We start from the raw sequence: 113,093 nt of genomic DNA on the forward strand, positions 1-113,093 counted from the left end.
ACATGGCCAAGATGCTCGCCGCCGATGCATCCTGGGAAGCGGCCAATGCCTGCATTCAGACCCATGGCGGATTCGGCTTTGCCGAAGAATACGACGTCGAGCGCAAGTTCCGCGAGACGCGGCTGTATCAGGTGGCGCCGATCTCGACCAACCTCGTACTCTCCTTTGTCGCCGAGCACGTGCTCGGCATGCCCCGCTCGTACTGAGGTCGCACCATGGGAGCATTGGACGGGATCAGGGTGATTGCGGTCGAGCAGGCGGTGGCAGCGCCGTTCTGTTCCTCGCGCCTGGCGGATGCCGGCGCCGAGGTGATCAAGATCGAACGGCCCGAGGGCGATTTCGCCCGCGGCTATGACGCCGCGGCCAAGGGCCAGAGCAGCTATTTCGTCTGGCTCAATCGCGGCAAGCAATCGGCCGTGGTCGACCTCGCCACCAAGGAGGGCCGCGCCGAACTCGAGAAGCTGATCGCGAGCGCCGACGTGCTGGTGCAGAACCTCAAGCCCGGATCGATGGACAAGCTCGGCTTCTCGCGCGAGCGGCTGCTGAAGGACTATCCAAGGCTGATCTCGTGCACCATCACCGGCTATGGCGACGAAGGCCCGTACGCGCATCGCAAGGCCTATGATCTCCTGATCCAGGCCGAGAGCGGCCTCGCCTCGATCACCGGCAATCCCGACGGTGCTTCGCGCGTCGGCATGTCGATCGTGGATGTCGCGACCGGCGCCACCGCGCATGCGGCGATCCTGGAGGCGCTGATCGCGCGCGGGCGCACCGGCAAGGGCTGCGACATCCGCATCTCCATGTTCGACGTGATGGCGGATTGGTGCACCGTGCCGCTGCTCAACGCCGAGGCCGGCAATCCGCCGAAGCGCATGGGTCTGCGCCATCCTTCGATCGCGCCTTACGGCGTTTTCACCTCGAAGGACGGCAAGGACATCCTGATCTCGATACAGAGCGAGCGCGAGTGGAAGACGCTCTGCGCCGAGGTGCTGGACCGGCCGGACCTCCCCGCCGATCCCCGTGTTGGCAACATGGTGGAGCGCGTGCGCAACCGCGATTTCACAGACAAGATTGTCGCTGACATCTTCGGCACGATGACGCGCGACGAGCTGTTGAAGCGGCTGTCGGATGCCGACATCGCGTTCGCCGAGGTCAACACCATGGCCGACCTCACCAGGCATCCGCATTTGCGCCGCATCGAGGTCGACACGCCGAACGGCCGCGTCAGCTATCCCGCGCCGGCGCCGATCATCGTCGGCGAGACGCGCAGCTACGGCGCCGTGCCTGCCATCGGCGAGAATCCGAGGAAGAAATAACAAGAGCGAGGCGTCATGACCGAAAAGCTCGACATCGATCATTTGCGGCAATGGATCGGCCGCAGCGAGGAGGCAACCGACATCGTCACCGCGCAGCTCGTCAAAGGCCTGCGCGCAACGCTGTTCCAGGAGGTCGGCGCGCCCATGACGGGCGATGCCGCGCCGTTCACGGTACATTGGTGCCTGGCGCAGCCGGTGTTCCCGATGTCGATGCTGGGGCCCGACGGCCATCCGACCCGCGGCGGCTTTCTGCCGCCGGTGCCGCTGCCGCGCCGGATGTGGGCCGGCGGCGAGATCGAGTTCTTGCAGCCCTTGCGCGTCGGCGACGAATCGACCCGGACCTCGCGCATTGCCGACGTGCAGGTGAAGACGGGTTCGACCGGCACGCTGTGCTTCGTCTCGGTCGAGCACAGCATCTCATGCCCGCGCGGCGTTGCCATCCGCGAGCGGCAGGACATCGTCTATCGCGAGATGACAAGCAGTGCGCCGGCCACCGCGAAGGCCCCGCCCGCGCCACCGAAGGCGCAGCACCGCGAGACGCATATCTCCGATCCCGTGCTGCTGTTCCGTTATTCCGCGCTGACCTTCAACGGCCACCGCATCCATTACGACCGCGACTACGTCACTGAGGTCGAGGGCTACCCGGGCCTGATCTTCCACGGACCCTTGCAGGCGGCGCTCATCATCGAGATGGCGGCGAAGCTTCGCGGCGGAAAGGCACCGAAGAGGTTCACCTATCGCGGCCTCCAGCCTCTGTTCGAGGGCACGGAGTTCTCGGTCAATGCCAACGAGACCGACGCCGGCATGGAGCTGTGGACCGCGAACGCCGAGGGGCAACCGACGATGAAGGGCACGGCGGTGTGGTGAGTGTCTCTCCTCGTCATCGCGAGGAGCGAAGCGACGAAGCAATCCAGAGTGCCGCCGAGGTGAGAGTCTGGATTGCTTCGCTTCGCTCGCAATGACGGTGGGACCAGGAGCGCGAGATAAATAACGGGGACGAAACGATGACAAAGAACGGCAAGACCGGCAGCAAGTCCGTCACCGTCAAGCAGGCGACGCTCGACCTGCTGCGTGCCTTCGGCATCGACAGGGTGTTCGGCAATCCTGGTTCGACCGAGCTGCCGTTCCTGAGCGACTGGCCCGACGACATTGACTACGTACTGGCGCTGCAGGAGGCCTCCGCCGTCGGCATGGCCGACGGCTACGCGCAGGCGACGCGCAACGCCGGCTTCGTCAATCTGCATTCGGCGGCCGGTGTCGGCAACGCGCTCGGCAATATCTACACCGCGCACCGCAACCAGACGCCGCTCGTCATCACCGCGGGCCAACAGGCCCGCTCGATCCTGCCGCTGCAGGCGTTCCTCTATGCCGAGCGGCCTTCCGAATTCCCGCGTCCCTATGTGAAGTACAGCGTCGAGCCGGCCCGGCCCGAGGATGTGCCGGCCGCGATCGCGCGCGCCTATTACACCGCCATGCAGCCGCCCTGCGGCCCGACCTTCGTGTCGATCCCGGTCGATGACTGGACGCATGCCTGCGCACCGGTCGAGGCGCGCAAAGTCAGTCGCGAGATCGGCCCAGAGCCTGAGGCGATGAAGGGGCTGGCAGCCGCGCTCGGCTCCGCAAAGCACCCTGCCCTCGTGGTCGGCCCCGGCGTCGATCGCGCCGGCGCGGTCGATCTGATGGTGCGCGTCGCCGAGAAAGCCAAGGCGAGCGTCTGGGTCAGCCCGTTCTCGGCGCGCTGCTCGTTCCCGGAGCGGCATCCGCAATTCGCGGGCTTCCTGCACGCCTCGCCCGCACAGCTCTCCGATGCGCTGCGCGAGCACGACCTCGTCGTCGTGATCGGCGCGCCGGTGTTCACCTTTCATGTCGAAGGCCATGCCGCGATCTTCGACGGCGGCGCGACTATCTTCCAGATCACGGACGATGCCGATGCCGCCGCGGTAACGCCGGTGGGCACCAGCATCATCGCCACCATGAAGCCGGCGCTGAGCCTGCTGCTCGAGTTGCTGCCCGAGAGCAAGCGCGCGGCGCCAAAGGGCCGCACGCTGCCGCCGGCGCCGCAGCCCGCCGATCCGCTGCCGGTCGAATTCCTGCTGCATTCGCTGTCGCAGGCGATGCCGGAGGGCGCCTCGCTGGTCGAGGAAGTGCCGTCACATCGGCCGGCGATGCAGAAATTCCTGCCGATGCGTGGCCAGGACAGCTTCTACACCATGGCGAGCGGCGGCCTCGGCTATTCGCTGCCCGCGGCCGTCGGCATGGCGCTGGGCAAGCCGAAGCAGCGCACGGTGTGCCTGATCGGCGACGGCTCGGCGATGTATTCGATCCAGGCGCTGTGGACCGCCGCGCAACGCAAGCTGCCGCTCACCGTCGTCGTCATCAACAATTCCGGCTATGGCGCGATGCGCTCATTCAGCCAGGTGATGCAGGTGCGGAACGTGCCGGGCCTGGAGCTGCCGGGAATCGATTTTATCAGGCTCGCCGAAGGCATGGGATGTCATGCGGTGCGGGTGAGCAAAGCGGCGGAGCTGGGCGAGGCGCTCAAGCGCGGGATGGCGTTCGAGGGCACCAGCCTCATCGAGGTTATGGTGGATTCGGCGGTTCCGGTGCTCTACGGGCAGAAGCATTAGGCCCGCTAGGCCGCCAGAAATCCTCCGTCCGCCGCCAGCACGTGGCCGACCACGTAGGACGACGCGTCCGACGAGAGCCACACCACGGCTTCCGCCACCTCGTCCGGCGTACCCATGCGGCGCAGCGGCAGGCCGGCGCCGACGGTTGCGACATCGCCGACGCCGGCGCTCAGCATCATGTCGGTGATGACGCGGCCGGGCGCGATGGCATTGATGCGGATGCCGCGCGGCGCGTTCTCCATCGCCGCCGAGCGCGTCAGCGAGATCGCGGCCGCCTTCGAGGCCGAATAGAGCGAGAAGCCGGGGTTGGGATTGCGCACGCCGCTGACCGAGGCGTTGACGACAATGCTGCCGCGCCCCTGCGCCAGCATGACAGGCAATTGATGGCGCAGGCACAGGAACAGCGCGCGCACATTGGTGTCGAACACGCTGTCGTAGATCTCCGTGCCCTGCTCCTGTAATGGCGCGCGGCGCTCCTGGAAACCCGCATTGTTGAAGGCGACGTCGAGCCGGCCGCAGCGCTCGATCGCCGTGCGGACGAGGCGTTCGACGTCGTCCTCTCGCGTGATGTCGGTCTGGACCGCGATCGCGTCAGCGCCGAGCTCGCGGCAGGCCGCCGCAGCGGCCTCGATCTCGGGCTGGCGCCGACCTGCGACGACGATCGCCTCGGCGCTTTCGGCGGCCATCCTCAGCGCGGTGGCACGGCCGATACCGCTGCCGCCGCCGGTGACGAGGCAGACCTTGCCTCTCATCCGCACCCCCGCAGGCAAAGCTCCGCTCGCGATCTCATTCATGGCTCACTCCAAAACGCTTGCGCGCGCCGTTGCACGCATATAGTTGTATCATACAACTATATGCCGGGAGTCAAGATGGCCGAGCTTGCATTGATCGACGACATTCGCGCCGCCTCGCGGTTGATGGTGCGCGAGCTCGGCTTCATGGACGCGACGGTTGCGGCATCGGACTATCCGCCCTCGGCCGTGCACACCATTCTGGAGATCGGCATTCGCGGCCCGCTGACATCGGGCGAACTCGGCGATTTCCTGCGGCTGGAGAAATCCAGCGTCAGCCGCCTGGTGCGCAAGCTGATCGATTGCGGCGAGTTGCGCGAAACGGCGGATGAAAGGGATGCACGCAGCAAGCTGTTGTCGTTGACTGCGAAGGGCCGGCGCACGCTGGAGGCGCTGCATGCATTCGGCCGCCAGCAGGTTCGCGGCGCACTCGCGGCGCTGACGGAGGCCGAGCAGCGCAAGGTGCGTGAGGGGATGACGCTCTATGCGCGGGCGCTCAGGCAGAGCCGGATGGAGGCTGGGGTGGAGTTGGCGGCGTGAGGCGCGAGGTTGGTGAAGCCGCTTCTACATACTCGGTGTCATCGCCCGGCTTTGACCGGGCGATCCAGTAATCCGAGGCGGATGTGGTTGAGCCGACAGGCCACGGCGTACTGGATGCCCCGCCTTCGCCGGGCATGACAGCGTCGATGTGACCCTACTTCCCGAACTCCTCCCGCATCTTCGCCTGGATCTTGGCCATGCCGCCGATCCAGCGATCGTAATTCTCGGTCTTCTTGCGCATGTAGCCGAGCACCTGCGGATGCGGCAGGATCAGGAACGTTTCCTGCTCGAGACCGGCGAGCACGTCCTTGGCGACCTGCTCGGGCGTGAGGTCGCCGTCGCCGGATTGCGGGCCTTTCGGAATCGAGCGCAGCATGTTGGTGTCGACGCCCTGCGGGCAGAGGATCGAGACCTTGATGTTGTGAGCCTTGTGCGCGATCGCGAGATTCTCGGCAAAGCCCACCGCCGCGTGCTTGGTGGTGGAGTAAGCCGGGCTACCGACCTGCGACAGCAGTCCCGCGGCCGAGATGGTGTTGAGGAAATAGCCGCCGCCGCGCGCCTTCATCCGGGGGATGAGGTGCCGCGCCGCATAGACATGCGCCATGACGTGGATCGCCCAGCTGCGTTGCCAGGGCTCATCGGAGGCGCCGCCGGCATTTTCCGCCATCGGATCGAAGCCGCCGCCGATGCCCGCATTGGAGCAGAACAGATCGATCGGGCCGAACTGCCGCTCGGTCTCCTCGATGACGTGCGAGATGTCCTTTTCCTGCGCCACGTCGCATTTGAACGCCGCGCCATCCACCATGGCGGCAACAGCCCGCGCATTGGCGGCATCCATGTCGGCGACGACGACCTTGGAGGCGCCGGCGGCGTGGAAGGCCTCGCACAGCGCCTTGCCGATGCCGTTTGCGCCGCCCGTGACGACCACGACCTTGCCGGTCACCCGCATGCGACGTCTCCTCTTGTCTTATGCCGCACAGCTTTTGCCGCCTCGCGGAACTTGGCTAGCTCAACACAAGGTCGAGCACCGCGGTATAATGACATGCCGCGCCGGCCAAGACAAAGCCGTGCCAGATCGCATTCTGGAAGCGCAGCCGCCGCCAGGCGTGGAAGATCACGCCAAAGCTGTAGAGCAGGCCGCCGGCGAGGATGAAGCCGAGCACCAGCGTCGGCAGCGCCCTGACCACCGCATCGTAAAGCATCACACCGCTCCAGCCCATGGCGAGATAGATGCCGACCGAGACGCGGTCGAACCGACCCGGATAGAACAGCTTCAGCACGATACCAAGGATAGCGACGCACCAGACGCCGGTGAGCAGCACCAGCGCGAACGCGCTGTCCTTCACCTCCAGGATGAACGGCGTGTAGGTCGCCGCGATCAACAGGTAGATCGCGGAATGATCGAAGCGGCGCAACAGCCATTTGGCGCGCGAAACCGGCCAGAGATTGTAGGTTGCCGACAGCACCAGCATCGACATCAGCCCGGCGACATAGATCGAGACGCCGACGATATCGGTCGCATCGGCATAGACGACTGCCAGCACCACCAGCACGGTCGCCGCGATGATGCCGGCGAGCACGCCGACGCCGTGGATGATGCCGTCGGCAATCAGCTCGGCGCGATCGTAATTCCAGCCGAAGGCGTCGGCGGCGGCGTGGACGGAGGTGGATGCAAGTTGCTTCAACTGGAAGACGGTCATGGCAATCCGCGATAGCTGTGGCAATGCCCTTCTATATGGGTCTTTCGGGACCCACGCGTCGTTCAATCGGCTGATTTGCCGACAAAGACGGTGGAAGTATGAAGCTTGATTTTCCTCATGCAATTGCCACTTTTGTGAACGGCTTCTCTGTTCCGCCCGCCCCGGGATTACCAGCGTTCATATGGCATTCAGTTTTCAGGACATGGTCGAGGAGGCGCGGCTTTCGGCAAGGGCGCTGATCGACTATGGCGAGCACTTCTTCAGTCCGACGGTGCGGCTTGGTGTCACTGGCCTGTCGCGGGCCGGTAAGACCGTATTCATCACCGCGCTGATCCACGGGCTGACCCGCGGCGGCCGGTTTCCGGTGTTCGAAGCCTATGCCTCGGGCCGGATCGCGCGGGCGCATCTGGCGCCGCAGCCCGACGATGCCGTGCCGCGCTTTGCCTATGAGAACCATCTGCGCGCGCTGGTCGAGGAACGTCGCTGGCCGAGCTCGACGGTGGACATCAGCGAGCTGCGTCTCGTCATCGACTACCAGCGCCCGAACGGTGCCGACCGCACGTTGACGCTCGACATCGTCGACTATCCCGGCGAATGGCTGCTCGACCTGCCGCTGCTGCAAAAGAGCTACGAGCAATGGTCGGCCGAGAGCCTGGCGCTCTCGCGCGAGGTGCCGCGCGCGCACCTGGCCGCAGACTGGCACGCGCATCTGGCCATGCTCAAGCCCGAAGCGCACGAGGACGAGCAGGCGACGCTGACAGCCGCAAAGCTGTTCACCCAATATCTGCGCGCCTGCCGCGACGAACGCTTCGCGATGAGTCTCTTGCCGCCCGGCCGCTTCCTGATGCCCGGCAATCTCGCCGATACGCCGGCGCTGACCTTTGCGCCGCTCGACGTTCCCGCAGGCAGACAGGCGCCGGAGGGATCGCTGTGGGCGATGATGGCGCGTCGATTTGAGGCTTACAAAGATATCGTGGTGCGACCGTTCTTCCGCGATCATTTCGCGCGGCTCGACCGCCAGATCGTGCTGGCCGATGCCCTCTCCGCGTTCAACGCGGGACCCGAGGCGCTGCACGATCTCGAAGCGGCACTATCGGGCATTCTCGATTGCTTCCGCATCGGCCGCAGCACGTTTCTCTCCAGCCTGTTCCGGCCGCGAATCGACCGTATCCTGTTCGCGGCAACGAAAGCGGATCATCTGCATCATTCCAGTCACGACCGCCTCGAGGCCGTGCTGCGCCGCGCCGTCGCTCGCGCTGTCGCACGTGCCGAAGATACCGGCGCCGAGATCGACGTGGTGGCGCTCGCCGCGGTCCGCGCCACGCGCGAGGCCCAGGTTGCGCATGGCCGCGACGTCTTGCCCTCGATCCTGGGTACGCCCGCGGCGGGCGAAAGCGCGAACGGCGAGTTCTTTGACGGCAACACCGAGGTCGCGACGTTTCCGGGCGATCTGCCTGAGGATCCCGAGCCCCTCTTTGATGGGACGGACGCGTTCCGCGGATTGTCGACGCAAGCCGCCGAGAAGAGCGACTTCCGCTTCCTGCGCTTCCGTCCGCCAAAGCTCGAACGCGAAGGAACGAACGAGCCCACGCTGCCGCACATCCGCCTCGACCGTGCTCTGCAGTTCCTGATCGGAGACAAGCTCGCATGAACGACCGATCGAAGCCACGGCGGCCGGCGACGTTCCGGCTCGACAATCCCGATGTCGTCGTGACCGAGGCCGACGAGACCAGCCGGCTCAGTCGCGCCACCGTCCAGATCACGCCGGAGCCAGATCCGGCCAGCTTGCCGGTGCCCATTGAAACCGCGCTTCCCGTGCGGCGCGGCTTTCCCTGGGGCGCGCTGTTCTGGTCGGGCGTCGCCGGCCTGACGCTGCTCGGCACCGGGCTCGGCGTGGTCAGGCTGATCGAGGATCTTTTTGCGCGCAGCGAGAGCCTCGGCTTCGTCGGCGTTGCGCTCGCCTTCGTCACCACGCTTGCGCTCGCGGTGGTGATCGGCCGCGAGGCGTTCGGCCTTGCGCGGCTTGCGACGATCGAGAAACTGCATCGGCGTGCCGCCGAGGTGCTCTTGACCGACGATCGCAAGGAGAGCCGCGACATCGTCAAGGACCTGATCGCGATCGCGCACCAGAACCCGCGGCTTGCGCGCGCCCGTGCCGCGCTGGAAAGCCACACCGGCGAGATCATCGACGGCGCCGACATGATCCGGCTCGCCGAGCGCGAATTGATGTCGCCGCTTGATGAGGAGGCGCGGCGGCTGGTGTCCTCGGCCGCGCAGCGAGTCTCGATCGTCACGGCGGTGTCGCCGCGCGCACTGTTCGACGTGCTGTTCGTGTTCGTGGCCTCGCTGCGGCTGATCCGCCAGCTCGCCCGGCTCTATGGCGGCCGCCCCGGCGCGCTCGGCATGATCCGGCTGCTCCGCCACGTCATCGCCCATCTCGCCATCACCGGCGGCCTCGCCGCCAGCGACAGCCTGGTGCAGCAGATGCTCGGGCATGGGATTGCGGCAAAGCTGTCGCAGCGGCTGGGCGAAGGCATGTTGAACGGACTGCTGACAGCGCGGCTCGGGTTGGCGGCGATCGACGTCACCAGGCCGTTGCCATTCGCCGCGCTGCCGCCGCCGAAACTGTCAGACCTCGCGACGGATTTGTTGCGCAGGAAAGAGGACGAGGAGTAGCGCTAGGCGAGCGGACGAACCTCAAACTGCCCCGCCAGCACGCGCCACTGGAACAGCGGCGAGTCCTTTGGCGGCGAGAGCTGCGGGGTCCATCCGGTGAGCTTGTCGAGCGTATAGGTATCGATCAGGACTCCACGCCAGCGGCGTTCGACTTGCCCCACTGGCGTGCGCGTCGCGGGGATTGTCTCCCACAGAGGTGAATGATCATCGGGTTGGCGACCGACATAGAGTCCTACGTGTCCCCTGATCCTGTCCATGCCAGGATCATGGAAATCCTGGAAGCGGCCGCGCTCGTTGATCTCGACTACGGGAACGCGGCCGCGGAACAGCCAGCGCATCATGGCATAGGTGCGATAATCCGTGGTCGCGATCCAGGTCGCGCCGGTCTCGTCGAGCGCGGCCTGGGCGCGTGCGGCGACCTGCTCGTAGCCGGCCTCCGCGCCGATCGGATCCATCTTGCCGAGCAAGTTCCAGGGCGCGGCGGCGTAATAAAGGAACACGATTACGACGAAGGCGATCCCGGACACCAGCGCCGTTTCCGCCCAAAAGATGCTCGAGCGGATCATCCGTGCCGACCAACCTTCTCCAGGCAGCATCGTTAGATTCACCGCGGCAGCGGCAAAACCGACCGGCCACATGAACATCGGCCAGGTGTCACCGACCCTGAGTGTAAACGACTTGAGAAAGAAGTAGACGAACGGCACCAGCACCGCGGTCGAGAGCAGGATCGCCACCGGCTCGCGGGAGCGAGTGCCGCGCCATGCCGTCAGGACGAGGCCCGACAGCACCACCGGCAGCATGACGAAACCGACGAGGCCGAGTTGCAGGCCGATGTAGTCGCCGACGGTTCGCAGCGAGATGCCGTAATTGGCGGTGGCGCGCACGCCCTGGAAGCGGAACGAGGCCCAGTCGTGCTGCGCATTCCAGATCAGCACCGGCGAAAACACGGCGATCGCGATCAGCACCGCCAGATAAGGATAGGGACTGCGCAGCCAGCGCCAGCGCCAATCCGGCACCAGCAGGAACGCAGCAACCGCCGGCGCGAACATGATGGCAGTGAATTTCGACAGCAGCGAGAGTCCTGCGAACAGGCCAGCGGCGAGCCACCAGCGGCCGTCCCCGCTCTGAGCAAGCCGCACCAGGGACCACATCATCGCTACCGCAAACGGGATCATGGCAACATCGGGCGCGACCTTGGCCATCAGCAGGCCGTAATAGAGCGCGGCCTCGGGCATCAGCACCGCCACCACGATCGCGCGCACGTCATGGGTGAGGCGGCGGACCATATCGGCGAGCAGCAGCTGCATCACCAGCATCGCGACAATGCCGCCGAAGCGGACGCCGAGCACGGTGTCGCCGAAGATCGCGGTGCCGAAGCGGATCAGCCAGGCAATGCCGGGCGGATGATCGAGGAAGCTCAATGCCGCCTCTTTCGACCAGGTCCAGTAATAGGCTTCGTCGGTGCGCAGCTCGATCGCGGAGGCGTAGACGATGCGCAGCACCGTCATCGCGGCAATCACCAGCGCGGCCACCACAAGCGGCCGGCGCGAGGCGTCGTGGGGCTTCACGGAGATGTCGGGAGCGATCGTCACGGCCGCGCTTTTCCCCGACTTGGGAGGGGGAGTCAATGTGGCCACCGTCATGCCGGGCAAGCGAAGCGCGGCCCGGGATGATAGCGGGGGTGTGGAGGCAAAACGGTGGGCACGGCGCTGATCCGCCTTTGCCCACCTTACAAGACTTACCGTTACGTAACCTTGTCGCGCATGTGATCGGATCGGCCATCGACCCGGCGGAATTTAACTCTCCGCTGGCTGTTCTCCTTAATGAGCTGATACAACCGAATCATGGCCAGGACCGTCCTTTTGCGATTGCCCGAACTCGTCCGCTCCACCAGCGCGCGGCAGGTCCGGCTGGTCTGCGGAATTATCCTGTTCGCCTATGTGGTCAGCCATTTCCTCAACCACGCGCTCGGCAATATCTCGGTCGATGCGATGCAGGCCGGGGTCTATTACCACGTCGCGTTCTGGCAGTTCCTCCCGGTCGCGATCGTGTTCTACACCGCCGCCCTCACCCATATGGGTCTCGGCGTCTACGCGCTTTACCAGCGCCGCCAGTTCCGCTGGCGGACGATCGAGCCGCTGCAGCTCTTGCTGGGGCTGAGCATCCCCGCGCTGGTGATGGCCCATGTGATCGGCATCCGGCTCGGCCAGATGCTGTACGGGCACGAGAAGCTGTATCCGCAGGAGCTTTATCTCTTTTTCGTCGTGGCGCCCGCCCGGCTCTGGACCATGACGATCCTGCTGATCGTCGCCTGGGTGCACGGCTGCATCGGCATCTATTTCTGGCTTCGGCTGAAACCGTTCTTCACCCGCGCGGCGCCCTATTTGCTGGCGGCCGCCGTACTGATTCCAACGCTGGCGCTGCTCGGCATCTACCAGGGCGGCCGCAGCGTCGCTGCCGACAGCGAAGACGGAGACTGGCGCAAGCAAAATTACACGCAGCGCGAGGTCGGCACGTTCGCCCAGGCCGACACGCTCGACCGCATCACCGGCGCGCTCACCATCAGCTATATCGGGCTACTCGGCCTGGCGCTGCTCGGACGCGGCGTGCGCGGCTGGCGCGAGCGGCGCGGCGGCATGATCGCGCTGTCCTATGGCAACGGCAAGACGGTGCGCGTGCCCAAGGGGCTCTCCGTGCTGGAGGCGAGCCTGCGCCACAACGTGCCGCATGCCAGCGTCTGCGGCGGCCGCGCCCGCTGCTCGACCTGCCGCATCCGCATCATCGGCGACCACGGCGCCCTGCCCGAGCCATCGCAGCGCGAAGCTTTCGTGCTGGCCCGCGTCGGCACCGCCGATCCCTCGATCCGGCTGGCCTGCCAGCTGCGGCCGGATTGCGATCTCTCCTTCTTCCAGCTGTTCATGCCACAGATGCTGTCGGCGAACGCACAGGCGTCGTCGCCCGCGAGGATCGGCCAGGAGCGCTATCTCGTCAGCCTGTTCGTCGACATGCGCGGCTCGACGCAGCTTGCCGAGAAGCGTTTGCCGTTCGACACCGTCTTCATCGTCAATCGTTTCCTCGGCGCGGTGTCGCAGGCGGTGATCGAGAATGGCGGTCAGCCGAACCAGTTCGTCGGCGACGGCATGTTGGCCCTGTTCGGCCTCACGACCGATCCGCACACTGCGTGCCGGCAGGCTCTGAAGGCGGTGGCGGGCATCGCAACCCATGTGGACGAGCTCAACGAATTGCTGAGCCACGATCTGCGCCAGCCGATCCGCTTCGGCATCGGCGTCCATGGCGGCGAGGTCATCATCGGCGACATCGGCTATCGCGACCACATCGTCTTCACGGCGCTTGGCGATGCCGTCAACGTCGCAGCCCGGCTTCAGGACATGACCAAAACGCTTCAGTGCGAGGCGATCGTCTCCGAGGAGGTCCGCCGCACCGCCGGCCTTCACGACGATGCGCTACCGAAGCAGGAGGTCGCGATCCGCGGCCGCGACGAGCCGATGGTGGTGCGCGTCGTTGCAGATACCAGGACATTGTCCGCCCTCATCGCCGGCGGCGAGCGCGTCGCGGCGTAAAGCGATCCACGCGGACAGCTGCGCTCCCTCTCCCGCTTGCGGGAGAGGGTATCTCCGCAATGGGACAATCCCCCAGAGGAAAAAGCCCTCCCGGCCTCTCGCGCAAGCGGGAGAGGTGAAGCAAGAATCATCACCGCGTAACACCGGCCTGTTGCAGCGCAGCGGCATGGGCTTGCTGCGAAAGCACGAATTGACTTCAACCTGATGGTTGAGACAGATGAGCGCAGGTCTTGCGGTGATGACCGCGAGGCAACGAAAAGCTCCGGGAGGAGACCTGAATGTTCGACCGACGCGACCTGCTCAAAGGAGCGGGCCTTGCCGCCATGGCGGCCACACTGAATTCCACCAAGGCCCTGGCACTCGAGACCGTGACGCTGCCGTTCGGCAATGGCGAGCGGCCACTGGTGAAATATCCGCAGAAGCGGCCGATGATCGGGCTCACCAGCCGTCCGCCGCAGCTCGAGACGCCGTTTGCAATCTTCAACGACGGCCCGATCACGCCGAACAACGCGTTCTTCGTGCGCTATCACCTCGCCGGCCTGCCCTACGATCTCGACCCCGATAAGTTCACGCTCGAGGTCAAGGGCAAGGTCGACAAGCCGCTCAAACTGTCGCTGAAGGACATCAAGAAGATGAAGGCGACCGAGATCGTCGCCGTCACGCAATGTTCCGGCAACAGCCGCGGCTTCTTCGAGCCGCGGGTCGCCGGTGGCCAGCTCGCCAATGGCGCGATGGGCAATGCGCGCTGGCGCGGCGTGTCGCTCAAGACCGTGCTCGACATGGCGGGCGTGCAGGCCGGCGCCAAGCAGGTCGTCTTCGGCGGCATGGACGGTCCGGTCATCGACAAGACGCCTGACTTCGCCAAGGCGCTGGATCTCGCCCACGCCGCCGATGGCGAGGTGATGCTGGCCTATGGCATGAACGGCGAGGATCTGCCGTTCCTCAACGGCTTCCCGCTGCGCCTGGTCGTACCAGGTTATTACGGCACCTACTGGGTCAAACACCTCAACGAGATCACCGTCATCGACGGCGTCTATGACGGCTTCTGGATGAAGTCGGCCTACCGGATTCCTGACACCCCGGACAATTCGGTCGAGCCCGGCACGACACCGAAAGCGACGATCCCGATCAACCGCTTCACCATCCGCTCCTTCATCACCAACGTGCCTGATGGCGCCAAGCTGAAGGCCGGACGGACGACGCTGCGTGGCATCGCCTTCGACGGCGGCAAGGGCATCAAAGACGTCTCGGTCTCCACCGACGGCGGCAAGACCTGGGCCTCGGCCAGGCTCGGCAAGGACCTCGGCAATTACTCGTTCCGGGAATGGAAGCTACCGGTGAAGCTTGCGGCTGGAGAGGTCGAGCTCAAGGTGCGCGCCACCAGCAATTCCGGAGAGACACAGCCGGACACGCCGCGCTGGAACCCTGCGGGCTATTTGCGCAACGTCGTCGAAACCGTCCGCGTCAACGTGGCCTGAGGAGAATGATCATGCAGCGCACCGTTCTCAGCGCCATCGCGCTCGCCGCCGCCGCATTGGTCGGGTCGGCCATCGCCGCCCCGATCAATTACAAGACACCGGATGAGACCGCAGCCTTCAGGCCCGGGCCAAATCTCGAAGTGGTGCAGGGCAATTGCGCCGCCTGCCATTCGTCCGACTACATCGCGACCCAGCCGCCGATGAAGGACAAGAAAGCCTTCTGGCAGGCCGAGGTGACCAAGATGATCAAGGTCTACGGCGCGCCGATCGCCGAGGGCGACGTCGGCAAGATCGTCGACTATCTGGCCGCGACTTATTGACGGCATCAGGGCCAATTGACCGCGAAACGGGCAAATCCGGCAAAAACGCCGCGAAGTTGAGCGAATTTCGGTAAAATGCGGATGTGGTTTGATCTACCAAGCCCGCCACATTCCGCGTATCCTGTAGAACCGAACCGGCTGGTTGGCGGGGACTAGCGGTTCGTGATCTCGGAGGAAGACCCGCGGAGAAGACGTGATGCCCAAAGGTACGGTCAAGTGGTTCAACCCGACGAAGGGTTATGGATTTATCCAGCCTGCGTCGGGCGGCAAGGATGTGTTCGTGCATATCTCGGCAGTGCAGAAAGCCGGCCTGTCCTCGCTCAACGAGGGACAGACGGTTGAATATGAAGAGATCGCAAACCGGGGCAAGACGTCCGCAGAGAACCTCAAAGTATAAGCCCGCCAGCCTTTGCTGCCTCCCGGATCTCATCCGGGAGTGAGGCCAAAAAAAATTAGAAGACGATCAGTGCATTCGACGACAGGCGTTGCGACTGCACGCGAAAGGCTTTTTGCCTGGAGAGATCGCCGATCAACCCCACAGCAACGACAATCGCGACCGCATGTGGTCAGCCCACCGGCAACGGTGCGTCGCGCTTGATCTCCTCCATCACCGCATAGGTGCGCGTCTCGCGCACGCCCGGCATCGACAGCAGGGTCTCGCCGAGGAAGCGCCGATACGCGGTCATGTCCGCCAGCCGCGCCTTCACCAGATAGTCGAAGCCGCCTGCAACCATGTGACACTCCAGCACTTCGGGCGCGAGCTTCACCGCGCGCGCAAAGCGCTCGAAATTGTCGGGCGTGGTCTTGTCGAGCAGCACCTCGACGAACACGAGCAAGCCTAGCCCGAGCCGGTGCGGATTGAGGCGCGCGCCATAGCCTTCGACAAAGCCCTCGCGCTGCAACCGCTTCAGCCGCTCGCCGATTGACGTCGGCGACAGGCCGATGCGCTCGGCGAGCTCGACATTGGCGATTCGCCCATCCTCCTGCAAAATGGCGAGGATTTTCCGGTCAATGCGATCGAGATCCATATTTTATCCGGTTATACAGCTCCTTACTTTAATTTCGTAAGGCAAATCAGATAATTTGTCTATCGAACCACGGTCGCGCGGGTCTTATCCTGATCTCAGCTACAGGACACGCCATGCCAAACCTCCCGCCCCCCTTCTCTGCCCCCTACGCGCCTGATGACGCCGACATCGCTGCGCGCCTCTTTCCGTTGGTGCATCTCAGCCCAGCGCAGGAAGCCCGGATCGACCGCACGGCAACGCGGCTGATTGAGGCGATCCGCAAGCGCGACGACCGGCTCGGCGGGGTCGAGGACATGCTGCGCGAGTTCGCGCTCTCCACCAAGGAGGGCCTTGCGCTGATGGTGCTGGCCGAGGCGCTGCTGCGCGTGCCGGATGCCCGCACCGCCGACCAGTTCATCGAGGACAAGCTCGGCGAGGGTGACTTCATCCATCACGAGACCAAGTCCACGGCGTTCCTGGTCAACGCCTCGGCCTGGGCGCTTGGTCTCTCCGCGCGGGTGATCCAGCCCGGCGAAACGCCCGACGGCACCATCGGCCGGCTGGTAAAGCGGCTGGGCGCGCCGGCAGTGCGCACCGCCACGCGCCAGGCGATGCGGCTGATGGGCAATCATTTCGTGCTGGGCGAGACCATCGAGCAGGCGCTGGAGCGAGGCAAGCCGCGCTCTGGTCAGAAGTCGCGCTACTCCTTCGACATGCTCGGCGAAGGCGCGCGCACGGCGGCGGATGCGCGACGCTATTTCGACGCCTATGCGAGCGCCATCGAGACGATCGGCAAGGCTGCGGGCAACCATCCCCTGCCCGACCGCCCAGGTATCTCCGTCAAACTCTCGGCGCTGCATCCGCGCTTCGAGGCGATCAGCCGCGACCGCGTGATGCGCGAACTGGTGCCGCAGTTGCTGGATCTTGCGCGGCGCGCCAAGGCGTATGACCTCAACTTCACGGTCGATGCCGAGGAGGCCGACCGGCTGGAGCTGTCGCTCGACGTCATCGCGGCAACGCTGGCCGATGCCTCGCTCAAAGGCTGGGACGGTTTTGGCCTTGCGATCCAGACCTATCAGAAGCGCGCCAGCGCGGTGATCGAATACGTCCACGAGCTGGCCCGCGCGCATGATCGCAAGCTGATGGTGCGTCTGGTCAAGGGCGCCTATTGGGACACCGAGATCAAGCGCGCGCAGGAGCGCGGGCTCGACGGCTATCCGGTGTTCACCCGCAAGGCGATGACGGATCTGAACTACGTCGCCTGCGCATCGAAGCTCTTGGGACTGCGCCCGCGCATATTTCCTCAATCTGCCACCCACAACGCGCTCACCGTCGCAACGGTGCTGGAGCTCGCGGGCGAGAGCGGCGGCTTCGAATTCCAGCGCCTGCACGGCATGGGCGAAGCGCTCTACGAGCAGCTCGCCAGGGATCACCCCGAGATCGCCTATCGCACCTATGCCCCGGTCGGCAGCCATCGCGATTTGCTCGCCTATCTGGTGCGCCGACTGCTCGAAAACGGCGCCAACTCCTCCTTCGTGGCGCAGGCCGCCGATTATCGCGTGCCGGTGCCGGCGCTGTTGAAGCGCCCGGTCGATCTCATCGTCCGTCCGGATCACGCCCATCACGCCAGGATCCCGTTGCCGGGCGATCTGTTCGCGCCCGAGCGGCATAATTCAGCCGGCATCGAGTTCGGCGAGCGCACGGCGCTCGACCGGCTGCTCGCCGACGTCAAGGCTGCGACTCCCGACCTAAAGCCGGTCCCCGACGCCACGCCCGAACAGGCGGGCGCGGCGGTCGTCGCGGCCCGCGCCGGCTTTGCCGGATGGAGCCGGACGCCGGCCTGGACGCGCGCGGCGGCGCTGGAGCAGGCCGCGCATCTGCTGGAGAGCCGCAGCGCACAGTACATCGCGCTGCTTCAGCGCGAAGGCGGCAAGACGCTTGACGATGCGCTCTCCGAGCTGCGCGAAGCCGCCGATTTCTGCCGCTATTATGCAGCTCAGGGCCGAAAACTGTTCGGCAGCGAGACAGCGATGCCGGGCCCGACCGGCGAGAGCAACACGCTCGCGCTGCGCGGCCGCGGCGTCTTCATCGCGATCTCGCCATGGAATTTTCCGCTGGCGATTTTCCTCGGACAGGTCACCGCGGCGCTGATGGCCGGCAACAGCGTCGTGGCCAAGCCTGCCGAGCAGACGCCGCGCATCGCACGCGAGGCTGTCGCGCTGCTGCACGAGGCAGGTATCCCGAGAAGCGCGCTGCATCTCGTCACCGGCGACGGCCGCATCGGCGCGGCGCTCACCGCGCAGCCTGACATCGCTGGCGTCGTCTTCACCGGCTCGACCGAGGTCGCCCGTCACATCAACCGGACGCTCGCCGCCAAGGACGGGCCGATCGTGCCGCTGATCGCGGAGACCGGCGGCATCAACGCCATGATCGCGGATGCGACCGCGCTGCCCGAGCAGGTTGCCGACGACGTCGTGACCTCAGCGTTCCGCTCCGCCGGCCAGCGCTGCTCGGCGCTGCGGCTCTTGTTCGTGCAGGAGGACGTCGCCGACCGCATGATCGAGATGATCGCGGGGGCCGCGCGCGAGCTCAAGATCGGCGATCCCGCAGATGTCGCTACCCATGTCGGGCCAGTGATCGACAACGAGGCCAAGCAGCGGCTCGATGCCCACATCGCGCGGATGAAAAGCGAGGCCCGGCTGCATTTTGCGGGCACAGCTCCGCAGGGCTGCTTCGTCGCGCCTCACATCTTCGAACTGAGGGATGCCGGCCAGCTCACCGAGGAGGTGTTCGGCCCGATCCTGCATGTGGTGCGCTACCGCGCCGAGACGCTCGGACACGTGCTGCAGGCGATCGAGCGCACTGCTTACGCACTGACGCTTGGAGTCCACTCGCGCATCGACGACACGATTGAGGCCATCATCGACCGCGTCCAGGTCGGCAACATCTACGTCAATCGCAACATGATCGGCGCCGTGGTCGGCGTGCAGCCGTTCGGCGGCAATGGCCTGTCCGGAACAGGTCCCAAGGCCGGCGGCCCGCACTATCTCGCACGCTTCGCCACCGAGCAGACCGTGACCATCAACACCGCCGCGGCCGGCGGCAACGCTGCGCTGCTTGCGGGAGAGGAGTAAGGCCCTGCGCCCGATACCGTTGCATCCCGCCAAAACATCGGTCTAATGGCTCCCACGACGTGCCCGCGCCAATTCCAGCCGGCGGGAAACAACAAGAGCGAGGGAGCAACGCCGCGATGGAAAAAGGCATTTTTGCAGGGCTCAAGGTTCTGGACTGCGCAAGCTTCATCGCGGCGCCCGCGGCTGCGACCGTGCTGTCCGACTTCGGCGCCGACGTCATCAAGATCGAGCCGCCCGGCGCCGGGGATCCCTACCGCAATCTGCCCAACCTGCCCGGCTATCCCACCAGCGAACATAATTTCGCCTGGCTGCTCGAGGCCCGCAACAAGAAGAGCCTCGCGCTCGACCTCTCCAAGCCCGAGGCGCAGGCCGTGCTCTACAGACTGGTGGAACAAGCCGATGTCTTCATCACCAACATGCCGCCGCCGGTGCGCGGCCGGCTCGGCATCTCCTATGACCATCTCGCCCATCTCAACGACCGGCTGATCTACGCCTCCTTCACCGGCTATGGTGAAAAGGGCGAGGAAGCCAACAAGCCCGGCTTCGACAGCAACGCCTATTGGGCGCGCTCCGGCCTGATGGACCTCGTTCGCGCCGATACCCACACCACACCGGCCCGCTCGGTCGCCGGCATGGGCGACCATCCCTGCGCCATGGCGCTGTACAGCGCGATCGTCACCGCGCTGTACCAGCGCGAGAAGACCGGCAAGGGCTCGCACGTCGCCTCCAACCTGATGGCCAACGGCGTCTGGGCCGCCAGCGTGCTGGCGCAGGCCAAGCTCTGCGGCGCCAAGTTCGGCGAGCGGCGGCCGCGCGAGCGCGCGCTCAATGCGGTCGCCAACCACTATCAGTGCAAGGACGGCCGCTGGCTGATCCTGTCGCTGCTCAGCGAAGAGAAGCAGTGGCCGACGCTGGCCAAATGCCTCGGACGCGAGGACCTGATCAACGATCCGCGCTTCGCCACCAAGCCCGACCGCCACGCCCGCTCGGTCGAGCTCATCAAGATTTTTGACGAGATTTTTGCGACCAAAGACCTCGCCGAATGGCGCAGGATTCTCGACGGCAGCGGGCTGGTGTTCGGCATCGTCGGCATTCTCGACGATATTCCGAACGACAAGCAGATGCTCGATAACGAAGTGCTGGTGCCGTTCGAGAACGACACCATGCTCACCATCAACTCCCCGATCTGGATCGACGGCACCAAGAAGGTCCAGCCGCGCAAGCCGCCCGGCGTCGGCGAGCACAGTGACGAGATTTTGCGTGGCGCGGGATACGACGAAGCCGCGATTCAGCAGCTGCGGGCGAAGGGGGCGGTGGGGTAGCGACGCACTGCTCTCGACCCGTCATTGCGAGCGCAGCGAAGCAATCCAGAATCCCACCGCGGATGCATTGCTGGATTGCTTCGCTGCGCTCGCAATGACGGGGTAGAACCATGTCGGTATAGTCATCGGCAAAACACGGAATGCCGCGAGGTCCCATGCCCGCTTATCGCCTGCACTACTTCCCTGAATCCGGCAACAGCTACAAGCTGGCGCTGATGCTCACGCTTTGCGGCGAGACGTTCGAGCCTGTGTGGACCGATTTCGGCGGCGGAGTCACGCGCACGGCGGAATGGCGCCGGAACGTGAACGAGATGGGCGAAATTCCCGTGCTCGAGGTCGACGGCGTGAAGATGACGCAGACCGCACCCCTCCTGCTCAAGCTGGCCGAACAATACGGCCGCTTCGGCGCCGAGACGGAAGCCGAACAATTCGAGCTGCTGCGCTGGCTGTTCTGGGACAATCACAAGCTCACCGGCTACATGGCGACCTACCGCTTCATGCGGGCCTTCACCGAGAAGAACGATCCGCAGGTGCTGAAGCACTTTCGCCGGCGGCTCGACGATTTCCTCGGCATTCTCGACGGCCATCTCCAGCACAACGCGTTCGCGATCGGCGCCAAGCCGACCATCGCCGATATCTCGATGATGGCTTATCTGCACTATCCTGATGACGAGCACGGCTTTGATTTCGCGGAAAGCCATCCCGCCATCCACGCCTGGCTCGGCCGCATGGCCGCGCTGCCGGGCTGGAAGCCGGCCTACGAGCTCTTGCCCGGAAAACGGATGACGAACTACGCGAAGTGAGAGCGGCTATTATCTCAGCGCCAGCCAGCCGAGCGTGAACAGGATTCCGCAGATGATGACCGCCGCCGCGACAGCCGAGGCGCTGACGCGGACGCTGCCGGCGACCTGCTTGGCTTCCTCATTCTGCGCGATCTCGCGATTGCGCTCCTTGTTGGCTTCGCTGGTGTCCGTCATGGGTCATCCGAACCGGTTGGGTCGCTTGATTTGCGCATGATCTGATCGGAAAACCGCTACACACTTTTCCGGATCATGCGCTAACGCGTCTTGATGAAGCACATGCCGATGCGGCTCGAGGCCGCCGCAGGCTGACATGTGAGACCTTTAGCACAGGTCCATGACGTAAAACTCTTGTCGGCCGTTCCCGATCCTGCATTTTGCAGGGAACAATGAGCGCCCCAGCCATCCTGATATTCGGTACCGGCGAGCTCACGGTTGCCGCGGGTTTGCGGGCGGCTGGCAAATCCGTGTGAAAAATCAGGGCGTTTGCCTTCGACAAACGCGGTCAGGATGTCGCGGCGGCGGATCTGGTCACCGAAGAAATGCGGTGAGGCCGGCACGATGGTGGAATTCGACGCCCCGTCCGTCAGCCAGTCCACGCCCGGGAAATGGAAGCCGCCGATGCCGCGGGTCTGGTGGCAACCCGAGCAGGTGACATCGTTGAGGCGGCGCTGGAAGCCCGCGACCGAGCGGATGTTGTCCATGGCGATGCCGCGCGCGGCCGCCTGCTTCAGCGCGCCGACGACGTCGTTGTCGGTGAAGAGAGGATCGCTCTCGCCCTCGCCTTGCATCATCCCGAACTCCGGCTGCAATGTCGAAGCATCAAGGCCCGCCGGTGTCGGCGTCACCGCCGCCTTGGCGAGATACCTCTCCGGGATCAGCACGGTGCCGCGATCGAACTCGCGCAGATTCGCCGGCGTCAGCAGCCAGTCCTTGAAGTCGCGCCGGAGTGCGTCATCGGCGAGGATGCGATCGCGGTCGATCTGGTTCTCCAGCGTCGATTCCACGAACATCCTGGTGGCGGCATCGTATTTGAACACCTTGAGCAGATAATCGGAGCGGAAATCGTGCAGTGCCGATTTCGGCGCGATCGAGATCTGGATGTTGGTCTCGATACGGTCGATCATCGCGTCGTAAGGCGGGGTGCGGCTGCCGATCAGCCCCTGCCAGTCGCCATTGTCGAGCCAGCGCTGCGCCACCTCGGCGCAAGTGACGGGCTTGCCGTTCTGGTCGAACTGGCGCGCATCGCGGGCCTTCATCACCAGGTTGAACGTCATCGGCAGGCGCGTCGCGGTATTGCCGGCATCGAACCGCGCCAGACGATAGATCAGCCGGATCTCGCCGCAGCTCTCTTCCGAGACATAGGCGCGGTCCATGCGGTTGACGATGCCGGCCAGCACGAAGCGCGTGTCGGCGGACTTCAGATTGCCCCGATCGAACAGCTCGACGTCGAAACCCTGGCCGACGCCGATGGTTTCGCTCGGGGAGGCCTGCTTGTGCCGGGCGATGTAGCGGTCGAACTCCGCATCGATCGCTGGTGGAATCTCCTTGAGCTGCGGCAGCGAGGCGAACAGCACATCGCTCGTCAGCGGAAAATTGCCGTTACGCTCGGGCTGCAACAGCCGCGAGATCGACAGCGCATCGCTCTGGTCGAGCTTGCGCAGGAGATCAGGATCGGTGATCGCGGTGCCGCGAACGAGCGGCCCCTTCTCCGCTGCCGAGAGCGACATGACGCCGCCAAGCAACAGTGTGACGGCCAGGAGAATTCGCAGCGCGCGGCTCATGCCTCAACTAACACCGCGCATGACAGCCTATTCAAGTCAAAAGGCGCTTCACGCGGTGGTGAAGCGCCTGTTTGAAATTCGGCTATCGGACGCTCAGCGCGCGACGATGAGGCCCTTGGGGGTGACGACCACCCAGCGGCCGTCCTGGCGGCGGATCGCATCGACGCGGCCGAGACCGGGAATGGGGTCGCCGGGATAGACCTCGTACAAGCCGCCACGGCCCTCGATCAGCGCACCGCCGTTGGCCGCGTTGCGCAGCCGCCAGCCTTCGATCGTCGGCAGACGGCCGACCTCGGTCTTGGGTGCGGCCGGCGCGGCAGCGGCTGTCGCGACCTGGGCCGGAGCCGGCGCGATCGTGCCGGTGGTCTCGTTCGCAGGCACTGCTGCGGCCGCCTGCGCGGGGGCGGCGGGCGGGGTGGCGCGCAGCTTATCGACGGTCTCGGACAGTTTTGCGAGCTTGGCCATCGGTTCGGCCTGCGCCTTCTCGAGCTTGTCGAGACGGTCGTTGGTCCGGTTGATCTGGCTGAGGCCGGCCTTCGAGGTGTGCTCGACATTGGCCTTGAGCGCGACGATATCGCCATCGATCCGCGCAATGGAGGCGTCGAGCGCGCTGGTATCGGTGACCTGCGCAGGCGCCGGAGCGGCGGCGAAATGCATCATGCCCGCGGTCGCGAGCGCACCACTGATGGCGCCGACGCAGGCCGCGATCGCCACCACAGCAGCCATCGCCGACAGGCGACGCTTGCTGCCGGTCTCGCGCACGTCATCGGCCTTCACATGCGGGGCAAACTCTTCGCGCTCCCAAGACCGCTCCGAGGGCGCCATGACGATCAGCTTGCCCGGCTTCGGCTCGGCCTTGGGTTCGGCCTTGGGTTCGCTCTTGGCCTCGAATTTCGGGACCTCGACGCGGGGCGGCTCGACCTTCGGAGCATCCGGCTTGATCTGATCAGGCTTGGGCGGCGTCTCGTGGTCGGGGGCGATCGAGGGGGCCTCGATGCCGGCGGCGGCCTCAACAGCGCCAGTCCGGTCGTTGGTCTCTTGGCCGGCCAGTTCGGGCATGGGTTCGCTCACGGCTCAAATACTCCAGTCCAGGTTGACCTTTTGGTAACTTTCATTGCTTGCGAATTCCTTACCTCGGGACCCGCTTACCGAAATTTTAGGAACTCGTCCGGGGCCGAATTGGGTCGGGAAAGTGGAACCGGCGTGGCGGCGTGCAACAAATCGTCAGCCAATGCTGCTCTGCGGTAGGCCATGCTCACCAGCCGAAGGAGTGTTTGCCGGTGATTGTTCCCCGGCTAACATGGGGCGTCCCGTCAGCCAGAAGGCGTTTGGGGGGTGCCATGACGATCGAGAAATGCATCAACGCGTTTGATGTCGATGACGTCATCTTCGAGGAGGGCTCGACCGGCCGCGAATTGTTCGTCGTGCTCGACGGCGAAGTCGAGATCGCCAAACTCGACGGCGCGCGCAAGACCAGCATCATCAAGCTCGGCAAGGGCGAGTTCTTCGGCGAGATGGCCGTGATCGACGGCTCGGCCCGCTCGGCAACCGCGATCGCATCCGCACCAGACACGAAGGTGATGCGGATCAATCACGCGCGCTTCGTCTATCTCGTCAGCCAGCAGCCGGCGTTCGCACTGATGGTGATGGACGCGCTCTCGAAGCGCCTGCGCGCCTCCAACGCGGTCACCTACCGGACGGGGCAATCATGAGCGACCGAAAGCCGACCGCATTCCCGATCCTGATGAAGAACGAGGTCTGCTCGCTGATCCAGGCGGCGGACGATGTCTTCCAGATCCGCTTCTCCAACCGCGCCGCCAACGCCTATCTCGTACGCGGCTCGGCGCGCACCATCCTGATCGACGTCGGGCTGTCGTCGAACTATCCGGCGATGGTGGAGTGCCTGCACTTCGCCGGATGTCCGCCGGAGAAGATCGACATGGTGGTGCTGAGCCATGAGCATCTCGACCATATCGGCGCGGCCTGGCATTTCAACGAGCGCCGCACCTATGTCGCCGCGCATCGGCTGGCCGCCAACAAGATCATGCTGCGCGACGATTTCTCGATGCTGCGCAAGATGTTCAACGAGCCGAACGTGCCGATCAACATCGACATCTGGCTCGAGGAAGGCAATCTGATCGATCTCGGCAATTTCCGTCTCAACGTCATGTACACGCCGGGCCATACCTCGGCCTGCATCACGCTGTTCGATCAGGACAAGGGCCTGTTGTTCGCCGCCGACACCTTGATGCCCGGCGGCGTGATGGGCGGCGTGTTCGGCTCCGGCAGTATTTCCGACTACATCCAGTCGCTGGAGCGGCTGAAGGGGCTGGACGCCAGGATCCTGCTGTCGGGCCACGGGCGGCTATCCGATACACCACAGGAGGACGTTCGCATCGCCATTGCCCGGTCGCACGGCCTCTTGGAGGACACCGCGCAACTGTTCGACGCGCTCGACGCGCGCGCGAATTTCGAACCGATCATGCAGTCGGTGCGGGATCTGAACAAGCTGGATGATTAGGCACGGTGTCTCTACCGTCATTGCAAGCGCAGCGAAGCAATCCAGAATCTTTCCGCTGGGAGATTCTGGATTGCTTCGTCGCAAGGGCTCCTCGCAATGACAACTAGGCTCACATCACCACCGGCTTGTCCGGCAGCTCGTTCGGATGCGCACCCGACGGCGGGAAATGCCTGGCGAGCTCCCGCGACACCGCCGCGATGCCGTCGATCACGCCGCGCTCGAACTGGCCCGCGCTGAACGCGGTCTCCATCGTGCGGCAGATCGCCTCCCAGCCCGCCGCGCCGACTTTCGCGTCGATGCCGCGATCGGCGATGATCTCGACGTCGCGATCGGCGAGCAGCAGATAGATCAACACGCCGTTGTTGTGCGCTGTGTCCCAGATCCGCAAATGCGAGAACACGTCGAGCGCACGCGCGCGGGCATGCTGATTGCGGAACAGCGGACGGCCATCGAGTGCGCCCTCGACGACGAAACGGACCTGGCCGGAATGCGTCTTCTCGCTCTGCCTGATCGCCTGCTCGATGCGGTCGAGCACGGCTTGAGTAAACACCCGTCTGGCGCGCCAGTGGTGCTGGAGGAGATGCCTCGCAATACGCCTGATGCTCATGGCTACCAGCTCCCCGAGGCGCCGCCGCCACCAAAGCTGCCGCCGCCGCCACTGAAGCCGCCGCTGGACGACGATCCGCTGCTCCAGCCGCCGGACGAGGATCCGCCCGACCACGAGCCGCCGCGCGAGGAGCCGGTCGAGGCCGGAAACAGATCGGCGATGAAGGACAGCACGAAACCGATGATCGCGGCGAGCAAAGCCAGTGCGCCCTACCCGAGGATCAGCAACGCCAGCAGGCCGATCACGCTGCCGGTCGCGACCGAACCGAGCAGTCGCCCCAGCAATGCGCGCAGGAATCCGCCGACGACAAGCGAGGCGAACAGGACGAACGGGACAGCCGGGCCGATGTCGTCCAGATTGGCAAAGTTGACGCTGCGCGAAGGCACCGGCAGCGGTTCGCCATCCACGACGCGCATCATCCGGTCGACGCCGGCCGAGATGCCGCCGGCGAAATCACCCTCCCTGAATTTCGGCGTGATGACCTCGTCGATGATGCGCCGCGAGGTGACGTCGGTCAGCGCGCCCTCGAGACCGTAGCCGACTTCGATGCGCAGATGCCGGTCGTTCTTGGCGACCACCAGGATGGCGCCGTCGTCGATCTTCTTGCGGCCGATCTTCCAGGCCTCCGCGACACGGATCGAGAATTGCTCGATCGTCTCCGGGTCCGTCGTCGGCACGATCAGCACCGCGATCTGGCTACCCTTGCGCATCTCGAAATCGCTGAGCTTTTGCGACAGCGCGGCGATATCGCCGCTCGACAGCGTGCCAGTGCGGTCGACCACGCGGCCGGTGAGCTGTGGGACCGCGACGTCGGCGAGGACGGGGGTTGTGAAGTTAACGAGGAACGCCGCAACGATGGCTGCAAACCACACCCTCAGTGTCATCGCCCGGCTTGACCGGGCGATCCAGAATTCCAGAGGCGCTAGCGGCCTACGGAGAAGCCGCGGCGTACTGGATCCCCCGCTTTCGCGGGGGATGACAGCGTTCTGTGGGGTGAAAGCCATTCGCAAACGAAGTACAGTTACTTCGACGGCGCGGGCGCCGGGTTGAAATCGACCTTCGGCGCGGTCGAAATTTCCTTCTCGTTCTCAACCGAGAAGTTCGGCTTCTCCTTGTAGCCGAACATCATGGCGGTGAGGTTGCTCGGGAAGGAGCGGATGGTGACGTTATATTCCTGCACCGACTTGATGTAGCGGTTGCGCGCGACCGTGATGCGGTTCTCGGTGCCCTCGAGCTGCGACATCAGATCCTTGAACAGGGCATCCGATTTGAGCTGCGGATAATTCTCTGTAACGACAAGGAGCCGCGACAACGCGCTGGAGAGCTCGCCCTGGGCGGCCTAGAATTTCTGGAAGGCGGCCGGGTCGTTCAACACCTCGGGCGTCGCCTGAATGCTGCCGACCTTGGCGCGGGCATTGGTGACGCCGAGCAGAACGTCCTTTTCCTGCTGCGCAAAGCCCTTCACCGAATTGACCAGATTGGGCACGAGGTCGGCGCGGCGCTGGTACTGGTTCACCACCTCGGACCAGTTGGCCTTGATCTGCTCGTCCTCGCTCTGGATCGCGTTGTAGCCGCAATTGGTGAGGCTGAGCGAGGCCAGCGCTGCCAGCACGGTCAGGATCTTACGCATCAAATTTCTCCCGGTGGAATCGAACGCAAACTACCAGATTGCGCGCATGAGGCGCCAGATGTTGCAGTGGCGCGAAAAGCGGCGCCCGGACGCAAGCCTCTTGCCTATCACCACGCGGCATAGTCAACTCGACGCAAACAATAAGACAGGGGAGCGCGCCATGTCCTCGTTCGAGACCATTCTGGTGGAGCGGCCGGAGCCCGCGATTGCCAGGGTTGTGATGAACCGGCCCGAGGCGCGCAATGCGCAGAACCTGCAAATGACCTACGACCTCAACGCCGCCTTCGACGCGGCGGTGCAGGACGACACGGTCAAGGTGATCATCCTCGCCGGCAACGGGCCGCATTTCTCCTCGGGTCATGATCTGCGCCCTGGCGGCAAAAATGTCGCGGGCGTCGATTTTCCGCCTGTGGGAAATTGGGGTGGCTTTGCCGAACCCAATGCCCATGGTCGCTTCGCTCGCGAGCAGGAAATATATCTTCAGATCACGCGACGCTGGCGCAACCTCGCCAAGCCCACAGTCGCCGAGGTGCATGGCAAATGCATTGCCGGCGGCTTGATGCTGGCATGGGCCTGCGATCTCATTGTTGCCAGCGACGACGCGCAGTTCTGCGACCCTGTCGTCACCATGGGCGTCTGCGGCGTCGAATGGTTCGTGCACCCCTGGGAACTGGGGCCGCGCAAGGCCAAGGAGTTCTTGTTTACGGCCGACAGCTGGAGCGCACAGGAGGCGCATCAGCTGGGCATGGTGAACCAGGTCGTACCGCGCGCGGAGCTTTCATCGAAGGTGCTGGAGCTGGCGCGCCGGATCGCTTCAAAGCCGTCCTTCGCACTGAAGCTGACCAAGGAAGCGGTGAACCGCTCCGTCGACGTGATGGGCCAGCCCGCCGCGATCGACCAGGCCTTTGCACTGCATCAGCTCTGTCACGCCCACAATCTTCAGGAATTCGGCATGGTGATCGATCCATCCGGACTGCATCCTTCCGTGCGCAAGCCGGCGGCCGCGGAGTAGAAACATGGACCTCAATCTCAGCGACGAGCAACGGCTGTTGCGCGAGAGCGCGGAACGCTTCATGGCCGAGAGCTATGATGCCGACCACCGCCGCAAAATGGCGAACGATCCGCTCGGCTTCAGCCCCATGGTGTGGAAGCAGTTCGCCGAGCTCGGCTGGCTGGCGCTGCCGATTGCGGAAGAGTTCGGCGGTCTCGGCGGCGGGCCGGTCGAGATCGGCATCTTGATGGAAGCCTTCGGACGCGGACTGGTATCGGAGCCCTATATCGCGACGATCGTGCTGGGCGCTGCGCTGATCGAGAAATGCGGCAGTACGGCACAGAAGCAGGCCAGCCTGCCCAAGATCGCCGACGGATCATTCAAGCTGGCGTTTGCACATTCCGAGCGTGCGGCGAGGTTCGATCTTGCCAAGGTCGCGACATCAGCAACCAAGACAGCGCAAGGCTGGCGGCTCGAAGGCAGCAAGATCGCCGTGCTCGATGGCCACGCCGCCGACGAGATCATCGTCTCTGCGCACCTCCATGATCATCACGGGCCGTCGGGGCGGCTCGGCCTGTTTCTGGTGCCGGCAACCGCGCCGGGGCTCGCGCTCACCGATTATCCGCGCCTCGGCGGCGGACGCGCCTGCAATGTCGAACTGTCAGGCGTGCAGCTGCCGGAGGACTCTCTGCTCGGCGACGGCAAGGACGCGCTGCCGGCGGTCGAATGGGCCGTCGATCGCGCCATGGCCGCGCTCGGTGCAGAAGCCGTCGGCATCATGCAGACGTTGCTGGAGACGACGCTCGACTACACCAAGATCCGAAAACAGTTCGGCCGGCCGCTCTCCGCCAACCAGGTGATCCGCCACCGCCTCGCCGGTATGGCGATCCAGGTCGACGAAGCCCGCTCGATGGCGCTCCGCGCTGCGCTGAATGCCGATAGCTTCCCGCTCGAACGCGCTCGCGCCGCATCGGGCGCGAAGGCCAAGATCGGCAAATGCGCACGCTTCGTCGGCGAACAATCGATCCAGCTCCACGGCGGCATGGGGGTCACCGAGGAGCTCGAGGTCGGCGCCTATTTCAAGCGGCTCGTCGCCTTCGACACGCTGTTCGGCGACAGCGCGCACCACTATGCCCGCCACGCCCAGCTTGCCCGCACGGCCTGAGAGGAGCGCATCATGGACCTGTCGTTCAATGCCGAAGAGCGCGCCTTCCAGAGCGAAGTGCGCAGCTTCATCGCCAAAAATCTTACCGAGGAGATGAAGCGCGCCACCGCGCTGACCCCGTCGGTATTCTCCGATCCTGACATCGGCATGGCCTGGCAGCGCGCGTTGCACGGCCGCGGCTGGGGCGCCCCGGGCTGGCCGGTCGAGCATGGAGGGCCGGACTGGACCCCGGCGCAGCGCTGGATTTTCGAGACCGAATGCGCGCGGGCCGGCGCGCCCAACGTCAACGTGATGGGCGTGAAGATGGTCGGCCCCGTCATCATAGGTTTCGGCTCGCCGGAGCAGAAGAATTTCTATCTGCCGCGGATCCTCTCCGGCGAGGACTATTGGTGCCAGGGTTATTCCGAACCGGGCTCCGGCTCCGATCTCTCCTCGCTCAAGACGCGCGCGGTGCGCGACGGCGACGACTACGTCATCAACGGCACCAAAATCTGGACCACGCATGCCCATCACGCCAACCGCATGTTCGCGCTGGTCCGCACCAGCGACGGGCCGCGGCAGCAGGACGGCATCAGCTTCATCCTGATCGACATGAAGACGCCTGGCATCACCACGCGGCCGATCCTCACCATCGGCGGCGACCACGAGGTCAACCAGGTGTTCTTCGACGACGTACGCGTGCCCGTCGCCAACCGCGTCGGAGAGGAAGGCAAGGGCTGGACCTACGGCAAATATCTGCTCGAGTTCGAGCGCGGCTCCGGCATCGCATCCGCCAAGCTGCGCGAGGGGCTGCGCGCCATCACCGAACTCGCCGAGTCCGATCTCACCGGCCGCGCGATCGACAGCCCTGACATCGCCTCCCGCATCTCCGAGGTCGAGGTCGACATCGACGCGCTGGAGATGACCGAGCTGCGCGTGCTGTCGGCACTTCAGACCGGGCAAAACCCCGGCGCGGTGTCATCGATTCTGAAGCTGCGCAACAGTGAGATCCGCCAGGCCGTGACGCGGTTAGGGGTCGACGTGATTGGCCACGACGCACTTGCCGTCGAGCCGATGCGCCCGCTCTACAAGCTCAACCACGAGCCGGCGCTGCCCGAGGACATGCTGACCGTGGTACCGGAATATCTCAACGGCCGCGCCTACACGATCTTCGGCGGCACCTCGGAGATCCAGCGCGATATCATTGCGAAGATGATGCTTGGGATTTGAGGGCGACGGCTCTCTCGATCGTCATTGCGAGGAGCTCGCGACAAAATCGCGAAGCGATTTTGCGCTGGTGCGACGAAGCAATCCAGACTTTTTCCGCGAAGGGACCTGAATTGCTTCGCTGCGCTCGCAATGACGGCCGGGGCGAGGCTGCTATCCAGCCTTCGCGTCCCTGATTGCCTTCCAGATCTTCTGCGGTGTCAGCGGCGTGTTCAGTTGGGTGATGCCGAGTTCGCTCAGCGCGTCCATCACGCCGTTGGTGACGCAAGGCGGGCCGCCAATGGCGCCGGATTCGCCGCAGCCCTTGGCGCCGAGCGGATTGGTGCGGCAGGGCGCGGTATCATCCAGCGTCACCACGATCGGAGGCACATCGTCGGCACGCGGGATGCAGTAATCCTGGTAGCTGGCGGTGAGGAGCTGACCATCAGCGTCATAGGAGACGCCTTCGTACAGCGCCTGGCCGATGCCTTGTGCGACGCCGCCATGAATCTGTCCGGTCACCAGCATCGGGTTCACGGCGACGCCGACGTCATCGACAGTGGTGTAACGCACGACCTTTGACATTCCGGTTTCAGGATCGATTTCGACCTCGCAGATATGCGTGCCGTTCGGCCAGCTCGGCCCATCCACCTCGCCTTCGGAATCGACGCTGAGCTTGGCGCCGCTCTCCTTCTCGGCGAGATCGAACAGGCTGATGCGGCGGTCGGTGCCGACCACGGTGAGCATGCCGCCCTGATACTCGATGTCCTCGACCGAGGTCTCCAGCACGTGCGCCGCCTTCTCGCGCGCCTTCTGGATCAGGTCGTTGGAGGAAACCGCGACCGCCGTACCGCCGACGAACAGCGAGCGCGAGCCGACGCTGCCGAAGCCCATGGCGAGATCCGTGTCGCCCTGCACGACGTCGATCTTGTCCATGGGGATGCCGAGCGTGTCGGAGATCATCTGGGTGTAGGTGGTCTGCAGCCCCTGCCCCATCGCCATGGTGCCGGAATGCAGCACGACGCGGCCCTGCGCGGTCGCGTGCAGGCTGACTTTCTCGGTATGCGCGCGGCCGCCGGTCCATTCGATATAGGAAGTCAGGCCGCGGCCGTAGAGCAGGCCCTTCTTCTTCGCCGCCTTCTTGCGCGCGGCAAAGCCATCCCAATCGGCAAGCTTCACGGCGCGATCGAGCATGTGGGCGAAGGCGCCGGAATCGTACACTTGCCCGGCGGCGTTGGTGTAGGGCAGCTGCGCCGGCTTGATGTAGTTTGCCTTGCGGATCGCCCGCGGATCCATCCCGATCTTTCGCGCGGCCGCGTCGAACAGGCGCTCGACGATGAAGACCGCCTCCGGCCGGCCCGCGCCGCGATAGGCGCCGACCGGCGCGGTGTGGGTCATCACCGACTTCACCTCGAAATGCACCAGCGGCAGATCGTAGACCCCGGTTTGCACGAACGGCCCGAGCACCAGCGGGATGATGTTGCCCGCGCCCGAGGAGTAGGCGCCGGTGCAGCCGATCGAGCTGACACGATAGGCGAGCACCTTGCCCTTCTCGTCCAGCGCGAAGGACGCGGTCGAGGTGAGATCTCGGCCGTGGGTGCCGCCGACGAATTCGTCGGTACGATCGCCGCGCCAGCGGATCTTCCTGTTCAGCTTGGTCGCGGCGTAGGCGACGATGCCGTCTTCGGGATAGAGATTCGTCTTCTGGCCGAAGCCGCCGCCGATGTCGCCGACCAGCACGCGCACGCTGTCCTTGGGACGCTTCAGCACGGCTTCGGCCAGCACGTCGCGGGTCGAGGCCGGGGTCTGCGACTGTAGATGGAGAAGCAGCCGGCCGGTCTTCTTGTCGATTTCGGCAATGGTCGAGCGCGGCTCCATCGCGGAAGGAACGAGACGCTGGCTGACGAGATCGAGCTCGACCGTGTGCGCGGCCTTGGCAAACGCCTCGTCCACCTTGGCGGCATCGCCATAGCTCATCGCGCCGACAATGTTGTCGGGCGCCTCCGGCCACACCAATGGCGCGCCGGGTTTGACGGCCTCGCGCGGATCGACCACGGCGGGCTGCACGTCATACTCGACCATGATCGCCTCGGCGGCGCTCTGCGCGTCGGCACGCGACGAGGCGACCACAGCCGCGACTGCTTCGCCCGCATAGCGCACCACCTCATGGGCGAGCAGGCGGCGCGGCGGCACCGTCATCGGCTTGCCGTCAGGACGCTTGAAGATGCTCAGCGTCGGAATCGCGCCGATGTCGTCCTTGACGAGATCAGCACCGGTGTAGATCGCGGTAACGCCCGGCATCGATGCGGCTGCGCCGGTGTCGATCGAGACGATCTTCGCGTGGGCATGCGGCGAGCGCAGCACGTGCAACCACAACGCGCCGTCCTCCGGCTTGTCGTCGATGAATTGTCCCTTCCCGGTGAGCAGCCGCTGGTCTTCCAAACGCTTGACGGGCTGGCCCGCTCCGAAACGCAGATTGCCGGGAAGGATGTTCATTCCGCTGGGTCCTCGAGGTCTTCAATGCGGGCTGCCTTTTAGCGGACCAATCGAGGTCAGACCAGCCGCGGTTTCGGGCGGGTTACCTACGATTTCGTCATGACGATCACGTCAGCTCCCTGAGCGCCGCTTCCACCACCTTGCGCGCATCCGCCGTCAACGGCGCCTGCGGCGGGACGGGATCGCCGACGTCGTAGCCCTGGATCGCAAGGCCGGCCTTGATGCAAGCGGCGAGGTTGAAGCGGGCGAAGGCCTCATTGATGCGCCAAAGCCTGCGCTGGAGCGCCATGGCCTCGTCCCAGCGGCCGGCGCGGCAGAAGTCGTAGAGCTTAACGCTCTGGCGCGGGATGATGCAGGCCGGACCCGCCATCCAGCCGAGCCCGCCGATCAGCATCACCGCAACCGGGATATGGGCGGAGGCGGAGAAGACGCGCAAGGAATCGCCGCAGCGATTCATGATCGAGAGCAGCCGTCCCGTGTTTGTCGAGGCGTCCTTGATGTAGCCGATGCGCGGATGCGCGGCGAGGCGTGCAATGACGTCGAGGGTCAGATCCGAGCGCTGGAATTGCGGATTGGTGTAGATCACGACCGGAATGTCCACGGCATCCGCGATGCTGCGAAAGTAGGATTCGACCTGGGCATCCGCGAGCGGGAAGTAGGCCTCGAGGATCGCCAGGATGCCGTCGGCGCCGAGTTTTTGATAGGCCTTCGCCTGCGCCACAGCGTCGGCCGTCGAGGTGGACGCAACGCCCGCCACCACGGGCACGCGGCCTTTCGCAGCCGCGATCGTGGTCTGCACGACCGCCAGGCGCTGTGCGGCATCGAGATAGGCGAACTCGCCGGTCGAGCCGAGCGGCGTCAGTCCATGCACGCCGGCCTCGATCAGATCGTCACAGAGCTTTGTGAGGACATCGGTCCGCACTGCGCCGTCGGCACTGACGGGCGAGACCAGATAGGGAAAGACGCCGCGAAATTCGGTCATGTCGGGAATAAAGTCCGGGAAAGCTGAGTCTTGCCTGACAGGCGCGCGATCCGGTGCGTGCTAACATGGGGTCGTATTGCCAGCAAGCACACTGCCTTTGAAGAGCGTATTGGTGATTTTGCGACTTGTCCTCCCGCGCCGGCGGGGTTCTTGGCGCTGCGTCGGGCTCCTCGCCGTCGCGGCGTGCCCCGGCATGGCCGAAGCGGGTGAGTGCCCCTCGCCGCAATCGGAGATCGCGACCGATCGCCCTGACGTGACCAATTCCAGCCTGGTCGTGCCTGCCGGCAGCATCCAGGTCGAGAACGGCCTCAACACATCGGGCCAGAGCGCGGCGAAGGGATTTGACGGCAGCAACAGCCGGCTCCGTTTTGGTGTCGCGCCCTGCCTCGAAGTGCTGGTAGACGTGCCGAGTTATGTGGGGCGACTGGCCGGCCCGGTCGACACCGGTTTTACCAACGTCACCCCCGCCGTGAAATGGCAGGTCAGTGGGCTGCCGGAGCCGGCCAATCTCTCGGTGGTAGCAGGGGTCGGTCTGCCGACCGGCACGCCCGCGATATCAGGCCCTGGCCTTCAACCCTATCTGCAGGTGCCCTGGTCCTACGAACTCGGCGGCGGCTGGGGAATCAGCGGCATGTTCACGAGTTTCTTACGACCGTCGGATCCCGCCAACCGCCAGACCAGCGAGGCGACCTTCGTGGTCGAGCGGAAGGTCAACGACAAGCTGGCGCTGTTCGCCGAATATGTCGGCGATTATCCCTCGCGCGGGGCCAGCACCGCGCTGTTCAATATCGGCGGCGGCTATCTCTTGAACCGGACCGAGCAGATCGATTTCCACCTGGCGTTCGGCCTTAACCGGAATTCGCCGGATTACATCATCGGCGTTGGCTATTCCTACCGTTGGGACAACGTCCTGGGTACGGCGAGGCGGCATTGATGATATCCTGAGGATAGGCGCCAATGAACCGTTCCGTCCCGAATCGTACTAATGGTGGCGTGCAACCAGGCAGGAACGCCCCATGTTGATCGTCACCACCGAGAACGTCGCGAACCACCGCGTGGTTCGGACGCTGGGCCAGTGTTTTGGCATTGTCGTCCGCAGCCGCGGATTGGGCGGCAATATCGTCGCCGGCCTGCGCTCGATCGTCGGCGGCGAGATTCCGGAATATACACGGCTGCTGGAAGACGCGCGCCGTCACGCCATCGACCGCCTGGTCGAGAACGCTACCGCGATGGGCGCCAATGCGATCGTGATGATGCGGTTTGACTCCGCCGAGATCGGCCAGACCATGAGCGAGATCGTCGCCTACGGAACGGCCGTCGTCGTCGAACCCGCGCACTAGCATGTCGCTGCCGATCGGTATCGCCGCGCTTGTGATCGCGATCCTGCTGCTCGCCGTCGGCCATTTCTTTCCGTTCGGCGTGCCGGTGACATTCGTCGGGATCGGCCTGATCGCGAGCTACATCTACGACACCCGCTACAAGCCGGCTTCGAAGCAGCCGATCGGCCCCGGCTGGGTCGACACCGGCGAACGCTTCATCGATCCCGAGACCAACAAGCGCGTCGGGGTGTTCATGCGGCCCGAAACCGGCGAGCGTGCCTATCGCGAGCTCTGAGCTGCCGCTTACGCCTTGAGCGGTCGCACCAGCGCGCGGCTACACGTTCCCGTGAGCGGCTCCCAATCCCATGCTCGTCGGGCGTGGCCGTAGGGAGGACTGGCCAACCGGCCAGTTTCGCAAATTGCCGCCACATCCCAGATTGTGGACAGCTTACAGGAGCCTTCCATGACCGACCTCACCGCTCTCATTTCGTTATCGTCGGCGCTCGCGGATGTCGTGGCGCGGACCGCGCCCTCCGTCGTCTCCGTCCATTCGCATCGCTCCCGCTCGACCGGCTTTGTCTGGAAGACAGGCCTGATCGTCACCGCCGACGAGGCGCTGGCCGACGAGGGCGAGGTCCAGATCGTGCTTGCCGACGGCAGCACGGTTGCCGCCACGGTCGTCGGCCGCGATCACACCACTGATGTTGCATTGCTGCGCGCCGATACAGCCATCGCTCCGGTGAAGCTGGCCGCGACCGTCCCTGCCCTCGGCGCGCTGTCGGTCGTGGTGTCCACCAATCGCGATGCCCCGAGCGCGGCGCTCGGGATGGTGTCGGTCTCCGGCAAGGGGTGGCGCTCCCTGCGCGGCGGCGAGATCGATGCCCGGATCGAGCTCGATGTTCGCCTGCGTCCGAGCCAGGAGGGCGGCCTTGCCCTCAACGCCTCGGGCGAGCCCCTCGGCATGGCCGTGCTCGGGCCTCGGCGGGTGCTGGTGATCCCGACGGCAACGATCGAGCGCGTCGCGGCGCAGCTGGAGAGCCGCGGCCGCATTGCCCGCGGATATCTCGGGCTCGGCCTCCAGCCGCTCCGGCTCGACGACGGCCTCGGCGCGATGGTGATGAACGTCGACAAGGCCGGACCGGCGGCCACGGCCGGCATCCGGCAGGGGGACGTGATCGTCGCAGTCAACGACCAGAAGCTCTCGGGCGTCCGCGCATTGTCACGAACGTTGGGACCTGCAAGCGTCGGCACCGTGGTCGACGTCGCGGTCCGCCGCGGCGGCGAGCCTGTCAGCTTCAAGGTCACGATCGGCGAGAGGCCGGAGGCGTGAGCGAGGACACCACGGCTGACATCGTCCTGTCGCTCGAGATAGACGATCCCGCCCTCGCCGACCGCCTCGCGACGTTGCTCGGCAATGTCGCGGGGCTTCGCCTTGCCGCGCACGGGGAGATCGCCAATGCGACCATCGTCGCGCGCGATCCGCGCGTCATGCCGGAGGACATTGCCCTGACGCAGCGCGAGCTCGACGTGCTGGCGCTGATGGCGGAAGGCGCCTCCAACAAGATGATCGCGCGCCAGCTCAACATCTCCGTGCACACGGTGAAGTTCCACGTCGGCTCGCTGCTCGACAAGCTGGACGCGACCGGGCGTACCGATGCGGTGGCGCATGCGGCGCGCCGCGGCGTGATCGAGCTATAGCGCATTTGGGAAGCTGAGCTGGACCGTCAGGCCCGGCGCATTGTCGTGCAAAGCGATCTCGGCGCCATGCAGCCGCGACACCGCCGCCACCAGGCTCAAGCCGAGGCCGTTGCCGGGCGTGTAGCGGCTCTGCTCGAGGCGGTAGAAGCGCTTGAACACGTGATCATGCTGGTCGCTGACGATGCCTGGGCCATCGTCGGCGATGGCGATCGTCGCGCCATCGCCGCCATTGCGACAGGTCACGGTGACCTTTCCGCCGGGGCGGCCATGCTTGATCGCGTTGTCGACGAGATTGGCGATGGCATCGAACAGCAGGTCGCGATCGCCCGTCACGGCGACCTCGCGGTCGCCGGCGAGGCTCAGGCGCGTTGCGACCTGCTCGGCGGCAGCATCATAGAGCTCGACGACTTCGCCGGCGATCTCGGCGAGGTTGAGCGCGCGAAAGGCGCTGCGGCGGGCGCGGGTCTCGATCTCCGAGATCCGCGTGATGGAAGCGAACATGCCGAGCACGGCGTCGAGATCGGCGATGGTGTCGCCGATCAGCGCGGCATCGGATTCGCCGTCGCGCGGAGCGTGATAGGCCTTTTCCAGCCGTCCCCGCATCCGTGTCAGCGGTGTGCGCAGATCATGGGCAACATTGTCGCTGACCTGCTTGACCTCGCCCATCAGCGTCTCGATGCGGTCGAGCATCTGATTGAGGTTTTCGGCGACGCGGTCCCATTCGTCATGGCTGCCGCGCAGGGGAATGCGCCGGTCGAGGCCTGAGAGCATGATGGCACGGCTGGTGGCATTGATCTCCTCGATCCGCCCGACCGTGCGCCGCGTCACCAGCACGGCGGCGACACCCGACAGCACCACCAGCAGCACGGCAACCGCAATCATCGCCAGCTCGAGCATCGCAGTGAAGCCGCCGTGGTCGCCGGCATCGCCGACCCGGCTCCGCACATAGGCGAGCGTGCCGAAATAGACGTAGGCGAGGATCGCCGCGACGATCAGGCCGAAGATCGCGATTGCGATCAGCGCCAGGCGGAAGGTCGAGGAGCGAAGCGTGTCAGCCAGGAGCACGGAGGCAGTATCCGATGCCGCGGATGGTATGGATCAGCGGATAGGCCTGGGCATCGTCGACCTTGCGGCGGACGCGCCCGACATAGACGTCGATGATGTTGGTGGAGGGATCGAAATGCAGGTCCCAGACATGCTGGAGCAGCATCGCGCGGGAGACGACGCGGCCCTGGTTGCGGACGAGATATTCGAGCAATTGAAACTCGCGCGGCAGCAGCGGAATCTTGCGGCCGCGGCGGCTGGCATTGCGCGCGATCAGATCCACGGCGAGGTCGCCGACGCGCAAAATGGTTTCCTTCGCGATGGTCTCGCTGCGGCGGCCGAGCGCCTCGAGCCGGGCGAGCAGTTCGACGAAGGAAAAAGGTTTCACGAGGTAGTCGTCACCGCCGGCGCGCAGGCCGCGAACGCGATCGTCGACCTCGCCGAGCGCGGAGATGATCAGGAACGGCGAGGCGATGCCGTCGTCGCGCAATTGCCGCATCACGGTGATGCCGTCGACATCGGGCAGCATGCGATCGATGGTGATCACGGCATAGTCGCGCTCTCCGCCACGGCTGAGCGCTTCGCGCCCCGTGGCGGCGAGATCGACCTCGTAGCCTGACGTCTTCAGTTCCTCGACGAGCTGGCCTGCGGTTTCCGGATCGTCCTCGACGACGAGGATGCGGCGATGGCCTCCGGTCATGACAAACTCCGCGCGACGACCGCCACCAGATTATCCCGTTCCGGGGCTGAACGGAACCACCCGGTGGCGATCGCGACAATGGTGCGGACCGGCGATGCTAATACCAATTGTCCCCGCACACATTGACCCATTGCCATCCATAGGGCGTCCAGCTCCGGCGCCAGCAACCGTCGTCGTAGTAATTGGCGTAATAGAAGGGCGCGCCAAAGAAGGCGAACCGATGGAAGCGATGATGTCGGAAGAAGAAGGCGTGCCGGCCGATGAAGGGCCTGCCGTGCCAGCCTGTACCGGCAAACCGGGGACCGAAGGCTGCGCGGGTGGCGAGCGGAGCGCCGGCGAAACGCGGCCCGATTGCCGCATGGGCGAAACGTGCGCCGCCGAAGGCAGGTCCACCGAAGCCCGGTCCGCCGACATGGGCGAAGTGCGCGCCGCCCATGCCGCCGACATGCATGCCGCCACCGAAGCCACCGGCGTGCATGCCGCCGCCACCGAAGTGGCCACCACCGCCGAAGCCGCCGCCGCCATGACCGCCACCGCCGCCGCCACCTCTGGCGAGAACCGGCGAAGCGAGCGCCATCGCTGCGGCGATCGTCACCGCAGTGAGGCCTTTGAGAAGCCTGTTGTCCATCGAAGCATCCTCCGTGCCGCGGCGATATGCTGCCGCGCGAGGAGGATCAGAGAGGAAGCGGAAGGCGGCTTCAACTTACAAGCGCGCCAGATTCTGACGCGGAAGTTAGGGAGGGTTGCCCAGCTCTCTCCGCGTCATTGCGAGCGCAGCGAAGCAATCCAGGACTGTTTCCGCGGAGAAAGACTGGATTGCTTCGCTGCGCTCGCCATGACGATGTTGAGAGCGCGCGCTATGTCGGGCGGCTCACTTCTAGGCCCGCTTGCCGTTGTTCTTCTCCGCGGCGCGGCGCATCGCCTCGGCGAGCGCACCGCCACCGCCACCGCCGGAGGATTCCTGCTTGCGCGGGGCCGACGAGGTCATGCGGGCGGGGTTGCGAGAAGAATTGTCGCGCTGCATGCCGGGCGCGTCCTTCTTGGCGCCGACCTCGTCGTCGAGGCGGAGCGTCAATGAGATGCGCTTGCGGGCGACCTCGAAGTCCAGCACCTTGACCTTGACGATGTCGCCCGGCTTCACCACCTCGCGCGGGTCCTTGATGAAGGTCTTGGACATCGCCGAGATGTGCACGAGGCCGTCCTGGTGCACGCCGATATCGACGAAGGCGCCGAAGGCGGCGACGTTGGTGACGGTGCCCTCGAGGATCATGCCTTTCTGGAGATCCTTGATCTCCTCGACGCCTTCCTTGAACACCGCGGCCTTGAACGCCGGGCGCGGGTCGCGGCCAGGCTTTTCCAGTTCCTTCAAGATGTCGGTGACGGTCGGCAGACCGAAGGTCTCGTCGACGAAATCCTTCGGCTTCAGCGTACGCACGATCTCGCTCGAGCCGATCAGCGCCTTGATGTCGCTCTTGGTCGCCGCGAGAATCCGGCGCACCACCGGATAGGCTTCCGGATGCACGCCGGAGGCATCGAGCGGGTCCTCGCCGCCGAGGATGCGCAGGAAGCCGGCGCACTGCTCGAACGCCTTCGGTCCGAGCCGCGGCACCTCTTTCAGCGCCTTGCGCGACTTGAACGGGCCGTTGGCATCGCGATGGGCCACGATGCTCTGTGCAAGGCCCGAGCCAACGCCCGACACGCGGGCCAGCAGCGGAGCGGACGCCGTATTGACGTCAACGCCGACCGCGTTCACGCAATCTTCGACCACCGCATCAAGCGACTTCGCCAGTTTGGCCTGGCCGAGATCATGCTGATACTGGCCGACGCCGATCGCCTTGGGCTCGATCTTGACGAGCTCGGCGAGCGGATCCTGCAGACGGCGGGCGATCGAGACTGCGCCACGCAGCGTAACGTCGAGGCCCGGCAGCTCTTCCGATGCGAAAGCCGAGGCGGAATAGACCGACGCGCCGGCTTCCGACACCACGATCTTGGACATCTTCAGCTCTGGAAGGCCCTTAACCAGCTCGGTCGCGAGCTTGTCGGTCTCGCGCGAGGCGGTGCCGTTGCCGATCGCGATCAGCTCGACGCGATGCTTGATCGCCAGCCTTCCGAGCGTCGCCAGCGACTCATTCCACTGCCGTTGCGGCTCGTGCGGATAGATCGCTGTCGTGTCGACCACCTTGCCGGTGGCATCGACGACGGCGACCTTGACGCCGGTGCGGTAACCTGGATCGAGCCCCATGGTGACGCGGGTGCCGGCGGGCGCGGCCAGCAGGAGATCGCGCAGATTGGAAGCGAACACGCGCACGGCTTCGGTCTCGGCTGCGTTCCACAACCGCATGCGCAGGTCGATGTTGAGATGCACCTGGATCTTGGTGCGCCAGGCCCAGCGCACGGTGTCGATCAGCCAGCGGTCGCCGGGACGCTTGAGGTCGGCGATGCCGAACCGCTTCATGATCTTCAATTCATAGGCCCCCGGAACGCCTGCGGGCGGCGCTTCCTCGGCCTGGATCTGGAGATCGAGAATCTCCTCCTTTTCGCCGCGGAACATCGCGAGGATGCGGTGCGACGGCAGCTTGGTCAGGGGCTCCGAGAAATCGAAATAGTCGGCGAACTTCTCGCCCTCGGTCTTCTTGCCCTCGCGCACCTTGGAGGCCATGCGCGCATTGGTCCACATGTCCTCGCGCAAGGCGCCGATCAAGTCGGCGTCCTCGTCGAAGCGTTCGACCAGGATGGCGCGGGCGCCGTCGAGCGCGGCAGTCGCATCCGCAACGCCCTTCTCGGCGTTGATGAAGCCTTCGGCGACGACCTTCGGATCGTTACCGGGCTCGGCCATCAGCTTGACGGCGAGCGGCTCGAGGCCGGCCTCCTTGGCGACTTCCGCCTTGGTGCGGCGCTTCGGCTTGAACGGCAGATAGATGTCTTCCAGGCGCGCCTTGCTGTCCGCGGCGAGAATGGAGGCCTCCAGCGCGGCATCGAGCTTGCCCTGCTCGCGGACCGATTCGAGGATCGCCTTGCGGCGATCTTCGAGCTCGCGCAGGTACACCAGGCGTTCCTCCAGGGTCCGCAATTGCGCGTCGTCGAGCGCACCGGTCGCTTCCTTGCGGTAGCGGGCGATGAAGGGAACCGTGGCGCCGCCGTCGAGCAGCGTCACCGCCGCCTCAACCTGCTCCGCCCGTACCCCAAGCTCCTGCGCAATTTTCTGGTTGATATTTGCCACGCGAGATTTCCTCTGTCTTCCCAAGCACGCGACGCAGACCGGAATCCGGCCGCGGGACGCCGCTTATGGACCAACCGAGGTTGATTCATCAAGGTGCGCTACGCAACCGTCGACAGAGGATTTTTTGTCGGACCGATGCCATGTCGCCACAATCGTGGGGATGTCGGGGCGGGTCACGAAAGCGAGATTCGATGCATACTCCCTCCACTCGTCATTGCGAGCGCAGCGAAGCAATCCAGAATTCGTCCCGGAAAGACTCTGGATTGCTTCGCTGCGCTCGCAACGAGGGGGTATGTGGCAACAGCTCCCGCTTCAAGCTCACCTTCATCGGGCTCGCGCTTCGCGCGCCCCGGAATGACGATCGAGCGTTTTGCCCGGATTGCGCGGCGCTCCGTGCGGGCTACGGACGTCTCACACTTGACATCCATCCGCTTGCACGGCTGGTTGACCCTGCCGGACCACCGAACTGCCAGAAGGACACTCCATGCGCACCACATCGGTCGGCGTCTTCAAGATTGCCACCAAGGGCCCCGGCGACGTCTCCGGCCTGATGAGCCTGATCGGATCAGGCGCGGTCGATCCGGATTCGATCCTGGCGATTCTCGGCAAGACCGAAGGCAATGGCGGGGTCAACGATTTCACCCGGGAATATGCCGTCGCCGCGCTGTGCACGGCGCTGGCGCCAAAGCTCAGCCTGACGCCCCATGCGGTTGAGCAGCGCATCGCCTTCGTGATGTCCGGCGGTACCGAGGGCGTGCTCAGCCCGCACATCACGGTGTTCACGCGCCAGGAGATTCAACAGCGGCCGGCAGGCCTCTCCGGCAAGCGGCTGAGCATCGGCATGGCGCAGACTCGCGATTTCCTGCCCGAGGAACTCGGCCGCTCGGCGCAGATCACCGAGACGGCCGAGGCGGTGAAGGGTGCGATGGCGGATGCGGGCATCACTGACACCGCCGACGTCCATTTCGTCCAGATCAAATGTCCGCTGCTGACCAGCGAGCGTGTCGAGGCGGCCGCCGCGCGCGGCAGCAAGACCGCGACGACCAGCGCCTACAGCTCGATGGCCTATTCGCGCGGCGCATCCGCGCTCGGCGTTGCGGTCGCGCTCGGCGAAATCGCGCCTGACATCCGCGATGAAGACGTGCTGCGGCGCTACGATCTGTTCTCGAAGGTTGCGTCGACCTCGTCCGGGATCGAGCTGATGCACAACGTCGTCATCGTGCTCGGCAATTCGGAAGGCTCCGCGAGCGAATTCGAGATCGGACATGCCGTCATGAGCGATGCGATCGATGCTCCGGCCGTCATATCGGCATTGACGAGTGTCGGGCTTGGCGTCGCACCGCAAGTTGCCGCGAACCGCGAGCTCGTCAACATCTTCGCCAAGGCCGAGGCCTCCCCCGACGGCGCGGTGCGCGGCTTCCGCCACACCATGCTCGAGGACACCGACATCAGCGCGACGCGCCATGCCCGCGCCGCCGTCGGCGGCCTGATCGCCGGCCTTGCCGGCACCGGCGCGGTCTACGTTTCGGGCGGCGCCGAGCATCAGGGCCCGGCGGGCGGCGGACCGGTTGCGGTGATCGCGCGGCTCTCCGGTTAACGGGCCACCTCTCCGCCCGGCGCAACCCTGCCCCTCGCGGCGGCTCAGTTGATTCATGCCGGCCCTTGCGAAAAAGGTGACGCGACACCTCGAGGGACCTGACTTCATGACTTTGCCGATGAGCTGGAATGAATGGACGCAGCACGATGGCGTCGGCCTGGCGGCGCGCGTCCGCAAGGGCGAATTGACGGCCAAGGAATTGGCACGTCAGGCGGCCGCTGCCGTTGCCAAGGTCAATCCGACGCTGTCGGGCGTGGTCGAGCTGTTCGATGACGTGATCGCCGATCCTGCCAAGGACGGCGCCAATCTCGCCGGCCCATTCGCCGGGCTGCCCTTCCTGATGAAGGATCTGGGTCCGACCATGAAGGGTCGCCTGCAGGAGATGGGCTCACTGCTGATGCGCGGTAACCGCGCTGCGGCCGACACGTTCCTGACCGGTAAATTCCGCCAGGCCGGCCTCAATCTGATCGGGCGCACCACGACGCCGGAATTCGGCGTGTGCTCTTCGGCCGACAATCCCGCGGTCTACGTCACCCGCAATCCCTGGAATACCGACTACACCACCTGCGGCTCGTCGGCCGGAAGCGCCGCGATGGTCGCGGCCGGCGTAGTGCCGATCGCGCATGCGACCGACGGCGGCGGCTCGATCCGCATTCCCGCCGGCGTCAACGGCAATATCGGCCTGAAGGTGTCGCGCGGCGTATTCTCGCTGGCGCCGCACATGTCGGATCTCACCGGCCTCGTCTCGATCCAGGGCTGCCAGTCGCGCACGGTGCGCGACACAGCGGCCTTCGTCGACCATGCCCGAGGGCCCGCGCCCGGCGAGTTCATGCCGTTCTGGACCACGGCGCAGCCCTATTCCGAGATGATCAAGCGCGATCCCGGAAAGCTCCGCATCGCGCTGTCCCACACCTGGGGCGACTACACCGCGACGTCCGAGATCGCAGCCGAGCTGGCGAAGGCCGGACGCTTCCTCGAGGGCCTCGGCCACCACGTCGACTATGCCTTGCCGGAGCTCGACCTTCCGGCCGCGTTCGAGGCGCAGACCACCTGTTACATCTCGAATTTCGCGGTGGTGATCTCCAACATGCTGGCCGCGCGCGGGCTGGAAAAGCCGCCGGAAGATCTGATCGAGCCCATGAACATCCGGATCTGGGAAGCCGGACGCCACACCAGCTTCGCCGAACGCGCCAAGATGCAGGGCGTGTTCAACACGACCTCGCGCGGCTTCGGCAGCTTCTTCGAGCAGTGGGACGTGATCCTGACGCCGATCACCGCGCTGCCGACGCCGAAGGTCGGCACGAAGCAATACCTCACGATCTCCGACAATCCTGACGTGCGCGATTGGTTCGACAATCTCTGGCGCTTCTTCGCCTTCACGCCGCTCGCCAATCTCTGCGGCATGCCGGCGATCTCGATGCCGATGGCAGCGCAAGAGCACGGCCTTCCGCTCGGCATCCAGGCGATCGCCAAGCAGGCCAATGACGGCCTCTTGCTGCAACTCGCCGCCCAGATCGAGCGCGCGCTGGACGGCAAGTGGAACGGCGGCAGGAAGCCGAAGGTGCATGTCGGCTGATTAGAAGCGATCGCATTCGAATGCGATCGCTTCTCTGAGGCGTCAATTCTTCACGGCCGGAATGTCTTCCAGCGGCGGCTGCTCCTGACCCTGCTTGTACATCGCCAGCGCCTTGTCGAGCGCTTCGCGCAGCGCCAGAGCGGCGGCAACGCTGCAGCGCAAGTGCGCGGTCTGGACCACGTCGACCCTGACGGCGGCGCCGACCGGCATCAGGAGGTTCGCGGCGAGCTCGATCTGGATCGCGCCGTTGTGGTGGCCGAAGCAGGATGCACCGTCGAAATAGATGATCGGCGCCCGTTCCGAGCTCGAGCTGGAAATGGTGACGGGCCCCGGATTGGTGACGGGTGTTTCGGGGTCGGCCATGGGATACTCCTCGCGGGCGATGGGACGCCCACCATCGTTGCTTCGGCCGGCTGTGTCGAGGCCAAACCGGCATTGCAGGGCCGCCGTGCGAGGTTTTGCGCCGCCCCCGACACTGGTCTAGAACGTCGTCATGCCCAGCTCATCCACCACGCTTTCCTTCGAGGAACTCGCCGAGGCCATCAAGGGCCGCCGTTCCGATTACGGCCATATCAGCGGGCTCCAGCTCGACCGCTTCGCGCCGGGCGAGGCGTGGTCGAGCCTGCCCTATCGTCCCGTCTTCGTCGGCGACACCGAAACCGGCGTGCTGCATGGCGGCGTCGTCACCGCCATGCTGGACGAGAGCTGCGGCATGGCGGTGCAGCTCGCGCTCGACGGCACCAGCGCGATCGCAACGCTCGACCTGCGCATCGACTACCAGAAGCCGGCGACTCCAGGCCTCGCCATCAAGGCGCATTCGGTGTGCTACCGCACCACCCGCTCGATCGCCTTCGTGCGCTCCACCGCCTACCAGGACTCCGAGCACGATCCGGTGGCGACCGCAACTGCCTGCTTCATGATCGGCGCCAACCGCACCAACATGCTGGCGGACCGCAAGATGGATTCGCGCAGCCTTCCGACGCTGGAAGCGCCTGACGATCCGGACGGCCCGTTCGCCACCAGCCCGTTCGCGCGCGCCCTCGGCATTCGGGTCAACGACGACGGCACGCTGACGATGCCGCTCTCGCCGAAGGTCATCGGCAACCCGATCCTGCCCGCCATCCACGGCGGCATGACCGGCGCGTTCCTCGAGACCACGGCGATCCTCGGCGTGCGGCGCGAACTCGGCATCGTGGCGCTGCCGAAGCCCATTGGGCTCACCATCAACTACTTACGCTCCGGCCGGGCGCTGGACACAATCGCCAATGTCTCGATCGTGAAGCAGGGCCGGCGTATCGTGGCCTTCGAAGCGCGAGCCTGGCAGGACGATCCGGGCAAGCCGATCGCCTCCGCTTTCGGTCATTTCATGCTGCGGCCGACGCCGGGAAGTGACGAGGAATAGGCGTAATTTACTTGACGGAAGCGCCTTGACGTCGAAGGCTCGGTGTCGAAGGCTTGAGCTCCCACGATAGCGCCTTCCAGCAAGAGGTATTGGGTTGCGGCATCCGATTGACATCATCGCCATGTTTGCCGCCATCTGGCTGCTGGCCTCGATGGTGCTCGACGCGGTGACGCCGAAGGAGCTGACGGCGGTCCTGATCGCGATCGCGCTCGCGCCCGCGGTGGTCATCACCGCGGTATTCTACTATCTGCGCTGTCCGCGCACCGATTTCGCGGTGATCTTCGCAGCGCTGTGGCTGATCTCCGACATCGCCATCGCCTTCATCTCGCCGAAGGAGCTGCCGCACTGGCTGATCGGGCTCGGCTTCGTGCCGGCGGCGCTGATCGGCATCGTGCTGCACTGGCAACGCTTCCAGCGCCGCCACGAGCGGCTGCCCGTGCCGTCGACGAAGCGCGGCTAAGGCCAGGCAATCAGCCGCTTTGAACCGCGAGATCGTAGGCATCGATCGTCACCTTTGCGCGCGTGGCGACATCGGTGGCGGACATGCCGGGCTTGTAGAGGCTCGAGCCGAGCCCAAAGGCAGAGACGCCGCCCTTGATGTATTCAGCAAAGTTCTGGTCGGAGACGCCGCCGACGGCGGCGATCATCACGCCCGCGGGCAACACGGCGCGGATCGCGGCAATGCCGGATGCGCCGAGCACGCTTGCCGGAAAGAACTTCAAGCCGGATGCGCCGGAGCGCGCGGCGAGCAAGGCCTCGGTCGGCGAGAACACACCGGGCAGCGTCACCATGCCGTGCTGATGCGCGCGCGCCAGCACGTCGGTGTCGACATTCGGCGAGACCATGAGCATGCCGCCGACATCGTTGAGGCGATCGACATCTGCGGCTGACAGCACCGTGCCGGCGCCGATCAGCACGCCTGAAGGGGCCAGCTTCGCCGCAAGGCCGATCGAGCGGAATGGATCCGGCGAGTTCAAGGGTATTTCGATCGCGGTCATGCCGGCCTCGATCAGCACGCCGACGATAGCTTCGGACTCCTCGGGCTTGACGCCACGGAGGATCGCGACCAGAGGCCGCTTCATCGGCGGGAAGGGAACGCTCATCTCAAGTATCCTTCTACTCCGTCCAGATCGCCGCCGCCGCCATGGACAGGCCGCGACGCACCGCTTCATCGGCATCGATCGGATTCACGTTGACCGACAACGCATCGAAAGCCTGACGATACAATGCAGCGAGCCGGCCCGACGCAATCAGCGTGATGCCAGCTTTCGGCACGCTGCCGGAAAGTCCTGCCGCGAGCTCCGTGCCGATCAACGTGCCCGACAATGTCGCGCGCGCGGCAGCCGGCGTGCCGCCGAATAGCAGCTGGCGCGACCGCGCTGTGAACAGCAAATTCGCGGCGAAGGCCGGCGCATCGAAGGCGGCTTTCACCGCCGCCTTGAAGCTCGCGATATCCTCGGCCTCGTCGGCGCCGGCGACCGCGAGCGCCAAGATCGTCTCGCGCGACACGACGCTGAACAGCTCGCCGGTCATGAACGTCGCGAAATGCTCGACAATGCTGTCCTTCACGCGCACCCATTTCGAATGCGTGCCGGGCATGCAGACCAGCGCCTCGCCCGCGGCACCGAGTCCGAGCGCGCCGAGCAATTGCGTCTCCTCGCCGCGCATCACGTCCGGAGCCTTCATGTCGCGCTGCGCGATGCCCGGCAGGATGCGGATGTCGCGCACCTCGCCGGGCACCCGTGCGGCCTGCTTCAGAACCGCGGACAAGGGCGCCGGCGTGTCGACATAGCCGGCCTCGACCCAGCCGGTCTTTGCCCCGGCCATGCCGCAGACCAGGACGGGCAGATCAGCAGGCGCCTCGACGGCCGCAAGATGCGATCGCAGCACGCCTGCAAACCCCGCCTTGGCCGCGGCCAACATGCCCTCGCCGCTGCGACGCTCGGCCAGCACGTTCCCCGCGCGATCGACCAGCCAGAGCCGGAAACTGCTGGTGCCCCAGTCCACCGCGACGTTTGCGGGTTCGGTCATGTCACGCCTATCCTCGTCTCACCGGCAAGACGCCGTCTCACGACATCGAGACGGTGCCTTGCAAATCTGCCTCGGGATATCGGCAATTGCCGCGACAAACCAGCCTTTTCTCGCGAGCTCCGAGCCGCGAAGCGCGCTGGCACACCGCTTGCTGAAGCTGTTCCTGTTCAAGCCAGAGAACGCGCAGCAAGACGCGTCAACATCAGATGAGGAACCCCATGGAGATCGGCTATTTCACGATGCCTTCACATCCGCCGGAGTGCGGCCTGAAGGAAGGACATGATTGGGACCTGCAGGTCCTGCGCTGGCTCGACGAACTCGGCTATCAGGAAGCCTGGATCGGTGAGCACCACACTGCGCCCTGGGAACCCAATCCCACGCCTGATCTCTTGATTGCGCAGGCGCTGATGCAGACCAAGCGCCTGCGCATCGGGCCAGGCGGCTTCCTGCTGCCCTATCATCATCCGGCCGAACTCGCCAACCGCGTCGCGATGCTGGACCATCTCTCCGAGGGTCGGCTCAATTTCGGCGTCGCGGCGAGCGGCCTGCCGAGCGACTGGGCGATGTTCAACGTCGACGGCATGAGCGGCCAGAACCGCGACATGACCCGCGAGGCGCTGGAGATCATCCTGAAGCTATGGACCGAGCCGGCACCGTTCACCCACAAGGGCAAATTCTGGACGGTGAGCAAGCCGGACACCATGTTCGATTTCCTCAAGCCTCACATCAAGCCGTTGCAGGCGCCGCATCCGCCGATCGGCGTCGCAGGCTTGTCCAAGAACTCGGACACCTTGAAGCTTGCGGGCGAGCGCGGCTTCATTCCGATGAGCCTCAATCTCAACCCGGCCTATGTCTCCAGTCATTGGGATTCGGTCGAGATTGGCGCTGCGAAAACAGGCCGCAAGCCGAACCGGCAGGACTGGCGGCTGGTGCGCGAGGTGTTCGTCGCCGACACGGACGAGGAAGCCTGGAAGCTCTCGACCGGCGACATGATGGGCCGGATGATGAGCGAGTACTTCCTGCCGCTGCTCGGCCATTTCGGCTTCAAGGATTATCTGAAGCACGCCCCCGACGTGCCGGACAGCGACGTCACGGTCGAATATTGCGCCAAGCGGAACTGGATCGTCGGCTCGCCGGCGACCGTCGCCGAGAAGATCGAGAAGATCTACGACGAGGTCGGCGGCTTCGGCGTGCTCTGCGTGTTCGGCTTCGACTACAAGCACAAGCCGGAAGCCTGGCACCGCTCGCTCGCGCTGCTCAAGAACGAGGTGATGCCGCGCCTGAAGCATCTCGGCTCCGCGAAGAAGGCAGCTTGACCTGACACGGGTGCGGCGCGAACGTGTCGCACCCGCTACTATTTTCGGAGATGTCCGCGTGACCGTCGACGCCAAAGAGTTCAAGCAGGCGATGCGCCAATGTGCCGGCGCGGTCGCGCTGGTCACTGTCGGCGCCGAGCATGGCAAGCGCACCGGGCTCACGGTGACGTCGGCCTGCTCGCTCTCGGACAATCCGCCCTCGCTGATCGTCTGCGTCAACCGCAATGCCAGCGCTCACGCCCGCATCCGCGAGGAAGGCGCGTTCGCGATCAACTTCCTGCACGAGGATCACGCGCTGCTGGCGCTGACCTTCAGCGGCCAGAAGGGCGTCAATGGCGATGACCGGTTTGCGTTCGGCCAATGGACGCGCGGCGTCACGGGCGCGCCGGTTCTGACCGACGCCGTCGCCGCGTTCGATTGCGCGCTGGCGCAGGAGTTCGAGACCGGGACGCATTCGATCTTCGTCGGCGAAGTGCGTCGTGCGACGCATTCGGCCGCGGCGGCGCCGCTGGTGTATTTGCGCAGCAGTTTCCACACGCCGCAGGAAATCCGCGAGACTGTTTCAGTCGGCGATCTCGATTCACGGCATTTGAGCTGGACGGATTTTTCGTAAACAGCGCCCCCCGCCGCGAATACAGTATCGTAGAGTGGGCAAAGCGAAGCGTGCCCACGCACGTCAACACTCGGTTAGAGATGGTGGGCACGGCGCAAGTGCGCCTTTGCCCACCTTACGATTCCGGGCCGGCGGAGAGATACCCTTTCCCATCGCCGCTTGCGATTGAGCCCTATTGCGCGGTGTCGATCTTCAGCTGCTTGATCTTCCGATACAGCGTCGCGCGGCTGAGCTTTAACGCGCGGGCAGCCTCCGTGACGCGGCCGCCGTTCTTGCGCAGCGCCTCAATGATCGCTGCGCGTTCGGCCGCTTCGAGATCAATCTCCGTTGTCCGCCCACCGAACGGCGGAAGATCGAGATCGGCGTCCATGATGACGCCATCCTCGGCCGTGCAGCCGGCCAGCCGCAGCGCGTGGCGAAGCTGGCGCATGTTGCCGGGAAACGGATAGGCCACCAACTGCGCCCAAGCCTCCTGCGAGAGCCGGCAGTTCGGCGCCTCCTCGCGGGCAACCTGCCGGATGATGTCATCGCGGTCGACGCGCTCGCGCAAGGCGGGCAGCCGCACTTCCATGCCGCGCAGGCGGAAATAGAGGTCGGCGCGGAAAGCCCCTTCCTCCGCCATGCGGCCGAGGTCGCGATGGGTGGCACTGATCAGGCGGATGTCGACGGCGACGGGCTTGAGCGAACCGAGCGGCCAGACCTCGCGATTCTCCAGCACGCGCAGGAGCCGCGTCTGCAAGCCGATCGGCATGTCGCCGATCTCGTCGAGAAACAGCGTGCCACCGTCCGCCTGCACGATCAGGCCCTTCGAGCCGTCGCGGCGCGCGCCGGTGAAAGCGCCGGCTTCGTAACCAAACAGCTCGGCGTCGATCAGGCTCTCGGGCATCGCCGCGCAATTCAGCGCGACGTAGTTGCTGCGGGCGCGGTTGCTCGCGGCATGAATCGCGCGGGCGAACACGTCCTTGCCGACGCCGGTCTCGCCATGCAGCAGCACCGGCAGATTGTGATCGCCGATGCTCCGGAGGCGCTTCACGCTCCTGATCAGACCGGGGTCGCGGCCGGCGAGCCGGTGCAGGGCATCGAAGCGATCGACGGGCGCATCACGACGTAACGCCGCAGCCTTTGCGCACAGCGGCGGGGCGACATGGCTCTGGCCCAATGGACGCCCATCGGCGCGGCGCATCTCGAGGATGTCGTCGGCATGGTGCGAATGGTCGAGCTTGATGTAGCGCGACAGATCGATACCTGAGGCGATCAGGCCGTCGGTGAGGCCGAGAAGCGCCCGCGCCGAGCGGCAGGCGCCGACGATGCGGCGGTCCTCGTCATAGGCGAGCAGGCCGCTGCCGCCATCGCCTGGCACGGTGGCGATCCAGGCGTTGCGGAAATGGTCGCGGAAGATCGCGCCCTCCATCCGCCGTGTCGCCTCCATCGTCACCGCCAGCGCAAGCTGATGCGCGGCCCGTTCGAGGTCCTCGCGGCAGGAGGTGATGTTGATCGCGCCGGCGAGACGGCCGTCGTGGTCGAACAGCGGCGCCACGGCGCAGGAGAACATGTGCCATTGCGCGCGGAAATGCTCGTCGCGATGCACCAGGATCGGCTTCTGCTCGGCGAGCGCGGTACCAAGTCCGTTGGTGCCCTCGAAGGTCTCGGCGAAATTCGAGCCGGTGTAGATCTTCCAGTCCAGAAACATCCGCGCGTCGGCCTCGCCCGGGAGACGGCTGAACAGCATGGTCGCGTTCGCGTCAGCCAGATTGACGCAATAGCCCGCATCGCGCAGCACGCGGGCGAGATCGTCGAGCTCGGGCGTGAGCAGCCGGATGGTCTCTTCCAGGGGCTCGGCGACGTGACGGATCTCGGCCTCGGTGAGGGTCTGCGGCGGACCCTGGCGGGCGGGGTCGAGCTTGTGGCTGATCAGGCAGCGCCGCCAGGAGTTTTCGATGCGCGAGGAGGTGTCGACGTCGGCCACATGATTGGCCACGGACATGACGCGGGCGACATGGTTCGAGGCCGAAAGGCTGGCCATCGCGGACGTCTCCACCCTGTATTATTGTGCAAAGTCTGGCACCTCAGGCTGGGATGTCAATCGGGAACCGGGATGCAGCTATTGCTGCACTGCCCTCACCACGTGTCGATACAAGGCCGCTTCTTCTCCGTCCTCGCCGGCGGCTTGGGCACCGACCGCAGCCCCGCGATGATCCAGCGCCGCGTCTCGGCGGGGTCGATGACGTTGTCGATCTCGAAGACCGAGGCGATCGAGACCGCCTTGCCGTTGGCATAGAGTTCGGCGACCTTGTTGCGGTAGTAGGTCTCGCGCTCCTCGGGATCAGTGATCGCTTCCATCTCCTTACGAAAGCCGAGACGGACATAGCCTTCCAGACCCATGCCGCCGAACTCCCCGGTCGGCCAGGCCGCGGTGAAGAACGAGGCGTGAAAGCCGCCGCCAATCATCGACTGTGCCCCCAAACCATAGCCCTTGCGCAGCACAATGCCGAACAAGGGCACGGTGAGACTGGCGCCTGTCACGAACATGCGCGAGACGTGGCGCACGATCGCGGTCTTCTCGGCCTCCGGGCCGACCATGAAGCCGGGCGTGTCGCAGAGCGAGACGACAGGCAGATCGAAAGCGTCGCAGAGCTGGAGGAAGCGCGCGGCCTTGTCGCCGGCATCGGCATCGATGGCGCCGCCCAGATGTCGCGGATTGTTGGCGATCAGGCCGAACGGCTTGCCTTCGATGCGGATCAGCGCGGTGATCATGCCGACGCCATAGTCGCGGCGCAGCTCCAGCACGCTGTTCTTGTCGGCGACGAGATCGATCACACCGCGGATGTCGTAGACGCGCAGCCGGTTCTCGGGGATGGCACGACGCAGCAGCCGCTGGTCGGCGGCCTCCCACTCCGTCACCGCGCCCTGGAAATAGGACAGATATTTCTGCGCAACCGATGTAGCTTCTTCCTCGTCCTCGACCAGGATGTCGATCACGCCGTTCGGCGATTGGAACGAGACAGGGCCGACTTCCGCCGGGTGATAGACGCCGAGACCGCCGCCTTCGATCATGGCCGGGCCACCCATGCCAATCGAGGCATTCTTGGTGGCGATGATGACGTCGCAGCAGCCGAGCATTGCGGCGTTGCCGGCGAAGCAATAGCCTGAGACGACTCCGATGACAGGCACGAGGCCGGAAAGCCTTGCGAACTGCACGAAGGACGGGCCGTCGAGGCCGGTCATGCCGAGCCGGTCGGTGTCGCCGGGCCGGCCGCCGCCGCCTTCGGCGTAAAACACCAGTGGCACGCGCCAGTCTTCTGCAAGCGTGAGCATGCGGTCGATCTTCTTGTGGTTCATGTGGCCCTGCGTGCCCGCGAGCACGGTGTAGTCATAGGCCACGACGATGCAGCGCGCGGCGTCCGCGCCGAACTTTTCGGCGTTGACGGTGGCAACGCCCATCACGAGGCCGTCGGCCGGCGTGTTCTTGATGAGATCGTCGAGTTTGCGTCGGCGGCGCTGGGCAGCGATGGCGAGGCTGCCATATTCCATGAACGAGCCGTCGTCGACGAGCTGGGCGACGTTCTCGCGCGCGGTACGCTGATTGGTGTTACGGCGGCGCTCGACCGCGGCCGGCCGATTTTGATCGAGCGTGTTGGCCTGGCGCGCGGTCAGTTCGGCGAGATCGGGACGGATGTGATCGAGATCGACATCGGCTTCCGCTGCCGATGCGTCGGCGGCAACATCAAGCGGCTCAAGATAGAGGATCGGCTCGCCATGCAGCAGCGTGACGCCGTCACCGGCGGTCAGCTTCATGACACGGCCGCCCTGCTCAGCCATGACGAGATGCTCCATCTTCATGGATTCGATCACGGCGAGCTGCTGGCCCGGACGGACGACCTCGCCCTCCCTCACCTGAATGGTGACGATGGTGCCCTGCAACGGGGCCGCGACCATCACGGCACCTTCAGGCACGGCTTCCACAACGTGCGTCTCGGCGGTGTGTGTGCCTCTGTGCTCGGTCGCGGCAAAGTAGAGCGGCTTGGCTGCACCGTCCGCCGACTCGACCAGCTTGGCGATGTTGCGATCGATGAAATCGGTCGCGATGCGGTTGGTCCTGAAATCGGGATGCGCCAGCACGGCCTGGAGGAAGGCGATGTTGGTGACGACGCCCTCGATGCGGAATTCGCGCAGGGCACGCGAGGTCTTGGCGACGATATCATGCCAGCCTTCACCCGGCGTATGAACGATGACCTTGGCCAGCAAGGAGTCGAACGCCGCGCTGGTCTTGTAACCGGCATACCCAAAGCTATCGACGCGGACGCCGGGGCCGGACGGCGGCTCGAACACGGCGAGCACGCCGCCGGTCGGATGCGTCGCGCCTGACACGTCAAGCGTCTCCATGTTGACGCGCAGTTGCATGGCATAGCCGCGCGGTCTTGGGATCGACGCCTGCGCCAGACCGAGCGAATCGAGTGTCGCGCCTGATGCGACCGCGAGCTGGGCGCGAACGAGATCAAGTCCGAGCACCTCCTCTGTCACGGTATGCTCGACCTGGAGCCGCGGATTGGCCTCGATGAAGGCAAAGCTGTCCTCGGCGGAGCCGTCGACCAGGAACTCGAAGGTCCCCAGATTGTCGTAAGCCGCAGCCGCGGCGAGCTGCTTCGCGCTCTCGATGATGCGACCGCGCAAGCCATCGCTCAGCGAGGGGCTCGGCGCCACCTCGATCAGCTTCTGGTGCCGGCGCTGGATGGTGCATTCGCGCTCCCAGAGATGCGAGATCGCCCGGTGATGATCGCCGATGATCTGCACCTCGATGTGGCGCGCCTGTCGGATCAGCCGCTCGGCATAGACACCGTCGAAGCCGAACGCCGCCTTGGCCTCGGATTGGCAGCGCGCATAGGCTTCCGCAAGATCGTTCGCATTCTCCACCACCCGCATGCCGCGGCCGCCGCCGCCGGCCATCGCCTTGATCACGATTGCCGCGCTGCTGCCCAGCGAGTTGAAGAACGACGTGATCTCATCGAGCGACGACGGCCCGCTGGTGCCGGCGATCACAGGCACGCCGCAACGCTTCGCGAGTTGCCGGGCCGCGACCTTGTCCCCGAACAGTTCGAGCGCGGCCGGCTTCGGTCCGACGAAGACAAGGCCCGCATCCGCACAGGCCTTGGCAAACGCCGCGTTCTCGCTGAGGAAGCCATAACCGGGATGCACTGCATCGCAACCGGCACTCGTCGCCGCCTTTACCACAGCTTCGATGTCGAGATAGGCGCGCGCGCCGCGGCCGGGAATTTCGAGCGCCTCATCGGCTACACGCACGTGCAGTGAGAGCGCGTCGTCGGCGGGATGGATCGCAACCGTCGCGATGCCGGCATCGGCCGCGGCACGCGCGACGCGGATGGCGATCTCGCCGCGATTGGCGATCAGCAGCTTAGAGAACGACATTCGGAGATCTCCATGGCCCGCGTGGCGGATCGACGGGTTCGATTGTCCTGCTTCTGCACTTTAGTGCCAGACGTCAAGGGCAACAAAGCCGGTCGCAAGCGGCGGCTCCCGCGAGCCGGAATATCCGCGTGCCGACCAGGACTGCGCGGAAGCTACGACCAAGATCGCGATTGCAGTTCGTGCTGGGGATGCTCTGTTCCCAGAAAAAATTGAGCGAGGGATCGTGGTGCCGCATAAGTTGGATGGCGGCGCAGCGGGGGCGTTGATGGTTGCGTTGCAGTGTCGAAGACGGATCACGTGCGGGCCCGGCGGATCGAAATCACCGGGGTTCGCGAAGCTGCACCCCGAGAGCAGCGTGCCGTGTCGCGGCATCGCGCGCCGTCTCGCAGTCGGACTTATCGGTTCGGCAATATTGTTCGCCTCACTCGCGGTGCCCGCCCGCGCGCAGGACGAAGAGGACGACGAAGCCGTCGAGGTCTCCGCCGCCCAAGCAAAGCCATTCCGTCTCTATCGCTGGCAGGAGGACTACTCCTATCTCGCGAACAAGCGGCAACGCGATGCCTGGGAGCAGATCAAATACATTCCGCTGCCGGGCTTGCCAGGCAGCTGGCTCTCGCTTGGCGGCGAAGCGCGCTACCGGCTCGACGGCTACAGCCCCTATCTGTTCGGGATAGGGAAGAGCGGATTTGACTGGGCATCGAACCAGGAGCGGCTGTTGCTCGATTTCGATCTTCACATCGGGCAGGTGTTCCGGACCTTCGTCCAGTTCGATACTTCTCATGAGGGCGGTCGCCCGGTGCAGCGCGCCTACGACCAGAGCGCGCCGGACCTGCGCCAGGGTTTCGTGGACGTCGTCCTGCCGATGGCAGGCGGCAACTTCATGGTGCGGAGCGGACGCGAAGAGCTCTATCTCGGCGATTCCCGCTGGCTGTCGGTCCGCGATCCCACCAATATCAGGCGATCGTTCGACGGCTTCCTTGCCGAGTACAACGATCGCATGCTGACCTTGCGCGCCTTCGCCGCGCATCCCGTCAACATCCTGCCCGGCAGTTTCGACGACGCCACCTTGAACAGCGAATATTTTCGCGGCGGCTACGCCGCGGTGCGCAGCCCGTTCGGAATTCCGATGGCGGTCGATGCTTACGTGTATGGCCGGCAGCAGGCCAGCGTGACCTACGCGCGGGGAACGGCGGCCGAGGATCGCTGGAGCGGAGGCGCCCGGATCGCGTCCAGTGTCCGGGGTTTTGAGCTGATCGGCGAGGCAACCTACCAGTGGGGCTCGTTCGGCTCGGCAGCCATCTCCGCCTATGGCGCATTCGGCGATGTCGGCTACCGCTTTGCACCGCGCGACTTTCTCCGCCGCAAAGTCACGCCCAAGCTGGGGGTTCGCGCGCATTACGCCTCCGGCGACGACAATCTCAACAGCGGCGCATTTCACAACTTCACCGGCGCCTATCCGGCGGCCAGCGTGATCTCCGAAATGTCGCTGCTCTCGGTCTCGAATGCGACCAACATCCAGCCCTACGCGCAGATGCTGATCGCCCCGGGTCTCGTGCTCGGAGCGAACTGGAATTTCGTTCGCAAGGTCGCCGTGGCCGATTCCGTCTATGGTCCGATCGGAACGCTGATCACCGCAAAGGGCTCGAAGGCGCTTGACGTGGCGCAGATCGGCCAGGTCGACATGACCTGGGAGGCCAACCGCTTCCTCCAATTGCACGCGCTCTATGCGCACATCTATGCCGGCCAGTACATCCGTGACGCCGGCGGCCGCAGTTTCGACTACTACCGGCTTCAGGCGATGTGGCGGTGGTGAGGGCCCGCGCCAAGAGATTTCCTCCCCTTCTCCCCGCAAAAACGGAGCAAAGCGGGAAGGCGGAGAACCTACGCCGCCCGCACGCCCGCAACGAAGGCGCTGACCTCGTTCTCCAGCGATTGGAGCTTCTCAGTCAGGCGGCCGCTCGATTGCAGCACGAGGCCCGCGGCCTGGCCCGTCTCCGCGGTCGCGTCGGTGACGCCGGAGATGTTCTGCGAGACCTGGTCGGTGCCGGAGGCCGCTTCCTGCACGCTGTGGGCAATGGCCTGTGTGGCGGCGCCCTGCTCTTCGACCGCGGCTGCGATCGACGAGGAGATCTCGTTGACCTCCAGGATCGTGGCGCGGATGCTCTCGATGTTGCCGACGACCTGATTGGTCTCGGCCTGGATCGCGGTGATCTGGGCGCCGATCTCGTCGGTCGCTTTGGCGGTCTGGCTCGCCAGCGACTTCACCTCGCTCGCGACCACGGCAAATCCCTTGCCGGCCTCGCCAGCGCGCGCGGCTTCGATGGTGGCGTTGAGCGCGAGCAGATTGGTCTGCGAGGCGATCTGGTTGATGAGGTCGATCACCTCGCCGATCTTGTGGGCGGCCGCGGCCAGCCCCTGCACGGTGTCGTTGGTACGCTGGCCGTCGGCGGCAGCCTTGTCGGCGACGGTTGCCGCCTGCGCAACGCGCTGGCTGATTTCAGTGATGGAGGCCGACAACTGCCCGGCAGCCGAGGCTACCGTCTGCACATTGTTTGAGGCCTGCTGGCAGGCGGTGGCGACGAAGCTGGCGCGGTCGGTCGCCTTGTTCGCGGTTTCCGACATGCCTTGCGCAGCCTGCTGCATCGCGCGCGCCTCGCTGAAGACGTCGCGGACCACGGCCTGGACGCTCGCTTCGAACCTGCCGGCGAGCTCGGCCATGGTCTTGCGCTTCTCGTCGTCGGCCCGCTGCTTCGTCTCCTGCTGTTCGGCATGCATCCGGCCCACGGCCGCGGCATTGTCCTTGAACACCGCCAGCGCCTTGGCGAGCCCGCCGACCTCGTCGCGACGGTTGGTGTAGGGCACCTCGAACGCGCTGTCGCCGGCGGCGAGGCGCTCGGTCAGTCCGGTAATCGTCGCGAGCGGCCGGGTCACGCTGCGGCCGATCGCGAAGGAGGCGCCAAGCACGAGCACGAACACCGCGAGGCACACGAGCCCGAACGTCATTGCATCCTGGCGGAACACGGCGTCGACATCGTCGAGATAGATGCCGGTGCCGATGATCCAGCCCCAGGGGGCAAAGCCCTTCACATAGGAGATTTTCCCGACCGGCTGTTCGAAGCCGGGCTTCGGCCAGAGATAGCTGTAGAAGCCCGCGCCCTGTTTCTTGACGACGTCGACGAAGCCGAGGAACAGCGCATTGCCCGAGGGGTCCTTCATCCCGGCGAGATCCTTGCCGTCAAGCTCGGGCTTGATCGGATGCATGACCATCTTCGGGGTCATGTCGTTGATCCAGAAATACTCGACCTTGTCGTAGCGCAGGCTCTTGATCTCGGCCATCGCGGCTGCCTGCGCCTGCTCGCGCGGGAGTTTCCCGTCGCTCTCGAGCTTCTGATAGTGCGCCAGGATGCCGTAGCCGACATCGACCATGTGCTGGGTCTTGGCCTGGCGGTCGGCGACCATCTGGCTGCGCAGGGTCGACAGCGCGATCGGCACGAGCGCGATCATGCCGAGCAGGCTGATGCCGACAATGAGGACCAGCTTGAAACTGATGCGGGAGAAAATCATCGGAGCTCGCAAGGACTGGGCGGGGCTGATATGCCATTTTATCCCGACCTCCTTAGCGAAGCCTTAAGCCTTTCGGTTCCCCGAAGCGCGGACCTGCTCAGGCCGCGCGGACGGAGGTAAGGAACGAGCTGACCTTCTGCTTCAGGCTTGCGCTGTCGGCGGCGAGCGACCGAGCCGCTGACAGGACCTGAGATGACGCCGCCCCCGTCTCGGACGCGCCGCGCTGCACGTCGGAAACACCGGCGGACACCTGCTGGGTGCCATGCGCAGCCTGCTGGATGTTGCGCGAGATCTCCTGCGTGGCCGTGCCCTGCTCCTCAATGGCTGCGGCAATTGCAGACGCGATTTCCGAGAGGCCGCCGATCGTGTTGCCGATCTCCTTGATCGCGGCGACGGACTCGCCGGTTGCCGCCTGCATTCCGCTGACCTGCTCGCTGATCTCACCGGTCGCCTTGGCCGTCTGCTCGGCCAGCAGTTTCACCTCCGAAGCAACGATGGCGAAGCCGCGGCCTGCATCGCCCGCCCGCGCGGCCTCGATGGTGGCGTTGAGCGCCAGCAGATTGGTCTGCGCCGCGATCCCGTTGATAAGCGCAACGATGTCACCAATGCTGCTGGCAGCTCTCGCCAGCTCGGTGACCCGCTCGTTTGTCTTGTGCGCCTGCGCGACGGCTTCGCCGGCCATGCGGGCCGACGTCTGCACCTGTCGGCTAATCTCCGTGATCGAGGAGCTGAGTTCTTCGGTCGCGGCCGCGACGGACTGGACGTTGGTCGAAGCCTCGCCCGAAGCCGCAGTCACCGTCTTGGCGAGGTCCTGTGATCTGTCGGCGCTCGACGTCAGAGTGTCCGCCGAGGTCTCGAGCTTGCCTGCCGCCTGCGAGACGGTTTCGATGATTGCGCCGACCGCGTGCTCGAAATCATCGGCGAGACGGTACATGTCCTGTTTGCGCTGGGCGGCGGTATCCGAGCGCAATCGCTCCTGCTCGGCGCGCAGCTTCTCGCTCTCGGCCATCCGGTCGCGGAAATATGTCGTGGCACGCGCCATCTGCCCGACTTCATCGGCCCGCTGCGCTTCGGGGAGGTCGATCGACAGATCGCCATCGGCCAGCGCCTGCATCGCCGTGCTGACGCCGCGAATGCTGCGGCTGACGGCGAAACCGACCAGTCCGACCAAACCGATCGCCGGAAACGCGAGCAGTCCGATGATGCCGAGGATCTTCCAGACCATCGCCATGAAGTCGGTCCAGATGTCATCGACGAAGACGCCGGTTCCGATGAAGATCTTCCAAGGCGCAAAACCCTTGACGTAGGACAGCTTCACCGCCGTCTTCGGATCGTCCTGGCGCAGCGGCCAGTCATAGGCGTAGGTACCCTCGTTCTACTTGCGCACGATGTCGAGGAGCGCCGGGATAACGGGAACTCCGTTGCTGTCCTTGATGCCGGAGACGTCCTTGCCCATCAATTTCGGGCTGGGATGAGCGAAGCCCACCTGATCATAGGTATGGGCAAACAGATACTCGTCGCCCGAATATCGGATCTTGAGCAACGCATCCTTGAAGCGGGCCTGAGCTTCGTCGCGGGTCAATTGTCCCGCGACCGCAGCGGCCTCGAATTTTTCCGCAAGACTGTAGCCGGCGTCGACCATGGCTTTCAGGACGTTGACCCTGTCCTGATACATGCGCTGGTACATCGACCACAGCGCGATGCCGGTCACGCAGCAGATTGCCACGGCCATCGCAAGTACGGCACTCAGAAGTTTTGTTCGGATCGAAATCTGGTTGAGCACAGTTTCTCTCTCTAAAGGCAAGCCGCCAGCGCGCGCCGCATGCAATCAAGCGGGGGCGACCCGACCATCGCCCGAATGGATTCGATATGCCTTGGCCCGCCTTAAGGCGTCGTAAATCAGGCCATGCGCCACGCTTGTTTCCGGCGTCTGCGGCAATATGGTACGGCGCGCACGCTTTGAAGCAGGAGGTCGCGGTGAAATGGGCGTGGCCGACGTGAGCTCCCGTCCCGGTTCCCTGATTTGAACGGTTCAAAAAACCGGGCTCGTTGAACACGAGCTCTTGCAGGGTCTGTCGCATGGATCGGCGCGCGGGGCCACTGCTCGAATTCTAGAAGACCTCGATATCGCCCTTCGCGGCGTTGACTTGCGCGTGCCGCTGGCAGAACGATCACCACAGAGCGCAGCCAGCAGCCGGAGGATTCATGGATCGATCGACGGACACCAGGACGCTCTCCTTTCCCGCGTTGTGCGCAGCAGAGCGGCTCCTCATCTGGGGATTTCGTGCCAAGGCGCGCAGCGGGACCGCAGTTCCGACCGCGGCAGATATTCAGCATGTGTACGACCATTTTCGCGTCGGCGACGCCGTGCCTTCGCTGGAGGCCATCGTCGAGATCTTTGCGTGCACGGCACATACGCCCATCGAGGTTCATTGTCCCACCTGCCCGAAGATGTCGGGCAGCGAGCACGGAATCTTGCGCGCGATCGCGGCTGCGCAAGAGGAGCGCATCGAAGTCGCACGCCAGCAGTTCGAGTGCTGGCTGCCGCCGGTCGGCGCCGATTGGGCGCTCGTGCCCGTCAGGGGGCTCGCGACAATCTTCCGCATGGCCGGTCTCATCTTGCCGGATCGACAAATTCGTCCGCTCGACGTCGCGCGGACGATGACGATGCAGAGCTGGTTCGTCGGAAGCCCCACCTTGCACTGACGAGATCGCCGCATGACGCAGGACAAGCCGCGAAGTGTCGAAGGCTGCGATGAATTCTGTCGCGTCGCGCTTTCGCTGTTCCGATTCATCGGCGCGGCCTATGCGACCGGCGCCTCCGATTGCTGGGAGGCGGCCTATCGCTTCGCCGACGAAGCGCCCGGCATTTCCGACAGTCCGTTGCTGGTCGCCCGCGTGGCCGCGCTGGTCAGGATCCTGCGCAGCGGACGTCCTTGCGAGCTGTGCTTCATGCCGCCGTCGTGCCGGAAGCTGTCAAAGGACGAGGGTGAGTTGATGCGGCTCCTGGCCCTGGCGCGCGGCAAGGAGGCTGGCGAACTCAAAATTGTCATCGGCCAGCTCGTCGGCCTCGAGCAGGAAGTTGCGGCCACTCGGGCCGTCAACGCGCTTGCGGTCTGCTAACGCCCGGTCTTGCCGAGCACGAGGTCGATCGTGTGAGCGGCGATCCTGCGCAACTGCGGCTCGTCATCGTAGGCGCGCTCGAGCACGGCAAGGCCGCGCGTCACCGTGATGATGTGCAGCGCCGCGGCTGCGGGATGGCCGCTGAACTCGCCGCGTTCGGCGCCCGCCACCAGCGTATCCTGAACCAGCGCGGTGATGCGCGAGATGAGAGTTGCGAAAGCCTTGCGCGCCTCCTCGTCGAGTCCCTCGCCTTCCGCCGCGCCAAGCTCCATAAGGCCGCGTGTGGTCGGGCAGCCGCGTGGCGGTGAACCGGACCGGAAATTGGTGATGGTCAGATCGAAGAACGCGGTGAGGCGTTTACGGAGTGAGCCGGTGCCGAGCGCCTTCTGCAGGGCGGCGAGATAATCGCCGGCATAGCGTTCATAGGCCTGGAGGAACAGCGCCTCCTTGCTGCCGAAGGCATTGTAGAGGCTGCCGCGCTGGACCCCGGCATCGCGCGCAATGTCGGACAGCGAGGTGCCGCGCACGCCCTTGCGCCAGAACTGGCCGAATGCGATTCGCAGGACATCGTCGTGATCGAATTCGCGCGGTCTCAAGTGGTGCCCCCTGGTATTTGACATCACGTCAAGAACGTGATTTCTAGACATCGTGTCAAGAATTAACTGGGATTGATGGCCCGTTTCGTCAATGGCCGAACGGTTGGTGCTTGGATGCGCCTGCCGATCGGGCCCGCATGCAAAGGAACCAGCTGATGCCCCTCCTTCATATCTCGATGCGTGCCGGAAAGCCGGACGCCTACCGAAAGGCGATCCTCGACGGTCTCTATCGCGCCATGCGCGAGGCGCTGAACGTGCCTGAAGGCGACGAGTTCATGACCATCAGCGAATATTCGCCAACGAACTTCCGCTGCGGCAATGCCTACGGCGTCAACCGCAGCGACGATGCCGTGCTGATCCAGATCACCGTGTTCGCTTCGCGCACCGCCGAGCAGAAGAAGGCGCTGTATCGAAGGATCGCAGAGCTGCTCGGCGACAACCCGGGCATCCGTCCCGAGGACGTCTTCGTCAACGTGCTCGATGCGCCCGCGGAGAACTGGTCCGTCGGTCACGGCATCGCGCAATTCGCGTGAGCGTGCCGGATCTGCCAACACCCCCTTGAGAATTGCCGGCCGGAAGGGTCTGATAGGCCGCGGAGCAACCATCGCCGCAAAGGGAAGGTGACATGGCTATGTTCCGGGGAAGCTGCCTGTGCGGCGAAGTCGCATTCGAGGTCGAGGGTCCGTTCGACCGTTTCCTCAATTGCCATTGTTCGCGCTGTCGCAAGGCGACCGGGACTGCGCATTCCTGCGAGGTGATCGTCAAGGCCGGCGCACTGCGCTGGTTGCGGGGCGAAACATCCGTCGCACGCTTCGATCTGCCCGACGCGCGAAGTTTTGCCACCGCGTTCTGCAAGATCTGCGGCAGCCCGATGCCGCATCTGACGCGAAGCGGGCGCGAGGCCATCATTCATGCCGGAGCCTTCGACGAACCGCTCGGCGCAACGCCTGACCGCCATGTCCAATGGGCATCACGCGCAGAGTGGTACGCGCACGGTCATGAATTGCCGGTGGAGGATTGATTGCCCAGCCGCGATTCGCGTGGCCGTCACCTCGTCGAGTTCGGCTTTCGAGAGTGCCCCGAACTCGGCAATAAAAGCGGTCCGCGCGCGCCCTTGCGGTTGATGAATGTATAAAAAGCAACCTTAGTGTTGACAAGGATCAATGACGTTCGCGTGCCGCCGGCCCCAACATTGTTTGGCTGGTGATTAACATGAAGGCGGACGACGTCATGATCCAAACTTCCTTTCGGAGCCGCACTCTCGCGTGGGCGGTGATATTGACGTTTGCGGGCACCGGTCTTGCCGCGGCCTGCTCGCGCGTACTCTGGGCCGACAATGGCCAGTCGGTCGTGGTTGCCCGCAACCTCGATTGGGTTGAGGACATGCGCTCCAACCTGTGGGCCTTTCCACGTGGCATTGCGCGCGGTGGCCTCAGCGGCGACGACAATTCGATTACCTGGACATCCAAATACGGCAGCGTCGCCGCCTCCTCCTACGACGTCGGAACAGCCGACGGCATCAACGAGAAGGGCTTGATCGCCAACGCATTGTGGCTCGCCGCTTCCGACTACGGCAAGCGCGATCAGGGCGTGCCGGGATTGTCGCTCAGCCTGTGGACGCAGTACATGCTCGACAATTTCGCGACCGTCGCCGAAGCCGTGGCCGCGACCGAGAAGCGCGATTTCCAGATCGTCCCCACCTCCTTCGTGGTCGCCGGCGCCGACATGGCCGTGACCATTCACCTGTCGCTGGCGGATGCGAGCGGCGATTCCGCGATCATCGAGATCACCGGCGGCACGCCTCACGTCTATCACGACCGCTCCTACACGGTCATGACCAACGACCCGCCCTTCGCCGAGCAACTGAAGAACCTGCAGCGTTACCAGGGCTTCGGCGGCACGGAACGATTGCCCGGCACGACCGAGGCAGCCGATCGGTTCGTCCGCGCGGCCTATTATCGGCAGCACCTGCCCAAGCCGAGCAATTACCGCGAGACCGTCGCCGGCGTGCTCTCGATCGCGCGCAATGTGGCCCAGCCCTTTGGCAGTTCGGACGCCAGGCATCCGGATCTGTCGCACACCATCTGGCGCGCGGTCGCGGACGCCACCGACCGCATCTACTTCTTCGAGTCAGTGCTCAGCCCAAACATCGTATGGGTTCGCCTCGATGGATTGGACTTTGCTGCGGGTGCTCCGGTGCGCAAGCTCGACCTCGTGCACGAGGGCGGCGACCTCGTCGGCGACGTGACCGGGTCATTCAAGCCGAGCGAGCCGCTCGTGTTCCGCAAAGGAGGATTGTGATCCGGCAGGCGTCGCAAAAGACGGATCTGTGAGACGTGCATCATGGCTTCACCCGGGCACTAGGCACGTTGCCATAACCTCGTCGAGCTCGACTTTCGAGAGCACCCCGACCTCGGCAATGAAGACGATCCGTGCCCGCGGCACGCCCGGTGCAGGCGACTCGCCCGGCGCCAGGGTGGCGCGGCCGGCGGCGAACTGGAACACCATCTGGCGGCCGGGCTGCTCGACGGTTTCGAACAGGCCCTTGGCGCGCGCAAGCTTTGGCGCAAGCCGGCCGATCGCCTGCTGCAGCCGCGGCAGCGAGAGCGGCTGGTCGGAGGTCCAGCTCAACGTCTCGAAGCGCTCTTCTGCCGGGCGTTTCGGTCCCGGATCGCGCGGCGCGGATGCGCGATCGCTCGCGAAAAACAGCAGCGCGGACGGGATCTCGCCGTGCTTTGCATCGACCACGACGGCAGGGACGCGCTGCGCGCGGATGGCCTCGCGCATCCGCAGGCCTGCGCCTTCATCCGCCAGATCCAGCTTGCTCAACGCGACGATATCGGCGACGCGCAGTTGCGAGCGTTGGAGCGCATCGTCCAAGGCCGCCGGCGGCGTCGCGGCGTCCAGCACACAAAGCACCGTTTCCACCGGCGCCTCGCGCAGGATGACGGGATCCATCAGGTTGCGGACGATATCGGCGGGATCGGCGACACCGCTGGTTTCGATGACGATGTAATCAGGCTTCGGATCACGCCGCAGCAACGTCGAGAGCGTGCGCAGGAGATCACCTTCAAGCGAGCAGCAGATGCAGCCGTTGCTGAGGCTCACCACTCCGTCGCTTGCGCCCGCGATCAACTCGGCATCGATGTTGATCGCGCCAAAATCGTTGACGACAGCGGCGATCCGCCGCCCGTCCGCGTTGGCCAGCAGATGGTTGACGACCGTCGTCTTGCCCGCCCCCAGAAAGCCCGTCACAAGGAGAATGGGGACCGGCATGGATCAGTTCCCGACGACGGGACGGCGCACGGGCTTTCCCGGCCGCGCCGCGACGTCGAGCACGCCGTCGCTGATCAGCACCTGACCGCTGACCACGAGGTGCCGCACGCCCTCCGACGGGCGGTTCATTGCCGTGAAGGTCGCGCGGTCCGATAGCTTCTCATAGTCGAACACGACGATGTCGCCATCCGCATCCCTGGCGAGCCGGCCCTTGGCGCGCATCGCGGGCGTGCTCTGCGACAGGATCTCCGCGGGAATCAGCGCGCATTTGCGGATGCCTTCGAGCAGCGACACAGCCTTGCGCTCGCGCACCCATTCGCGGATGAACTTCGTGAAGCAGCCGGCCGAGCGCGGATGCGAGGTGGCGTCATCGGGCAGCGGCCAGGCGTCGCCCTTGTAGGTGCTGCCGTCAGACAGCGTCCATGGCATCGCGTCGGACGCGATCGCGCCGCCGGGATAGAGCACCGACATATCGAGCAGGTCGCGGTGATGCGCATTGTTCTCGGTGTCGAGGATGTGCCAGAGCACCAGCGAGGACGGCTCCTCGGCCTGCGCTTTCAAGAGCTCCTCGCGGTCGTGGAAGCGATAGCCGTCGGTCACGCGCTGCACGGAATCGTAACCGGTGCCGTTGCGTTCGACAAACTGGGGATCGCTGAAGAACGCCGCCGCCAGCACGGTCGAGCCGGTGCCATAAGGGTAAGCCTCGACGGTGATGGGGAGCCCTTGCGCCTGTGCCTTCTCGATCAGCACGCGGCAGCGCTCGACGTCGGTCTTGCTCGACGAATTGAAATGGCAGATGTGCATATGTGCGCCGGTGGCGCCGGCGTAGCCGATCAGGCGGATATAGGCCTCCGCGGCGCTTTCGGGGTCGATGCGCGACATGTAGGCGACGTGGGTAAAGGTCGGTACGTTCTGCTTGGCTGCGAGCTGGCAGACCGCCGTCAGCTCCTGCACGCCGGCGCCCGGCGCATAGGCGTTCAAGATACCGATGCCGATACCGCCTTCATTCAGGCCGCGCGCCAGGCGCTCGAGGATGCCGGCGACCTCCGCATCGGTCGCGACATTGTCCATCCAGCGGCGGTCGCGCATGGCGTTGCCGAACGCCTCCAGCGAGCTCTCGGCATTGGAGCCCGTCATCGCGCCGATGCGCGCGAAGGCCCAGTTGGTGGCGGCGCCGTAATTCAGTACGCGGCCTCGCCTCGCCTGCCGCTCGTACCAGGACGCGACCGGCAGCACGCCGGCCTCGAGATCGAGCGTCGTCGTCACGCCGTCGAACGCCTGCATGCGGTCAGCCGGGATCGACTGGCCGTGGGCGTGCAGATCGATGAAGCCGGGCGCGACCACGAGCCCGGTCGCATCGATCACCCGCTCGGCGCCGCCGAGTGACGAGCCGACCGCAGCGATCCTGCCTTCCACCACCGCCACGTCGCCAACGGCATCCATTCCGCTCGCGGGATCCACAACCCGGCCGCCAGAGATCACCAAACCGCCCATACCGTCACCTCGCCAAACTATCTTTCAAACCCTCCAAAGGCCCGGCAGCAGCTTCGGAGGCAGAGACCGGCCGCATAGTGCAGATTTTTGAGGGAACGAGCACCACCGCCGCTGCCGATGCTGCATGCTTGTACGTGAGGCCCGTCAACCAGGAGCTAGATCGGGGCTTGCAGCACAATGGCGGGGTCCATTTGCCGGCAAAGGCCGTTACGCCCTCAGTAAGGATGACGTCGACCCAAAATTTCGGGCCCGGCTCGCCAGACGAAGCACGATCCATCGCGGCCACAGTCGTGGCAGCCAGTTACGACGGCAACCGCCACTCGGCGATTATCCGCACCGGCGGGAAGACAACGCAATCCACCACGTCGAACGTCAGCTCGATGCTGCGGTCGAACGCCCGCGCAAAGGCAATGGCGTCATTGCGCCGTTCGTCGGCGACGGCAGTGCCGAGGGTACAATGCGGAATCCATGCGCCCGGCCGATAGTGAGGACGACAATGTGCCGGATCGATTGCCGCGCTGACGGCGCGGTGGATACGGGCCAGGGCGCTGTCGACCACCGGCTCCGCCCAGAGCACAAGCGGAGAGCCTTCGAACCAGCGTATTCGCTTGAATTCGATCCGCAGTTGCGTTTCACCAACAACGGCTGCCAGCATGGCGTCCCATGCGACCTGTTGTTCGATCGCGGACCCATCGTAGATCGCAAATGTAAAATGCGGGCGGTAGCCGAGCGCGCGCATCGATGGTGCGGCCTCGAATGCGCCGACCTGATCCCACAATCGCTCGATCTCGGCTGCCGAATTGTTGTCGGCTCGAATGTTGATCGCCAATGCCACGGGCTCACCCGGGGGGGTAGAACAACCAATCAAGATCGATGGGGGAAAATTTGCAGAATTGGCGCGCCATTCAGAACAAAACTGCGAACTCATATATCATTGAAGTTATTATATAAAATGAACATGCCTGACAAGTGGTCGAGTTTAGGAAGCGAGTGCTTCCCGAACAAGTACCGGGGCTTGTGAGCGGGGCGGAGCCCAATTTGGGCAGCTGTTGAGTTGCACAATTGTCGGCCGAGGGACCGAAATGTGGACACGGACATTGTGTGGTGTCCAGGGCAGCTTTTCCGAATGCCGCGAGATTTCCAGATTGTGGCCCGCGGGGGAAGCCGGTCCATCCTAATTGCGGTCCCCGGCCAAGCCCACCTTAGCGCTACGCGCCTAGATATTTCCGAAATGGGGGAACGCCGGTCTGGGGGGACTATTGCCTCTGCGGCGGCGGAAATTTTGCGAGGAGCAGGACAGTCACCATCGCGGCCGGAGCGGCGTAATGCCCGCTTAGTCGCGATCAAGCCACCCCTCCAAGCAAGAGAAATATCATGAACAGGTCGAAGCCAACCCATTTCCGCAACTCGTTGAATTTGAGAGACAAGGTGCAGGTCAAGATCCTGCGCAAGCGGCTCAAGCTGACGGATGAGCAGTTTAGCAGCGTCCTTCGCAAATCGGGCATTTCAATCTCGGCTATCGCCAAGGAAGCCGCTACTTTGAAGTGACGAACAGCAGCGACGGGCATGAAGATAGTCTTGTCTCCATTGTCTTGCGACGCGATTGATTGTCTTTTCGATTGTCCCAGTAGCTCAATCGCGACAGATGCTTCCAGATTCGTCGGCGTATCGCCAACGATATAGCGCCCGGGCAACCGGATCACGCGGCGCGAACATGGCTGGGTTACTGACTGCCGGCCGGTCATCACTCATTGAACACCAGCCGTCCGCCTTAATGCAGATCTCGACTCGAGCGTCCCTTTGCGCTCGATACGGATTATTTGTCCCACCGTTGTGAGCTTCCGTCCATTTTGCCGCGTCGGAGGCCGTTAACTTGTCTGCATCATTCTCGCACTGCTTTGCGATCTGAATCAGACGGTCGCGGGGAAAAGCATAGTATCTCACGGCATGGGGAATCAGCGCGAGCGCAATGGCTGCTGCCAACGTGAGCTTGATCAATCTCAGCAAATGGCGCCCCAACCGACAAACAAAACAGTAGAAGAATGCTCGACAGGCTTCACCTCGGGGCCGCACGCTGCGCCAAGGTATTTCACCGCTTCACAGGCTCAGTCGGTTTCGCGGTATCCCATGGGCGTTTGCCGGACGCGTCACGATCCCATGGGCGCGCAACCGATGCTGATTTCTCTTCCAATACATCTTTAGCGCGTGCCGCCTTGATCTGGTCGCGAATTGACATTTCTGTTGCAGCAGGCGCTTGCTCGGCCGCTCGAACGTTAGCACTGGATGACAAGAAGAGGATCGCGCCGACCACCAAGATCTTTTCCATCAATGCCGATAGCACGATCACCCGTTGTTGTCCGATCTATCTTCGACCCCAGCGCGGAGCTAACAACAACGATCGCCTTCCACGCAACGCAGTCGACGCAGTGATAGTCAGCCGAAGGCTGCCGTGCAGCTTATGCAGGTGTGCCAGGCTAGACAGCGGACTTTGAGATCCTCGTGCGGGCCGCCGGACCAGCAACCATTTTCTGCCACATCTCTTGTCCTCCATCACCGATCGAGGCTGCACAAGGGGCATCGGTCGCTGGCACATGGAACTTCCGTCTGTCTCCGGAGTGCGTCATGACCCGGTACTATTTCGATCTCGTCGACGATGACGGCCTGTTCCTTGACGAGGAAGGTCTGGAACTTGCTGACTTTCGGGCGGCGCAGGTTGAGGCGGCAAAGTCATTGGCCGACATGGCACGGGATGCGACGTATGAATCTGGCAGTTCTTCAAAGCGCCATATGGCAATTGCGGTACGGGACGACGCCGGTCCCGTGATGCATGTGGGGTTCGAATTTGGCGACGGAGGGCGGCAACAGTGACAGGGCCTATGGGTGCCGGCGTTGCTCCTCGATCCACCTTCGAGCATCCATGAGGTCGCCCCTCGTCGCGCCGCAATAGCGGTCAAGCGTCCGCCTCACGCTTGACTGCGCCGCCTACCTCTTTTTTGCCGACCCGAAATCCGGCTGCCAGGCGACCTCTTTCCGGCTGGGCTGTGCTGCGATCACCTTGGCTTTTTCCTTCTTCGGCTTCTTGGCTTCGCGATTGCCGCGTTGCTGTCCCTTGCCCATGACGTCCATCTCCTGTTGGGGTTCAAGTTCTTTCAGTTCGTCCGACTGCAGGATGCGCCCGCGAGGCGTGCAGACGCGGACATCCATGTAACCGTCGCGCAGCAGCTTTCGCGCGAGCCGCAGTGCAACGATCGCGCTGCCACGGCCGAGATTGGCGCTGCCATATTCGTTGGTCCCCATGACCAGGTAAGGCACGCGCGTTGCCTTAGCCATTGAGGATGGCCGCAGCACACACCAGAAGCAAAAGGAACAACGGAACGATCACCGGCGGGACCATCCATTCCGAGGCGCGAAAACGCGACATCGAGCGCTCCTGCAACTCTGTCGGCGGGAGCGCACGTGACCCTCAGTCACCGGTCGATGCCGTTGAGAAGTGCGGTGATGCGACAACCCTACGCCTGCGAGGCGCCAATAGCGAGTGCTAAAACGCAGTTCGGGCAAGGCTGCACTGCGACGTCAGCGCGCGGCAATGGCGAATGTGCTGGCTATTGCTCAATGACGGGCGCATGGTCGTCGCTGTCGGTCGGTTAGGGCCCCTCTTGCAAAAAGGCAGGCGTGCATGACCATCCGCTCACGGCGAGAGACCGTCACGTTCAGACATCCGTTCCGAATCCGCGGCATCGAGCGGCTGCTGCCCGCCGGCGCCTACGAGGTCATCACTGATGAAGAAACGATCGAGGGTCTCACCTTCTCGGCCTATCGCCGCATCGCCACGATGATTATGGTGCCGGCGGAAGGCGTTCGCGACTCAATGGAGATGCTCTCGATCGGCTCAGTCGATCTCGCCAATGCGCAGGCTGCGGATGCGAGCGCCGCATGACTGACCATCCCGTAGATCTCGACAAGCATCGCGGCATGGCTGCGCAGAAGGCTACCGATCTGCGCCGCGCGCTGGCAGACGTCGAGGCCCGTGTCAGGGAATTGCGTGAGCGGGAGGCCGAACTTGAACACCGCATGATGACGGTGCCCGCCGCTTCCTGGCCGGAGGCTGCGGTCAAGGCGCGGCACCTGCTCAACCTCTATGCCGCGAGCCTGCCCGCCGAGGATACGAGGCGCTGGTCGCGTCGTTGCTCGACGACTTCGTCCGGCTCTCGGGCGAGGACTGACGGCAGAGCAACTCTCCGAACGCGCGAACGTGCCAGCAACGGTCACTTAAAGGAGGAAGCCATGACGCTCACGAGCGGTCGCTACATCGGCCACGAATATGACCGGATGATCGTGCTGTTCTCGATGCAGGACGGCGGTAAGGAAATTCCCTGCGCGATCTCGACCACCGCGATGGACTATCTTGAGCGCGGCCCGCAGGTCCGCCCCGAGCAGCGCGAAGCCCAATTCGTCCGCCTACGCGACCGCATCGAGGCCCGCGCGGCCAGCAAGTATCGAGCGACGGAACTTGAAGGAGATCCTCGGGGTATCGTGCTGCGCGGCATCGATTTCAGAACCTAACAACATGCCATGTCGTGATCTGGGAATCGCTTAGGCGAATTCTTCACAAGTTGGCCCCGGCGCCCGATAACTCGCCCGGCAGAGACGGACAGGCCGATGCTCAAGACAACGTCAATGCGTTCTGGACGTCGCAAGGAACCCGTAAGCGACTGAAGGCCAGTTAACGATCAATAGTTTTTCTTGAACGATCGACGCGGACGGCCCTGAACTCCGATGGTCCCTCGATCAAACCTTCGCATCGCTTGATCATCGCCCTTCGCAGAATTGTCCGCCCTCTCGTCTATAACTTTGCCAGCCAGGTGAGCGGCACGCGCGCGTTGGGTCAGAATGCGATGATCACTCGTGCCCGTCTTCGTCATCTCGATCTCCTGGATTACAGACCGCGACTGAAATCTGGCAGCTACGCACCCCCGCTTTTGCTGCGTCGAACTCGGCGCAACCACCATGGCAATCTATGGCAATAACGTTCCTCTACGCGCATTCCCGTTACGCGCGCTCCTTGCCGGCGATCTGCGGCAAGGGAGGCTTGCGCTCGGGAAGCTTCTTTTTCGGGGGCGCCGGCAGCAAACCTTCCCTGATGGCCTGCTTCCGAGCGAGCTTACGGGCCCAGCGAATAGCCTCGGATTTTTCGCGCGTCTTTCTTTCGGAAGGCTTTTCGTATGAGCGCCGCTGCTTCATTTCGCGAAAGACACCCTCGCGTTGCATCTTCTTCTTCAGAACACGAAGGGCCTGGTCGACATTGTTGTCGCGAACAAGTACCTGCAATTGACATTCCTCGCTGGGCTGCGAATGCGCAAGTCCTGCATGCAGCCAATTGCGCAGGAGTCTCGTGGCGATTGCGATGATGGGAGTGACGGCGTCTTCTTCCGCCGGCCTCGAACAAGCCGGTCTATGCGTCACGGCAATCAAGTTCGGTAGAGCAACGTGACCACTGTCAGCCGCGCTGTCAATGGATAGAGCCGTTCCCACACGTCGTTTGGAGCCCTCGATCGCAAAGGAACGTTCGCCCACACGCGCTCGTGTAGCAGCGCTCTCGGAAACAATTTTGAGTGTTGCCTTGCAAAAAGCCGAAAATGATATATATTAAAGAAATTCGATTAGCCGCTGTGCCTTGTTGAACGCGCCCGCGGGCTCCTTTTCCAAAGACATCGACGAAGTTGAAGTAATCGCGTGCTCGTCACGCGATACGCGCTCGCGCGCTTTGGAGAATGAAAATGACGACAGGTACTGTTAAGTGGTTCAACGGCCAAAAAGGCTTTGGATTTATCCAGCCGACCGACGGCAGCAATGATGTGTTCGTTCACGTCAGCGCGGTCGAACGGGCTGGCCTTGCGGGTCTCGCCGAGGGCCAAAAGGTTAACTTTGAGGCCAAGACCGACAAGATGCGCGGCAAAGTGAGCGCCGAAAACCTCTCGCTGGCTTGATTTGTCGACGCCGCTTTCACGGATGTACTGAAACGGCAGGCTGCCCGCTCGATCTTCGGATGGAGCGGGTTTTGTTTTTCATAATGCGGGTTGAGGATGATCGCCAGGAAATCGGCAGAGCCGTCGCCCGAAGGTATCGCGCGCTCGAACCGCAAGCGATTGGCTGCTGAAGACGGCGCGCGGGCATTGGCTGACGCGGAACGGCAGGCCATCGAGGTGCGAAAGAACATGGCGCGCCTCCGCGAGCTGCGTGAGGCCAAGGAAGTTGCCGACATCGCGTTTCGGGCATCGCTGCCTGCGCCCGCACCGACGAAGCGCAAAAACAGGTCGGCGCGATAGTCGAACTCGCGATCGCACGGCATCATCGTGAAACCGAATTGCACGGGCTGGGTGGATGCCTAGAGTCAAAGCAGACGGCGGGGGAACGATCACTTTCATGCTTGCGCTTGGCGCAGCACGGCAGATGTGCAGGCTTACAACGACGTTTCAGACCGACAAGCAGGCCTTCAGTTATCTTCACAAATATCGAAAAGAATTCGAGCATATAGCCCGTGCGCGGCTCGCCTCCGGCGAGCTCGAAAACGGAATCGTCGTGCTCTCGATGCTCTAAATCGAGAGCGACGATTATGCCCGGGAGTCTTTCGGCTTGGCTTCACGCGCCAATCGGGCCGCCTTCAGACGCTCGTGATTATCGTGCAGGGATTGCTGATCTTTCGCGTAATCGGTCATTGGTTTTTCTGTTCGCACCAATTTGAACGCGTTGTTCGCCTCCCGCAGATGCCGGGCAGCCTTCGCTTCGTTTTTCATCATTTTGATCTCCAGGAATTGGATCAGCGCCGGTCTGGGGCTCGGATATTCGCCATGACAGCCCAAGCGATATTTGCCGGGAGCGGATCAGCGTGAACGCTCCGCTTTGCGCCAGATCTTTCGCGAGGTCTCAGCGCGTTGTCGAACAACGGCAAGCGGACGCTGCCTATGGTTATCAACGCTTTCGCGGGACGCATGTTCCCGAGGGGCGAGCCGAAGCCCACGCCGCCGCTCGTCTGCCAGACGTTCAGCTAAAATCGCAACCAGTGGGGCGCCGCTCACGAGCTAAGCGCTTCCACCAGAACTCAGGTTAGCACATCATCGGCGTTGTGTGCGCGTTTCCTTGCCGATTCCTGAAGGCGGTAATCGCCATATGCACCAAGTGCAGTTTGCCCTCGACTGCGGGTGAAATGTCGAACGGGTACGCGTCGGCAAGACCAAGTGAGCGGTTGAGGCGGTTGATCGTCAGAGCGAGTGGGGTCCACAACTCAAGGAGCGCACCGAAATCGCTTTCTAGATACGGGTCATTCAGCGTGTGCGTTCCGCGCGCGTCCAACGACAACGGAAGTCCTGCCAGGGAATCCAGGGTCGAGACGATGTGCAGGAAGTGAGCGAAAGTCTCTGCCCAATCCTCCCAGGGATGAGACGTCGCATACATGCTAATGTGACTCGCCGGATCGCAAGACCAATCCTGACGGGCATAATAATAGGCAAGCGCTGCCTGGTAGTTCTCTGTCTCGTCGCCAAACACCAGCCGAAACGGCGCTCGAAAACCCGCTTCGTGGATCAGGGCATTCCAGTAAAAGTGCCCTATCTCGTGTCGAAAGTGACCAAGCAGGGTGCGATAGGGTTCGCGAAAGGAAACACGCCTGATCTCGCGTTGTACATCATCGGCCTCCGCAAGGTTGAGTGTTATCAGGCCGGATTCGTGACCTGTCAGGACCGGCCCATGCTCGTCCGAGAGAATCTCGAATGCCAGGCGAAATCCACCCGCGAACGCGATCGGCACGCGAAGCCGTCTCAGGTCGTAGATCAGCCTGCGCTTGGCTTCCTCCACGCGCTTCCAAAGGGCTACGTTACGGGGATTCTGTGTGGCGGGAATGACATGGGTCAGGGAGCAGGACATGCAGTAGGAAGTCGTGGAAACCGCGCACCAGTTGCAACCGATGATATTCCGATTGACGCATTCAAGGGCACTTTCCGCACCGATCATCGCCATATTCTCGGGATCGAAGATCAACGGCTGCATGCAGCCGTTGCATTTGGAGAGCTCGAAGGCCGATAGTTGCCCGCAATGAGGACATTTGAAATCTCTCATGATGGCGCACGACCATTGAGGGTGTCGATCAACGCACGCTGCTTCTTCAACGCGCGCTTCCTCAGAATATCAGCATCAACCTCGCTCACGGTTCGACGCGCGCCCTGGTAAGAGGCCTTCTCAGATACAGGCCGCGCCCCCCAGTCTGGCGTGGGTTGAATCGACATGGGCGTGACTCCGGATCGCATTTTCATCTTCAACAAAGCCTTCAGTTTGAAACGGGTTCCGGTCAGGCGCTGGGCGGATGTTCTCCACTCAATCGAGCATACGGCTGGCGGTCGGGACAGCGATGGCATACTGTTCACACCCGAGCGCTCGCAGCCTTCATCGGTGACGATGCCCAAATGGGGGTTCGTAACGGTCGCAATCATCTCTTTGGAGCTACTTCCATGAAGATCCGCGTCGGCTTCGAGATGATCTACGACTTTCCGCAACCGACCCCTCTTATCGCAGTTGTCGGCACTCACTTCACACGGGCATCCGACATTGTCCTGCCCGATCATCTTGTCAGCGAGCCGTCGGTGCCGATCACGCCCTACCGCGACGGTTTCGGGAATTGGTGCAGTCGTCTTGTCGCGCCAGCCGGCCGCATGCGCCTCTCAGCGGACGGCACAGTCCGAGACAGCGGTCTACCCGACGTGATCGTACCATCGGCCCAACAGCACGCAGTGGAAGATCTTCCGTCGGACACCATCGTATATTTGCTCGGCAGTCGGTATGTCGAGACTGACCGACTTACCGACGTGGCGTGGAAGTTGTTCGAGAAGACCGCGCCCGGTTGGGCACGGGTCAAGGCGATCTGCGACTTCGTGCATAACCACATTGCTTTCGGCTACGAGCACGCCCGCCCGACCAAGACCGCCTGGGAAGTGTTCAACGAAGGCAAAGGCGTTTGCCGGGACTATGCACATCTGGCTATAGCGTTCTGCCGCTGCATGAACATTCCTGCGCGCTACTGCACCGGCTATCTCGGTGACATCGGCATGGCGCCTCCATATGCCGCCGGCGATTTCGCGGGCTGGTGCGAAGCCTATATCGGTGGTCGCTGGTACACGTTCGATCCACGTAACAACATTCCGCGGATTGGTCGCGTCCTGATCGCGCAGGGCCGCGATGCCGCCGACGTTCCGATCACCCAGACATTCGGACCCAACACGTTGCTAAGTTTCAAGGTTTGGGCCGACGAACTCACCGGCTGATCGCAAAAGCGCTGCAATGCGACGGTCCATATCGAATCCCCGGAACCGCGAAAGACAGAACTATTGCCCGGCCTTATTCGCTTCGAAGGTCAACGCGGCTTGAAATACGTGCCCGGCTTCCGTTCGAACCTCGATAGCAACGTCCGGCCGGTTTTCCTCACCGGCCAAATCGCGGGCCAGTCCCGCCAATGTGTGAGCCGCCTCCATCTCAGCCTCACGTTGCGTTGAAAACTCTATTCCGTCTTCGTCCGGATACAGTTCCCGATCGTCTCTGATATCGAAGAAATATCGGATCATCATGAGCGCCTGTTGGAAAGATGTCTGCGCCAGCGCGAGAGGTCCGCAAGCCGATCCAGGATTCGAATTACATTGGCGGCTGAAGTCCCGGAGAACTGAGCCACCTGTTCACCTCCAGGGCAACATCGATCTGCCGGGCCTTCTGAAGTAGTTCGGCGCGCCGGACGCAAACAGGCATCTCTTGAGCCTGCTGGCGCAAATTGATCGCCTCTTGAGTGAGACGGTATTCGAATGTCGAAGATTGAGACTCGCTACGAACCTGCACGGCTTTCTCCCTTGAATGGGCGGGAGCGCGACAGGCGTTCTCATCACCGATGGTTGCCTCGGGTGGGGCGGTGACGACCTTGATATATGTGCTCCAAGGCGCTCCGACCAGACATGATTGAAGAAATGTTTTTGGACAGCCTTACGGCTAGTCGAGTACTCCAACTGGAGCCGGAGACCCAGTCGAGATGGAGGCGTCTGTTCTCACAGGCAGCCTCAATGTTTCGTGCTCTCACTTCGATAGACGATCGATACGCAGAAAAGCCGTTCAGTCATCGAGCGCACTTCAACCGCCAAATCTGGACGACTGCCTTTGAACACGGACTCTCTGGCGATCCCCGTCAGCGTTTGCATCGCTTCAACTTCAGCAGCCTTCTGATTGGGCAGTCGTAGTCCTTCCTCGTCGGCGAAAAACTCGCGGCCACTCTGGATGTCAAAGAAATAGCGTTCCATAAGAGCACTCCACTTCCGTGCAGGCGGGAGCGCTCTCGGTCTCTCAGTCACCGACGCCTACGGGACAAGCCTCGGCCGGTGATCGGAAGACAATACGCCAGCTCTAACTTGGTTGCCAGAGATTCCGGGGCCAGCCGGGTCTAAGCAGCGGCAACTTGGACAGACTGCCTCCGTAAGCGCCTCAGAATCGAATTCGAGCCATCGGGCATCGACCACCATCACCTGACTTGGTCAACGGATTGTTCCGACGACAAGACTATCAGACCGGTAGCTGCAATTCCGGCGAATGCGACCATTCATCCAGGTGGCAGGCGACATCGGCCTGACGGGCCTTCTTGATCAGCGCATCCCTTTCTGGTCCCGGCGGGAGCTTGGCGGCCTGGTCAAGAACTTCTTTGGACCACGCTGTTAGTCGCTCCTGCAACGTGAGTTGTTGTTTGAAACGACGTCGCTTCTGCATGGCGTTCATTTCCAAGTTGATGGCGACAACCGGCGATCTGCTCCGGGCAAAGCCGCGGGCTCACGGTGAACATAACGCTACAAAACAGACAGGTTCAAACCATAACAAAGATCAATGCGACCGAAAAAATCTGGCGCAGGCCGCACACAGCAGCTCTCCGTCCTAATGCATCCAGATTCGGCTGGCCGACAGGCCGATACAGAGAGCTTCTTGGTGTCTTGAGCTACTTACTCAATCTACTCTATCTACCCGCAGGAGCGACCTTACCCATAAACCCGGCGACGTGAGGTGACTAAGCAATGTCTGCTTTGCCCCTATAGCGACCGACTTCGGGCGGCAGCGCAATATGTCGCGATGGGCCAACTCCGGATCTACGTAACCGGCCCACAACTCCAGCGCACGTGCACACGAAGTCCGAGCAAGGGTCGGGTAGAGAGACCCCCGGCTCGGCGAACTGTGCGCCGCCGCTGGCTCTGGGCCGCAAGCTGGACGTATCTCCGCCAAGTGATTTCGGAACGAAGTGCCTCGGGGCGACTTGGCTCGGTGAGACCGTCGCTCGCCGCCAACCAAACGGCGCATGTCGCGGATAGCCAAAGGTCCACCACCGGACCTGCCGTTCTCCGAGCGCTCGCGCAGACAGCCAACAGTGGCTGTCTCCAGTTCCATAGATTGGGCAGCCGTGCCCGCACACGGAAAGCTGCGGAGGAGCAGGCGCTATTTCTGAATCTCGGCGCCGCGTTGGCCGAAGGAGGCTTCGCTATGCCCCATCCCAAGGACATAGACCGCAGCCACAGTCGAGCAATTATGAAAGTGATTGGCCAGCAACTGCGTGCGTCGCTGAAGCTTGAGCCGGAACAACCGGAAAGCTTTAGAGGCCAAATCGAACGGCTGCGGGAATTGGAGGAGCGGTCACCAGCAATTGTTCCCGCTGACGAGGATGGGCAACAACGCGGCTGAGGTCGGCTCTGTTTGAGTTGCTGCCGGCGCGACGGACACCGAAATTACGTGTTTCATGAAGCCGGGGTAAGCTGGAAATTTACTTGCGCTAATGCAGACCAGCCAAAGCGGTGACAGAATGGCTGTGCTGATTTTGGAACCTTGGATGACCATCGTTAGAGGCCGATCCAATCTGCGACGGAGCCAGCATGCCGCGCTACTTCTTCCATATCTCTGATAGCTCTTCGCTGGATGATGCCGGCACTGAGCTCCCCGACATTGCAGCCGCACGAGCTGAAGCCGTGCAAATGAGTGGCCAAATCATCAAACAAGGCTCAATGGGAAATCTGTGGAAGGACATTCCGTGGGAGATGAAGGTAACCGACGGTCCATTACCACACGGCCGGACGCTCTTCGTTCTGCGGTTTACCGCACTTCAATCTGAGCCTCCCTCCTAAGGGCGTGGTTTGCTGCCGAGAATGCTAACAGCTCCGAGGTCATGTTCCCCCCGGAGTTTTGTGTTAGCGTATCAGCATTGCTGGCGTTAATGCAGGGTAGCTGGCAACTGAGAGTGTTGTGCTCCCGCCCCAGAACTCGGGTGCTGCAATGCCAAGCAAAATCTTGATCAAACGGCTGCAAGCCGTTGTTGGACTCTCCGACGAGGACCGGACCAAGCTCGCGAACATGCCCCATACGGTGAAGGAATTCACTGACGGCGAATACATCGTGCGTGAAGGAGACAGAGCGTCCCGGTGCGCCATCGTGATGAGCGGGTTTGTGTTTCGTCATAAGGTCGTCGGCACCCGAGCCCAGATCCTGTCGATCTACCTGGCTGGCGATATGCCCGATCTGCACACTTTGCAGCTACCCGTCATGGACCACAATATTTGCAGTGCGGGTCCATCGACCGTTGGCTTTGTGCCGCACACCTATCTCAATGATATCCTGAGTAGCTCTCCCGGACTGGTTCACGCCCTCTGGCGCGAGACCCTTGTCGATGCCGCGATTTACCGCGAATGGATTGCAGGCCTTGCCCGCGACGCGCGCTCACGAGTGGGGCACCTCATCTGCGAGCTTGCGGCGCGACTCGAAGTCGTCGGATTGCTGGAGAACGCCAGCTTTTATCTTCCTTTCACCCAGCAGAACATCGCGGATGCCTGCGGTTTGTCCGTCGTGCACATCAATCGGACTATACAGGAGCTAAGACAACTGCGACTCATTGAGTGGGAGAGGCGCACGTTGACGCTGCTCCGACGGAAGGAGCTGGAGGAGCTGGCGGACTTCACGCCAGAGTATCTCCATCTCAGGGATGAAAAACTTTGACAGCCCAACCTGCGCAATTAGGGGTATTGAACCTTGAACTGAAGCCCTTCCGAGCACATGCGTACTATGCAGCTCGACGCGAGACACGTCTGGACGACACGGCGTTCGGCCCCTACAGGCCCCCTAACGCTAACAGCATAACGAGTCAGTCTGGGTCAATCGCGATGCTTTAGCCCCGTTAAGTTAGGTCGATAGCCGACATATCCTCGGCCGTGGATCGCGGCAGCGATGGGCCCAGGCTGTGTGAAAACGCAGCGCAGAGCAAATTGCAGAGAAAAGCATTCCTTCGGAAGCCCGCTCTGGGAGCTTGAGGAGCATACTAAACTGCGGCGCAGCGGCATCTGAGAAGCAGATTCTCTGGCCTTCGCGAGATTTCGCTGTCGCGCGGCAATCAGGATGGAAGGCAGCGTCAATCAAGGTGAGAGAGTTTCGCTGGGCCCGTGACGTAGGGAGGGCGTAGCCCGACCGGAGTTACGGGCCCAGCGTCGGCGCGATCCCGAGGAGGACCGCGCCGACTGGTGATCGCGGCCGGCGGGGTTATGCAAGTGGTTCTTCCGCCAAGAGGAATCACTCGCTTGCCCGGCCGACACATCACAGATCACCAGATGAGGCTCTACATGAAGTACCGTCAGACCGATAGCCCGCCAGTGGCGGCGGCCAAGGCGTCATTCAGTGCGTCGACCGCCTATCGGATCGAGAGAGACCCCCGATTTCCATCGCAAAGGAAGGCTCCCCGCGGCCGGCGACGACCGGACCCGTTGAGCAACGTGTTCGAGACCGAGATCGTCCCGATCCTGAAGGCGGCACCTGGCTTACGCCCGGTGGCGGTGTTCGAGGAGATGCTACGGCGTCATCCGGATCTCGGCAGCGGTATCCGTCGTACCCTGGAACGTCGGATCCGTGCATGGCGGGCGGTCCACGGCGAGGAGCAGGAGGTGATCTTCCGCCAAACCCACGAGCCTGGCCAACTCGGCCTCTCCGACTTCACAGACATGGACGAACTGGGTGTTACGATCGCGGGTGCTCCGTTGGATCATCGTCTCTATCACTTCCGTTTGGCCTATTGCGGGTTCGAGCACGCCCACGTCGTGCTTGGCGGCGAGAGCTTCGTTGCCCTGGCGGAAGGCCTGCAGAATGCCCTCTGGTCGCTCGGTGGGGCGCCGCGGGAGCATCGGACCGACAGTCTGTCGGCCGCATTCTGCAATCTCGATCGCGATGCACGGGACGATCTGACGCAGCGATACGAGGCCCTTTGTGACCACTACGGCATGCGGCCTTCCCGGAACAATCGAGGCGTTGCTCACGAGAATGGTTCGATCGAAGGGCCCCACGGTCATCTCAAGCGAGCAATCGCGGATGCCTTGCTGCTGCGCGGAACTGTCGACTTCGACGATCTTGCCACCTATCGCGGCTTCATCGACGAGATCGTCAGCCGCCGCAATGCCCGCAACGCCAAGCGGATCGATAGCGAGCGCGTGGTGTTGCAGGAGCTGCCCGATCGGCGCACCTCCGACTACGAAGAGGTGATCGTCCGCGTGACATCGTCCGGCGGCTTCACCCTGCGCAAGGTGTTCTACACAGTGCCATCGCGCCTGATCGGTCACCGGCTGCGGGTGCGCCTTTACGACGATCGTCTCGACGTGTTCGTCGGCGGCACCCATCTCGTCACCCTGCCGCGTGGGCGGCCGCATCCCAATGGCAAGTACGACCAGGTCGTCGATTATCGGCACGTGATCCATTCCCTGCGGCGCAAGCCGATGGCGCTTCTCAATCTGGTCTATCGAGATCGGCTGTTCCCGCGCGATGCCTATCGGAAGACCTTCGATCGCCTGCGCGAACGCTTGCCGGACAAAAAAGCCTGCCGGATCATGGTCGACCTCCTCGCGCTCGCTCATGACCGCGGCTGCGAGGCCGAACTCGCCGATCAGCTCACCGCCGACCTCGACGCCGGCCGACTGCCCGACCTCAACCGGCTACGTGCTCACTTCGCCCCCGATCCCGCCAACCTGCCGAACGTCGTGGTGCAGCTCGTGCCGCTTGCGACCTACGAATGCCTCATCGGTACCGCCGAGACCGGAGGTGCCGCATGAGCGTAACGAACACGGTTGATGCCGCGCGCCTCAATCTGTTGCTCAATGAACTCCGGCTGCCTGCCATCAAGGTGCTGTGGGCTCAATTTGCCGAACAGTCCGACAAGGAAGGCTGGCCGGCCGGCCGCTTCCTCGCGACCATCGCCGAGCACGAGATCGCCGAACGCGGCCGCCGTCGGATCGAACGACACCTTGTCGAAGCACGTTTGCCCGCCGGAAAGACCTTCGACAGCTTCGACTTCGAAGCCGTGCCGATGATCTCAAAGGCGCAGGTGATGGCGCTCGCCGCCGGTGACAGCTGGCTGGGCAAGGGCGCCAATTTGCTGTTGTTCGGCCCGCCCGGCGGCGGAAAGAGCCACTTGGCGGCAGCGATCGGCCTGGCCCTCATCGAGAACGGATGGCGCGTCCTCTTCACCCGGACCACCGATCTCGTGCAGAAGCTCCAGCTGGCGCGACGCGAGCTCAACCTCGAGGCGGCCATCAATCGTCTCGATCGCTTCGATCTCCTGATCCTAGATGATCTCGCTTACGTCACCAAGGATCAGGCCGAGACCAGCGTGCTGTTCGAACTCATCAGCGCTCGCTACGAGCGCCGCTCGATGCTGATCACCGCCAATCAGCCATTCGGCGAATGGAACAGGGTCTTCCCGGATCCCGCCATGACCCTCGCCGCTATCGATCGCCTCGTTCACCACGCCACCATCGTCGAGATGAACGTCGAGAGCTATCGCAGACGGACCGCCCTCGAACGAAAACGCGGTCCAGGACGGCCACCATCGCACGCGACACCCAAAACCGTCGCTGATTGACGCTGCGCGACAATCAGAGTTCAACAAAACTCTTGCGCGCGACAATCATCGCGGCAATCATCATCAGGCCGCGACACTGCCTCGCCATCCTGTTTGCCGCGCACTTCCCACCCAGATTGCCGCGCTACATTTCGCGTTTTCACACAACCTGGGCCATAAGCGGAAGCCAGCGTTGAGAGCCCCCAACTGAAGCAGCATTACTCGTCCCATATCAGCTGGTGGCATGCTTGGCAGCGATAGACGTAAGTCATGGTGCCTTTGGCAGTGTTGGGAAGCGTCAGGTAAAGTCGCGGAACCCCATCACAGCGGGGACAATGGCTGGGTGGTTCTCGCAGAGGCTGTTGAATCGGAGCCACGATCTTCTCCCAGTCAGAAGGCGGCGGGAGCACTCGTGTCTCTCTCGTCACCGACGCCTGGGCAACCTCGGCCGGTGATGTGGTACCTAACCCGAGCCGATCCTAGTTGGTTGCTAAGCTCTGGATTCGCGTGGAGGTACAAGCAGCCCGACCAACGATGCAGATTTTACTTTCCTTCAGATTTCACGATATCTGCAAGGTTTTCAAGCTGGTGCCCCAGTGCTACCCAGCTCCTTGAAATGCTCATGAGTACCGCAGAGCGCCTTGCTGAATTTTTCGAATCGGCTCCTTGGATTTTAAAGTCAGCCGCATACGCTCTGCATTGTTCAATGGATGGCATTTGCGCTCCTCCGCATAGATGTGGAAAGTCTCGCCGATAGGTGGCTTTATTGCTTGTATCGTTCGGTCTCAAACGAGAAACCGGCTGTTAGCACTGGTCCGACCGCGTCGCGGACTTCTACTGCCATCTGATGGCCTAGCTGAGATTTCGCTTTCGTCCATATCGTTTGCTTAGTCATACTTCCCAATGCCCGTGCGGCCTCGATCTGCACTGCTTTGAGATTGGATAGTTCCAGCCCCTCCTCATCGGGATAGAGGTCTGCGCCATCGCGCATGTCGAAGAAGTAAATTGTCATCTTGGCGCTCCCAATTTTAGGCGGGAGCACACGCGGTCTCTCAGCCACCGACGCCTCGGACTCGGTCGGTGATGCGAATGCAATTCAGGGAGCCTCGGTTGGTTGCTTGCTAACTGAATATAGGTGCACAGAGGTCAGACTTTACGATGGCGGCTGCAGTCCCGGTGAGGTCAGCCATTTGTTCATCTCTCCAGCAACGTCGATCTGCTTGGCCTTCCGTAAAAGTTCCGTCCGCCGGACTCCAAGGGGCATTCCCTTGGCCTGTGCGCGCAGACTGTTTGCCTCTTGCGCGAGACGATACTCGAAGGTCGATGAGTGTGCCGGGGATCGTTGAGTCGACATACTTATGCTCCGCTGCGGGTTGAGCGGGAGCGCAATACAATGCGTTCACATCACCGATAGATGCTAAGGGCCGCTCGGTGGTGGCGAGAGAGTGCGCTCTTTTCGGATAGATAGCCACCGCATTGTTTTAATCTGCGACCGGAACCATGCGGAAGGTTCCGCTTTTTGGTCGCCTCCGACTGCTCAAGATTATCTCCCGCCAGACACCCTTGGAAGCCTGTCGGACCTGATGATGTAGCGAAAACCACCCCTCCGTTGGCCGCAGGCATGGTCATTCGCGTCGATTTGTGTGATTACTGACAGCGGCGAGCGCCAGATATGGCTTGCGGCCACGGGGCGCAACGAAGCCGTTGACCATGTGCTTGATGCCATTCCCGAAGGCTGGACCGCCTCCTTAGTTCAGCGGGAGCTGGGGCGGACGACGCCGCAGCGTTGAACATGACGCCAGGAGAGGTCCGACAGCATAAAGTGTCCTGAAATCGTAACTGCGGGCTAGGTCGAAAGCATGGGCCTATTGAGGTGTCGGAAATGATTGCGACCGGTCGTGTGACTTGGTTCAGATTGGAGAAGAAGTTTGGTTTTGTAACTCTGGACTCGGGGGAAGACGCCTTTCTGCATATAGCTGTCCTAAAGACCGCAGGGTATGTGACGCTTCCGGCGGGGACCACTGTGCAAGTTAGGGTCGCTAGGGACGGGTCTAAGCTCCGGATTGCCGAGCTTGTATCGGTGGATACCAGCACTGCTGATGGCGGTGAGCCGCAGCCTGTGATGCGAAAGCGTGGAAGGGAGCCCACCGCTGAGGGATAGACGTCAACGCAACCACCTAGCTCCTGCTAGCGGCTTTACGCGATCTACCTCTTGGTACGAGCCTACATCCGCGCTGAGTCCGCTGCGGGTCATTTTCGACGCATTTGGCAGGGATTGAGGACTGGTTGATGTCCGCTCCTGTCCGTAAGCGCCGTACCAAGAGCGGGCCAGGAGAGTTGCGTTTGGCCGGACTGCCGTGATTCAAGGTCCCGAACTGGGGACTCGAATCATGCGCTACGAACTCGCCGACCATGAATGGACCGCCATCAAGCCGATGCTGCCGAACAAGCCGCGTGGCGTTCCTCGGGTGAACGACAGTCGGGTCCTGAATGGCATTTTCTGGGTCCTCCGATCAGGAGCACCCTGGCGTGATCTGCCGACGGCGTTTGGCCCATACACCACTTGCTACAACCGTTTCGTTAGGTGGCGGCGGGCCAACGTTTGGGGCCGCATCATAGAAGCGCTTGCCACTGCCCATGATGCCGCTGTCCAAATGATCGACACCTCCATTGTCCGCGTGCATCAGCATGGAGCCTGCATCAAAAGGAACCAGCGCCAATCGATGGGAAGGTCCCGCGGCGGCTTGACGAGCAAAATCCATGCGATGGTCGATGGCAATGGTCTGCCGGTACGGCTGGCGCTGAGCCCGGGTGAGGCCCATGACGTTCGACTCGCCGGAAAACTGCTGTCTCGTCTGAAATCCGGGTCGATGCTGCTTGCTGACCGTGGGTATGATGCGGACTGGGATCAGGGAGCTTGCCATGAAGAAGGGCGCGTGGGCAAACATCTCGCCGAAAAGCAATCGCAGCGATCCGATTTGCTTCAGCCCTTATCTCTCTCGTGCTCGCAACCAGGTCGAGCGGTTCTTCAACAGGATCAAACAATGTCGTCGGGTGGCGACGCGCTACGATAGGCTCGCCGCCAACTACCTCGCATTCATTCAACTCGCGTCAATCCGGCTATGGCTGCGCCTTAATGAGTCCGCGTCCTAAGTCGTTGCAGGCATGCTGAACTCAAAAATTGTCTCTTTGCCGCTCGAGACGACCTTAAGCGTCCCGTCATGGGCTCGCGCAATCTCGGATGCGATGTAGAGGCCGAGACCTAAACCTTGCTGGCTGGGACGGTCGCCGCGGGTGTAAGGCAGAAACAGGCTTTGCATCGCCTTGTCCGAGATCGGCGTACCGTAATTTGTCACCCTGAGGGTAAAACTTCCATCGCTCGTCCTTGCCGAAACAATGATTGGCTTGTCGATGTCGCCATAGGTGACCGCATTCCCGAGTAAATTGGAGAACAATTGGCTGATTTTGATGCGATCGCATCGAACCGGCTCGTTTAGGGCAATATCGGTCTCGATGTTAAGGCTTGGCCACGCCAGACGCATTTCGTTGATGACGTGTTCGATCACGGGGGTCAGTGGCTCGTTTGCGTCGGGCCTGATCGTCAATCCGCCGCCGAGGCGGCCGCGGGCAAAATCCATGATGTTGTCCACCAGACCCGCCATTCGCATCACGGATTTCTGGATTGATGCGACGATGTCGGGCGCTCGCTCGCTATTCGCATTCTTGAGGAGAACACGCATGCCGCCGGCTATTGACGCCAGCGGATTGCGGAGGTCGTGTCCCAGCACGCCGATAAATTGCTCGCGCAGCTCCGACGTCTTCCGTTCGTCAAGAAGATCGGCTCGGGTGCTTTTCAGGTCCGCTTCGGCAGACTGCCGCCCCACCTCACTGGCCAGCAGGCTTTCTGATCTCTTGGCAAGGTCGGCCTGAGATTGCTCGAAGCGCTCGTTGAGATCCAAATGCGCAGCGATCAATTCCCCAAAAAGCCGCAAGCTTTCGACGATCTCAGGTCGATTTAACTCACGCGGTCGCGGATCGATCGCGCAGAGCGTGCCCCAGATGTCTCCGTTCGCACGCTTGATCGGAGCTGAGATGTAGCTCCTGAAGCCATACATGCGTGGCGTCGGGTGATTGCAAAATCTGGAATCCGTCTCGACGTCATCGATGACAACCAGTTCGCCGTGGCCGCGAATTTCATTGCAGATCGTTGTTTCGACGTGAAGCTCGCTCCCTTCCACGAGGCCGAAATCTATGCTGTCGCGAACAGCACAGCACAACCAGCGATCGCTGGTCACCCTGGCGACCGCTACGAAGCCCATGCCCGTTAAGCGGGTTACGGCATCCAAAATTTTCGGAACAGCATTGATTTGCTGAACGGCGGTGATTTCGCCGCTAAGTTCGGTTATCATTGAACTATACTCAGGGGAGCATCTGGGTTCCTGACCCAACTCTGGAAGAGATAGAATGTTCTCGGAACAACGCGAGGCGGGAGCCGTTGCGTGTTGACCTCTAGAGTAAAGTACCCCTATTCGGTGGCTCACAAATCTGTTGTTTTGATAGTCGAGGACGAGTTCCTCATTCGTCTGAATGCGGCTGAGATGGTACGCGAGCTGGGCTACGAGGTCATAGAGGCCGCCGATGCGGATCACGCAATCGAGCTCCTGGAGAACACCGCCGATATAGCGATCGTATTTACCGATATCCAGATGCCCGGCTCGATGGATGGCCTGGGACTTCTAGCCACCGTTCGCGACCGTTGGCCTCCGATCGCACTGCTGGTCACTTCGGGCCAGGTAGAACCTGCCGTCGACGATCTTCCCGCCGGAGCCCGCTTCCTGGCCAAGCCCTATGTGCAGAGGCAGCTCGGCCAGCATCTCCATGCTCTCACCGGATGATGGCCAGCCGCCCGTCCCCTGTGTTTTGATTTCGATGCGGGCCTGCGAAGGTTTGGAAAATGGTCAATCATGCAGCGTGCTTAAAGCGTCTATCTGGGTCAGAAGGACAGCTTACACTCTTGCCTTGGCGGGAGTTCCCAATGCCTGGCGAAATTGGCTTCCGCATAGGCGTGACCGTACTCGGGACTATCCCGGTCGTGTTGGTGATCGCCGCCGTTTTTTGGAAGTGAGCCGCCCGATCCGGAGACGCAATCGACTGCCAATCTACTTTCGGCAGCAATGGACCAAGATTGATCTGGCTCGGTGGTAAGAAGACTGCTATAGGATTGGTATCACCGCGCGCTTCGTGGCTGTTATCGGTGACTGAGAGCTTTGCGCTCCCGCCTCAACCCAGTGAAGGCGGTAAGATGTCAAAATCCGACAAATTCGAAATCCGTGAGTGGCTTGTGCCGCCGCTGTTGGTGCCGGTCTTCCTCGCACTGCTGATCGCGGTTGTGGCTATTCTATAGCTGCAAGCGGTTCAGCAACCATGCGTTCAAAATGCAAATCGAATGCCTGGAGCAAGTTTGGGCCAATGGGAGCCGATAATGGCAAACACCGCAATCATCAGGGATGCCTACGGCGTTCCGGCAATTTTCGTTGGCTCGAAAACAGGCCGGGACGATGCGCCTTTTGTTTTCGTGAGCGTCGGGGGTGAGGAGCGCCGGATGCGCTGCTCTGAGTGGGATGCTCTTCCAATCTGGACCGGCCAGCGTCCTTCTTGGGTCAACAAAGGTGGATCATGACGGGACCTTCGGTGTGAGCAGAACTCGATCCGGTATGCGGACGGCGGCGCTCCTGCTCGCGTCGGGATTAAGCACATCTGCGTTATCCGCTTCCGTAGCGGAACCGAATTGCAGCGCGATCGAGAGCACCAGTGCCCGGCTCTCTTGTTACGATGCGGCGTTTCCGCCAAAGGCCAAGAAGCCCGCCGAAACCGATAGTGCCCCATCGTCAGGGTACAAGGACCCATTCGTTGCGGAAGAGGCTCGAACCGCCGCAAAGCTGAAGAACATTTGCCGCGGTTGCTGAGCTTCGCCGACCGAGCGGGCGTATCCGATCATGTACGCTCCTATTTGAGGGTTCAATTTGATGACGAACGAGGATGCAAGAGGTCGTCGGACGGGCTGCCAACGAAGGCGAGCCCTTCGTTTGGCGGGTGCGGTGTTGGATGACAGGGCCGACAGCTCCGCGAGTTCGCAGGAGCACCAGATGCGCAAGCAGCGTCTTCTCGACGGGCCCGCGGAGTTTCGGGAAGTTCGAGTCGATCGTTCAGAGAAGACTTCAAGCGACGCTGATTGATCAGCGTTTCTCGCTGCCTACGTGTTGTTTCGTCGCGGAGCGATGACGGTGCATGGAACATCAGGGTATTGAGTATACGGTGGTTCAAACGATCAATCCACCTGGCTGGAAATGGTCGTTTGAGCGAGCCGGTCGGTCATCGAAAACAGGCATCGGCTTCAATCGAGCAGAGGCTATCATCGCAGCTCAACGTGCCATCATCCAATGGCTCAGGGAAAAGCAGCTTCGATCAAATACGCTCGGTCTGCGACCTACCGATTCTTGAATTATCTTTGACCTCGGGCGTTGCCACTCGATGCCGATGAACCTTAGGGCGACACGTCGGGACTAACCTTTGTCGGGATTTTACCCTCACCCTCCCGGGGCTGGTGATCCGCCGCCTGCGCTTTATTTAAGCGGGTGGCGTTTTTTGTTCCCTTTGTCCCAAGCGATGACTCTCTGACAGATGTTTGGGTTTGCTATCGGCGCATCGCCATATATTGCGCTGCCGGCGCGCCTCCACCGGCACAGGCTGACGTCGCTCGTATCATCGTCGTTCAAGGTCAGCGACCGATCCGTTTCAAGCCACGGGTAAAGCACCTCATGGTGCACAGGTGTGGTCTGGTCTCCGCAAACTTCTGCATTTTTCTGCTCGGCAGGCAACCGGCTTCAGGGCTTTGTAGAAGTGATGGGGGCCGAGAGGTCGAGCTGTCTTTCTATTCTAAATTCCGAGCCCGCGTTTTCGGCCAAATTGCCAGGAAATGTCATCGCCACGCATGATGCCGACGACCTCTCGGCCGATTTCCTTCTCAATAGCCGGGCGCCACGGTACGAGGCTGAAGCCGAGTCCGCCATCGATCATGGCGAAGCGGCCGCTGGCGAGTTGGGTGGATCCGATCAACTTGCCGCGAATGGTTTGACCATCTTCGATCGCTTGGAAAGCAAGGCCTCGTTCAGCGGCGAGCTTCCGTCCAACTCGCTCGACCTCTCGACGTTCGAGCGTGGGCAGAAGGTCGGCTCTCGCACGGACGCCACCATCGGGCATGCGCCGGGCGTGGCCCCGCCGGATCAATTCGTCCTTCCGCCGTTCCAAGGCGTCCCGCACCTCAGCGCCGAAGCCTCCCTCGGCCAGCATACCGCGGTTGGGATTGACTAATTGCCGGTCGAGCCAAGTAGCGCCGTCGCTGGTCACCTGGCGATCAAGATCGAAGGCCGAGTGGACCCGCAGACTCGTCCGCCGGCCAACGCCGGCCTCATAGGCCTGTGCGCGGGCTTCGAGATCGTCCGGTATAATCCAACGGTCGGGACCTGCCCGCTCGACGATACCGGCCCGGCGCAACGCCTCCAGGCGGCGGATGTGGCTTTCGACATAGGCCTGATAGTCGCTGCCGGGAACACGCACGTGACCTGCCTCGGCAAGCGCCCGATGCTCGTTCGGGTGGTACTCGCCGGTGCCTCTCGCAAGCTCAGCGATATTGCGGTCGGCGGGACGTGGGCCGGCCGGCGCGCGCCCAATCTCGACGATCGCGCCGATCCTCGCCTCGTCGGCAATCGCAGCGTCCCTCAAGGCCACGTGGTGGACGCGTCCGTCGATGCCATCGACGATGATTCCGACCCTATCGGCGAGCTCATCAGCCAGCTCCTTGCCGATGACCCTGCCGATCACCGGGGCCGATGTCGTATCGCCGTGGAGGAGGATGTTCTCTGCGCCTCGTGCTTGCCCCCGCGCGGCGAGGGAACGGTTGATGGACTTGATGATATCGCCGCGTTCGCCAAGCTCTCTCAATGCCGGCTCGAGCCGATCGGACAGGTGCCAGACGCCGGGTTCAATCTCCCTTGCCAATCCGAAGCGCCCCAGCACCTGCAATCGTCCGATCCGGAGCGTCCGATCGAAGTCGGCGTGGCGCTGACCGGCGTCCGGCCGCAGGTCGAGGAAGCCATTATCGGCCGCCCCCACCATCGCGCGATCAATGCGGGTGAAGCGCTCGGCGGCGATCTCCGCCTGAAGCTTCGTCCGCACCTCAATATCCGTCTCAGGTCCTAGCTCTAGGGTCGCCCGGTCCTGGGCGCGGAGCCGCAACCCATCGGTGATGTAGTCCTGGGCGATAATGAGATCCTTACCGAGATCGTCCTTGCCCCGGATCACGATATGGCTGTGAGGATGGCCGGTGTTGAAGTGGTCGACCGCGACCCAATCGAGGCTCGTGCCGAGATCCTCTTCCATTTGCCGCATCACGTCCCTCGTGAAGCCATGGAGATCGGACAGACGATCGCCGTCCTCGGGAACCACGATGAAGCGGAATTGGTGGCGGTCCTCGCGCCCCTGCTCGACGAAGGCCCGGCCATCCACCCGCTCGTCATCCGGTCCATAGAGCTGACCTCGCCCGCCGTCGCGGGTCGTCCCATCGCGCTGGAGGTAGTTGAGATGCGCATGGGCAGCTCTGCTGCCGATCTTCAACCGGACGATCCGTGCCTTGACCACGACACGGCGCATACGCTGGCTCGCGTCCCGCTGCCCCGCCGCCAACTTCAATCGATCGGCCGCGGCTTGGCCCCGACCGATCCGCGAGCAACGACCTTTTTTGGGACGCGTCGACCGCGAAGGACCTCTGTTCTTGCCGCGCGACCGTCCCGGCGTCAGGGGGCCTCCATTGGCCTTCACGGCAGCCTTCATGACCTGCGCGAAGAACGACTTCGGCCGCCGCGCGCTGCCTCCTCTGTCACGGATGCGGCCGGGGCGGGGGCGGAAATCTGATTTGTCGTCGCGGCTCATGCAAGCGATGTCGCAGCCTGCGTCCTCGAACGCAATCATCGGCATGCCGCCATCGCATCAACGGCAGCAAAAACAAGGAATTGGCGGATTCAGCGCCCCCGCTCTGGCGACATCGGCTCTAAAACCAGTGTGCAGACAAGGGCTTCGAGCAAACGCTAGTTTGCTTTAATCTTGCCCTCCACCGTAGCTTCGCCGATCATGCGCCAATCCACGCTAGATCACGACTGCCATTCGAAAGAAAGTCTCAGCATCTGTGAGATTGATCGCGCAATGCCAAGCAATATCTCGACGTTGAGAGTACGTCTTCGCCAATACGAGTACATTCCAAGTTATCCGCAACGATCGAGTAATCAACGTAGGTCTCGCGATCTCCAACTGCACACATCCGGTTTTCCTTTCGCAAATTCGTAGCGCCAATCCGCGTCTCCGAGCTGCGAGGCAAATGCTCTAGCGGAAGCCAACGTCTGTCAACAAACAGTGTTGCGCCGGCAACATTCTGGCATCAACGACGCAGCGCAAAAGTCGGCGCGGAGCGTATACGGTTGTTGTCGGATGTCGTATAGCGATTGTTAGCACGGCCAAGACCCTGCCCAGGCCATGCCGCCGCCTCGGATGTTCACGAATGCTTCGATCGCCGGTAGGAGCACGCATGTGGTCATCGTGGTGGCGGCAAGATCTCCCCGTTGATCGCTTGGCCGCGCGATTTCCGGGCAGCGGGCGCGGTCAATGACGCGCTCACTTGGGAGCGCGCCGCGAAGCGGTCGAAGATCATTGACCGCGACCGTTGCCCGGAACACGATGGCTCGCTTGCGGTCAGCAAGTGGTGGTGAACCACTTGCAGCGCTGCGAGCCGGGCAGGCGAAAACCACCCGCTTCGCCGAGCGGACGCCCACCCAAAGTAGCTCAGTCCTACATGACAGACGCAAGTGAGACTGTATCCCAGGATCGTCCTGGCGGTGGGACAAACGGAAGCCACTCCGCCGTTCGCTTGTCATCGTGCGCTATGCTGCGAAGGCCGCCACCATCGATTGCGCCGGCGCTCCCATTGCATTCCCTAGCGGGATGGCTCGCAACGATCCGCATCGAACCAAGCGCAAGCTGCCGACAACAGCGCAAGGCAGCGCGGCCGCCGGCCCCCTTCCGTCGACCTGCGATGGCGGTGATGACCCAGCCTGCGAAACCATCGCTGTCGTCGACGACTTACCGACAAAGATCGCCATATCTTCGCGCGAATTGGACGTCATTGACGCGTTCTTGGGACCGCTGCTCGATGACCTGCTCAAATGATTTCGACTCGCGAAGGAGCCGTTCGTGAATTTGCAAATGTCCATCCCCTCGCGTGCTGCACTCTACCTGCGAGTCTCGACCATGAGGCAGGCCGAAGTCGATCTCTCGATCCCTGACCAACGCTCGCAGACAGCCTCCTATTGTGAACGGCAAGGGTGGCAGGTCATCGCGGAGTATGTCGAGCCCGGCGCATCTGCGATGGACGACCAGCGCCCGGAATTCCAGCGCATGATTGAGCGCGCGTCCGACGACGATCGGCCCTTCGACGTTATCGTGGTGCACAGCTTTAGCCGTTTCTTCCGCGACGCGTTCGGGCTTGAGATGTACATCCGCCGGCTGGCCAAGTACGGGGTTCGGCTAGTGTCGATCACCCAGGAGTTGGGCGATGATCCCTCGCAAGTGATGATGCGGCAGGTGATCGCGCTGTTCGACGAATATCAGAGCCGCGAGAACGCCAAGCATGTGCTGCGAGCGATGAAGGAGAACGCTCGTCAGGGCTTTTACAACGGCTCTCGCGTGCCACTCGGCTACACCGTCGCGGACGTCGAGAAACGTGGACACCGGACAAAAAAGCGCCTCATCATCGACCCTGTCGAAGCAGAGACTGTGCGGTTGATCTTCAAGCTCTACCTCAACGGTGAAGCAACGAGTGGGCCTCTTGGCGTCAAGGAGATTGCCAAAACCTTGAACACGCGCGGCATGCGAACGCGGCTCGGCGCGCGCTTTGGCGTGGGGCCGGTGCACAAGATCCTGACCAATCCAATCTATATCGGCGAGTGGCGCTTCAACCGGCGCCATGCAAAAACCGGACGCGAGAAACCGGTCACGGAAATCATCGCCGTGGAGGTGGCGTCCATCATCGAGCGCGCCGCCTTCGACGAAGTCCAGCGCACGCTCGTCGCGCGCAATCCACGAACGACGCCGCCAAGGGTGACCACGGGACCGATTCTACTGACGGGGCTCGCGCACTGCGCTAGTTGCGGCAGCGCCATGACGATGCGCAGCGGAACCTCCAAAACCGGGCGAGTTTATCGATACTACTCCTGCTCAGCTGCTGCACGTATGGGCAAGACCGCGTGTAAGGGGCGGTCGATCCCAATGGACAAGCTAGACCAGTTGGTGACCAGCCATATTGCCGATCGTCTGCTGGTTCCAGATCGTATCACCGCTCTCCTTGCGGAAATCGTTCAGAAGCGAGCGGTGGCCGGTGGCGAAGTCCAGGACCGCATCGACCAATTGTCACGGCAGGCAAGGGCCGCTGAGGAAAAGCTCCGGCGCCTCTATGCCCTGGTCGAAGATGGCATCACGGATCTGGACGAGGTCTTGAAAGCTCGTCTTGCCGATATCAAGGCAGATCGAGATCAGGCGCAAAGCGCGCTTGACCGGATCAAAAGCCGATCGTCAACCGCGTGCATCGACCGGAGCAAAATCGAACGCTTCGGCTCCCTGATGCGCGAAAGCATAACCGCGGGCAGCGTTCCGTTCCGCAAATCCTATCTGCGCTCACTGATTGATGCGGTCGAGGTTGATGACCGCGTCATCCGTATTCACGGGTCAAAAACGACCCTCGAACAAGCCATTATGGCCGGCGATCAACCGGAAAGGAGGGTTCGCGGTTTTGTACGCAAATGGCGCTCCCTAGGGGAGGCAAAGCGCGACACGATAAGCCCAAGCAAAATCAGCACAAATCAGCTTGGCTGCTTCGTCTCTGCTACCATGAGGTGCTACCACCAGCAAGCCTTCACGAATATCTTCTGAGGCATCATCGCGGCTCAAAATGGCACGTCCCATCAAAGCCTTCTTCAGGCGGGCCAAACGCAGCAGCGAAGCCCATCGCGAGCTTGATTACGCGCACGGCATCCGGCCAGAGGCTCACACCGCGCTTCATGCCCTTCTCCCACGCGACAATGACGCCAGCGATGCGGATGAGCGAACCATCACGGATGATGATGCCTTGCTTGAGAGCGTTACCTTTGGCATCGACCAGTTCTGGCTGCTTCTTAGGCGATGCGAAGATGAAGGCGATAGCGCCTTCCTTCGTCTCCTTCCAAGGAACATACATGTTCTTCGTATCAGCGAAGTTCAGGCCGATGAAGGTCTGAATTTCCTGCTGGAAGCGTTGCGTGTAGTCGTCAGACGCAGTCGCCTCGGTCTTGTACTTGCCGTCCGCATAGTCACCCTCCATGTCGGGCTCAGACAGCTTCGGTCTACGCGCGGTCATCACTTCAGTCACGAACGGGACGTACTTGAAGGTTTTGTCATGCATCACGGAAGGCTCCATTGAATCCTTCGCGAGGGTGGCACATCTCGTGGTTCAATCCTAAAGTCGGCTTTTGCATTTTTATTACGCGCCAGTATACGGCTAGCTGCTAGGGCTTGGCTTGACGCTTTTGAACGTCGTTCAGCGTGGCAATAGTGCGTTCAAACGCCTCCTCGCACCGCGCACAAAGGGATCGGAAGTGTGCAGCGAGCGACCCATGCTCTTTTAAAGCGCTCGCTTCTAGCTTCGCTCGTTCTCCGGTGTGATGCCCCGATACCTTGCTTCTCAGGTGGTGAAGTTCCTTGAGTGGTTCTGCGATTTGATCTGCCGTGAGGCTGTCTTCCGAACGAAGTATTTCCTGGATCAGCTTAAGGCTTTGCCATGAGTTTTCGAACTTAACGCCGGAAACACTTGCGAGCTTGCGAAGCTCAGTCGCCACAAAGCCCTCTACGAGCATTTGATCCAGAGCAAGCAACTCGTCGGCCCATTCCTTCGAAGATGTGGTGACGGGATAATGCACTCTATCGCGCACCTGTGTCCCTCGCGCTCGCCACCAAGCCGGAGAATTGCGATCAAGCTCCGAGACGGCATACCGCACCGATTGCAATGGATCGGGCTCGGTCGTCCATTCACCTTTGAAATCAGTTTGATAGGCTCGCTTCGAAATAGGCCCCTTGGGCCGTTCATTGTGAAGCTTCCAATGCTGCTGCTCTTTGAACGGGAGGTGCTGGAGATATCCTATGTAGGTATGGACTTGACCAGCTTCGTTGATGTCAAACGTCTTCAAATGCCAAGAATTGCGGCACGTGATAGAACGGTCCGCCAAATCGTACTTGTCCGGGTCTGCTTTGTACTTGGTCAGAACGTCGGGACTGAAAAATGCAGGCGATATCTCGAACGGCTTGTCGGACTTCGTGAAATAGTTGCTCAACGCAGAAGGAGCGCAAGACCATTCAACGAGCCTCTCGTTTTTCCAGTCTTGGATTATGAAGGTCTCGTATTGACGGGCATTCGGGTCACTTTCTCGTTTCCATTCTTCGATCAATTCGTCGACGGTGACACTTGGTCTAAGAATTTGCCCACCGTGAATGTAGCTCCCAGTTCCCCCTGATAGCGCTGAGTTGTAGAAAAGATCGGGAGCGTCGAAGTGGCGCTCGGCATGGTCCCAATGGCTGAACGATCCCGGTAGGAACCGCGTCAAATCGAATTTCCGATAAAGAGCGTATTCACCAACAGCCATAAATTCCGCTAGTGGCTTGGCCTTGATCAGCACGAGTGTCCTACTGCGGTCAAAATCGCTAGAGCCACGGTCGCAAAAAATCTTGATGACCTCCTCTAGGTCGCCCTCTGAATTTAGACGGCAATACGCGCTCCTCTCGGCAATGAAATGTAAGCCAAGCGAATGAACCAGCTTTTGGCTAAGCTCTATGGGGGCATCGTAGTTTGACATGCCCTCAAAGGACCGCCGAAACACTATCGGCTCCGCTCCATGAAGTGGGTGCCCGTCGGGCAGGTCGAAGGGCGGCTCAAGGTACATGCGATGTCCATGTCCTCCGCCCCACGCCTTCTGAATGCACCACGTCTTATCGACGTAGAAACTAGTATCGTAGAGCTTGTCTTTGTCAGGGCTAACGAGGTTTGCTGCGCGGGCGAATATCGAGATTATCAGCAAGCTCTGGAAGCCAGCGTAGAGGATGACGGATTCGTCCTCCTCCTCTGTCAACAATCGCACGCCATCCCGTTCGGCCCCGACTAACCAATCCTTGTCGGCTCCAGAGGAGCTTACATGGACTGCGCTAAGGTGCTCATAGAACTTCCGCTCTTGCATGGCCCGCCTTTCCCACTGCGCTCCCGGACCTTGTGGGCGTCCTGCGAAGCAAGCAAGCCATGCAATTCGGAATCCCCGGGATTCCAGAACGCATATTGTTCGTTGTGCACGAATTGATCTAACGTCCGTTACATCAAAATGTGTATGAGGGCTTTTGAAGGTGGCACAGGGAAAATTCATCTCCTATCTACGGGTCTCGACCGACAAGCAGGGCCGAAGTGGCCTTGGCATTGAAGCGCAGCGAGAAGCCGTCGCGAGCTACCTAAATGGCGGCCGATGGACACTCGTGGCTGAGTATGTCGAGACGGAGAGCGGGCGGAAGTCCGATAGACCAAAGCTCGCTGCGGCTCTCTCTCACGCTAAGGCCATCGGCGCGAAGATGGTCTTTGCGAAGCTCGACCGCCTCACACGTAACGTGGACCTGCTGCGCTCCCTCGTGGCGAGTGACGTTGACTTGGTATTCTGCGACCTCCCAAGCGTCCCTCCCGGCCCCATGGGCAAGTTCCTACTCACGCAGATGGCGTCTGTGGCAGAGCTTGAGGCTGGCTTGATCGGGGAACGCACCAAGAAAGCGCTTGCCGCAGCAAAGGCGCGCGGGGTGAAGCTTGGCAATCCTAACGGCGCGCGTGCTCTCCGCGGGAAGCAAACCGGCAACGCTGAAGCAGTAGCCAGGATTAGGGAGAAGGCGGTACAGCGAGCAATGGACCTTCAAGGCATCATCGAGAACATCAAGCGCTCAGGCATCACAAGCGTTCGTGCCGTGACAGAAGAGCTTAACCGCCAGGGCATCAACGCGCCTCGTGGCGGCGAGTGGCACCCTACCGCCGTCGCGCGGCTCCTCAACCGCCTCCCCAAAGCCGCCTAGCCGCTGCACCGAGCACGCGCATGCTGATCCAGATTGCCATAGCCGCCTTCATCCTCTCTGCTCTCATGCAGGACCGTACACTGATCATTGGGAGCTTGGCCGGACTTGGTGCGGCTCTGTGCGTTAGTTAGGAGCCAATGATGTTCAGCGCTCAATCCTTTGCGTGGTGCAGTGTCGGCTTTGCGGTGCTAGCTGCGGCTCTTTGGGCTGCATCAGCGCTGGTCAATCTCCCGGTTGTTAGATCGACTTACGATGGCATTGATGGGCTTGAACCCTTCCAAGCCGCGATCAAGAAGGCTGCGCGCCTCAACATGCTCGCTGCGGCATCGGCGGCAATCTCTGCATTGTGCCAAGCCGTTTCGCTTGCTCTGTAGCCGCCCATTGACTGAGAAGATCGCTAGCGAGGCATGAAAGCTCTCGCGCGCTCCGAAGCGCCCGCCCGCCTCTCTCGACGTCCGTCTGGCATATGGCAGCTCCCTTTGCCTCACGGGTCCCTGCCCATCGGCCGAATTGGCACGAACCCTGCGAAATGAGCTTCAAAATTAAGGGCTAAAGTCGCCGTTGTTGTTCGACCAAATCGGCGTGTGAAAGCTCGGGTCCCCTGCTGGCTCAATTAGGTTGAAGGGTCCCTCCAGCCTGGAGCCGCGAATTTGGTAGTAAGTTCGATCCGGCGAACGCGGAGACGAACTAGACAGGCGAGTGATCTGCGCAAGGAGCTATGGTTGTTGAAGGCGCCATGTATCCCTGATAGCGTGTAGGGATCGCTTATTGGTCAGGACAATTGTTGCGGCATCGAAGCGCACACGCTCATTGTTCGACACGCTCCTGCATCGGCAGCGACAATAGACGAAAGTAGAAATCCCTGCGGACAGGATCTGAATTCGTGGATATCGTTTTCGGCGAAAACTCTAACACGGTAGCGGCGCGCTCCTTGCAAGATGCATTGAGAAGGCTGGAAATATCCGGCACGCTGTACTTAGGATATCCAGTCCTATCAACGGCCGACGCGAAGGTTTTTGTTGATGCGCTGCTTGTGAGCCAGTCACACGGCCTTATCGCCTTCGATCTTTCGTCGCATGTTGACCCTCATCCAAATGACGACCAAATCGCCGAGATTACGGAACGGCAAAACCAGATTTATGCCTCGATCTACAACAAGCTAAACACGCACCGAGACCTTCGCAAAGGAAGGAGCTTGGGCGTTACAATCAATGTCCTTACGTGTCACCCTTCTCTGGAGCGGACCATTGAAGAAGACGATGTCGTTATTTGCCCGCCAAACCAACTAGCAGAGGTGTTGGCGGAATTTGAGCCAGTCGACGAAGCTCTTCTTCGCCCTCTTAATGCCGCGGTGCAGCGGGTTTCGACGCTTCGACCACTGAAGCGCAGAGAGAACGTTACTAAAATTGGCTCGCGCGGCGCCATCCTCAAGAAGATCGAGAAAGAGATCGCCAATCTTGACCAATGGCAAAATCGAGGGGCAATTGAATACGCAAATGGCCCCCAGCGCATTCGCGGACTGGCCGGGTCGGGCAAGACGGTGGTCTTGGCACTGAAGGCAGCGTATTTGCACGCGCGGCATCCGGAATGGAAGATCGCAGTAACCTTCCAGTCGCGCTCGCTTTACCAACAGTTTCGAGATTTGATCCGGCGCTTTATGTTCGATCAGATTGAAGATGAACCCGATTGGTCGAGCCTGCTGGTCATGCACGCGTGGGGCAGCAACCGGGATCAAGGGGTCTACTCGTCCATATGTAATCTGTACGACGTTGGCGCCATGGATTGGAGGACCGCGGACGCAAAGTATGGCAGTCGAGCTTTCGAAGGGGCCTGCGACGAACTAAACGCCGTTATTAATCAACAGGGGCCTAAGAGGTTATTCGACGCGGTCCTCATTGACGAGGCCCAGGACTTTCCTACTTCCTTCTTTCGAATGATCTACAATGTAGTACCTAGTCCCCACCGCATCATGTGGGCCTACGATGATCTTCAGAACCTAGGCGACTACGAGATGCGGTCTGAGCACGAGTTGTTCGGATCAGATGCGGCAGGACGCCCTCTGGTTACGCTGCGCAACGAAGCCGATCGTCCAAAGGAAGATATCGTGCTTCCGGTCTGCTACAGGAATACGCCCTGGACGCTTGCAACTGCCCACGCACTTGGATTTGGGCTTTACCGGCCCCAGGGCTTAGTTCAGATGTTCGAAGAACCATCGATCTGGCCTCGCATCGGCTACGAAGTTGTCAAAGGTCGTTTGCAGCTTGGGCAGCCGATCTCAGTGCGAAGGAGCCCGGAGTCCTACCCGAGCTACTTTGTAGATCTCCTAAATCCCGATGATGCTATTAGATGCGAGGCGTTCAATACCGCCGACGAGCAATACGCTGCCTTAGCTGACGCAATTTGGACCAACATCCACGAAGACGAACTGGATGCGACGGATATTTTAGTCGTGCTTCCTAGTGCGTATACGTCACGCAAAACGGGGGCGAGCGTTATGGCTGCCCTTGCTGCGCGGAAGGTCAATGCGCATCTCGTGGGTGTGACAACAAGCAGAGATGAAGTGTTTTCCCCCAATTCAGTTGCAGTGACGCACATCTTTCGTGCGAAAGGCAACGAAGCGCCGATGGTCTACATAGTAAATGCCGAGTTTTGTCAGGTAGGCTTCGAGCTCAGTCGGAAGCGCAACATTTTATTTACCGGTATCACTCGATCCAGATGTTGGGTTCGACTGTTCGGTGTCGGCCCTCTAATGCAAGCATTAAAGGACGAGGTCGAGGAGGTTCGCAGGCGCCAATTCGCGCTGGAATTCACCTATCCTACCGAAGAGGAGTTAAAGAAACTCGCGCGCGTTCACCGCGACATGACGGACGAGGAGCGAAAGGATTGGGAGCGCAAGATCAGTGATGCTGGAGAACTCTTCCGAGCTGTTATCGATGGAGATTTACCCTTAGAGGCTCTGCCACCTGAACTTCAGAAAAGTATTATTGCAGTCACCCGGCGTGGCGGTGACGCTAGAGGTACCAAGGGCAAGAAATGAGTATCGAGGCGCTGTGCAGGCGTGTCACCGGTTTCGGCTTCCAACTGCTCGCCAATGATTTTGCGCTAGATGCTCGCCAACACAAGGTCGACCGTCTCTCAGCGAGGCAAAAGGCGCTGATGTGGAGTAGAAATCCACTGAACTCGTTGATGAGCGGAAATCCAGCGCGGCTGGTCGATTACCTGACTATCTTGGAAAATCAAGAATACTCCTACCTTATGAGAGACGGAGGAGTGTTTCAGATATCATATGTATTCAACGGAGCCGAAATTGAACGTCATCGACTATGCTTCCATCCTTGTCCTTTCGCGATAACATCTCGCGACATACGGAACTTCGAAGGAGGATTGCTGGAGCTTATCCAGCATTCCTTCATGGATCGACTAGAAGACAGCGTTTTGATGCGGACACCGATTAGGTTTGACTTCGCGCCCGACCAAGCCGCAGCTTCGCATCCCGCCTCCCACATTACGCTGAACGACCCCTCCTGCAGGGTCCCCGCGAGGTGTCCGCTCGCCTTTGACACCTTCATGAAATTCATCCTTGAGAATTTCTATTCAGACGTATGGGAGCATCCGAAAATTCGTGAAGCGCTGGTTTTCCGACAAGAGGTTGAATGCTTGTCTCAGCAGGACCGAACGCGTGCACATCTTAGCTGGTCGCATGCTTAGCTTCAGCCACCGGCCGTCTTTCGAGTGAGTACAATCTCAGCTAATCTTCGGGAAGGAGTATGGCAATGTTCTCCTCTCAAACGCCCGCCGACAAGCTCGCTACGGCACTATCGGAATATCAAGCGGACTTCGAAAAGAAGCTTAGATCGCAGCCCAATCCCGACGCGGAGGAGGCGAGACAGCGCATCAGTCGTGCAGAACAACTTGTGCGCCAGAGCGGACTAGGTAAGGCGCTCGAAACTCTTCTTGAACATACCAAGTATTGGCCAAGCTGGTCCAAGCGCGATGATTTCCGAAAATGGGTCGGCTTTCCTGTAGGCGAGGTGCTAGCAAAGGAGCAGCGAGACGAGAAGCAGTATAGGACGACGTCCACCACCGTAGTGTGTTTCCTCTATGGAGCAGAGCAATACGCCATAGTGTTCACCGACAATGGTGGCATGAGCTTACCCGATGGTGAGTACTATCGTAGCGGCACAGTCGATTTCGTAGCGGGCCGAGAGACTGTACTTGGCCTCAACCTCACCCAAGAGAGCAACGAATACACTAGCGACTGGCGCTATTGTGGGGTCTACGCCTTGAAGATGGGTGTTTGGAGCAAAGCGCTGCTAGAAATGGCTTCGCACATTCGCGCCCACAGCAGAGATACAAGCATTCGGCACAATGACGAACGTACAATCGCTCAGGCGAAGAACATTTCTGTTTAGACGATCCCTATAGAAGGCCCCGCGGGGCCACTAAGTATCAAGGAAATCCCATTCACTTCCCATCACCCAGCGTAACGCACTGAGTTTGCCGTTTATCATCCCCCACTCGAAGTCTGTCCAAGGCCCAAGATTTTCGAGGCCAACCTCTTCCTCGGTACGTTTGGCCGCAGCCAATGCGCCGTTCCATACAGTGTCTATGGTCATCTTATTCCGCCGCTTCGGATGTTTGTCCCACTCTTCCTTCGTTACGAGCTTATGCTTACCGCGCTCGATAGCAATCCTCAGGTTCCAGTGACGATTGTACCAGACCTGCCGGAACAGCAGGTGCTCGGCTTCCACAATTTCGCTCAGCAAGCGCGGCTCTTCGCGGTATTCAAACTCCCACTTCACTTCCTCCATGCGCTCAGGAGCGTACTGCTGGAGAACTTCGCCGACGGCCAGCGCATAGGTCGAGTTCTCAGATACAAACAATTCTGCAAGGTCGGGGTGTGGCCGACGTTCGTCAACGCCCATATCCGAAAAATCGTGTTTGTTATGCGTGACAAAAGCATACTCGTGGTCGGAAGCGCCAGTAGAGAGAACGTCGCGGTAAGTCTCAATCAGAACGGCGTCCCCCATGCTGTTCTTGTCTCGATGGAAGGGTGCTTGTTTGTCCAACGCGCGCTGAGCCGATCTTAGTTTGATCTGCTGATTAGCGTCGATTGCCTGCACGGTCGAAAACAGCTTCTCAATCTGCCTGACACTCTCTTGGACCGCCTCCCCAAGAATAGCGACGCGATGGTCCACGTCATCCAAGCTCGACAACACTTGATCGCGGCCATTTGGGGAGCCGAATTGTCTCACTGCGTCTTTCACACGCTTGAAATGCGAGCTAAGACTTTTTGCGCTGTCGCGGATGATCCGCTCTTTGTTGCGCGCGAACTCCACGACTGATTGCTGTGGCAGAATGAGTGAGACTTCACCTGCTTCGATCAGCTGCTCAAGGGCAGCAAGGGTCGGTTGATGGCGGTAATCCTTAGCCATGTCCAACCAAACGCAGGTATCGATCAGAAGTTTTAGCATGGCGTTCTCCGCCTAGATGCCTTTTCAGGGCGAAGGAGGCACGCGAGCCTCTATTGGTCAGCGAGGCAATAGGTTGGACCATCAGCTGACCACCTATACACAGACTTTGCGCGCGCCCAGCGCCTGGAATGCCTTTCAAACGCCCTAGGGAGTCGCCTGGTGCATTCTGAGGGCGGGGGGCAGCAACTAGCGAGAGATTTCTAAACGGCGCCAAAGAGTCCGTATGGGTTCCTCGCGGCTCGGCAGCCACCTCCCCCTCCACGTGGGCGTTGAGAAAGGCGCCGCGAAATCCTTCTCCTTTCTATGGAGCCCTCCCCGCCTCCCTCGGGCTATGTCCCTGATGATATCCCAGCTCCAACCTATAGATCGAGAGCATTCACCCAACGCTCATCATCATGGATGGCAGCACGGACGGCCTCACTCGCACCGGGAAGCGTACTCTTGGTCTTCAATAGAGGCCTTCGCCCGATACGTTGGTAAAACTCGTCAAAGAGAACACCAGTTGCGGTGCGGACCTTCGAGAGCGGAACGATAATGCTATCGAAGACGGGAAAAGCAGGCACATTCTGAACCATCAACTTCGTCATGGTGGCAGCCACAACTTCAGCTTCGGCAAACATCAACTCCGCCCAGGTCAGGCTACCGTCCAGCCGTCTCAGGCCCGGGAAGGCCGCCAGAGCTTTAGCGCCCATATCCTTGGCGGGATAAATGCTTTGTAAGTCACGCCCCGTTCGTGCCCGATAACTTGCCGTCTTCTCCTTCGGCCACTTCGCAAGCGGGGAGCCGGTCGTGAGGCTCAAATTGACCCAATCCTTTGCAACCATTTTGTCATCAATCTGGATACGGCCCCACAGATCGGCTTGCGTATCCAGCGGCTGCTTCGTCAGCCCATGGAAAATCGTGAGATATGATGCCGAAATATCGATCTCCACCGTAGGTTCTCCATCGATCTTGATCAGCGCCCGTTGTTCTCCAGGCAGCCACTGATAAGCACCATCGCCATAAGCGTAGAGGCGACCGCCTTTGTTCCATGCGAAGGTTTCAACGTCCTTGCCCGTATTGAAACCTCGATAGAGGCCGAAGAACCGCGCTCCCTCGATTTTGAAGGTGCATAGAAACTCGTTTAGGCGGCGCACTTGAGATGCCAGTGCATCGGTGCGCTCGTTAGGCACATAGGGTACATACCGGCCCTCGATCTTTCGTGCTCTGGACTTGGGAGACCACTCCCACTCTCCAAAAGTTCGCAACTCAAGCGGCGCGCGGTCCTGGACAAAGTGCTCCTCTATTTTCGCGAGCGAGACGCCATAATCCTGTGCCAGGGTGAGCAGCGCGGCGGTTGCTTCGAAGACCGAAGCCTGCCCCGGTAGCTTCATAGGTCCACCATCGAAGCCGAGAGGATGGAAGCGATGTTGACCGGGTACACGGGAGAGCAATTCAAGAGCCTCTAGGCCCCTCCACGCGCTATCGAATGCTGGAAAGGTCACCGGCCCCCCCGTAAAGCCGTCCTTCTTTAGGGAACGAAACACAGTGTCTGTCCGATGAGCACCGGCCTTTGCCATTAGCAGATGCCCTACAAAGCGTCCCAGAGCGTTACGCAGGCTTTCAACGCCCTTAGGGCCTTTTCTGTAACGGCCACGCGTTGGCACCTCAGAGCGCACGCTATCGAGCTTCCGTGCATGTTCCAATGCACTGATGCGCGCGGTTAGGTCGGTGATGAGTGCTGTCGCTTCTCGCGAAACAACACGCACCATGAAGTCCGCATAGTTATCTTGTGGCTTTTCGATTTCTGTGGGCATGGCGCTAGATCAGGCTTGGCTGCGAAGGTCCAACATGGACTTCATCGGTCCCTTTCAGGTCAAGAAGTAACGTCTTGTTCAACCGCGCCTAGTGCAACATCAACGCAAGCATGCGGTAGAACTTATGGCAGACGGGGGAACTTCATTTTGGAAACCCGGGGGCCATGGGCCCTCTGGGGCTTCTCGGTGGCGAAATGACGGAGAACGCGCGGCGAGTTCAGCCGGTGATGCTCATTTCGTGCGGTTCTTTCGAGGCTTCATAGTGCCGCGAGCATGCTCAACCATGCCGATGGTCTTCACGCGCGACAGGTCAAGGCCGGGATACTCAATCTTGTCTATCGCCTGTTTGAGCGTCTTCACGCCCCAACGCTCAATCATGGCTTTTGCGCCATACCTCCTGCTCACTGACTTCCCATTGCTGCGGCCAGCTAGGGCGTCGCGCAACTCTTCGTCAGGCGTCGCTTGCCGGAGCGCATCCTGAAACCCATGGCGGAAGCTATGGAAAACTTTGTTCGTGTCGGTCACGCCAACGTTGTCGAGGTATCGCCCCCACCATTTGGCCCAAGCTCTCAGCGCGCCTTTCTGGTCGGGCGCAACGGTCGGTAGCAGCCAAGCGTGCTCCCCGGCCGCCCTGCGCTTTGCAACGTAGCCGAGGAAGCCGACCTTCACGAGTTGAGGGTGAACTGGCACAACGCGCTCGGACGTTTTGGTCTTCAATCGTCGGCCCGCCTTCAGGTCGCGAGTAAACCACATGAGTGGTGCGCGCGTTTGGTCATCCACTCGAATGTCGGAGACGCGAAGGCCCGCATATTCTGCTTGCCGCGCTCCCGCAAACAGTGCCAGCAGCGGAAGCCAAATGGCTGCATTGCCTTTGCCACCTTCGGGCACGCGGCCTTCTGTGAATAGCGGCGCGTCGAATATCGTCTGAAGGTCGCGAGCGTCGAATGGCGCGCGGTCTGACTGATCCTCCTCAAGCCTCATTTCGCTGAAGGGGTCTGCCCAAGGCACATCATCAGGCACAAGCCCGTTGTGATGCCCCCATCCTGCTATCGCTTGCACCGCTCCCAACTGCTTGTTGACGGTGCCGGGGCTAACCCTCGCGGCTGTCGGATGCTGCCGCCCATGTTCGCTCAACTCGGGCAGAGATGCTTTAAGGAGCTTGCCTCTACGGATTTTGGGGACTAGCTGCAACGCTTCGCGGAACACCCTCGCATGTGAACGCCGCAATTCCTGTATCGAGAGGTTCCCGTGCAACTGGATAAACATCTCCACAGCACGACTATACTCATGCTCCGTACCTTCGGGCCGCTGACGCTCCTTCTTCCAACCTTCTAAGGCGTCCCGTAACGTGCCACTTTGCCCTGATGAATGCGTGACTTTGCCAGCCATAGGCGTCGTGACTGGCTCTCCCCGGCTACGCCGTTGGAGGTCGCGATAGGCCCTCACTTGCTCTTGAAGCACGGCAAGAGAAAGCTTCCGGTAATCGGCGCAGACCTCGTCCAAACTGATGCCGAACGTCTCAAGTAGATCTGCGACCTCCGCTCTGACGTGGCTTACGTCAGCATTCGCGAACGCCTCTTGTGCGAGGTCCAGTATTTCACCGATGTCGAACTCATCAGACGAGTGAGCGTCGATCTCGAAACGGTTAAGAGACGCACGATCCTGGTCGCTCAGCCGCACTAGCCCTCTTTGCCGGTCCAAGTCGTCGCTTTGCAGGATGCTGGCATAGTAGAACTCGGTCATGCGCCTAATCTCGATGGCGCTCAGGCTCTTGCGAACGGGCTTGGCCGCTAGCAGCGCTTCCGCGCGTTCAAGCGTCCGATCGAATTCCATTTGGACCGGTTTGGCGCGTGTGTTCGCTTCCTTGGTGGCCTTGGTCCCCAGCGATCTTTTCAGAAACACGAGACGCGGCTTATCAAGCTTCAGAACGCGCGCGACCGCCTCTTGAAGACGCTTTGGCACACGTTGCTGAGCGTAGTACGTGCCGTGTCTGTCCTTAATCAGTCCCATCAACGCGCGCATCAAAAGCTACGGCCCTCTGCTACCACTTGAGTGCAGCCAAGGCTATGATTTGCGTGATGATTTTGATTTATCAGGGCTTCTAGAGCCGCTGGCGCTCCCTAGGGGAATCGAACCCCTGTTTCAGCCTTGAGAGGGCCGCGTCCTAACCGCTAGACGAAGGGAGCGTGAGAGGTACCGAATAGCCTCGAAATTTGTCCGCCGCAAGGACCCAAGCAGCCGTTTTACGGCTCATTGGCAAATTTCAGCTTTCCCGCCGGCTTGAGCGTCTGGGCATCGAAGGTGCGGATCTCGGTGACCCCGCCGATATCGAGCGTGACGACGAGGCGGTCGCCGGCAAGGCCGGTGGAGACGATCTTGGCGCCTTTCGGCAGCGTCGCGATGACGTCGCCCACGGGGCCGGCTGCCCTTCCCTCCGACTTGAAAAGGCGGTAGCCCACCGCGATCAGGACGGCGCAGACGGCCAGCGCCGTGGTCAACCCCGCGATCAGCATCATCCGCCGCACCCGCGCAAACAGCGCGGCCTGCTCGGGGGTCGGTTCGGGAACAGCGGTATCAGACGTCGTCATGGAAAGCTCAGGTTCAGCGCAGCGGTTGGAAGTCGTGGTCGAAGGCGACGAGGGTTCGGCCCGGCTCGACCGCGTGCTGGCGGCGCGCCTTCCCGAGCTGTCGCGATCAAGGCTCAAAGCCCTGATTCTGGCGGGCGCCGTGACCCTGAAGGCCGCCGAGGTCCGCGACCCCGCTTATCACGTCACTCCAGGCGATACGATCATAATCGATGTTCCGGAGGCGGCCCCGGCGGAGCCCAAGGGCGAGGACATCGCGCTCGATATCGTGTTCGAGGACGACGACATCATCGTCATCAACAAGCCCAAAGGGCTGGTGGTACACCCCGCAGCCGGCCACGAGACCGGCACCCTCGTGAACGCCCTGATCGCCCATTGCGGCACCTCGCTGTCGGGCATCGGCGGGGTGCGCCGGCCCGGCATCGTACACCGGCTGGACAAGGACACGACCGGCCTGATGGTGGTGGCGAAGAACGATCTCGCGCACGCCTCGCTGACCGCCCAGTTCGCCGATCATGGCCGCACCGGTCCGATGCGGCGTGGCTATCTGGCATTCGCCTGGGGGCTGCCGGGGCGGCACCGCGGCACCGTCGATGCGCCGATCGACCGCCACCCCCATGCGCGGGAAAAAATGGCGGTGCGCCAGGGCGGCCGCGAGGCCGTGACGCATTGGGAGCTGCTTGAGAGTTTTACCGGCCGCGACGGCAAACCGGTCGCAGCCCTGCTCGCCTGCGAGCTCGAGACCGGCCGCACCCACCAGATCCGCGTCCACCTCGCCCATATCGACCATCCCCTGATGGGGGACGCTATCTATGGTCCCCATTTCAAGACCAAGGCGAACCAACTCGGTCCCGAGTCGCAGGCCGCTCTGGCCGCGCTCGGCCGGCAAGCCTTGCATGCCTATTTGCTGGTACTGGAGCACCCCAGGACCGGAGAACTTCTTCACTGGGAGACCGGTCTGCCGAAGGATTTGCTTCTCCTGGAAAGCAGCCTGAAAGCGGCGCTATGACGCAGGGGCCTTGAGAAAACCGTTACCTTACAAAAAGTTATGGCTGCCACACGGGGACGTGACGTCAGCAATCCTTCCCTTTTTGCCCCCCGATGGAGTATATTGCGGCTGCGTTGGAAGTGACCGACGTGGAACATCGCAGCTACGGCCGGCTTTAACCAAGCGGTCGTCTGCCTGGCCCGCCGCTATCGGGGGCCTGAACCTTGGAGGGCTTACATATGGCCCGTACCGCTGCTTTGCCGGTCCTCAATGGAGAATCCGGCCTCTCTCGCTACCTCGCCGAGATCCGCAAGTTCCCGATGCTGGAACCCCAGCAGGAATACATGCTCGCCAAGCGTTGGCGCGAGCATGACGATCGCGACGCGGCACATCAACTCGTCACCAGCCATCTCCGGCTCGTCGCCAAGATCGCCATGGGCTATCGCGGCTACGGCTTGCCGATCTCCGAGGTCGTCTCGGAAGGCAACGTCGGCCTGATGCAGGCGGTGAAGCGTTTCGAGCCTGAAAAGGGCTTCCGTCTTGCCACCTATGCGATGTGGTGGATCAAGGCGTCGATTCAAGAGTACATCCTGCGTTCCTGGTCGCTCGTGAAGATGGGCACCACCGCGAACCAGAAGAAGCTGTTCTTCAACCTGCGCAAGGCGAAGAGCAAGATCAACGCGCTGGACGAGGGCGATCTCCGCCCCGACCAGGTCAAGATCATTGCCAAGCGCCTCGGCGTCACGGACCAGGACGTGATCGACATGAACCGCCGCCTCGGCGGTGATGCGTCGCTCAACGCGCCGATCCGCGACGACGGCGAAGCCGGCGAGTGGCAGGACTGGCTGGTCGACAATACGCCCAACCAGGAAGCCATGATGGCGGAGCACGAGGAGTACGATCATCGCCGTGACGCGCTGAACGGCGCCATGGGCGTGCTCAACCCGCGTGAACGCCGCATCTTCGAGGCCCGCCGCCTCGCCGATGAGCCGATGACGCTGGAAGACCTTGCCGCCGAATTCGGCGTATCGCGCGAGCGCGTCCGCCAGATCGAGGTTCGCGCCTTCGAGAAGGTGCAGTCCGCGGTCAAGGGCACGATCGCAAGGCAGGAACAGGCTGCGCTGGAAGCCGCGCACTAAGCAAGGGCTTTCGCGCCAGACATTGGCGGATCGAGACGAGACGAAAAGCCGGCGGCAACGCCGGCTTTTTTGCTGTGCGAGCTGGTCGCCGGCTCGTCCGCACGCACCTTCACTTCCCCCATGTCCGCGCCAGCGTGGCGAGCCAGCAGCCTTCGCAATAGCGCTCGTCCTTGATGTCGATCCAGTTGTGCGCGTAGATGCGGGCGGACGGAATGTCGTAGCGCGCCTGCAGAATCTTGACGAGGATCTTCCAGGCCGCGACCTGGGCCGGGGTCGGCCCCCTTGCGACATCCGGGAAGTTGCCGGCGAACTCGACGCCGATCGAATTGTCGCCCACCACCTGGTGATAGGTCGCACTGTTGTCGATGTACTTGTTATCGTGACGGTTGGCACCGTCGCCATGCGTCGGGACCAGATTCTCCGCGACCGCCCAATAGACCGTGCCGTCGGTCTCGACCCAGACCGTGACGCCGCGCCGGGTCGGATTCTTCGACTGCTCTCGCGCGCCGACGCGCGCCGAGCCCGCCCGCCCCTCGGTCTGGTGCACGATGATGTTGCGCCAGGGATGGGCGTCACGGACATCGCCCCACGGCGCGAGCCAGACCATCTTCAGGCCGGGGATGTCGGGCGTGCCGGAGCTGCGCGCGAGCCTTGCGAGCCCGGCATCGGTGGCGGCGGCAGGAGCGATCAGAACAGCGGCCAGAACGGCCGCGACAAGGCGAGATATCATCACTGGGATCCAACAACGGATCCGAGCCTAGCAGATCTACGCGAATTTGCGCGCGGGTTCGATCGGCTCGGGCGACAGGGGCGGGGCCGGATCGTAGACGGCGAAATCGTTCTTGCCGTTCTTCTTGGCGGCATAAAGGGCGTGGTCGGCGTGGGCGATCAGCTTGTCGGGGAATTGGCCGATGCCCCGATCCCATTCCGCAACGCCGATCGAGATCGCGATCGGGATGTCGTTGCCGGAGCAGGCGGCGGCGTCCTGGCGACAGACCTCGATAATGCGGCGGGCGATCAGCGCGCCTTCGCGCAAGGATGAGGATGGCAGCACGACGCAGAACTCGTCGCCGCCGGTCCGGGCGAGCATGTCGCCCGGCCGCAGGCGCGTCTGTGCCATCAGGGTGAAGTGCTGCAGGCAGGCATCGCCCGCGGCGTGGCCATGGGTGTCGTTGATGGTCTTGAAGCCGTCGAGGTCGATCACCAGCAGCGAGAACGGCTCACCGCTGCGCTCCGAGCGGGCGCATTCCTCCGACAGCCGCTGCAACAGGTGGCGGCGATTGGCGACGCCCGTGAGATCGTCGAGCAGCGCGAG

At 62.5% G+C, this 113,093-nt stretch carries 109 protein-coding genes, 1 tRNA gene and 4 pseudogenes (2 of these 114 cut by a window edge); 64 read left to right on the forward strand and 50 right to left on the reverse strand.

The features are described 5' to 3' along the window. From X265_RS30380 to mdlC, 4 genes are all read left to right on the forward strand, one after another. A protein-coding gene (locus tag X265_RS30380) for an acyl-CoA dehydrogenase family protein (protein ID WP_128968172.1) crosses the window boundary here: on the forward strand, positions 1-206 show its end. 964 nt of this gene lie to the left of the window's left edge; 206 of the gene's 1,170 nt are visible here — the last part of the coding sequence; its start codon lies off the left edge, out of view; it ends in the stop codon at positions 204-206. Between the two features lie 9 nt (positions 207-215). After that, the gene (locus X265_RS30385) at positions 216-1,316 is read left to right on the forward strand and encodes a CaiB/BaiF CoA transferase family protein (protein ID WP_128968173.1); all 1,101 of its coding nucleotides are present in this window, start codon (positions 216-218) and stop codon (positions 1,314-1,316) included. A 15-nt stretch (positions 1,317-1,331) separates the two neighbouring features. Further along, positions 1,332-2,183, forward strand: coding sequence for an HTD2 family dehydratase (locus tag X265_RS30390; protein ID WP_128968174.1), 852 nt, complete (start codon positions 1,332-1,334; stop codon positions 2,181-2,183). Between the two features lie 137 nt (positions 2,184-2,320). Beyond that, positions 2,321-3,943: a benzoylformate decarboxylase gene (gene mdlC, locus X265_RS30395; protein ID WP_128968175.1), complete on the forward strand. Its 1,623-nt coding sequence runs from the start codon at positions 2,321-2,323 to the stop codon at positions 3,941-3,943. 5 nt (positions 3,944-3,948) lie between these two features. Here mdlC and X265_RS30400 read toward each other — a convergent pair whose 3' ends face one another. Beyond that, the gene (locus tag X265_RS30400) at positions 3,949-4,737 is read right to left on the reverse strand and encodes an SDR family NAD(P)-dependent oxidoreductase (RefSeq protein ID WP_128968176.1); all 789 of its coding nucleotides are present in this window, start codon (positions 4,735-4,737) and stop codon (positions 3,949-3,951) included. A gap of 75 nt (positions 4,738-4,812) precedes the next feature. Here X265_RS30400 and X265_RS30405 point away from each other — a divergent pair, with 75 nt between their 5' ends. Then, complete coding sequence (locus X265_RS30405; protein WP_164938863.1) at positions 4,813-5,274, forward strand: MarR family winged helix-turn-helix transcriptional regulator; 462 nt, start codon at positions 4,813-4,815, stop codon at positions 5,272-5,274. Between the two features lie 154 nt (positions 5,275-5,428). Here X265_RS30405 and X265_RS30410 read toward each other — a convergent pair whose 3' ends face one another. Beyond that, positions 5,429-6,223: an SDR family oxidoreductase gene (locus tag X265_RS30410; RefSeq protein WP_128968178.1), complete on the reverse strand. Its 795-nt coding sequence runs from the start codon at positions 6,221-6,223 to the stop codon at positions 5,429-5,431. Between the two features lie 55 nt (positions 6,224-6,278). After that, positions 6,279-6,974, reverse strand: coding sequence for a PAQR family membrane homeostasis protein TrhA (gene trhA / locus X265_RS30415; RefSeq protein WP_128968179.1), 696 nt, complete (start codon positions 6,972-6,974; stop codon positions 6,279-6,281). A gap of 181 nt (positions 6,975-7,155) precedes the next feature. Between trhA and X265_RS30420 the strand changes: the two genes are divergently transcribed. Together X265_RS30420 and X265_RS30425 are read left to right on the forward strand one after the other, a co-directional pair. Then, positions 7,156-8,625, forward strand: coding sequence for a YcjX family GTP-binding protein (locus tag X265_RS30420; RefSeq protein WP_128968180.1), 1,470 nt, complete (start codon positions 7,156-7,158; stop codon positions 8,623-8,625). Next, entirely contained in the window at positions 8,622-9,650 is a 1,029-nt protein-coding gene (locus tag X265_RS30425; RefSeq protein ID WP_128968181.1) for a YcjF family protein, read from the forward strand. The genes X265_RS30420 and X265_RS30425 overlap by 4 nt, the downstream gene beginning before the upstream one ends. A 2-nt stretch (positions 9,651-9,652) precedes the next feature. On the opposite strand, the gene X265_RS30430 is transcribed toward X265_RS30425, so the two are convergent. Beyond that, on the reverse strand, positions 9,653-11,158 hold the full coding sequence (locus X265_RS30430) for a glycosyltransferase family 39 protein (protein ID WP_373291733.1): 1,506 nt from the start codon (positions 11,156-11,158) through the stop codon (positions 9,653-9,655). A 336-nt stretch (positions 11,159-11,494) separates the two neighbouring features. On the opposite strand from X265_RS30430, the gene X265_RS30435 reads away from it, so the two are divergent. The 4 genes from X265_RS30435 (at position 11,495) to X265_RS30450 (ending at position 15,426) form a co-directional block, all read left to right on the forward strand. Then, a complete protein-coding gene (locus X265_RS30435) occupies positions 11,495-13,231 on the forward strand; it encodes an adenylate/guanylate cyclase domain-containing protein (RefSeq protein WP_128968183.1) in 1,737 nt (578 codons plus the stop codon). 278 nt (positions 13,232-13,509) lie between these two features. Continuing rightward, entirely contained in the window at positions 13,510-14,709 is a 1,200-nt protein-coding gene (gene sorA / locus X265_RS30440; RefSeq protein WP_128968184.1) for a SorA family sulfite dehydrogenase catalytic subunit, read from the forward strand. 11 nt (positions 14,710-14,720) lie between these two features. Further along, positions 14,721-15,029: a SorB family sulfite dehydrogenase c-type cytochrome subunit gene (gene sorB / locus X265_RS30445; RefSeq protein ID WP_164938864.1), complete on the forward strand. Its 309-nt coding sequence runs from the start codon at positions 14,721-14,723 to the stop codon at positions 15,027-15,029. Positions 15,030-15,225: 196 nt separating this feature from the next. After that, positions 15,226-15,426: a cold-shock protein gene (locus X265_RS30450; protein ID WP_128968186.1), complete on the forward strand. Its 201-nt coding sequence runs from the start codon at positions 15,226-15,228 to the stop codon at positions 15,424-15,426. Positions 15,427-15,595: 169 nt separating this feature from the next. Here X265_RS30450 and X265_RS30455 read toward each other — a convergent pair whose 3' ends face one another. Continuing rightward, positions 15,596-16,057 (reverse strand): Lrp/AsnC ligand binding domain-containing protein, encoded by a 462-nt coding sequence (locus X265_RS30455; RefSeq protein ID WP_128968187.1) that lies wholly within the window; start codon positions 16,055-16,057, stop codon positions 15,596-15,598. 113 nt (positions 16,058-16,170) lie between these two features. On the opposite strand from X265_RS30455, the gene putA reads away from it, so the two are divergent. The 3 genes from putA (at position 16,171) to X265_RS30470 (ending at position 21,295) form a co-directional block, all read left to right on the forward strand. After that, the gene (putA, locus tag X265_RS30460) at positions 16,171-19,170 is read left to right on the forward strand and encodes a bifunctional proline dehydrogenase/L-glutamate gamma-semialdehyde dehydrogenase PutA (protein WP_128968188.1); all 3,000 of its coding nucleotides are present in this window, start codon (positions 16,171-16,173) and stop codon (positions 19,168-19,170) included. A 116-nt stretch (positions 19,171-19,286) separates the two neighbouring features. Then, positions 19,287-20,492: a CaiB/BaiF CoA transferase family protein gene (locus X265_RS30465; protein WP_128968189.1), complete on the forward strand. Its 1,206-nt coding sequence runs from the start codon at positions 19,287-19,289 to the stop codon at positions 20,490-20,492. A 155-nt stretch (positions 20,493-20,647) separates the two neighbouring features. Then, complete coding sequence (locus X265_RS30470; RefSeq protein ID WP_128968190.1) at positions 20,648-21,295, forward strand: glutathione S-transferase family protein; 648 nt, start codon at positions 20,648-20,650, stop codon at positions 21,293-21,295. A gap of 9 nt (positions 21,296-21,304) precedes the next feature. Here the strand turns inward: X265_RS30470 and X265_RS40800 are convergent, their stop codons facing one another. From X265_RS40800 to X265_RS30480, 3 genes are all read right to left on the reverse strand, one after another. Next, on the reverse strand, positions 21,305-21,469 hold the full coding sequence (locus X265_RS40800; protein ID WP_164938865.1) for a hypothetical protein: 165 nt from the start codon (positions 21,467-21,469) through the stop codon (positions 21,305-21,307). Positions 21,470-21,549: 80 nt separating this feature from the next. Continuing rightward, a complete protein-coding gene (locus X265_RS30475; protein ID WP_128968191.1) occupies positions 21,550-23,076 on the reverse strand; it encodes a hypothetical protein in 1,527 nt (508 codons plus the stop codon). A gap of 93 nt (positions 23,077-23,169) precedes the next feature. Then, positions 23,170-24,135: a hypothetical protein gene (locus X265_RS30480; protein ID WP_164939064.1), complete on the reverse strand. Its 966-nt coding sequence runs from the start codon at positions 24,133-24,135 to the stop codon at positions 23,170-23,172. Between the two features lie 281 nt (positions 24,136-24,416). On the opposite strand from X265_RS30480, the gene X265_RS30485 reads away from it, so the two are divergent. Further along, a complete protein-coding gene (locus tag X265_RS30485; protein WP_128968193.1) occupies positions 24,417-24,788 on the forward strand; it encodes a cyclic nucleotide-binding domain-containing protein in 372 nt (123 codons plus the stop codon). Then, positions 24,785-25,597: an MBL fold metallo-hydrolase gene (locus X265_RS30490; RefSeq protein ID WP_128968194.1), complete on the forward strand. Its 813-nt coding sequence runs from the start codon at positions 24,785-24,787 to the stop codon at positions 25,595-25,597. The genes X265_RS30485 and X265_RS30490 overlap by 4 nt, the downstream gene beginning before the upstream one ends. A 109-nt stretch (positions 25,598-25,706) precedes the next feature. Here the strand turns inward: X265_RS30490 and X265_RS30495 are convergent, their stop codons facing one another. The 3 genes and pseudogenes from X265_RS30495 to X265_RS30505 all read right to left on the reverse strand — a co-directional run bounded on the left by X265_RS30495 (position 25,707) and on the right by X265_RS30505 (position 27,834). Continuing rightward, positions 25,707-26,204: a TPM domain-containing protein gene (locus X265_RS30495; protein WP_128968195.1), complete on the reverse strand. Its 498-nt coding sequence runs from the start codon at positions 26,202-26,204 to the stop codon at positions 25,707-25,709. A 2-nt stretch (positions 26,205-26,206) separates the two neighbouring features. Further along, positions 26,207-27,088 (reverse strand): annotated as a pseudogene (locus X265_RS30500) (TPM domain-containing protein). Between the two features lie 137 nt (positions 27,089-27,225). Further along, positions 27,226-27,834: pseudogene (locus X265_RS30505) on the reverse strand (LemA family protein). Positions 27,835-27,994: 160 nt separating this feature from the next. On the opposite strand from X265_RS30505, the gene X265_RS30510 reads away from it, so the two are divergent. Genes X265_RS30510 through X265_RS30520 form a run of 3 tightly spaced genes read left to right on the forward strand, consistent with a single transcriptional unit; the run spans position 27,995 to position 31,199 of the window. Further along, positions 27,995-28,846, forward strand: coding sequence for an enoyl-CoA hydratase (locus X265_RS30510; RefSeq protein ID WP_128968196.1), 852 nt, complete (start codon positions 27,995-27,997; stop codon positions 28,844-28,846). A 4-nt stretch (positions 28,847-28,850) separates the two neighbouring features. Further along, complete coding sequence (locus X265_RS30515; protein WP_128968197.1) at positions 28,851-29,990, forward strand: acyl-CoA dehydrogenase family protein; 1,140 nt, start codon at positions 28,851-28,853, stop codon at positions 29,988-29,990. Between the two features lie 12 nt (positions 29,991-30,002). After that, positions 30,003-31,199, forward strand: a complete 1,197-nt coding sequence (locus X265_RS30520) for an acyl-CoA dehydrogenase family protein (RefSeq protein WP_128968198.1) — start codon at positions 30,003-30,005, stop codon at positions 31,197-31,199. A gap of 150 nt (positions 31,200-31,349) precedes the next feature. Here X265_RS30520 and X265_RS30525 read toward each other — a convergent pair whose 3' ends face one another. After that, positions 31,350-33,671, reverse strand: a complete 2,322-nt coding sequence (locus X265_RS30525; RefSeq protein WP_128968199.1) for a xanthine dehydrogenase family protein molybdopterin-binding subunit — start codon at positions 33,669-33,671, stop codon at positions 31,350-31,352. Positions 33,672-33,777: 106 nt separating this feature from the next. Further along, positions 33,778-34,653 carry a dihydrodipicolinate synthase family protein gene (locus tag X265_RS30530; protein ID WP_128968200.1) on the reverse strand — a complete coding sequence of 292 codons (876 nt, stop codon included), beginning with the start codon at positions 34,651-34,653 and terminating at the stop codon, positions 33,778-33,780. 193 nt (positions 34,654-34,846) lie between these two features. Between X265_RS30530 and X265_RS30535 the strand changes: the two genes are divergently transcribed. The 5 genes from X265_RS30535 (at position 34,847) to X265_RS30555 (ending at position 37,670) form a co-directional block, all read left to right on the forward strand. Then, the gene (locus X265_RS30535) at positions 34,847-35,587 is read left to right on the forward strand and encodes a transporter (RefSeq protein ID WP_128968201.1); all 741 of its coding nucleotides are present in this window, start codon (positions 34,847-34,849) and stop codon (positions 35,585-35,587) included. Positions 35,588-35,669: 82 nt separating this feature from the next. Beyond that, complete coding sequence (locus X265_RS30540) at positions 35,670-35,993, forward strand: YbjQ family protein (protein ID WP_128968202.1); 324 nt, start codon at positions 35,670-35,672, stop codon at positions 35,991-35,993. A gap of 1 nt (position 35,994) precedes the next feature. Further along, the gene (locus X265_RS30545) at positions 35,995-36,267 is read left to right on the forward strand and encodes a hypothetical protein (protein WP_128968203.1); all 273 of its coding nucleotides are present in this window, start codon (positions 35,995-35,997) and stop codon (positions 36,265-36,267) included. Between the two features lie 168 nt (positions 36,268-36,435). Further along, positions 36,436-37,302: a S1C family serine protease gene (locus X265_RS30550; protein ID WP_128968204.1), complete on the forward strand. Its 867-nt coding sequence runs from the start codon at positions 36,436-36,438 to the stop codon at positions 37,300-37,302. Next, positions 37,299-37,670, forward strand: a complete 372-nt coding sequence (locus X265_RS30555; RefSeq protein WP_128968205.1) for a response regulator transcription factor — start codon at positions 37,299-37,301, stop codon at positions 37,668-37,670. Before X265_RS30550 ends, X265_RS30555 begins: the two co-directional genes overlap by 4 nt. Here X265_RS30555 and X265_RS30560 read toward each other — a convergent pair. From X265_RS30560 to X265_RS30575, 4 genes are all read right to left on the reverse strand, one after another. Then, entirely contained in the window at positions 37,665-38,735 is a 1,071-nt protein-coding gene (locus tag X265_RS30560) for a sensor histidine kinase (protein ID WP_128968206.1), read from the reverse strand. The genes X265_RS30555 and X265_RS30560 overlap by 6 nt on opposite strands. Further along, positions 38,722-39,414: a response regulator transcription factor gene (locus X265_RS30565; protein ID WP_128968207.1), complete on the reverse strand. Its 693-nt coding sequence runs from the start codon at positions 39,412-39,414 to the stop codon at positions 38,722-38,724. Before X265_RS30565 ends, X265_RS30560 begins: the two co-directional genes overlap by 14 nt. A 97-nt stretch (positions 39,415-39,511) precedes the next feature. Beyond that, positions 39,512-40,042, reverse strand: coding sequence for a hypothetical protein (locus X265_RS30570; protein WP_128968208.1), 531 nt, complete (start codon positions 40,040-40,042; stop codon positions 39,512-39,514). Between the two features lie 249 nt (positions 40,043-40,291). Next, positions 40,292-42,634 carry a Tex family protein gene (locus X265_RS30575; RefSeq protein ID WP_164938866.1) on the reverse strand — a complete coding sequence of 781 codons (2,343 nt, stop codon included), beginning with the start codon at positions 42,632-42,634 and terminating at the stop codon, positions 40,292-40,294. Between the two features lie 484 nt (positions 42,635-43,118). Here X265_RS30575 and atzD point away from each other — a divergent pair, with 484 nt between their 5' ends. Together atzD and X265_RS30585 are read left to right on the forward strand one after the other, a co-directional pair. Beyond that, positions 43,119-44,231, forward strand: coding sequence for a cyanuric acid amidohydrolase (gene atzD, locus X265_RS30580; protein WP_128968210.1), 1,113 nt, complete (start codon positions 43,119-43,121; stop codon positions 44,229-44,231). A 106-nt stretch (positions 44,232-44,337) separates the two neighbouring features. After that, positions 44,338-45,807 (forward strand): amidase, encoded by a 1,470-nt coding sequence (locus tag X265_RS30585; protein ID WP_164938867.1) that lies wholly within the window; start codon positions 44,338-44,340, stop codon positions 45,805-45,807. Positions 45,808-45,849: 42 nt separating this feature from the next. Here the strand turns inward: X265_RS30585 and X265_RS30590 are convergent, their stop codons facing one another. Beyond that, positions 45,850-46,170 (reverse strand): hypothetical protein, encoded by a 321-nt coding sequence (locus X265_RS30590; RefSeq protein ID WP_128968211.1) that lies wholly within the window; start codon positions 46,168-46,170, stop codon positions 45,850-45,852. Positions 46,171-46,300: 130 nt separating this feature from the next. On the opposite strand from X265_RS30590, the gene X265_RS30595 reads away from it, so the two are divergent. Both X265_RS30595 and X265_RS30600 read left to right on the forward strand, forming a co-directional pair. Continuing rightward, positions 46,301-47,209 (forward strand): PaaI family thioesterase, encoded by a 909-nt coding sequence (locus tag X265_RS30595; protein WP_128968212.1) that lies wholly within the window; start codon positions 46,301-46,303, stop codon positions 47,207-47,209. Positions 47,210-47,303: 94 nt separating this feature from the next. After that, positions 47,304-47,669, forward strand: coding sequence for a hypothetical protein (locus X265_RS30600; RefSeq protein ID WP_164938868.1), 366 nt, complete (start codon positions 47,304-47,306; stop codon positions 47,667-47,669). A gap of 10 nt (positions 47,670-47,679) precedes the next feature. On the opposite strand, the gene X265_RS30605 is transcribed toward X265_RS30600, so the two are convergent. Beyond that, complete coding sequence (locus X265_RS30605; RefSeq protein WP_128968213.1) at positions 47,680-48,312, reverse strand: 2-dehydro-3-deoxy-6-phosphogalactonate aldolase; 633 nt, start codon at positions 48,310-48,312, stop codon at positions 47,680-47,682. Between the two features lie 13 nt (positions 48,313-48,325). Then, the gene (locus X265_RS30610; protein ID WP_128968214.1) at positions 48,326-49,240 is read right to left on the reverse strand and encodes a 2-dehydro-3-deoxygalactonokinase; all 915 of its coding nucleotides are present in this window, start codon (positions 49,238-49,240) and stop codon (positions 48,326-48,328) included. Between the two features lie 218 nt (positions 49,241-49,458). Here X265_RS30610 and X265_RS30615 point away from each other — a divergent pair, with 218 nt between their 5' ends. Together X265_RS30615 and X265_RS30620 are read left to right on the forward strand one after the other, a co-directional pair. Then, a complete protein-coding gene (locus X265_RS30615; RefSeq protein ID WP_128968215.1) occupies positions 49,459-50,556 on the forward strand; it encodes an LLM class flavin-dependent oxidoreductase in 1,098 nt (365 codons plus the stop codon). Between the two features lie 58 nt (positions 50,557-50,614). Further along, positions 50,615-51,169, forward strand: coding sequence for a flavin reductase family protein (locus X265_RS30620; RefSeq protein ID WP_128968216.1), 555 nt, complete (start codon positions 50,615-50,617; stop codon positions 51,167-51,169). 172 nt (positions 51,170-51,341) lie between these two features. Here X265_RS30620 and X265_RS30625 read toward each other — a convergent pair whose 3' ends face one another. Both X265_RS30625 and X265_RS30630 read right to left on the reverse strand, forming a co-directional pair. Further along, positions 51,342-53,192: a sigma-54-dependent Fis family transcriptional regulator gene (locus X265_RS30625; protein WP_164938869.1), complete on the reverse strand. Its 1,851-nt coding sequence runs from the start codon at positions 53,190-53,192 to the stop codon at positions 51,342-51,344. Positions 53,193-53,287: 95 nt separating this feature from the next. Next, positions 53,288-56,593 carry an acetyl-CoA carboxylase family protein gene (locus tag X265_RS30630; protein WP_128968218.1) on the reverse strand — a complete coding sequence of 1,102 codons (3,306 nt, stop codon included), beginning with the start codon at positions 56,591-56,593 and terminating at the stop codon, positions 53,288-53,290. A gap of 355 nt (positions 56,594-56,948) precedes the next feature. Between X265_RS30630 and X265_RS30635 the strand changes: the two genes are divergently transcribed. Continuing rightward, on the forward strand, positions 56,949-58,406 hold the full coding sequence (locus X265_RS30635; protein ID WP_164938870.1) for an alginate export family protein: 1,458 nt from the start codon (positions 56,949-56,951) through the stop codon (positions 58,404-58,406). 68 nt (positions 58,407-58,474) lie between these two features. Here the strand turns inward: X265_RS30635 and X265_RS30640 are convergent, their stop codons facing one another. The 3 genes and pseudogenes from X265_RS30640 to X265_RS41115 all read right to left on the reverse strand — a co-directional run. Continuing rightward, entirely contained in the window at positions 58,475-60,157 is a 1,683-nt protein-coding gene (locus tag X265_RS30640; RefSeq protein ID WP_128968220.1) for a methyl-accepting chemotaxis protein, read from the reverse strand. Positions 60,158-60,254: 97 nt separating this feature from the next. Continuing rightward, entirely contained in the window at positions 60,255-61,388 is a 1,134-nt protein-coding gene (locus X265_RS30645) for a methyl-accepting chemotaxis protein (protein ID WP_347339915.1), read from the reverse strand. A 45-nt stretch (positions 61,389-61,433) separates the two neighbouring features. Next, positions 61,434-61,889, reverse strand: a pseudogene (locus X265_RS41115) (cache domain-containing protein); the annotation flags it as partial. Between the two features lie 473 nt (positions 61,890-62,362). Here X265_RS41115 and X265_RS30650 point away from each other — a divergent pair. Beyond that, positions 62,363-62,863 carry a hypothetical protein gene (locus X265_RS30650; RefSeq protein ID WP_128968221.1) on the forward strand — a complete coding sequence of 167 codons (501 nt, stop codon included), beginning with the start codon at positions 62,363-62,365 and terminating at the stop codon, positions 62,861-62,863. Between the two features lie 12 nt (positions 62,864-62,875). Continuing rightward, the gene (locus X265_RS30655; RefSeq protein WP_244659453.1) at positions 62,876-63,280 is read left to right on the forward strand and encodes a hypothetical protein; all 405 of its coding nucleotides are present in this window, start codon (positions 62,876-62,878) and stop codon (positions 63,278-63,280) included. Here the strand turns inward: X265_RS30655 and X265_RS30660 are convergent. Further along, positions 63,277-63,876, reverse strand: coding sequence for a TetR/AcrR family transcriptional regulator (locus tag X265_RS30660; RefSeq protein ID WP_128968222.1), 600 nt, complete (start codon positions 63,874-63,876; stop codon positions 63,277-63,279). The genes X265_RS30655 and X265_RS30660 overlap by 4 nt on opposite strands. A gap of 155 nt (positions 63,877-64,031) precedes the next feature. On the opposite strand from X265_RS30660, the gene X265_RS30665 reads away from it, so the two are divergent. From X265_RS30665 to X265_RS30675, 3 genes are all read left to right on the forward strand, one after another. Continuing rightward, on the forward strand, positions 64,032-64,409 hold the full coding sequence (locus X265_RS30665; protein WP_128968223.1) for a tautomerase family protein: 378 nt from the start codon (positions 64,032-64,034) through the stop codon (positions 64,407-64,409). Positions 64,410-64,501: 92 nt separating this feature from the next. Further along, positions 64,502-64,897, forward strand: coding sequence for a GFA family protein (locus tag X265_RS30670; protein WP_128968224.1), 396 nt, complete (start codon positions 64,502-64,504; stop codon positions 64,895-64,897). A gap of 251 nt (positions 64,898-65,148) precedes the next feature. After that, entirely contained in the window at positions 65,149-66,177 is a 1,029-nt protein-coding gene (locus X265_RS30675; protein WP_244659452.1) for a linear amide C-N hydrolase, read from the forward strand. Positions 66,178-66,225: 48 nt separating this feature from the next. On the opposite strand, the gene X265_RS30680 is transcribed toward X265_RS30675, so the two are convergent. The 3 genes from X265_RS30680 to X265_RS30690 form a co-directional block, all read right to left on the reverse strand. Further along, the gene (locus tag X265_RS30680; RefSeq protein WP_128968226.1) at positions 66,226-67,152 is read right to left on the reverse strand and encodes a CobW family GTP-binding protein; all 927 of its coding nucleotides are present in this window, start codon (positions 67,150-67,152) and stop codon (positions 66,226-66,228) included. A 3-nt stretch (positions 67,153-67,155) separates the two neighbouring features. Continuing rightward, positions 67,156-68,646, reverse strand: a complete 1,491-nt coding sequence (locus tag X265_RS30685) for an amidohydrolase family protein (protein ID WP_128968227.1) — start codon at positions 68,644-68,646, stop codon at positions 67,156-67,158. Between the two features lie 301 nt (positions 68,647-68,947). Further along, on the reverse strand, positions 68,948-69,481 hold the full coding sequence (locus tag X265_RS30690; protein WP_128968228.1) for a 2'-5' RNA ligase family protein: 534 nt from the start codon (positions 69,479-69,481) through the stop codon (positions 68,948-68,950). A gap of 539 nt (positions 69,482-70,020) precedes the next feature. Between X265_RS30690 and X265_RS30695 the strand changes: the two genes are divergently transcribed. After that, positions 70,021-70,194, forward strand: a complete 174-nt coding sequence (locus X265_RS30695; RefSeq protein ID WP_080669711.1) for a DUF3606 domain-containing protein — start codon at positions 70,021-70,023, stop codon at positions 70,192-70,194. Between the two features lie 541 nt (positions 70,195-70,735). On the opposite strand, the gene X265_RS30700 is transcribed toward X265_RS30695, so the two are convergent. Next, positions 70,736-70,993 carry a hypothetical protein gene (locus X265_RS30700; RefSeq protein WP_014491568.1) on the reverse strand — a complete coding sequence of 86 codons (258 nt, stop codon included), beginning with the start codon at positions 70,991-70,993 and terminating at the stop codon, positions 70,736-70,738. A 275-nt stretch (positions 70,994-71,268) separates the two neighbouring features. Between X265_RS30700 and X265_RS30705 the strand changes: the two genes are divergently transcribed. Continuing rightward, complete coding sequence (locus X265_RS30705) at positions 71,269-71,514, forward strand: DUF6894 family protein (protein WP_014491569.1); 246 nt, start codon at positions 71,269-71,271, stop codon at positions 71,512-71,514. Positions 71,515-71,628: 114 nt separating this feature from the next. Here X265_RS30705 and X265_RS30710 read toward each other — a convergent pair whose 3' ends face one another. After that, positions 71,629-71,976, reverse strand: a complete 348-nt coding sequence (locus X265_RS30710) for a hypothetical protein (RefSeq protein ID WP_128968229.1) — start codon at positions 71,974-71,976, stop codon at positions 71,629-71,631. A gap of 346 nt (positions 71,977-72,322) precedes the next feature. On the opposite strand from X265_RS30710, the gene X265_RS30715 reads away from it, so the two are divergent. From X265_RS30715 to X265_RS30725, 3 genes and pseudogenes are all read left to right on the forward strand, one after another. After that, positions 72,323-72,583, forward strand: coding sequence for a hypothetical protein (locus X265_RS30715; protein WP_028160512.1), 261 nt, complete (start codon positions 72,323-72,325; stop codon positions 72,581-72,583). After that, positions 72,580-72,869, forward strand: a pseudogene (locus tag X265_RS30720) (hypothetical protein). Before X265_RS30715 ends, X265_RS30720 begins: the two are co-directional and overlap by 4 nt. Before the next feature lie 61 nt (positions 72,870-72,930). Continuing rightward, positions 72,931-73,209, forward strand: coding sequence for a DUF1488 family protein (locus X265_RS30725; RefSeq protein WP_014491573.1), 279 nt, complete (start codon positions 72,931-72,933; stop codon positions 73,207-73,209). A 486-nt stretch (positions 73,210-73,695) separates the two neighbouring features. Here X265_RS30725 and rpsU read toward each other — a convergent pair whose 3' ends face one another. After that, entirely contained in the window at positions 73,696-73,974 is a 279-nt protein-coding gene (gene rpsU / locus X265_RS30730) for a 30S ribosomal protein S21 (protein WP_128969474.1), read from the reverse strand. Between the two features lie 449 nt (positions 73,975-74,423). Between rpsU and X265_RS30735 the strand changes: the two genes are divergently transcribed. The 3 genes from X265_RS30735 to X265_RS30745 all read left to right on the forward strand — a co-directional run bounded on the left by X265_RS30735 (position 74,424) and on the right by X265_RS30745 (position 75,243). Next, positions 74,424-74,633: a cold-shock protein gene (locus X265_RS30735; protein WP_128968230.1), complete on the forward strand. Its 210-nt coding sequence runs from the start codon at positions 74,424-74,426 to the stop codon at positions 74,631-74,633. 96 nt (positions 74,634-74,729) lie between these two features. Beyond that, complete coding sequence (locus X265_RS30740) at positions 74,730-74,972, forward strand: hypothetical protein (RefSeq protein ID WP_014491576.1); 243 nt, start codon at positions 74,730-74,732, stop codon at positions 74,970-74,972. Between the two features lie 55 nt (positions 74,973-75,027). Then, the gene (locus tag X265_RS30745; protein ID WP_014491577.1) at positions 75,028-75,243 is read left to right on the forward strand and encodes a hypothetical protein; all 216 of its coding nucleotides are present in this window, start codon (positions 75,028-75,030) and stop codon (positions 75,241-75,243) included. Between the two features lie 14 nt (positions 75,244-75,257). On the opposite strand, the gene X265_RS30750 is transcribed toward X265_RS30745, so the two are convergent. The 3 genes from X265_RS30750 to X265_RS30760 all read right to left on the reverse strand — a co-directional run bounded on the left by X265_RS30750 (position 75,258) and on the right by X265_RS30760 (position 77,129). Continuing rightward, on the reverse strand, positions 75,258-75,440 hold the full coding sequence (locus tag X265_RS30750) for a hypothetical protein (RefSeq protein ID WP_014491578.1): 183 nt from the start codon (positions 75,438-75,440) through the stop codon (positions 75,258-75,260). A 310-nt stretch (positions 75,441-75,750) separates the two neighbouring features. Next, positions 75,751-76,689, reverse strand: coding sequence for a putative zinc-binding metallopeptidase (locus X265_RS30755; protein ID WP_244659451.1), 939 nt, complete (start codon positions 76,687-76,689; stop codon positions 75,751-75,753). 65 nt (positions 76,690-76,754) lie between these two features. Beyond that, entirely contained in the window at positions 76,755-77,129 is a 375-nt protein-coding gene (locus X265_RS30760) for a hypothetical protein (protein WP_128968232.1), read from the reverse strand. Positions 77,130-77,147: 18 nt separating this feature from the next. Here X265_RS30760 and X265_RS30765 point away from each other — a divergent pair, with 18 nt between their 5' ends. Continuing rightward, positions 77,148-77,957, forward strand: coding sequence for a transglutaminase-like domain-containing protein (locus tag X265_RS30765; protein ID WP_035701104.1), 810 nt, complete (start codon positions 77,148-77,150; stop codon positions 77,955-77,957). A 60-nt stretch (positions 77,958-78,017) separates the two neighbouring features. Here X265_RS30765 and X265_RS30770 read toward each other — a convergent pair whose 3' ends face one another. The 3 genes from X265_RS30770 to X265_RS30785 form a co-directional block, all read right to left on the reverse strand. Continuing rightward, on the reverse strand, positions 78,018-78,257 hold the full coding sequence (locus X265_RS30770; RefSeq protein WP_014491582.1) for a DUF6894 family protein: 240 nt from the start codon (positions 78,255-78,257) through the stop codon (positions 78,018-78,020). Between the two features lie 477 nt (positions 78,258-78,734). Next, positions 78,735-78,971, reverse strand: a complete 237-nt coding sequence (locus X265_RS30780; protein ID WP_014491583.1) for a DUF6894 family protein — start codon at positions 78,969-78,971, stop codon at positions 78,735-78,737. Between the two features lie 259 nt (positions 78,972-79,230). Next, positions 79,231-79,431, reverse strand: a complete 201-nt coding sequence (locus X265_RS30785; RefSeq protein WP_128968233.1) for a hypothetical protein — start codon at positions 79,429-79,431, stop codon at positions 79,231-79,233. A gap of 759 nt (positions 79,432-80,190) precedes the next feature. Between X265_RS30785 and X265_RS30790 the strand changes: the two genes are divergently transcribed. From X265_RS30790 to istB, 5 genes are all read left to right on the forward strand, one after another. After that, positions 80,191-80,388 carry a hypothetical protein gene (locus X265_RS30790; protein WP_128968234.1) on the forward strand — a complete coding sequence of 66 codons (198 nt, stop codon included), beginning with the start codon at positions 80,191-80,193 and terminating at the stop codon, positions 80,386-80,388. A 188-nt stretch (positions 80,389-80,576) separates the two neighbouring features. Then, the gene (locus X265_RS30795; RefSeq protein WP_128968235.1) at positions 80,577-80,825 is read left to right on the forward strand and encodes a DUF6894 family protein; all 249 of its coding nucleotides are present in this window, start codon (positions 80,577-80,579) and stop codon (positions 80,823-80,825) included. A gap of 148 nt (positions 80,826-80,973) precedes the next feature. Further along, a complete protein-coding gene (locus X265_RS30800; RefSeq protein WP_128968236.1) occupies positions 80,974-81,690 on the forward strand; it encodes a Crp/Fnr family transcriptional regulator in 717 nt (238 codons plus the stop codon). A gap of 575 nt (positions 81,691-82,265) precedes the next feature. After that, on the forward strand, positions 82,266-83,780 hold the full coding sequence (gene istA / locus X265_RS30805) for an IS21 family transposase (RefSeq protein ID WP_430648578.1): 1,515 nt from the start codon (positions 82,266-82,268) through the stop codon (positions 83,778-83,780). Next, positions 83,777-84,589: an IS21-like element helper ATPase IstB gene (gene istB / locus X265_RS30810; protein WP_208764263.1), complete on the forward strand. Its 813-nt coding sequence runs from the start codon at positions 83,777-83,779 to the stop codon at positions 84,587-84,589. The genes istA and istB overlap by 4 nt, the downstream gene beginning before the upstream one ends. A gap of 742 nt (positions 84,590-85,331) precedes the next feature. On the opposite strand, the gene X265_RS30820 is transcribed toward istB, so the two are convergent. After that, the gene (locus X265_RS30820; protein WP_128968237.1) at positions 85,332-85,580 is read right to left on the reverse strand and encodes a DUF6894 family protein; all 249 of its coding nucleotides are present in this window, start codon (positions 85,578-85,580) and stop codon (positions 85,332-85,334) included. 870 nt (positions 85,581-86,450) lie between these two features. Here X265_RS30820 and X265_RS42355 point away from each other — a divergent pair. The 3 genes from X265_RS42355 (at position 86,451) to X265_RS41565 (ending at position 87,721) form a co-directional block, all read left to right on the forward strand. Next, positions 86,451-86,729, forward strand: a complete 279-nt coding sequence (locus tag X265_RS42355) for a cold-shock protein (protein WP_128968239.1) — start codon at positions 86,451-86,453, stop codon at positions 86,727-86,729. Positions 86,730-86,958: 229 nt separating this feature from the next. Next, positions 86,959-87,642 (forward strand): IS5 family transposase, encoded by a 684-nt coding sequence (locus X265_RS30840; protein ID WP_244659485.1) that lies wholly within the window; start codon positions 86,959-86,961, stop codon positions 87,640-87,642. Further along, positions 87,623-87,721, forward strand: coding sequence for a hypothetical protein (locus X265_RS41565; protein ID WP_244659486.1), 99 nt, complete (start codon positions 87,623-87,625; stop codon positions 87,719-87,721). The genes X265_RS30840 and X265_RS41565 overlap by 20 nt, the downstream gene beginning before the upstream one ends. On the opposite strand, the gene X265_RS30845 is transcribed toward X265_RS41565, so the two are convergent. After that, positions 87,718-88,977, reverse strand: coding sequence for a GAF domain-containing sensor histidine kinase (locus X265_RS30845; protein WP_128968240.1), 1,260 nt, complete (start codon positions 88,975-88,977; stop codon positions 87,718-87,720). The two genes, X265_RS41565 and X265_RS30845, sit on opposite strands and share 4 nt — an antisense overlap. A 90-nt stretch (positions 88,978-89,067) precedes the next feature. Between X265_RS30845 and X265_RS30850 the strand changes: the two genes are divergently transcribed. Together X265_RS30850 and X265_RS30855 are read left to right on the forward strand one after the other, a co-directional pair. Further along, positions 89,068-89,463 carry a response regulator gene (locus X265_RS30850; protein ID WP_128968241.1) on the forward strand — a complete coding sequence of 132 codons (396 nt, stop codon included), beginning with the start codon at positions 89,068-89,070 and terminating at the stop codon, positions 89,461-89,463. A gap of 587 nt (positions 89,464-90,050) precedes the next feature. Further along, positions 90,051-90,248 (forward strand): hypothetical protein, encoded by a 198-nt coding sequence (locus X265_RS30855; RefSeq protein WP_080669694.1) that lies wholly within the window; start codon positions 90,051-90,053, stop codon positions 90,246-90,248. Positions 90,249-91,504: 1,256 nt separating this feature from the next. Here X265_RS30855 and X265_RS30865 read toward each other — a convergent pair. Beyond that, positions 91,505-93,556, reverse strand: coding sequence for a DUF3363 domain-containing protein (locus X265_RS30865; protein ID WP_128968242.1), 2,052 nt, complete (start codon positions 93,554-93,556; stop codon positions 91,505-91,507). A 996-nt stretch (positions 93,557-94,552) separates the two neighbouring features. Here X265_RS30865 and X265_RS30870 point away from each other — a divergent pair. Beyond that, entirely contained in the window at positions 94,553-94,843 is a 291-nt protein-coding gene (locus X265_RS30870) for a hypothetical protein (protein ID WP_128968243.1), read from the forward strand. An 81-nt stretch (positions 94,844-94,924) separates the two neighbouring features. Further along, positions 94,925-96,601, forward strand: a complete 1,677-nt coding sequence (locus X265_RS30875; protein WP_244659487.1) for a recombinase family protein — start codon at positions 94,925-94,927, stop codon at positions 96,599-96,601. Between the two features lie 4 nt (positions 96,602-96,605). On the opposite strand, the gene X265_RS30880 is transcribed toward X265_RS30875, so the two are convergent. Next, the gene (locus X265_RS30880; protein WP_128968244.1) at positions 96,606-97,109 is read right to left on the reverse strand and encodes a hypothetical protein; all 504 of its coding nucleotides are present in this window, start codon (positions 97,107-97,109) and stop codon (positions 96,606-96,608) included. 103 nt (positions 97,110-97,212) lie between these two features. Further along, entirely contained in the window at positions 97,213-98,931 is a 1,719-nt protein-coding gene (locus tag X265_RS30885) for a hypothetical protein (RefSeq protein WP_128968245.1), read from the reverse strand. A 160-nt stretch (positions 98,932-99,091) separates the two neighbouring features. On the opposite strand from X265_RS30885, the gene X265_RS30890 reads away from it, so the two are divergent. The 5 genes from X265_RS30890 to X265_RS30910 all read left to right on the forward strand — a co-directional run bounded on the left by X265_RS30890 (position 99,092) and on the right by X265_RS30910 (position 104,208). Beyond that, on the forward strand, positions 99,092-99,796 hold the full coding sequence (locus X265_RS30890) for a recombinase family protein (RefSeq protein ID WP_128969478.1): 705 nt from the start codon (positions 99,092-99,094) through the stop codon (positions 99,794-99,796). 137 nt (positions 99,797-99,933) lie between these two features. After that, positions 99,934-100,170, forward strand: a complete 237-nt coding sequence (locus X265_RS41120) for a hypothetical protein (RefSeq protein ID WP_128968246.1) — start codon at positions 99,934-99,936, stop codon at positions 100,168-100,170. 509 nt (positions 100,171-100,679) lie between these two features. After that, positions 100,680-102,833 (forward strand): DEAD/DEAH box helicase, encoded by a 2,154-nt coding sequence (locus tag X265_RS30900; RefSeq protein WP_128968247.1) that lies wholly within the window; start codon positions 100,680-100,682, stop codon positions 102,831-102,833. After that, entirely contained in the window at positions 102,830-103,504 is a 675-nt protein-coding gene (locus tag X265_RS30905) for a DUF2290 domain-containing protein (RefSeq protein WP_128968248.1), read from the forward strand. The genes X265_RS30900 and X265_RS30905 overlap by 4 nt, the downstream gene beginning before the upstream one ends. Before the next feature lie 59 nt (positions 103,505-103,563). Further along, positions 103,564-104,208, forward strand: a complete 645-nt coding sequence (locus X265_RS30910; RefSeq protein WP_128968249.1) for a hypothetical protein — start codon at positions 103,564-103,566, stop codon at positions 104,206-104,208. A gap of 30 nt (positions 104,209-104,238) precedes the next feature. On the opposite strand, the gene X265_RS30915 is transcribed toward X265_RS30910, so the two are convergent. From X265_RS30915 to X265_RS30935, 5 genes are all read right to left on the reverse strand, one after another. After that, on the reverse strand, positions 104,239-105,270 hold the full coding sequence (locus tag X265_RS30915; RefSeq protein ID WP_128968250.1) for a PIN domain-containing protein: 1,032 nt from the start codon (positions 105,268-105,270) through the stop codon (positions 104,239-104,241). A gap of 359 nt (positions 105,271-105,629) precedes the next feature. After that, on the reverse strand, positions 105,630-107,066 hold the full coding sequence (locus tag X265_RS30920; protein WP_128968251.1) for a hypothetical protein: 1,437 nt from the start codon (positions 107,064-107,066) through the stop codon (positions 105,630-105,632). Positions 107,067-107,297: 231 nt separating this feature from the next. Further along, positions 107,298-109,088 carry a site-specific integrase gene (locus tag X265_RS30925; RefSeq protein WP_128968252.1) on the reverse strand — a complete coding sequence of 597 codons (1,791 nt, stop codon included), beginning with the start codon at positions 109,086-109,088 and terminating at the stop codon, positions 107,298-107,300. Between the two features lie 89 nt (positions 109,089-109,177). After that, positions 109,178-109,252, reverse strand: a tRNA-Glu gene (locus X265_RS30930). 57 nt (positions 109,253-109,309) lie between these two features. Then, positions 109,310-109,654, reverse strand: coding sequence for a hypothetical protein (locus X265_RS30935; RefSeq protein WP_128968253.1), 345 nt, complete (start codon positions 109,652-109,654; stop codon positions 109,310-109,312). Here X265_RS30935 and X265_RS30940 point away from each other — a divergent pair. Together X265_RS30940 and rpoH are read left to right on the forward strand one after the other, a co-directional pair. After that, positions 109,653-110,660 (forward strand): RluA family pseudouridine synthase, encoded by a 1,008-nt coding sequence (locus X265_RS30940; protein ID WP_128968254.1) that lies wholly within the window; start codon positions 109,653-109,655, stop codon positions 110,658-110,660. The two genes, X265_RS30935 and X265_RS30940, sit on opposite strands and share 2 nt — an antisense overlap. A gap of 218 nt (positions 110,661-110,878) precedes the next feature. Next, complete coding sequence (gene rpoH / locus X265_RS30945; RefSeq protein ID WP_128968255.1) at positions 110,879-111,778, forward strand: RNA polymerase sigma factor RpoH; 900 nt, start codon at positions 110,879-110,881, stop codon at positions 111,776-111,778. A 109-nt stretch (positions 111,779-111,887) separates the two neighbouring features. Here rpoH and X265_RS30950 read toward each other — a convergent pair whose 3' ends face one another. Both X265_RS30950 and X265_RS30955 read right to left on the reverse strand, forming a co-directional pair. Further along, positions 111,888-112,508 (reverse strand): peptidoglycan recognition protein family protein, encoded by a 621-nt coding sequence (locus tag X265_RS30950; RefSeq protein ID WP_164938874.1) that lies wholly within the window; start codon positions 112,506-112,508, stop codon positions 111,888-111,890. 36 nt (positions 112,509-112,544) lie between these two features. Next, positions 112,545-113,093: the 3' portion of a GGDEF domain-containing protein gene (locus X265_RS30955; RefSeq protein WP_128968257.1), read on the reverse strand. Its footprint extends 654 nt past the window's final position; the window shows 549 of its 1,203 coding nt (coding positions 655-1,203); the start codon falls outside the window, past its right edge; its stop codon occupies positions 112,545-112,547.

The organism is Bradyrhizobium guangdongense (assembly GCF_004114975.1).
Lineage (GTDB): Bacteria > Pseudomonadota > Alphaproteobacteria > Rhizobiales > Xanthobacteraceae > Bradyrhizobium > Bradyrhizobium guangdongense.

Bases quoted from the DNA above. Each gene is read 5' to 3' on its own strand.
- X265_RS30385 (WP_128968173.1), top strand. From the start codon at position 216: ATGGGAGCATTGGACGGGATCAGGGTGATTGCGGTCGAGCAGGCGGTG.
- X265_RS30390 (WP_128968174.1), top strand. From the start codon at position 1,332: ATGACCGAAAAGCTCGACATCGATCATTTGCGGCAATGGATCGGCCGC.
- mdlC (WP_128968175.1), top strand. From the start codon at position 2,321: ATGACAAAGAACGGCAAGACCGGCAGCAAGTCCGTCACCGTCAAGCAG.
- X265_RS30400 (WP_128968176.1), bottom strand. From the start codon at position 4,737: ATGAATGAGATCGCGAGCGGAGCTTTGCCTGCGGGGGTGCGGATGAGA.
- X265_RS30405 (WP_164938863.1), top strand. From the start codon at position 4,813: ATGGCCGAGCTTGCATTGATCGACGACATTCGCGCCGCCTCGCGGTTG.
- X265_RS30410 (WP_128968178.1), bottom strand. From the start codon at position 6,223: ATGCGGGTGACCGGCAAGGTCGTGGTCGTCACGGGCGGCGCAAACGGC.
- trhA (WP_128968179.1), bottom strand. From the start codon at position 6,974: ATGACCGTCTTCCAGTTGAAGCAACTTGCATCCACCTCCGTCCACGCC.
- X265_RS30420 (WP_128968180.1), top strand. From the start codon at position 7,156: ATGGCATTCAGTTTTCAGGACATGGTCGAGGAGGCGCGGCTTTCGGCA.
- X265_RS30425 (WP_128968181.1), top strand. From the start codon at position 8,622: ATGAACGACCGATCGAAGCCACGGCGGCCGGCGACGTTCCGGCTCGAC.
- X265_RS30430 (WP_373291733.1), bottom strand. From the start codon at position 11,158: ATGACGGTGCTGCGCATCGTCTACGCCTCCGCGATCGAGCTGCGCACC.
- X265_RS30435 (WP_128968183.1), top strand. From the start codon at position 11,495: ATGGCCAGGACCGTCCTTTTGCGATTGCCCGAACTCGTCCGCTCCACC.
- sorA (WP_128968184.1), top strand. From the start codon at position 13,510: ATGTTCGACCGACGCGACCTGCTCAAAGGAGCGGGCCTTGCCGCCATG.
- sorB (WP_164938864.1), top strand. From the start codon at position 14,721: ATGCAGCGCACCGTTCTCAGCGCCATCGCGCTCGCCGCCGCCGCATTG.
- X265_RS30450 (WP_128968186.1), top strand. From the start codon at position 15,226: ATGCCCAAAGGTACGGTCAAGTGGTTCAACCCGACGAAGGGTTATGGA.
- X265_RS30455 (WP_128968187.1), bottom strand. From the start codon at position 16,057: ATGGATCTCGATCGCATTGACCGGAAAATCCTCGCCATTTTGCAGGAG.
- putA (WP_128968188.1), top strand. From the start codon at position 16,171: ATGCCAAACCTCCCGCCCCCCTTCTCTGCCCCCTACGCGCCTGATGAC.
- X265_RS30465 (WP_128968189.1), top strand. From the start codon at position 19,287: ATGGAAAAAGGCATTTTTGCAGGGCTCAAGGTTCTGGACTGCGCAAGC.
- X265_RS30470 (WP_128968190.1), top strand. From the start codon at position 20,648: ATGCCCGCTTATCGCCTGCACTACTTCCCTGAATCCGGCAACAGCTAC.
- X265_RS40800 (WP_164938865.1), bottom strand. From the start codon at position 21,469: ATGACGGACACCAGCGAAGCCAACAAGGAGCGCAATCGCGAGATCGCG.
- X265_RS30475 (WP_128968191.1), bottom strand. From the start codon at position 23,076: ATGAGCCGCGCGCTGCGAATTCTCCTGGCCGTCACACTGTTGCTTGGC.
- X265_RS30480 (WP_164939064.1), bottom strand. From the start codon at position 24,135: ATGCCCGAACTGGCCGGCCAAGAGACCAACGACCGGACTGGCGCTGTT.
- X265_RS30485 (WP_128968193.1), top strand. From the start codon at position 24,417: ATGACGATCGAGAAATGCATCAACGCGTTTGATGTCGATGACGTCATC.
- X265_RS30490 (WP_128968194.1), top strand. From the start codon at position 24,785: ATGAGCGACCGAAAGCCGACCGCATTCCCGATCCTGATGAAGAACGAG.
- X265_RS30495 (WP_128968195.1), bottom strand. From the start codon at position 26,204: ATGAGCATCAGGCGTATTGCGAGGCATCTCCTCCAGCACCACTGGCGC.
- X265_RS30510 (WP_128968196.1), top strand. From the start codon at position 27,995: ATGTCCTCGTTCGAGACCATTCTGGTGGAGCGGCCGGAGCCCGCGATT.
- X265_RS30515 (WP_128968197.1), top strand. From the start codon at position 28,851: ATGGACCTCAATCTCAGCGACGAGCAACGGCTGTTGCGCGAGAGCGCG.
- X265_RS30520 (WP_128968198.1), top strand. From the start codon at position 30,003: ATGGACCTGTCGTTCAATGCCGAAGAGCGCGCCTTCCAGAGCGAAGTG.
- X265_RS30525 (WP_128968199.1), bottom strand. From the start codon at position 33,671: ATGAACATCCTTCCCGGCAATCTGCGTTTCGGAGCGGGCCAGCCCGTC.
- X265_RS30530 (WP_128968200.1), bottom strand. From the start codon at position 34,653: ATGACCGAATTTCGCGGCGTCTTTCCCTATCTGGTCTCGCCCGTCAGT.
- X265_RS30535 (WP_128968201.1), top strand. From the start codon at position 34,847: ATGGCCGAAGCGGGTGAGTGCCCCTCGCCGCAATCGGAGATCGCGACC.
- X265_RS30540 (WP_128968202.1), top strand. From the start codon at position 35,670: ATGTTGATCGTCACCACCGAGAACGTCGCGAACCACCGCGTGGTTCGG.
- X265_RS30545 (WP_128968203.1), top strand. From the start codon at position 35,995: ATGTCGCTGCCGATCGGTATCGCCGCGCTTGTGATCGCGATCCTGCTG.
- X265_RS30550 (WP_128968204.1), top strand. From the start codon at position 36,436: ATGACCGACCTCACCGCTCTCATTTCGTTATCGTCGGCGCTCGCGGAT.
- X265_RS30565 (WP_128968207.1), bottom strand. From the start codon at position 39,414: ATGACCGGAGGCCATCGCCGCATCCTCGTCGTCGAGGACGATCCGGAA.
- X265_RS30570 (WP_128968208.1), bottom strand. From the start codon at position 40,042: ATGGACAACAGGCTTCTCAAAGGCCTCACTGCGGTGACGATCGCCGCA.
- atzD (WP_128968210.1), top strand. From the start codon at position 43,119: ATGCGCACCACATCGGTCGGCGTCTTCAAGATTGCCACCAAGGGCCCC.
- X265_RS30585 (WP_164938867.1), top strand. From the start codon at position 44,338: ATGACTTTGCCGATGAGCTGGAATGAATGGACGCAGCACGATGGCGTC.
- X265_RS30590 (WP_128968211.1), bottom strand. From the start codon at position 46,170: ATGGCCGACCCCGAAACACCCGTCACCAATCCGGGGCCCGTCACCATT.
- X265_RS30595 (WP_128968212.1), top strand. From the start codon at position 46,301: ATGCCCAGCTCATCCACCACGCTTTCCTTCGAGGAACTCGCCGAGGCC.
- X265_RS30605 (WP_128968213.1), bottom strand. From the start codon at position 48,312: ATGAGCGTTCCCTTCCCGCCGATGAAGCGGCCTCTGGTCGCGATCCTC.
- X265_RS30610 (WP_128968214.1), bottom strand. From the start codon at position 49,240: ATGACCGAACCCGCAAACGTCGCGGTGGACTGGGGCACCAGCAGTTTC.
- X265_RS30615 (WP_128968215.1), top strand. From the start codon at position 49,459: ATGGAGATCGGCTATTTCACGATGCCTTCACATCCGCCGGAGTGCGGC.
- X265_RS30625 (WP_164938869.1), bottom strand. From the start codon at position 53,192: ATGGCCAGCCTTTCGGCCTCGAACCATGTCGCCCGCGTCATGTCCGTG.
- X265_RS30630 (WP_128968218.1), bottom strand. From the start codon at position 56,593: ATGTCGTTCTCTAAGCTGCTGATCGCCAATCGCGGCGAGATCGCCATC.
- X265_RS30640 (WP_128968220.1), bottom strand. From the start codon at position 60,157: ATGATTTTCTCCCGCATCAGTTTCAAGCTGGTCCTCATTGTCGGCATC.
- X265_RS30645 (WP_347339915.1), bottom strand. From the start codon at position 61,388: ATGGCGATGGTCTGGAAGATCCTCGGCATCATCGGACTGCTCGCGTTT.
- X265_RS30650 (WP_128968221.1), top strand. From the start codon at position 62,363: ATGGATCGATCGACGGACACCAGGACGCTCTCCTTTCCCGCGTTGTGC.
- X265_RS30655 (WP_244659453.1), top strand. From the start codon at position 62,876: ATGACGCAGGACAAGCCGCGAAGTGTCGAAGGCTGCGATGAATTCTGT.
- X265_RS30665 (WP_128968223.1), top strand. From the start codon at position 64,032: ATGCCCCTCCTTCATATCTCGATGCGTGCCGGAAAGCCGGACGCCTAC.
- X265_RS30670 (WP_128968224.1), top strand. From the start codon at position 64,502: ATGGCTATGTTCCGGGGAAGCTGCCTGTGCGGCGAAGTCGCATTCGAG.
- X265_RS30680 (WP_128968226.1), bottom strand. From the start codon at position 67,152: ATGCCGGTCCCCATTCTCCTTGTGACGGGCTTTCTGGGGGCGGGCAAG.
- X265_RS30685 (WP_128968227.1), bottom strand. From the start codon at position 68,646: ATGGGCGGTTTGGTGATCTCTGGCGGCCGGGTTGTGGATCCCGCGAGC.
- X265_RS30695 (WP_080669711.1), top strand. From the start codon at position 70,021: ATGAACAGGTCGAAGCCAACCCATTTCCGCAACTCGTTGAATTTGAGA.
- X265_RS30705 (WP_014491569.1), top strand. From the start codon at position 71,269: ATGACCCGGTACTATTTCGATCTCGTCGACGATGACGGCCTGTTCCTT.
- X265_RS30710 (WP_128968229.1), bottom strand. From the start codon at position 71,976: ATGGCTAAGGCAACGCGCGTGCCTTACCTGGTCATGGGGACCAACGAA.
- X265_RS30715 (WP_028160512.1), top strand. From the start codon at position 72,323: ATGACCATCCGCTCACGGCGAGAGACCGTCACGTTCAGACATCCGTTC.
- X265_RS30725 (WP_014491573.1), top strand. From the start codon at position 72,931: ATGACGCTCACGAGCGGTCGCTACATCGGCCACGAATATGACCGGATG.
- X265_RS30735 (WP_128968230.1), top strand. From the start codon at position 74,424: ATGACGACAGGTACTGTTAAGTGGTTCAACGGCCAAAAAGGCTTTGGA.
- X265_RS30740 (WP_014491576.1), top strand. From the start codon at position 74,730: ATGATCGCCAGGAAATCGGCAGAGCCGTCGCCCGAAGGTATCGCGCGC.
- X265_RS30745 (WP_014491577.1), top strand. From the start codon at position 75,028: ATGCCTAGAGTCAAAGCAGACGGCGGGGGAACGATCACTTTCATGCTT.
- X265_RS30750 (WP_014491578.1), bottom strand. From the start codon at position 75,440: ATGAAAAACGAAGCGAAGGCTGCCCGGCATCTGCGGGAGGCGAACAAC.
- X265_RS30755 (WP_244659451.1), bottom strand. From the start codon at position 76,689: ATGCAGCCGTTGATCTTCGATCCCGAGAATATGGCGATGATCGGTGCG.
- X265_RS30760 (WP_128968232.1), bottom strand. From the start codon at position 77,129: ATGATTGCGACCGTTACGAACCCCCATTTGGGCATCGTCACCGATGAA.
- X265_RS30765 (WP_035701104.1), top strand. From the start codon at position 77,148: ATGAAGATCCGCGTCGGCTTCGAGATGATCTACGACTTTCCGCAACCG.
- X265_RS30770 (WP_014491582.1), bottom strand. From the start codon at position 78,257: ATGATGATCCGATATTTCTTCGATATCAGAGACGATCGGGAACTGTAT.
- X265_RS30780 (WP_014491583.1), bottom strand. From the start codon at position 78,971: ATGGAACGCTATTTCTTTGACATCCAGAGTGGCCGCGAGTTTTTCGCC.
- X265_RS30785 (WP_128968233.1), bottom strand. From the start codon at position 79,431: ATGCAGAAGCGACGTCGTTTCAAACAACAACTCACGTTGCAGGAGCGA.
- X265_RS30790 (WP_128968234.1), top strand. From the start codon at position 80,191: ATGCCCCATCCCAAGGACATAGACCGCAGCCACAGTCGAGCAATTATG.
- X265_RS30795 (WP_128968235.1), top strand. From the start codon at position 80,577: ATGCCGCGCTACTTCTTCCATATCTCTGATAGCTCTTCGCTGGATGAT.
- X265_RS30800 (WP_128968236.1), top strand. From the start codon at position 80,974: ATGCCAAGCAAAATCTTGATCAAACGGCTGCAAGCCGTTGTTGGACTC.
- istB (WP_208764263.1), top strand. From the start codon at position 83,777: ATGAGCGTAACGAACACGGTTGATGCCGCGCGCCTCAATCTGTTGCTC.
- X265_RS30820 (WP_128968237.1), bottom strand. From the start codon at position 85,580: ATGACAATTTACTTCTTCGACATGCGCGATGGCGCAGACCTCTATCCC.
- X265_RS42355 (WP_128968239.1), top strand. From the start codon at position 86,451: ATGATTGCGACCGGTCGTGTGACTTGGTTCAGATTGGAGAAGAAGTTT.
- X265_RS30840 (WP_244659485.1), top strand. From the start codon at position 86,959: ATGCGCTACGAACTCGCCGACCATGAATGGACCGCCATCAAGCCGATG.
- X265_RS30845 (WP_128968240.1), bottom strand. From the start codon at position 88,977: ATGATAACCGAACTTAGCGGCGAAATCACCGCCGTTCAGCAAATCAAT.
- X265_RS30855 (WP_080669694.1), top strand. From the start codon at position 90,051: ATGGCAAACACCGCAATCATCAGGGATGCCTACGGCGTTCCGGCAATT.
- X265_RS30865 (WP_128968242.1), bottom strand. From the start codon at position 93,556: ATGAGCCGCGACGACAAATCAGATTTCCGCCCCCGCCCCGGCCGCATC.
- X265_RS30875 (WP_244659487.1), top strand. From the start codon at position 94,925: ATGAGGCAGGCCGAAGTCGATCTCTCGATCCCTGACCAACGCTCGCAG.
- X265_RS30880 (WP_128968244.1), bottom strand. From the start codon at position 97,109: ATGCATGACAAAACCTTCAAGTACGTCCCGTTCGTGACTGAAGTGATG.
- X265_RS30885 (WP_128968245.1), bottom strand. From the start codon at position 98,931: ATGCAAGAGCGGAAGTTCTATGAGCACCTTAGCGCAGTCCATGTAAGC.
- X265_RS41120 (WP_128968246.1), top strand. From the start codon at position 99,934: ATGATGTTCAGCGCTCAATCCTTTGCGTGGTGCAGTGTCGGCTTTGCG.
- X265_RS30905 (WP_128968248.1), top strand. From the start codon at position 102,830: ATGAGTATCGAGGCGCTGTGCAGGCGTGTCACCGGTTTCGGCTTCCAA.
- X265_RS30910 (WP_128968249.1), top strand. From the start codon at position 103,564: ATGGCAATGTTCTCCTCTCAAACGCCCGCCGACAAGCTCGCTACGGCA.
- X265_RS30915 (WP_128968250.1), bottom strand. From the start codon at position 105,270: ATGCTAAAACTTCTGATCGATACCTGCGTTTGGTTGGACATGGCTAAG.
- X265_RS30920 (WP_128968251.1), bottom strand. From the start codon at position 107,066: ATGCCCACAGAAATCGAAAAGCCACAAGATAACTATGCGGACTTCATG.
- X265_RS30925 (WP_128968252.1), bottom strand. From the start codon at position 109,088: ATGCGCGCGTTGATGGGACTGATTAAGGACAGACACGGCACGTACTAC.
- X265_RS30940 (WP_128968254.1), top strand. From the start codon at position 109,653: ATGGAAAGCTCAGGTTCAGCGCAGCGGTTGGAAGTCGTGGTCGAAGGC.
- X265_RS30935 (WP_128968253.1), bottom strand. From the start codon at position 109,654: ATGACGACGTCTGATACCGCTGTTCCCGAACCGACCCCCGAGCAGGCC.
- rpoH (WP_128968255.1), top strand. From the start codon at position 110,879: ATGGCCCGTACCGCTGCTTTGCCGGTCCTCAATGGAGAATCCGGCCTC.
- X265_RS30950 (WP_164938874.1), bottom strand. From the start codon at position 112,508: ATGATATCTCGCCTTGTCGCGGCCGTTCTGGCCGCTGTTCTGATCGCT.